The following is a 108,081-nucleotide window of genomic DNA, read 5'->3' as shown; positions in this document are numbered from 1 at the left end:
CGCAGGATCTTGATCATCAGGTCGGTGCCGATATTGCCCGAGCCGATGATGGCGGCCTTGAGCTTGCGTGTCATGGGAATTCTCCTTGGATGGGTTACTCGACGCTGGCGCCGCTGGCCTTGACCAGCGGAGTCCCGTAGCGGAAAATAAATTTGTCACCGGGGTATCCGGCTGGAACCCTTGTTGAGCAAAGGTGGCGGAAAATGAATTGACATTTTTATCGACACTCTAAAAATAATAAATCAGTCAATTCGCATTACTCCGTATTAAAATCGTCTCGTTGCATCCTAGACTTCGAATCCCGACCGTAAGGTACTGATCTTATGGAAGATTCTTGGCAAGTCTCCGAGCCGATCGCAATTGCCCGACCTTACGGCGCACACCGCATCGAAGCTTTTAGTCCAAAGCTGAATCGACGGATCATCCTGTACCGACGGCAGGCGTTCGACTTATGGATCACGATTGAGTCCGATCCGAGAGTTCGCGGGTTTTGCGAGCGTCCTGGCTATATTCAGTTCCAGGGAAAACGGAGTCTCGCCGACTTCCTGGTGTCATACCTCGATCGGCAAGAACTCGTTATCCTCGCTGATCCGATAGTTGCAGCCGATGCGAAACCACTCGCGAATCTTGATGCCGGCGACAGAAACGTCCGGTTGATCCATGCCGCGGAACTGGTGGCCTCGCGTATCTGGGTAGACAACTGGCAGCGCATGTTGCCTTGCATCGTTGCCACGCGTGGCCTTCTGTCCGCGTCATTACTACGGCTCGTCGAGGACTTCGTCGCCGCTCCGCAGCCCCTGGTCGCCATAGAGCGCGAGCTATCAAAGGGTGATCCCATCCTCGTGCGGGCGGCCGTCTTTCAGCTGCTGCACGAGGGACGCGTCACAGCGATCCGGGTTGCGGACCGAGATGCTTTCCCTATCGACGCGCTTTTCCGCGGTGGAGGCCCAATCATGAGTCGCCGCAAAACCGAACTACAGACACTTGATCTTGCAGTATGGCCTGCCGTCGCGTGGACCGAGCTGGATGCTAGCGCTCGCGAGGCCGTCCGGGCGCGCATAGACGTGATCGAGCGTTATGCGCGTGGGGAGGAGCTGAGCGCTATCGAACACTCGACCGGTATCAATCGTAAGCAGCTCTATCGCTGGCTTGCCCGTGGGCTCTCTCCGCATCCTGATGGACGGATTTACGGGTTTCGTGCCCTCTTGCCATATCTGCGTGTCGCGGAGTACGTCCGGATGCGTCCTGTCGACGTTAAGGGGGAACGCGGCAGTCGAGGTACCGCCGGCGCTTTCGCCCAACTGCTCGAACGCTATCCGAAGCTCGGAGCATGGCTACGTCTGCAGGTTAAACAGAAGCGGGTGACCCTCCAGCAGGTTCATACCGATGGGCGGTTGAGTACGCGTCTGCGTGGCTTGCAATCGCTACATTACGACTTTCTTTGGCAATGCCGTTCTGCCGGACTGACAGCAGGGGACTACCCATTCAACACGGACGGCCGCGCGCTTCGTTCACTGGCGGCTTGCCTTAAGGCGGAGATGCTTCGCACGTTTGCCACGGCCGCGCGAGCAGCGGGCGCGTCGCATCTGAAGGGGTTGCCGCGGTACGACGATGTGGAGAGTCCATCGGCAACGCGCCCCTATCAGGTCGTGGAATTTGACGACCACCGGCTGGATATCCGGCTGAAGGTGGTTGTGCGCGACCCACTTGGCTTCGACCATGAGTTCGAGATCGAGCGTGTGTGGTTACTTGCGATCATCGACGTCTGCACCCGAACGGTCCTGGGCTTTCACATTGCGCTAGCTCGCGAATACAGTCGCTACGACGTCATCAAGACCATCGAGAACGCCCTGGAACCACATCGACCGCGAGGTCTCACGATTCCGGGCTTGGTCTACGGACAGCATGAGGGCTTTCCATCGCAACGTTTGCCAGAACTGGCCTATGTTGTCTGGGAGTGGATGAAGCTAGACAATGCCAAGGCAAATTTGGCAAAGGATACCCTGACTGCCTTATGCGAGTTCGTGGGCTGTTGTGTCGATGCGGGGCCGAAATACAGCCCTGATGAGCGTCCCTACATCGTACGCTTCTTTGGGACGATCGCGAGCAGGTTGTCTTCTCGGTTGCCAGGCTACACAGGTTCGCATCCGCGTGACCTGCGCCGAGCACTGGCCGATCCGAAAGGCAAGCTGCGCTTGTATGTGTCGCTCGATGAACTGGAGGAACTGGTTGAATACGCCATTGCAAGTTACCACGGTACGCCCCATGCCGGTCTGAACAACGTCACGCCGCTTGAGGCGATGGAGCATTTCATTCGCGGCAAGCATCAGCTTGTGACATGGCTGCCCGACCATCGTCGCCGCACGCTTTGCCTAATGCAATCGGCGAAGCGATGCTCCGTGCGGGCATACCTCGGCATGGGGATCAGGCCACACATCAATCTACATGGCGTACGTTATACCAGTGATGTTCTGGCGCGCAGCACACAGTTAATAGGAAAGCCGCTGCTCATTTACATGAATGCGGACGACCTGAGGTGTGTTCGAGCGTTCCTTCCCGATAGCACCGAACTCGGTGTCTTGGACGCGCAGGGGGCGTGGCGGATGCTGCCACACAACCTCAAATTGCGCCAGGAAATCCTTAGGCAAAAGGGAAAGAAGAGGAAACGCGGGGCTGCGTCGGCGAATCCGATCGAAGAATATGTGCAAAGCAAGCTGAAAAAGGCCAAGAAGACGCGCAGGGCAGCTTCCGAACTGACTGAGGCGGCTCGGAGCTTCTCAGGCTCACCAACGTTGAAGACTCCTCCAGGACCGGTAGCACCGGCATCGGTGAACGAGGCAAGTACGAACTCACCAGCACAGCATTTAGGAGAGCCCTCAGAAGGTTCTGCACAGCCGGAAAAGCCAGAGCCGACCCGGCCTCGAAAGCTCGCCATCGGCACCGGTCAGGTCTTTTAATCTCTCGTTCACATCGCGAGGTGAGTCATGTCGATTCAGGTACCCCGTCCGATCGATCCGTCGCTGCACCCTCTGGTCACGGGTAACTATCGTATCGCCACGCCGGCGATCGAAGAATTGTACGAGCTGATCAGTCGATGTCTTCGCTACCGGATCATGGGAGCGCTGATCTACGGTCCCTCGCGCATCGGGAAGACACGAGCCATCGAGTACGTGCGCTTGCTGCTGGCACGCAACCATCCAAAGATGACGAGCTACCACGCTCAGTGCGAACACAAGCCGCGACACGCCGAAGGCCCGTTCTTTGCAAACCTGCTGGAAGCCGTAGGTGACCCTGAACCGAATGCCGGTTCCAATCCAGCCAAGCGCCTACGCCTATCCCTGCGGATTCGAGAGGCAGCAGCGCGGTCAGGTAGTGGGACTGTGCTCCTGTTCTGTGATGAGGCTTAGCGGTACAACGAGAACGAGTACGAATGGCTGCGCGATGTCCATGACGCGCTCGATCGCCAGCAAATCAAGCTGTTTACCTTTCTCGTCGGTCAGCAGGAACTCCTCGCGCAAAAGACTGCCTTGCAGGTGGCAGGGAAGATCCAGATCGTCGCGAGACTGATGGTCGAAGAGCTATCGTTTTACGGCATCCGCAACGCTTCGGACGTGGCGACCTGTCTGAATGGATATGACCAGACAGCCTACCCTGAGGGCAGTCAATGGAGCTTTACGCGCTTCTTCGTACCCCAGTCCTTTGATGCCGGCTATCGACTTGCTAGCGATGCCGATTCACTATGGCAGGCGTTCGAGGCCGCCCATCACAAGGCGAATCTACCGGGAAAACTCGAAATACCCATGGATTCCTTTGTCCGGGCGGTCGAGATCCTCCTGAAAGACAGTGAGGTTAGGGACGTGCCGGGATATTGTCCGGATCCGGCGTTGTGGGCGCATGCGGTTCGCCATTGTGGGTATGTCCAATCACGCCATGCAACCGGACGCGTCCTCGTCTCCGCCTAGCGAGGCGCCACCGCCCGCGTCGGCATTTCCAATCCTTACGCTTGACGAGGCTAAGCTAACACCGGCACTTGGCTACCTATTTAACAAAAGGTGGGTCGAGCCGTGCGAGTCGCTCATCTCGATCTTGTGGATGCTTGAGAAGGCGAATGGGCTTTCGGGGATCGTTGTGGCGCGATTGATGGGGCCCGACATCGATCCGTATGAGGGCATTGTACCGGAGCGCGGCGTGGTGGACCTCGACCGATTGCACGGTAGCCTAGGCTTGCCGAAGCGCATCTTGCGGGCTGCGCTGCTGGCGCCTGGTGGACGGCGGCGCTACAGTCAAATGCTTCACTACTGTCGCACCTGTATCGCGCACGGTTATCACAGTGTTGTGCATCAGATCGAAAGCGTTGATCGATGTCCTGCGCACCGTTGTCCGCTGGAATCGACATGCCGACATTGCGGATACGAGGCACCATATCGTGTCAACGTTCAACTCCTGGAAGCACCTTATCGCTGCGCGCAATGCCGGCAAAGCTATGGTGGCGCGGGGTGGCGGCCAACAGACGCGCGGCCTATGCGGCCAAGGTACCGCAAGGCGCTAGTTCGGCGAAATTCTCAGAGTTCCTGGGAGGGGTGATCGCAGTGGCTCGACAGCCCGGAAGGCCACCCGGGTGACAGTTTTATTTTCGCGGGCGCTAATTCCTTGATTCCTCGAATTTTTCTCGGGCGTGAGGAGGCGGAGAAGGGCGAAGTGACGCATTTATACGCGAAGTAGTGACACTATTATTTTCGCCTACGGGTATAGACCATGGTCTTGCCGATCCTTGTGTTGGAGCAGTCTGAGACCAACCCCGCATACGTGCCGATGCCGCGCGAACGCGAGACAGTTCCACCGCCAACGAATAAGCGCGATAAGCTCATCCGTCAATGGCGCCAGATCCTGGGCAGCCGAGCGTTTACGACCAACAGCGGGCGCTATCGGACCTACGCATCGAGCGACTGGACATACGAGGCGATGGCCGGCGGCGACTCGAGTTCGTTGCTGCACGACAGCGAGCATTTGACAAGATTATTGCTGCGCAGGGCGTGGGAAAACGTGCCGCGTCGCCAACAGCGGCTGCTTCGTCTCGCCGTTCGATGTTTCGATCCGAACAAGCCCGCCATCAAGGTGGCAGCCACTCAGGTCAACGCGGCGGCGTGGCTGCTCGCCGCGATGCACTGGAACGGCTGTCGGCATCCCTACGCTCTGTGGTGCAAGCCACTGCATCCACTGACTGGGGTGGTGCGTTGGCTCAGCGGCCTTTGACGTTGTCGAACAGCATGAGCATTCGCGAGAGATCCTAACGAAGCTGGCGGAAAGGGTAGGGCGGGTCGAACGGCATAGCCGCCAACTCGTTGTGGCGATGAGGGCCGAAAGGCAAGTTGTCGCGTTGCTGCCAGAACTGCTGCAGTAAAAATGTTTAGTCGTAAGAGAAGAAATCGGCGCTCCTCAGGGCGCGTACTAACATTACTACGTAAACGTACCGCGATTACGGGTCTCCCGCACTTTGTGTGACGGCCGAATCGAGGCTTGATTTCCGGCCGGTTTGGCCGTACGGTGATCGTTACCATGAGGCAAGTTCTCGGTGGCATCGATCGTATTCTCGCCCGTGTGGGCAAGCGCTTCGTCTCCAGCGACGCGTGCGGGGAGACCATTACTGTCGAAGCTTGCAGTACGGTTCGCGCGGCACCTTGTCCTGCCTGCCATCGTTGGAGTCACCGACTCCACGGCCGCTATGTGCGTAGACTGGAAGAACGTCCGGTGCTCGAGCAGCGGGTCGTTCTCGCTATTGAGGTGCGTCGCTTCAAATGTACGAACGCCAATTGTCCCCGTCGTACGTTTGCCGAGAACATCCACGCCTTGGCCGGTCGGTATCAACGTCGTACGCGATCGCAAGCTCGGGCGCTACACGCGCTGGGCCACGCCCTCGGTGGTGAGGCGGCGGCCCGGCTTGCTGACTTATTGGGCTTGCGCACGAGTGCCGACACCGTGCTGCGGGAGTTGCGAAGAGCTCCGGGCTGCAAGCGCAAACCACGACCGCGGGTCGTCGGCATCGATGACTGGGCGATCGCGCGCGGTCACCAGTACGGAACAATCATCGTCGATCTGGAGCGACGTGAGCCGATCGAAGTGTTCGCCGGTAGGGACGCCATTGCGGTGACCGCGTGGATGCGTGCGCACCGATCAATCGAGATCGTCGCCAGGGACCGGGCCGGGGCCTACTCCGAGGCGGTCGACATCGCGCTGCCGGCAGCCAAGCAAGTCTCGGATCGCTGGCATCTGCTGAGCAACTTGCGCGACAACGTCGAGAGGCTGCTTTACCGACTCGGGCCACAACTGCGCCAAGCCGCGCAGAAAGTCGAGGTCGGTAGGGTGACCCTGGGCCGGCGGGGCGGCGGGCTAAGCCGCTTCAACTCGCTCCGGTCATGGCAGCGGCTGAGCGATCAGAGACGCGCCACGAGGCTGGCGCTGTACGAGCGGGTGATGGCGCTACGTGCCCAAGGTTGCACGATAAGAGGAATCGCGCGCGAATTCTCAATGAGCAGTGCAACCGTGCTGAAGTTCGTCCACGCGGGGGCATTCCCGGAGCGCGCGCCGAAGGCGCGGGGTCCGACGCCTTTGGATCGCTATCGCGACTATATCGAGGAACGAGTCGCTCAGGGCTGTCGCTTTCCTGAGCTAATCTGGCTAGAACTCAAGCAGCGAGGCTATAAGGGCAGTCGTGCTTCCGTGCAGAGTTGCGTGACCCGGCTTCTCTTTCCGCAGGGCAAGGCACCGCTTGTCCAAGTACCCGCGCGTACGATGCCGATTCCGTCGGCCCGGCGCGTGTTCGGATGGCTTGTCGGATGGAAGAACCTCGCCGTCGAGGAGCCAAAGAGCGCGGACCACGAGCGCTTCGTGCAGGCGCTGTGCAAGATCGAACCCGTGGTGGGCGAGGTCCGCAGCCTCGCGCGAGAGTTTCTTGGACTCATACACCGGATCTTCCGCAATTTGTGTGACGATGGCGAATTCGCGTGGAGGTTGGGACGTCTGTCGTGCTGCGACGCTGCGGAAATGCGTCGATTCGCGCAGAGCCTGCGCGCCGACCTCCCGGCGGTGCGGGCGGCATTCAAGTTGCCATGGAGCAATGGCCAGACCGAGGGTCATGTCAACCGGCTCAAGCTTCTCAAGCGCCAAATGTATGGCCGCGCGAATATTGAGCTTCTGCGGCTGCGGGTGTTGAAGCCGAACTGAATGACAGGCCTGCTTGTATTGCTGGAATTGCGAGTCCGGCCGCCATCGCAGGCGCGTGAGTTCGTGCGGCAGGGACGAGCTGGCGGGCTCGCCCACGTTCTTCAATAAGAAGTATGGTGGTAGTGGGGCGGGAAAGACGAGGGAAAGGACACTTCACGCACCAGCTCAAAAATCTCAATGCGGTGATGCGATGGGTAGGGAAACAGTACGCGCAAGATCGCGAGCCGTTCCGAAGCCTCCTTGGCACGCCACAGTCGCAGTATTAGTGCGCACCATTCGCAGAATTAACGATCTGCAACATTTGCAGTGAACAGCCACGCGTCCTGCCGGTGTTCTTAAAGTCCTGATAATAGGCGGCCGCTGAGAGGCCGAGCGCTGGTGTTACCCGCCAGCTCGTACCCAGCCAATACAGATTAGATCCCTGGTTTGCCGCACCCGGAATTGCGCCCGGAACCACACCACCATCGTAAGCACGTGCCCACCGGTATCCGGCGAAGACCTTCACTGGACCGGTAGCGTATGTTGCCGCGGCGGAGGCACGTCGAGTCATAGCGTCCGGGGTGACGGTCGTGGTGCCGGTATTGAGTTGGTCGTATGCTGCGGCGACGGCGAAGGGCCCAGTCGTATATATCACATAGCCACCAAACTCCCGGCCAAGCTTCGGATTGCCGGGGACTTCACTGCCATTGGCAACGTTGCTATCCGCCCCAAAGCTGTAAAACGCGGATGCCGCCAAGTCGCCAAACACTCCGACATACTTCACCGTATTGTCAGCTCGCTGGACGTAGATAGGGTCCTGCGTGAAAACCGAATATTTGGTCGCGAGTGCCATCGGCTCGAAGTTTCCGATAAAGTCAAACATCGCGGATTGCTGCCGACCAAGCAGCAGGCCGCCCCACGAGCCCTGGACCCCTACGTAAGCTTGTCTTCCGAAGAGCCGACCCCCTTGTCCGGATTTTCCCGTGTCTACATCAAAGCCGCTTTCCAATACGAAAGCACCACGGAGGCCTTGCCCCAGATCCTCGGTGCCACGCAGGCCCCATCGGGAGCCAGCAATGTTGCCAGACGTCAATCGGACCACGGAATTTCCATGCCCCGGCTGATGATTGGCAAATTCAATGCCGGCGTCAACAACCCCATACAGAATAACTCCTGTTTGGGCAAAGCTCGTTGTACCATCAACGAGCACGCGGTCGCAAATACAAGCTTCTTGGGCAAGACAAATCGCGTCACAACCTCCTCAATCAGTGTGTCAGGCTTTTCGGTCGGTGGGTTTTTGTAGGATTCATAGAGAGGGAGGCCCAACCGGGCACCTCCCGAGGCGCGGCGTTGACATAGATCCCGCCTTCTCGTTGGGGGTCGCCCCGTTAGGGGTCATCGTCTCATCGGGCTAGGCAATGCTCAGGTTGCTCAGGTGGGGGTTGGGCCCGTTACCGTGCGTAAAGGGTCTTGCCTCCCACGATGGTCTCAAGCACCTGGATATCCTTGATCCGAGCTGGGTCGTCCAGCGGGCTGGCCGAGAGGATGGCGAAGTCCGCGAGCTTGCCCGGCTCGATCGAGCCACGGCTGTTCTCCTCAAAGGCCTGCCATGCGGAGTCAATGGTGACCGCGCGCAGCGCCTGGGTGGGACTGATGCGCTCCGCGGCTCCGATCACCTTGCCGCTGCTCGATACCCGGTTGACGGCAGACCACATCAGGCGCAGCGGGTCCATCGGCACCACGGGCGTGTCCGTGTGGATGGTGAACCGCAGCCCGCGCTTGAGCGCGGATTCAGTTGGGCTGATGCGCATGGTACGCTGGGATCCGAGAAAAACATCGCGGTGCCGGTCGCCCCAGTAGTAGGTATGCAGGACAAAGAAGGAGGGGATAACGCCGAGCGTCTTCATCCGGTCGAGCTGGTCGTCGCGTGCTGTCTGCGCGTGCACGATGATGTGGCGCGCATCGGGACGGGGGAAGGCCTTCTGTGCTTCGCTGAAGGCAAACATGATGTCGTCGATGGCGGCATCGCCATTGCCGTGGATGGCAATCTGCCGGCCGGCCTTATGTTGTTCGAGAACCAGCGCGGCAAGCTGCTCGCGCGGCAGGGTGGGGTAGCCGCGGTAGTTATCGTCCTTGCCGGGGGCATGGACGTGATAGGGCTCGCTCAGATAGCCGGTGTAGCCTTGGATTGAGCCGTCACTGAAGATCTTGGTTGCGCCGATGCTAATCAATTCCGGATTCGGCGAGTGAAACTCCGCCTTGCCGTCGATCAGCGTCTTCGCCACGGGAGCGGTGGGCCAGAGCACCAGACGGATCTGCAGTTGTCCCTGCGCCGCGGCTTCCTGCAGCATGCCCAGCAGCTTGGGGTTTCCGAGGGCGCCATCTTGCGCCGTCGTCACGCCCTTGGCCGTGTAAATTTCGGTGGCCTTGCGGATCGCCTCAAGATTCTTCTCGCGGCTCAGGGGCGGTATCCGGGCTGTCACTGGTGCCAGTGCGGGCGTCTCTTCCAGTACGCCATTGCGCTCTCCGGTGGCAGTGTCGCGCCGGAACTCTCCGCCCTGTGGATTCGGGCTGTTTCTGGTGAGCTGCGCGAGTTCCAGAGCCTTGCTGTTGGCAACGCCGAAGTGACCCGATACGTGCCGAATGAAGATCGGATGATCGGTGGACACGCGGTCCAGGTCGGCTCGGGTCGGGTGCCGCGTCTCCATGACCAGCGTGTCGTCATAGCCGTAGCCAAGCACCCATTCTCCCTTGGGCGTGCTTTTCGGCCTTGCGTTTCAGGCGCGCGACGATCTCGTCGATGCTCTTGATGGCGCCCACGGGAGCACTGCTCAAATCGATGGAGAACGCCTCCCCGGCACCGGTCGCCAGGAAATGGCTATGCGCATCGACGAAGCCGGGAATCATGGTTTTCCCTTTAAGGTCGACCACCCGGGTGCTAGGCCCGACCAGTGCCTCGATGTCGGCCCTGCGCCCTACCGCCTGGATGCGTCCGTCGCGTATGGCAACCGCCTCCGCGACGCGGTTGCCGGCGTCCACCGTCAGAACCTTGCCGTTGACATAGATCGCCTCAGCGACCGTGGCCGCATTTTCTGCGGCAGTGCAAATAGACGCGCCGGCGGCGCTGGCCGCCGCGAGTGCTAATGTCAGGGTATATTTGAAAGACCGCATCATCGTTGTCGTCCTCATATTCCTGCCTCTTCAATCCGTTCAGTTAACTGGCCCAGGAGATCCAACGCTACGTCGAGCACTACAACATGCATAAGCGCTCATTTGTCTGAACCACTACTGCCGAGTCGATTTCGCAAAAATCGAGCGCCTATGCAAAGCTATTTCTGGGGCGAAAAAATAGCAATTACATGGATAAATGCATTGATTTGTACGGAGAAATTGCTGCGCCATAATGCTGCCTTCCGTTATTCAAGAGCAAGACCATTTTGCGCTGATTTTCAAAGATTTTACAAATGTGACGTGGCGGATTGCGGACAGGGCTGGACGTCTACCTGGCCGCGAGTTCGGCAAGGCGTCGCGCCGTCTCTTCTGATCGCAGCGAGATTTCATAGGCCGATCTCCCGATGCTTTCATTCCATTCTCCGCCGGCAATTGCATCGATGTGCTGCTTCATGGAACGAACAGCGGCCGGGTCGCAACGCTGAATGCACTCGGCATACTTGTCGATGGTAGCGGAGAGGTCCTCACGGCGAACGAGATCGGTGAGAAAGCCGATCCGGAGCAGTTCCTCGCCTTCGAGTGACATGGACGTCAGGAAGATTTTCTTGGCTGCCGGCGAGCCCAGGCGCGTAACGAAGCGCCGCAGCCCCCCGGGGTAATAGTGCAGCCCAAACTTCGCAGCGGGCATGAACAGCCTGCAACCGTGAACGCCGATCCGGAAATCGCAGGCCAACGCGAGGTCCGTACCACCACCGTAGACGCTACCGTTCATCGCGCATAAAGTCGGGAGCTCGAGGGTTTCCAGGGCGTCGATCATGTCTTCGAGCGACCGGTCCAGGCGGGTGGCGATCTGGCTCAGCGTATAGCCAGAACAGAAGGTCTTCTCGCCTTCGCCCGTCAGCACGAGCAGCCGCAAGGTCGGGTCGCACTTCACTTGTTCCAGGAGTCGCAGCAGGACTCCGATATCGTCAGGATCAAGTCGATTGTGTTCGGCAGGGCGTCGAAGTGTGATCGTCGCCGTCCCATTGGCGATATCAAGGCTAGGCTTTGCGGATGTCATGGCTTGGGGTCGTGGCCGTGTTGCAGGATGATGCCTTCGCGCGCCAGCGCTTCCAGGTCGGACGTGATGAATCCATGCTCCCGTAGGACGTCAAACGTGTGCTCGCCGAGCAAGGGCGGCGCGCGGCGAATGGATTCCCCATGGCGGCTGTCGAAGGCGATCGGGCTGCCGACTTGCCGGATGGCGCCCAGTTCCGGGTGCCGGACTTGCTCCACGAGCCGGGAGTGAACGACCTGTTCATCGGCGAAAACATCGGCGACGTCGTAGATCGGGCCAGCCGGGATATCTGCATTCAGCAGTCGTTCCGTCCACTCCTTGCGAGTGTGCGCTTTCAACCTGGCCTCGATCAGTTCCTTGAGCTCGGCGCGCCGCTCGATCCGCGCTGCATTCGTCTCGTAGCGCGGATCATCGATCAGCGCTTGCAGGCCAAGCACCTCGCAGAGGCGCCGCCACATCTCGGCTGTCGCAGGTGCGATGTTCAATGGTCCATCCGCGGTCTGGAACACGCCATACGGCGCAATCACAGGATGCGTGTTTCCGGCAAGACCGGGAATCTCCCCAAGGCTCAGGTAACGCTGGGCCTGGACGCTCATGAGCCCGACGAGTCCTGCCAGCAATGATGTCTCCACCCGGCGCCCGCGCCCGGTGGCGTGGCGCTGCGCTACGGCAGCAAGGATGCCGATGGCACACCACATCCCGGCAGTCTGATCGCCGATCGCCACACCCACCCTGACCGGTCCCGATTCTGGCATGCCCGTCACGCTCATGAGTCCGGAGTATCCCTGCGCAATCTGATCGAACCCGGGACGTTGACTCGCTGGTCCCGTACGGCCGAAGCCGGTGACGCTCGCATAGATAAGCCGAGGGTTCGCTTCGATAAGCGCCTCGTACCCAAGACCCATGGATTCCATGGCGCCGGCTCGGAAGTTCTCCACGATCACGTCGTACTGGCCGGCGAGATCGCGCAGCAGGTCGAGCGCGCGCGGATCGCGGAAGTTGACGGCGATGCCGCGCTTGTTGCGGTTGCCGCTCAGGTAGTAAGCGCTGGTGCCGCGGTCGAAAGGCCCCCAGTGGCGGATCATGTCCCCGCCCGCGGGCTCGACCTTGATCACGTCGGCGCCCAGATCACCCAGGACCATTGTGCAGAAGGGTCCCGCAAGCGCCCTCGTGAGATCCAGGACACGAATCCCGGAAAGCGGCAAGGAAGTTGGATCGGTCATGCTTTCTCCCCTTGTAAGATCGCATGTCCCACTCTATATTGCATACAACGGAAATGCAACCGTTATCCAAAAGAGGAGACACATGCGCAAGCCCAACATTCTTTTCGTCATGGCCGATCAACTCTCGGCACCGGTGTTGCCCTTCCACGGCAACACGGTCGTGAAGGCGCCGCACCTCCAGGCGCTGGCCGAACGCTCCGCAGTCTTTGACAACGCCTACTGCAACTTCCCCTTGTGCGCGCCTGCTAGGTTCTCGCTGCTTGCCGGCCAGTTCGCCACGCGCATCGGCGCGTTCGACAACGCGTGCGAGTTCCAGGCTGCCACGCCCACGCTGCCTTATTACCTCGCGCAACAGGGATACAAGACCATCCTCAGCGGGAAGATGCACTTCGTCGGCCCCGATCAAAAGCACGGCTTCCAGGAGCGCCTTACCACCGACATCTACCCGGCGGACTTTGGTTGGGCCGCGGACTGGGCGGAGGGCGAGTTCAGCTTCTACTCACCCGGGCACAACCTGAGTACCGTGGATGAGAGCGGCTCTTGCTTCCGCAGCTTGCAACTCGACTACGACGAAGAGGTTGAGGCGAAGTCGATTCAGCGTCTGTACGACCTCGCGCGGGAAGACGAGCAACCGTTCTTCATGTGCGTTTCTTATACGCACCCCCATCCGCCGTATCACATCCTTCCCGAGTACCTGGGTCGCTACTCGCCGGAGGAGATCAACCTGCCCGTCGTCGGAGACATGCCGATGCAGGCCCGCGACAAGCTCAGCCAATGGGTGCAGTATTCCCACGGACTGGACAAGCAAGGGGCGACTGATGAACAGGTGCGGCGTGCGCGCCATGCCTACTATGCGATGGTGAGCTACGTCGACGACAAGATCGGCCGTCTGCTGGAGACGCTTAAACGCGCGGGCTTCGAGGACAACACCATCGTCGTGTTCACTTCCGACCACGGTGACATGCTGGGCGAGCGCGGCATGTGGTTCAAGCGGGTGTTCTTCGACTGGTCGGCCAAGGTTCCGCTGCTCGTCTACGACCCGCGCAAGCGCAACGCTCGGCGCATCGCGGAGCCGGTCTCTCACGTGGACCTGCTGCCCACCTTGCTGGATCTCGCGATGGATGGCAAAGCGCCGCCCTGGGTCGAGCCGATCGATGGACGCAGCCTCGTGCCGCTGGTCGCAACGGGCGATGAGAACGGCGAGGCGGAAGCGTTTGTCGAATACACCGCCGAGGGTGTCACCGGTCCATGCTGCATGCTGAGACGTGGCCGATACAAGTACGTGTACACCCATGGCCATCCAGACCTGCTTTTCGACATGGAGGCCGATCCGAACGAGCTGGTGAACATCGCGCAGGAGCAGCCGCAGGTGCTTGCCGGACTCAAGGCACGCGTGCTCTCCCGGTGGGATCCCGCTGCCATCACGCAGCAGGTGCTTGCCAGCCAGGCGCGCCGCAAGTTCATCAACTCGCTGCCCGAGGGCATCCAGCCCACCTGGGACTTTCAGGCGGCCACGGACGATACGCGCCGGTTTGTTCGTCGGGGCAGCGCTCGGGTGATCAAGGTAAAAAAGCGCTGGCCGGCTGTGGCGCCCGTCGCCAAGGCCAAGTGAAAGGAGGCCGATGATGACTCAGAACAAGCTCACAACGGACATCGATCCGCACCGCCTGGCTCGCGCGATAAGCGGCTACAACCTGATCGGAGGCGAGCTGGCGGCGGCTCGTTCGGGGAAACGGTTTCCGGTAGTCAACCCTGCAACCGGGCGCGAGATTGGGCAAGCGGCGCACAGCGACGCAAGCGATGTCGAACAGGCAGTGCGTGCGGCGGCGCAGGCGCAGCCTGCTTGGGCAGCGATGCCCGCTCGCAAGCGTGGCACTCTGCTGGCCGATTGCTCGCGCCTGAGTGCCGAGCACGTGGAGGAGCTGGGCCGGCTGGTGGCGCTCGAGACCGGCAAGGCGCTGCGCACCGAGAGCCGGGTCGAAGCCTCCGTCGTTGCCGACACCTTGCAGTTTTACGGCGGCCTGGCTTCGGAACTCAAGGGCGAAACCATCCCGTTCAGCCCGGACATGCTGACAGTCACGCAGCGCGAACCGATCGGAGTGGTGGGTGTCATCATTCCATGGAATGCCCCCATGATGCTCATGGCGCTGAAGATCGCCCCAGCGCTGGTGGCCGGCAACACGGTCGTGGTGAAATCGGCCGAAGAAGCACCGCTGGCGGTCCTGAGGCTGTGCCAGATCATCAACCAGGCGCTGCCAGCCGGGGTGCTGAATATCGTCTCAGGTTTCGGCCCGGAATGCGGGGCGCCCCTGGTCGCGCATCCCGCAGTCGGCAAGGTGACGTTCACCGGCTCCGTCGAGACCGGGAGAATCGTGGCGCGCACAGCGGGGGAGAAGCTCATCCCCGTCACACTGGAACTCGGCGGAAAGAGCCCGATGATCGTGATGGACGATGCCGATATCGCGAAGGCCGTTGCCGGCGCGGTGAGTGGCATGCGCTTTACTCGCCAGGGACAGAGCTGCACCGCCGCCAGCCGCATTTTCGTGCACGACAAGGTGCACGATGAATTCGTCGCCTTGCTCAAGGCGCGCGTTGACGCGCTGAAGATGGGGGATCCGCTGGATGAAGCGACGGATATCGGCACGGTCATCTCGCGTCCCCAGCTCGACAAGGTGCTCGGCTATATCGAAAGCGGTCGGGCCGAGCCTCGCTCCCGCGCGCTCGAATGCTCCCAATTGCCCGAAGACGAGTCCCTTCGTCAAGGGCTGTTCGTCAGGCCGGTGATCTTTACCGGTCTGGACAACGCATCGCGGCTGGCGCGCGAAGAAATCTTCGGACCCGTGACGTGCGTGATCCGATTCTCGAGTTACGAGGAAGCCGTGGCGGATGCCAACGACAGCGACTTTGGACTGGCAGCAACGATCTGGACGCAGAACCTGAAAACCGCGCTGGATGCCACCCGGCGTCTGCAGGCTGGCTTCGTGCAGGTGAACCAGAACATCGTGGTCCAGCCTGGTCTGTCCTACGGGGGCGTGAAGCAATCCGGCCTTGGCCGCGAGGCGTCGCTGGAGGCAATGCTCGACCACTTCACGCACAAGAAGACGGTGATCTTCAACATGAACTGAGCAGCGCTCGCTGCGAGGAGACAAGAATGGCTGTGATCGGTTTCATTGGCTTGGGCAATATGGGGTTTCCCATGGCGTGCCGACTGAAGGAAGCAGGGCACGGTGTGCGCTGCTTCGACCTGAACGCGAACTCGATGGAGCGCGCATTGCATGCGGGCCTGGGGCCGCGGGCTTCGGTCGAGGAGACGGTAGCCGGGGCGGAAGTGGTCATCACCATGCTGCCCAGCGGTCGGCACGTACTGGACGTGCTCACGGCAGACACCCTGCCGCTCGCGCCTGGCGCGCTTGTGATCGATTGCTCGACGATCGATGTCGCGTCCTGCGCCGTGTTCCACGAAACGCTGCAGAAAAAGGGGCATGTCACGCTGGACGCTCCCGTCTCGGGCGGCGTAAGCGGCGCGGCGGCGGGAACGCTTACGTTCATGGTCGGCGGCACCGAAGCAGGCTTCGCGCGTGCCCTCGAACTGCTGCGCGTAATGGGCAAGAACATTTTCCATGCAGGCGCGGCGGGTGCTGGCCAGGCGGCGAAGATCTGCAACAACATGCTGGCCGGCATTTCCATGGTGGCCGTCTCCGAGGCCCTGCATCTGGCCAAGCGGCTGGGGCTGGATCCACGGAGGTTCCACGAGATTGCCTCGACGTCGTCCGGTCAATGCTGGGCGCTCACGAGCTATGCGCCAGAGCCCGGCCTGGTAGCGTCCGCTCCTGCTAATCGTGGGTACGAGGGCGGATTTGCTTCCGAGTTGATGTTGAAGGACTTGCGGCTGGCGGAGCAAGCTGCCGTGGCCAGCCAGTCGCCGGCATTGCTGGGCGCGGCGGCCGCCTCGGTCTACGCCATGCATTGCGCCGCTGGGCGTGGCCGGCTCGACTTTTCCTCCATCATCAAGATGCTCGGCGCATAAGCTGCTCGCAGCCAAATCGAGAAGCAAGGAGACCGACCATGGCATTCGTACGACGCGTCTTTCGGCTAGCTGTTGTTGCGTTGCTGTTCGCCAGCGGCGCAGCCTTCGCGCAGAAGGAAACAGGTAAGTTGATCGTGGGTTATCCCTCGGGCCAGTCTGTCGACGTGGTCGCCCGGCTCCTGGCCCACCGCCTCGGTCCGGCGATCGGGCGGTTGCTGATCGTGGAGAATATGCCGGGGCAGTCCGGCAGCCTGGCTCTGGCAGCGGTTGCGCGGATGCCCGCCGACGGCAGCGTGATGACGCTGTCGGCCTCGGCGGCGCTGGCTGGTAATCCTTCCATGTACCGGAACCTGCGGTACGACACGACCAAGGATTTCGAGCCGATCGGCCTGGTCTACGATGCGCCGCTCCTGCTGATGGTCAATAGCGCGCTTCCCATTCACTCTCTCAAGGAGTTGATTGCCTATGTGAAGGCAAACGCAGGAAAGGTCAACTATTCTTCCCCCGGCAACGGTTCGGTGTCCCATCTTGCAATGTCGGAACTCTTGCGGCGAACCGGCATGGAAATGACCCATGTCCCCTATCCCGGGTCCGCCAAGTCGCTGACCGACCTTGCCGCGGGGGAGGTGCAGGTTGCCTTCGATGCCGTTGCGGGCGCGCAGCCCTATCTTGCCAGCGGCAAGGTGCGTGCGATCGCGGTGAGTTCCCGGGAGCGCCTGACGACACTGCCGTCCGTACCGACCGTCGCTGAGAGCGGAGTGGGCATGGACGACTTCGACATGGTACCGTGGGTAGGTATGCTAGCGCCCGCTGGCACCCCTAAGCCTGTCGTGGACAAGCTGAGCGCGGAGCTCGCCAGGATCGTCCAGTCTCCCGAACTGACCGAGCGGATTGCAGCCCTGGGCGGTCGCCCCCGCAGCAGCACCGCGGCGGAATTCAGGACTTTCCTGCGTGGCGAAATGGGGCGGTGGGCGGCTGTCGTCAAGGCGTCCGGCGCTCGCGTGGAGTGATGTCATGATCGCTGTCGGCTCTGCGACGCTCGCTCGTGACACGCGGCACCATCGGGTCCTGGAGAACGGATTCAGTTTCCATCGCAGTGAATGGATGCAGACCGGGTCCGACCCGCACCTGTCTCCCACCATCTTTCTGGTAGAGCAGCCACCGCATTCGGTGCTGCCGACGCACTTTCATACGCAGAATCAGTTCCAGGTCTTCAAGCAAGGATCGGGATCCCTGGGATCTCGTGCGGTCGGGCCCGGCTCCGTCCACTACGCCGGCGCATTCACAGGGTATGGGCCTTTGGTGGCCGGGCCGCAGGGGCTAAGTTACTTCACCATCCGTGCGGTGTTCGAAACGGGCGCCAGCTTTCTTCCGATTGCACGGGACAAGCTGCGCCGCGGACCAAAGCGGCATGCGCACGGGCCAGCGCATCCACCCCGAACGCCCGAGCTGCTCCGCTCCCTGACGGCACCTGTGCGTGTGGAACTGATTGAAGGCAATTCAGGCGACCCGGAAGCCTTTGCATTGCAATTGCCTCCTTTCTCGGAATTGAGGGTTCCGGCTGCCCGCGGCTTGGGGCAATTCCAGCTAGTCCTTGCTGGTGAACTGAACGCCCCGGAACGCCGCTTGCAGCAGTGGGAGAGTCGATTCCTGTCAACGGGTGAGCATGGCGGCGCCTGCAACGCCGGTCCGCAGGGTCTTCACCTCCTCGTGCTGCAGGTCCCGGTCATGGCTGCCGAGTACCTGCCTGGCCGTTGAGGTGCGTCGGATCTTCTGTATACTGTCCGCATGACCACAGCAAAATCGAGCGCAGTGCGAAAACGGGATCCACAACCCCTGTCCGTGGAGCAGGTCTGCGAGCGGATTCGCTCGGCGATTCTGCGCGGCGATTTGCGGCCGGGCGCAAAGCTGACAGAGCAGGATCTTGCAGCGGAATTCGAAGTGAGCCGCACGCCCATCCGGGAAGCGATCCGCCAACTCGAGACCGAGCGGCTCGTTACCCGGACCCCTTTCGTCGGCGTCACGGTGAGGCAGCTGACTCCGGAAGAAGTACTTGAGCTCCTGGACATCCGCGAGGTGCTCGAGGGTCTGGTGGCACGCCTGGCGGCGCGGCATATGGATGCTGCGCACCTGCAGAGGCTGAAGAAGCTGCTCCAGCAACTGACTGCCTGCGCGAAGAAGGACGATGTTGCCGGCTATCTGGACCACGCGCTGGCGTTTCGCCGTGTGCTCGTCGAATGCTGCCGCAGCGAAACGCTGGCTGAGTACGTCCTCGACATCGAAAATCAGCTGCGACTGATGGGAAATCGAACCGCTGTCCTGCCGGGGCGCATGGAAGCAGCGATCGAGGAACACGAGAAGTTGCTGGATGCCATCAGTCGCGGCGATGGTGCTGCCGCGGAGCAGCTGAACCGGGAGCGCATCCAGCACATCCGTGACGCGGTTGCGAAGACGATTACCTTCTCGATGTTCTAGACCGCGGGCTGCAGCCATCGGGGCGGAGTATCAAGTGCGGTACGAGGTGCCACGCTCCCGATTGAGCTTGCGCAACAGGCCAGGCCATTCCACCTTGCCAACCTCCAGGAAGCCGCCGGGACCAAGCATCTTGCGCCCCTGGGCGCGGGTATGCCGGATGGTGGCCTCGGACAATTCATGAAGCGGCACGCCACCGGCCTGACCATCGATCTGGTACTGACAGGCCGTCTCCAGCCGCAGCATCCAGCAAAACGCCTCGCCCACACTGCGGCCAACTGTTAGCGCACCGTGGTTGCGCAGGATCAGCACGCGCCCCTCGGGGCCGAGATCGCGCACCAGTCGCTGCCGTTCGTCCTCATCGAGCGCCGCGCCTTCGTAGTCGTGGTAGCCGAGAAAGTCCATCATGACGCAGGCCTTCTGACTGAGAGGCCGCAGCCCCATGGCCTGCATGGCGACCGCGTTGTTGGCGCGCGTGTGGCTGTGCATGACGCATTGCAAATCGGACTGCGACATGTGGATGGCACTGTGGATGATGAAGCCGGCGGGGTTGAGCAGCGACGGATCGCCCGCCACGACGCGACCGGCCAGATCCACCTTGAGTAGGGATGAAGCCGTCATCTCGTCGAAAAGCGTGCCCAGCGGGTTGACCAGGAATTGGTGTTCGGGCCCGGGCAGCATGACCGAGATGTGCGTCGACGCGAGGTCCGACATGCCATAAAGGTCGGTGAGCTGATAGCACGCGGCGAGATCGCAGCGCAGTTGCCACTCGACCGGATCCATGCCCTCGGGCATTTTTGCGGGGGCAGAAAGCTGCTCGGTATCGCTTCTCATGTCATTGTCTCCTTGCTAATGTTTTTACTGTTGATGGTCTGCCCGAGGCCAATTCAGTCCTCGTTGCGGAACCCCGATGCCTGGACAAGCGGGCGCCAGAACTCGCGCTCGGCGTGCAGCGTGCGGGTCACGGTCGCGCCAGGCAGACCGGTCGCTTCCAGCCCGACGCGCGACAACAAGACTTTCATCTGCGGCTTCTGCATGGCAGCAACGAACGCCCGCTCCAACCGTTGCACCGCCTCCGGCGGCGTCCCTGCAGGCACGAAGGCGCTATACGTTGCATTGGCATGATCGAATGCATCGATGCCTTCCTCGCGCGCGGTCGGCACATCGGGAAGGGCCGGGTTTCGATGGGTGCCGGACACGGCCAAGATGCGAATCTTTCCTGCGCGATAAAGCTCCAGCTGGCTGGCCAGGGCGTCGGTGGCTAACGGGACGTGTCCGCCCACGAGGTCCGTTACGAGCGGCGCGCCACCTTTGTAGGCCACCGGCCTGAGCGCTACGCCTACGGTTCGACCCATGCCGAGGATCGCGAAATGCAGTGTCCCGCCCAACGAGGTGAGGCCGATACTGCCCTGCGAAGGATTGGCACGGACCCAATTCACGTATTCCCGCAGCGTCTTGTAGGGGCGATCCGCGCCCGCCGATATCACCGTGGGGACTTCGGCAAGCTGCGCCACGGCAATGAAGTCGCGATCGACGTCGTAGTCAAGCCGCCGGTAGGTCATCGGGAAGATGACCATCGGCGCATTCGATGAAAGCAGCACAGTCCTGCCGTCGGGCTGCGACCGCTTGACGGCGTCGATGGAGATACGGGTCGATGCGCCCGGCCTGTTTTCCACGATCACCGTGCCCATGCCAGCCAGTCGCAGTTGGTCGGCCAGCGCGCGCGCGAGCGTGTCCAGTGCCCCCCCGGGCGGGAAGCCGACAACAAGGCGCAAGGGCGTCGTCGCGCTTCCCGTCGCTGCCGGGGATTGCGCGCAGGCTGGGTTCGCTGCAAGCACGGCCACCGCGACAAGCGCAAGCAAATGACGTATCGATTTCATCATGACACCTCCACATCTGGCCATCGGGACAAGAGCTTCAGCGAGGCCTCAAGCAGCGCAGCCGCGCCGAGCAGCTCGGACTCCCCGCGCAGGCGCCCCACCAGCTGCAACCCGATGGGCATCCCGTCACGTCCGAAACCGCAGGGCAGGGTGATGGCGGGGTGGCCGGTCAGGTTGAACGGCATGGTCCAGGGAAACCAGTTGGATCGCACCTCGTCGTACAGCCGGCCGTCAATCTCGATCTGCCCGAACAGGTCCTGCTCAATCGGCAGCGCGGTGCGCGCAATGGTGGGCACTGCGATGAAGTCGTGGTCACGAAGCAGCGCCTGCACGTGCCGGAATAGCCGGGTGCGTTCGAAGTTGGCCCGCTGGTAGTCGACCGCGCTGTAGTCCGTGGCAAGGGCCAGCTGTTGCAACAGCGAAGGGCTGAGCCGCTCAGGCTGCTCCTGTGCGATCTGACCGAAGCGCGCTCGCCATACCGTGTGGTTGATGGTGCGCCACAGCGGCTCGATGTTGAAACCCGAACCAGGCATTTCCGCGAGCTCCGCCCCTAGCTCCTGCAGTCGCTCCAGGGCAGACCCAAAGCACGCAATCACATCGGCTGCAAGCGGCCGGCCTGGCGGCGCACTGGCAAACAGAATCCGCTTACGCCGCAGGTCAGTGACAGTGCGCATTGCACCGAGGTAATCGGTTGCGCGCACGCCGGCAGACCACGGGTCCGACGCGTCTTCGCCGGCCATTGCCTGGAGCATCAAGGCAGTGTCGGCCACCGTGCGCGAAATCGGCGTGACGTAGGTGAGGTTGCCGAAGACATCCTCCACCTGAGAATGCGGCACCAGCCCGATGCTTTGCTTCAGGCCTACGACACCATTGCAGGCAGCCGGAATGCGGGTGGAGCCGCCGCCGTCCGTGGCGATGCCGATCGGCGCGAGGCCGGCCGCTACCGCCACCGCCGCGCCGCCGCTGGACCCACCGCTGGTGCGGTCAGGGTGCCAGGCGTTGCGCGTGCGCCCAAACAGCGGTGCATCGGTAAGGCACTTTGCGCCGAATTCCGATGTGGTCGTTTTCCCGATGAGGATGGCGCCCTGGTTGCGTAGTCGGGCGACGGCGACCGCGTCCTCGGTCGGAACATTGTCCGCGAACAGCAGCGAGCCGAAGGTCGTACGCACGCCCCGCGTGTTCACCAGGTCCTTGCAGGCGTAAGGAATGCCGTGCAGCAAACCAGCCGGCTCCCCGCGCATGAGCGCTTGCTCGGCGGCTCGGGCCTCGCGCATGGCCTCGTCCGGGCAGAGCGTGATAAAGCAATTGAGTGTCGACTGAAGCCGGGTGGCACGGTCCAACACGGCACGCGTCACTTCGACGGGGGAAACCTCGCGAGAATTTATCGCTTCGCGAAGCCGCACAGCGGGCAAAAAGCAAAGTTCCTCATTCATCCGAAACTCCCTGAGAGATTCCGGCTCAAGTGACCGGCAACGAATCCAAGTTGACACCCACCGCTCCACCCGGTCAAATACCCCTTCACAATCAGCCCATATCGAAATCGTATGACCAATGGACCTTAAGAGCCTGCGTTATTTCGTTGCTGTGGCGGAGGCACAGAGCGTGGGCAAGGCCGCAGAGCGCCTGCATATGGCGCAACCGCCGCTGTCTGTCCAGATTCGCAACCTCGAGACGCAACTCGGCACGGCGCTCTTTGTGCGCGAATCCACCGGAATGCGACTGACCGACGCGGGCAGTGCGCTCTTCGCACGCGCGCGCGAAGCCCTGGCGTTGGCCAACGAGGGGTTCGAGGCGGCACGCGCCGTAGCGTCCGGGCGGCGTGGGCGGCTGTCTGTCGGCTACATGTTTTCTCTCGGCTACGCTGTACTGCCGAAGCTCGTGCCGCAGTTGCGCCGCTCGCTCCCGGACGTCGAACTGCAGTTCGTCGAGATGAGCACAGCGACATATGAAGCGCACATCGTCGACCACAAGGTAACCCTTGGCTTGTGCATGCCACCGATTCAGCGTCCTGACGTGACCACGACGATCGTGGGCATGCAACCGCTTAGGCTGGCCTTGCCTGCACGCGCACCTCTCGCACGGCTTGCGTCAGTACCGGTGGCGCGGCTGCAGGGACAGAGACTGATTGCGCTGCCCACCCTGAAAGACGGCGCAGACACTTCGATGGTTGCCGCGCTGCTACGGCGGCACCAGGTGACCATGCAGATCGTCGAACGGGTGGAAACCGTTCACGCGGCCCTGGCACTGGTGCTTGCAGGCGAGGGGTACGCGATCGTGCCCGCATGCGCGGAAGTTGGGCGACCTCCGGGTGTCGTGTTCCGAAAGCTTAGGGACGCTGCAGAAGCGTTCGAGGTGGCCGTCTGCCGGCGCAGTGATCTGGAAAGCCCTTTTATCGAGCCCTTCATCACAGCGGCGCGGCACGCACTCCGATGACGCTTTGCACCGGCGTCAGATCCGACGTCCCAATACAAGGTACCGTGAAGAAGTCATCGCAGCCGCGCGCATGACCGTCGGAGGCCTCGCGTTTGCCGAGCCAGCCGCGCTGCACTATCTGCGTCGGGATGCGAGTGGGCGAATACACCATCGGCACCACCGAATTGAGCAGCGGCGAGGGATCTGGATCGGCCGCGAACGGCTCGCACCGAACCAGCCGTCCGTTTCCCACGATGGCCGTGAACGCGCACCACGGGGCGAGCTGGGGGCAATGTCACGGCTATGCCGTAGGCCATCGGAGCCTAACGGCGGGTTGGCGCTGGTGCGGGGGACCTTCCTTCTGGCGCAGCCAGTCACTGATGAGGGACATGGACGGACTCCAGTTCGCGCTCGTCGATTTGGGCAATGGCGGCAAAGGCCTGTTCGAGATCGGCCAGCAGATCGGCCACGCCTTCCAGCCCGATATGCAGGCGGATCACCGTGCCATGGCCGGACCAGTCGGTGACGCTGCGCGCGCGGCGCATGTCGGCCAGCATGGCCAGGCTTTCAAAGCCGCCCCATGATGCGCCGATGCCGAACAGTTGCAGGCTGTCGACGAAGCGCTCGGCGGCCACCGGCGCCGGCGTGCGCAAGGTGAACGACAGCAGGCCGTTGGTGCCGTGGCAATCGCGCCGCCAGAGGGCGTGATGCGGATCGTCCGAGAGCGCGGGGCAGAACACCTGCGCCACTTCTGGTCGTTCTCGCAGCCAGTTCGCCACGGCGAGAGCCCCTTCCTGATGCTGCGCGAGCCGAGCGCCCAGCGAACGGATCCCTCGCTGCACCAGGTAAGCGTCATCGGGGCTGACCGTCATGCCGAAAGCGTCGGCCACGGCAGACAGCTGTTGCCACACGGCTTCGGTGGTGCACACCGTGCCCATCATTACGTCCGAATGACCGCTCAGGTACTTTGTCGCGGCCATCAGCGAGATGTCAGCACCAAGCTCCAGCGGCCGGTACAGCAGTCCCGATCCCCAGGTGTTGTCCGCCGCCACCAGCGCACCGTGTGCGTGCGCCAGAGCCGCGATAGCGGGCAAATCGCACATCTCATAGGCGAGCGAGCCCGGCGCTTCCACGTACACAAGCCGCGTCTCGGGGCGCAGCCGTGCGGCCAGGCCCGAACCGTCGGCCGCGTAGAAATCGGTGGCGATGCCATGCTGGCGCAGGAATCCATCGGCCAGGTTGCGCACAGGCTCATACACGCAGTCGGGCAGCAGCACGTGCTGGCCCGGACGCACGTAGGCGAGCAGGGTCATAGCAGCCGCGGCCAGCCCCGTGGGAAAGAGGCGTGTGCGGTAGCCGCCCTCCAGCATCGTCACCATGTCTTCGAGCGCGAAGCTGGTCGGGTTGCCGCGCGCACCGTATGTGAACAGTCGCTCGCTGTTGCGGTGCGTACGCATCTCGCGCTGCTGAGCCACAGATTCGAACAACACGGTGCTGGCGCGCACCACTGGCGGGTTTACCGGCTGGCCACCCGGCACGCCGGGCGTGCGGCCGGCGTGCGCCAGGCGGGTAGGGAGCGAATGCGTCATGTCTGACCTGTGCTGGGCTGCGTTGGTGTGTGGTGATTGCAAGGGCCGTGCCTTGCTCAGTCGACATGGGCGCCAGACAACTTTACGATCTGGGACCAGCGCGAGATGTCCTGCCTGAGTTGGGCGGCGAAGACATCAGGGCTGCTGGCTACCACGTCGCTGCCAGCGTCGTTGATCTGCTTGACCACCTCGGGCATCTGCAGGACCTGCACGATGGCGCGGTTCAGCAGCGCCACACGTTCCGGGGCCGTGCCGGCCGGCACAAAGAAGCCATACCAGTCTTCAAAGCGCGCATTACGATAGCCAAGCTCTTCCAGCGTGGGCACCTTGGCGAACACACCCAGCCGGCGCGGGCTGGTCACGGCCAGGGCACGCATGCGGCCCGACTGGATAAAGCCCGCCACGGACGAGGTCGACGTGATCAGCACATCCACCTGTCCGCCGAGCAGGTCATTGATGGCGGGGCCCGCGCCCTTGTACGGCACGTGCTGGAGCGACACGCTGCTGTCCTTGTCCAGCACCACGCCTACCAGGTGCGACAGCGTGCCGTTGCCGGGCGTCGCATAGGTGATCTTCTGCGGCTGTGCCTTGGCCTGCGTGGCCAGCTCGGCGAAGGTCTTCCAGGGGGCGTTGGCCGACACCACGATGGCCAGCGGCGCGGCGTTGATCTGCGTGACGGGCACGAACTGCTTGACGGGGTCGAAGCCCGGCGAACGATACAGCGTCGGGTTGACTGCCATCACCGAGACCTGCGAGGTCAGCACCGTATAGCCATCCGCTTTGGACTCCGCCACGAAACGCGTGCCGATATTGCCGCCGGCGCCGCCGCGGTTGTCCGTCACCGCAGTCTGGCCCAGCACCTGAGGCAGGCGCGTGGCCACGACGCGTGTCACGGCGTCATTGCCGCCTCCGGCGGGGAATGGCGAGACGATCCGTAGCGGTTGCGACGGAAAGCCGTTGACCGGCGCCAGCGGTTGCGCGGGGGCGGTGCTTGCTGCGCCGAGCGTGACAAGGGAGAGTGCTGCGGCCAGGAACTGCGGAATGCGTGACATGGGGGCGACCTCGTTCTTGTAGGGGCAGGATGAAAGGGAGGACTCGGATCAGGCGGCGGGCGGGAAACGGAACGTCGCCAGCTCTTGGGCATCGAGCTGGGCGACCAGGCCGGTCTCCCAGGCCAGGTATTGCCGTGCCGCGGCCTTGTTGCCGTCGTGGCGGTCGTGCACGAAGAACAGGAAATCGATGCAGCGCGCGTCAGGCAGCGCGTCCGCGCCTTCGGCCATCGCGCGACCTTCGGTTTGCCACGCGGCCAGGCCGCCGTGCAGCCGGCGCACGTCGCTAAAGCCCAGCGCGCGCAGGTCACTGACGGCGAGTCCGGCGGGATCGCCATCACCACTGTCGCTGACCAGCACGACGGTGGTGTCATGGGGAACACCGGCCAGGTCCTGCGCCAGGCGCGGGCGGACCGACCAGCGGCTGTCGGCGATATGCCCGGCGCGGAAGGCCATGCTGCCGCGCAGGTCGAGCGCAAGCATCGACCTGTCGCGAAGGCCGGCGGCCAGTTGCGCAGCGGTGACGGTGGATGGGGCCGTAACGTCGGCATGCGGGCCGCGCGCTGCCTTCACGCCAGACAAGCCGGCTTGCAGGCCGCCTTCGAGCACCACGGCGTCATGGCCCATCTGCCGCAGCCAGCTGGCCACGACGGGCGCGCGCACGCCATCGGCGTCGAACAGCACCAGTCGTGCGCGGCGCACGCCGACATATTGGTCGGTGGCCTGCATCAGTTGGCCGCCGGGCGTGTGCTGCGCACCGGGGAGCGTCAGCGCGGCAAACTCCTCGGCGGTGCGCACGTCGCACAGGAACGTGGTGCGGGTGTCGTCGGCCAGCCAGGACGCGGCCTGCGCCGGCGGAATGTGGGGCACGTCGAAGCGGGCGGCCAGCGCCTGCGCCGCGTCGCGCGCGGCATCGAGACCACGCGGCGATGTGTTGTCCGGGTAGCGGGCGGTGCCGCCGTGCTCAAGCCGCAAGTCATTCAGGTACCAACCCTGCGTGCCGTTCTCGAGCGCGTAGACGGGATTGGCTACGCCGAAATTGATCAGCGACTGCGCGCCGATAATGCTGCGGGTGCGACCCGCGCAGTTGATGACGATCGGCGTCCCGGTATCGGGCACCAGGTCGCGCAGGCGATAGGCCAGTTCGCCGTTGGGGCAGCAGATCGCGCCCGGAATATTCATCTTGCGGAATTCGCCGGCGGGGCGGCCATCCAGCACCACCGGTGCGTCTGGGCTGGTCAGCATGGCCGCGAGTTCACTGGCGGACACGCGCGGCGTGTTGTAGTGGTGCTCGGCGAGTTCGCCAAACGTCTTGGAGGGAACGTTGACGCCGGCAAACAGCGTGTAGCCGGCCGCCTGCCACGCGGGCATGCCCCCATCGAGCACGAAGACCTGCGAGTAGCCCAGGCGCGCCAGGGCGGTAGCCGCGGCGGGCGCGACACCATCGCCATCATCGGCCAGCACGACGCGCGCATCGGTGCGAGGCGCCAGACGGCCGACGTCAAGCTCGAGCCGGCTATACGGCAGCGGCACGGCGTAGAACGGGTGGCCTTCGCCATACTGGCCGTGCTCGCGCACATCGAACAGTGCGATCTCGCCGGCATCGTGCAGCCAGCCTTTCAGCGTGACAGCGTCGACGGCGGTGTAGGAAGGGTTGGTCATGGAAATCCGGGCAATAGGGGGCCGTCCTCCCGGTGAGGGGAGGAGTTAAGCGGCAATTTTTTCAGGGGGGAGGCGGCGTTGGGCCGCCCGGGGCGGCTCAGGCGGGGGTCAGCGGCGCGTCTGTACGCCCACGCTCATGACCTGGCAGCGCCCGGTTTCCAGGTCGAACGCCAGGCGCTCGGTCAGCGTTTCCAGCGAACGGCCGTACATATGCAGGTGACGGATGACGTCGTCGCCACGGATTTCCACGGAGTGGATGTCGTCGGGTAGCAGGGCAATGCCGCGGCGCGGGCCGACTTCCACGGTTTGCGAGTGTTCCAGTGTGCCCACGCCCGGCTGGCTGCCATCGTCGGTGCGCACGTAGACGTCATTGACCTCGATGCCGCTTACGCCGGCCACGCAGGCCCAGGTGGTGTGGTTGTGCGGGGGAATGCGCTTGCCGGGTCGCATGACGTTCAGGTACAGCGCGTAGGTCTGGTCGGCGTCCTCGGCGATCAGGTAGCGCGCCTGCCGCTCGCCGGCCTCCGGCGGCGGGTAATCGGTTTCGTTCCACAGCTCGGCGCGGGCGGCCAAATGTTCCACCTTGCTCAGGACATCGGCGAGTGCAGCGCGGGTGACACCGTCTTTCGCTATGAGGTTCCTAATGTATTGGATGGTGTCTCCTACTGCTGCCTGGCGTTCTTGTGCGATGGACATGGTGTGGTCGATCCTTGCAATCTCTGTTTTTGAAGGGTAAAAGGTGCCTCTGGTTTCACTGTAATGAACACCCGCCCTGAAAACCACTTAATGCCTCACGAAAATCCATTAGCCAATCTAATGAATGCGTAATCTGGATCTAGACCTGCTCCGCACCTTGGTCGCGATTGCGGACCATGAAACGTTCGGCGCCGCGGCCGACATGGTTCAGCGTACTCAGTCGGCCGTGACGCAACAGATGCAGCGGCTGGAGGAGCAGTTGGGCCTGACGCTGTTCGAGCGGCACGGCCGCGCCAAGCAGCTGACGCGGCACGGGAAGAAGCTGGTCGAATATGCGCGCCAACTGCTGACGCTCAACGACGAGGCCCTGCGCGTGCTGCGTGAAGGGGACCTGACGGGGTCGGTGCGGATCGGCGCGCCGCACGACGTGGCGGATACCATCCTGCCGGTGTTGCTCTCGCATATTGCCAGGGCCTCGCCGGCGCTGCGGCTGGAGATCCATGTTGGTCGCAGCCCCTTCCTGATGGAAGCACTGCGCCGCGGCGAGATCGACCTGACCGTCTCCACGCGCGAGGATGCCACGCTGGACGGCATCGTGCTGCGCACCACGCCCACCATCTGGGTCTGCGCGGCAGACTTTATCTACGAGCGCGGCGCACCGGTGCCACTGATCCTGGCCGACGAGCCGAGCTTGTTCCGCAAGTTGTCGCTGGAAGCACTGACGCAGGCCGGCGTGCCGTGGCGCATCGCCTATCTGGCGCCGAGCCTGATCGGCATCAAGGCGGCCCTGCGTGGCGGGCTGGGTATCACCGCGCGCAGCATTGACCTGCTGACTTCGGACATGCGCGTCCTTGGCGAGAACGATGGCCTGCCGCGCCTGCCCGATGTCACGTACTACCTGTGGGCGCGGCCCAATGCGGTCAATCCGGTGGCGCGACATGTCTTTTCAATGCTCAAAACGGCGCTGCAGCGCGGACTGGTCAGCGCTTGACCATCCCGCGAAGCGTTCTTTAGAAGGCGCCATCGTAACGTGATAGGCGCCGGTGGCAAACGAAGAAGATCTCGGATGGATATATGAAAGGTTACCTTGAGGGTGCGGAGGTTCATTCTCGACCGCCTTCGAGCAACCCGGGCAGGAGAAGGGATGCTGCCCATTGACCAGGCGGCTAATCATTGCGGGGTTTCCGTCGGTATGCTGTCCAAGCTGGAGAACGGCAAGGGCGTCAATCTGGAGCACGCGCTGCGCGTGATGGATGGACTGGGTTTGACGATGCTGGTCGTGCCGAAGGCGCACGCAGCGCTGCTCGAACAAGCAGCGGTGCATGCGGCCAAGATGGACAAGAATGCGGCTAGGGAACGGAAAGTTCTGGTGGAAGAGTAGACATGCAACAACATGCGGATCCGGCGCGGAGGCGCCTGTTGACTTGCTATCGGCCTGGCTATTGAGTCGCGTCTGAAGCCTGTGCTTGGGCCAACCAGGCGACACAGCCATCAACGGTGACCAGCGCGTCGCGCACGCCGGCGGGGCACCAATTCGGATGGCTGCAGCCGTAGATCACTGCGCAGCTCCATGAGAACCGCGGTGGCGTTTGCAATCGGTTAAAACCCATCAGCAAAGCAGGCTCGCTAAACACCGAGCCGGAAGCGGTTGGCCAGTTCTTCCACGATCGATGCCTGCAGCCTGTCGCGAGAAATCTTGAGCGGATCGCGCTCTGCGGTCGACGCCATCCAGCGCTTGAAGTCGACGAACGCGGCTGGACTGATCGTCGTCATTCGCGCCATCCTTCCGGTCACGGAAACGATGGGCGCAGAGAATGAAGGTGCCCCCAACAGAACATTTTCGCGTCGCGCCTGGACTGCCCAGAGGTCGTCTTCATCGTCGGTCAGTTGGAGAGGGTGGGGGTCAAGATCGGCAGCCTCGCGACGCAGGATGTCCACCTCGAAGCCCTTTGCGTTCACTGCCGTAAAAAGTTGATCATCCCGAATCTCGAACGTGCTATCTACCTTGCGTAGTACATCCAGCATGGAGAGATCCAGGTTCTTCATTCGGGAAGCAAACTGAAGGCGTTTGCGCGTATCCCACAGAAGATCGACGTCGCGAGTTGCGAGGGCGCGTTCCTGCAGGCGAACTCCGGCCGCGGCTTCATACGCATAGAGTGCGTGCGTCCCGATGACGATGAAATGCTCGGCGATATTGAGCCGAGTCATCACCTGAAGGATGGCCACGAGGATGTCCGGAGCCCGGCCAACGCGGATCGCTCGGTTCAGCCGCCGGTGCCGGTCGAGCTCCTCTGCGAGCGTCTTGAGTCGGGCCTCGGCAGCTTCCTTACGCGCGTTGAATCGCGAGTACATGTCCTCGGTCGTTTCCGAACGCACCCCGAGGCTCTTCTGTTTGTTGTCCACGCCGGTGCGAATCAGGTACTCGCGGCCTTTCGTGGTTCGCCAGAGCATGCCGCCGCGAACCTCTGCGGCCTTGGCACGCGCGGATTCCCACGCTTCGAACACTGCCTTGGCGTCGATATACTGTCGCAGCGCATCCTCATCCAACTCGATCCACGGATCCATGAGTTTCAGTATAAAAGAGCAATATTCCAATTTTATACTGAAACTCATATCTGTGCGCCATACCGGCCCCGAGCATCTCTGGCGGGCCGAACCGCCCGACGAAGCGCGCCGGCTACAGCAGCCGATAGAAGGGCGCCCGATAGTGCGCGCTTTCCTGTGGCAGCAGCAGTCATCCGCGCGGTGGGCCCACGTGGCAACGCGTCGGGTGCCCTCCAAAAGGCGATGGCATCGGCTGTGCCGCTGCTCGGATCGGCGCTGTCTCGACCAGAGCGACCGGGATGCGGCTTGAATTAGAGGCCTTCCTCTTTGTGAGCCCCAACTGATGCGATGCCGCTCCTGCGTGGCTCGGTGCCGCGCATCCTCCTCGCTGTGCAGGTAGCCGCTGCTCGTCGAGATCGACGAATGCCCAAAGTTGTCCCGCACAAAGCGCAGGTCGACTTGTCGGTCGGTCATGTGCGAGCCGGCGGTGTGGCGCAGCCAGTGGGCCGAGGCACTGGCGAGCACCGCGGCCTGCGCTTCCCACTGCGGCTCGCGCGCGCAGGCGCGCGGCCGCCAGCGCGCCGCGCGACAGACCTCGTTCACGGTTCTCCTTACCGATCACCGGCAGCAGCAAGGGGCGGGTCTCCCCAGGTTGCGGCGTCGGCGCCAGCCCATGGGCGCGGCGGTAGCGCGCCAGCTCGGCAATCAGCTCGTCGGTCGCGGGCACCAGCCGGGTCTTGTTGCCCTTGCCGGTGACCTCGAGCCACCAGCGCTCGACGCCTTGGGCATCGCGCCCGCATGCAGCCGTTCGTGCGCGGTGCCCGGTGTCGGTCGACTCTGGCATCGCCGCGACGGCGTCTTTGACCGCGTCCCACGGCTCGCGGCTCAGGTAGCGCGTGATGCGCGCCTGCGCGGGTTGGCACCGGCGGTGCACGCGCACGAGCGTTGCCAGCGAGGTAGCCCCACAGCAACGCCGTGTTGATTTAGACACGTTCACCTCGCCATCGAAGATCAGGGTTGCAAGAATGGGGAGGGCCATAGATTTTGCACGCTCTCGCCAGAGCCTCTGGCTGGTTGCCCCGGTGCCCTCAGTGGGCCGCGACCGCGGCATTGGACGAGTGTCCCCTGGCTGGCCTGGTGAACCAGATCAGCGGCACGATCGCGACGAAGATCACACCTGAAATCCAGAAGATGTCGTTCAGGCCGAGCATGACGGCTTGCAGATTCAGGCTGCGCTCGAAGTAGGCGACGGCTTGCTCCGGGGTGAAGCCCAATGTCGACTGGATCGAATCGAGCGCGGCAGAATACACGGGATTGTTCGGACTGGCTCGTTCAACCAGGCGGGCGTGATGCAGTACGGTGCGGTCATTCCAGGCGGTAGTCACCAGCGACGTGCCCACGGCGCCGCAGAATACCCGGACGAAGTTTGACAGGCCGGCGGCGGCAGGAATTTTCTCTGGCGCCTGGCCGGACAGGATGATCGCCGTCAGCGGGACGAAGAAGAGCGCCATTGGAATGCCCTGCAACAGGGTTGGCAACACCAGCGTGTAGGTGTCCACGCCGGTGGTGTAGTGCGAACGCATGAAGAACACAACCGCGAAGCCGACGAAGGCCAAGGTGGCAAGCACACGCAGATCCGACTTCGGCAGAATCTTGCCAATGACCGGCGCCAGCAGCACGGCAAAGATGCCCAGCGGGGCGGTCGCCAGCCCGGCGTTGACGGCGGGGTAAGCCAGATACTGCTGCATCCACTGAGGCAGCACAACGAGGTTGGCGAAGAAGATGGCGAAGGCCACCGAGATTGCGATGGTGCCGGCCAGGAAGTTGCGGCCCTTGAACAGGCGCAGGTCGACGATCGGATTCGGTTCAGTCAGCTCCCAGATGGTGAAGAAGATAAAGCTGAGCAGGGCGACGATGGCGAGGGTGGTGATGACTGGCGAACTGAACCAATCCAGGTCCTTGCCCTTGTCGAGCATGATCTGCAGCGCTGCCACCCATGTGATGAGCGAAGCCAGGCCAACCACGTCGATGGGCAGTTTGTGCGTGGGCGTCTCTCGGTCGCGGTAGATCGCCCAGGTGACGGCGGCGGCGAACAAGCCAACTGGCACATTGATGTAGAAAATCCATGACCATGAGTAGCTGTCGGTCATCCAGCCACCGAGGGCCGGTCCAGCGATGGGGCCGACGGTGGCGGTCAGGGCCCACAGTGCGAGGGCGGTGGCGCTCTTCTCCTTGGGGAACGACGACAGCAGGATCGATTGCGAGAGAGGGATCAGCGGGCCAGCCACAGCGCCCTGCAGGATGCGCGCAGCCAGCAGCGTGGTCAGGTTGGGCGCAATGCCGCACAGCCACGACGACAGCACGAACAGCAAGAGGGATCCGACAAAGAGCCTGACCTGGCCCACGCGCTGGGTCAGCCAACCGGTCAGCGGGATAGCCACGGCGTTAGCGGCAGCAAACAAGGTGATGACCCAGGTGCCTTCGTGGACCGATACACCGAGGCTGCCGGAAATCGTCGGGATCGCGACGTTGGCGATCGAGGAGTCCAGCACGTTCATGAAGGTGGCCAGGGCCACGGCGAAGCTTCCCATTACCAGCTTGCCGCCGGTAAGCGGGACTGGCACGAGAGAAGTCTGGGTTTGGGATGACATGAGTTGCTCCGGCAGGGAATCTGATCTGTCAGGTAAATGGACGAGACAGGGCGCTGGTCGACCGGCCCGCTCAACTGCCGCCAGCTCCGGCCGCGCGGGCGTCGCGCTGCGCGAACGATGGCTTTTGCCGGACTTGATTGCCCTGCCGGGCCACGTTTTCCCCTACCGGTGCCGGATTGCTTACGCCGTTGCGGTTCTGCGCAATGATCCGTTGGATTTCGCGATCGGCTTCTTCGCCGTGGCGCCGGAATACATCGGTCCGGTAACTCGTGCGGTACGGCATTGCGCCGACGTCTGCAAGGCGTGAGCCGCCTTCGTCGCGCGTCTGCACGTCGACCTGCATGGACAGGCCGATCTGCAGCGGGTGGGCGCGCAGTTCGGCCGGATCGAGCTGGATGCGCACAGGCAGGCGCTGCACGACCTTGATCCAGTTGCCGGTAGCGTTCTGTGCCGGAAGGGCCGAAAAGGCGCTGCCGGTGCCAGCGGAGAGACCGACGACCTTGCCGTGGTAAGTTACCTTGCCGCCCTACAGGTCGGCATGCAGCTCGACCGGCTGGCCGATGCGGATGTGCTTGAGCTGGACTTCCTTGAAGTTCGCATCGACCCAGACGCCCTCTAGCGGCACGATCGCCATCAGCGAATTGCCGGGCGCCACGCGCTGCCCGACCTGTACCGAACGCCGCGCGACATAGCCGGTGACCGGGGCGGGAAGCGTATTGCGGGCGTTGGCCAGGTAGGCCTCTCGCACCTTGGCCGCCGCGGAGAGCACGCTGGGATGGTCGGCAACGCTGGCCTGGTCGGTCAGTGCGTGGTTGGAAGCGAGTTGCTGGCGCGCGGTTTCGAGCGCGGCTTCCGCAGCCTTGACCGCATCGCGGGCGTGGGCCACATCTTCCGCGGACACGGCGCCGGTCGCGGCCACTTCGGCGCGGCGACGCAGATCGTCCCTGGCGCGGGCCAGGTCCGTCTGTCGCTGCTGTACCGCGGCCGCGAGGACGTTGTTGTTGACATAGATCGCGCTGACCTGGCGCACGGTCTGGCCCAGTGCGGCCTCGGCATTGGCCAGCGCAACGTTGGCATCGGCAGGGTCGAGCATCACCACCGGTTCACCTGCCTTGACGATTTGCGTGTCGTCGGCGTTGACCGCGACCACGGTGCCGCTTACCTGTGGCGTGAGTTGGACCAGGTTGCCATTGACGTAAGCATCATCGGTTTCCTCGTGGAAGCGCGCGACCGTATAGTAGTACGCTCCATAGCCGGCAGCTGCCAGCGCCGAGGCAAGGCCGAGCAAGAGGAGCAGGCGTTTGCGGATGTTCTTCTTGCCGGGCTGTGCCTGGGCGGCAACTTGTGTGCCGGGCTGTTCAGTTGCGGGAGCGATCCTGGTTGTTTCGTTCATGGCGTTACGTGTTCGTGTGCGTTGCGTGCGATTTAGCGGACAAGAGCCGCTTGCTTGATCGGGGCGGAGGTGTCCGCAGAGGTATCCGCTGAGGTATCCGTATAGCCACCGCCGAGCGCGGCGGCCAGGGCGATCTGCCGGTCGCGGCGGGTCATGCGCAGATCCGCTACCAACTGGCTACTGCGCAGGGCGTTGGTCTGCGCATTCAGGACGGTCAGCTGCGTGGTCAGGCCTGCCTTGTATTGGGCCAGGGCGAGGGCCAGGGCGCGTTGCGCGGCAGTGTCGCTTCGCGCGGCGTTGGAGATCTGGGTGTCGATGGCGCGAATGTCCGCGAGCTGCGTAGCGACGTCCGTCAAGGCATTGACCAGCGTTTCGTTGTAGTTCGCCACGGCGAAATCGAACTCGGCGTAGCGGCCCTTGAGCTGAGCGCGCAATGCGCCGCCATCGAAGATCGGCAGGTGAATCGCCGCGCCCGCCGATGCTGTACGACTTGCCGCGCGCAGGAAGCGGCCCCAGCCGAAAGCATCGAGCCCGATCATGGCGCCCAGGTTGATGTCGGGGTAGAACTCGGCCTTGGCGACCTTGATGTCGTGCAGATGCGCGTCGACGCGCCAGCGCGCGGCCACAATGTCGGGCCGGCGCGAGATCAGGTCGGCCGGCAGGTTGTCGGGCAGGCGGACTTCGTCGCCTGCGCCCAGGGCGGGGCGGGCAATCGCCAGGCCGCGGTCCGGCCCTTGTCCGAGCAGTGCGCCGAGCTGGTAGCGCGTGCGCTGGATGTTGCCGTCGAGCGCGGACAGGGCAACTTCGCTGGCGGCCAGGTTGGCTTCCGCGGTGCGCATCTCTACTTCAGTGTCCAGCCCAGCGCTGACGCGGCCGTTGGTCACGCGCAGCACTTCGCCGCGCTGCTTTACCTCGTCCCGCGTGATGCCATGCAGTGCGTAAAGGCGTGCCAGCTCATTGTAGGCGCGGGCAATCGCGCTGCTGAGCGTGAGCTTTACCTGCTCCGACTCCGCCTCGCTGGCATGCATCGCCGATACGGCTGACTTGAGAGCCTCACGATTCTTGCCCCACAGGTCCAGCTCATACGACGCGTTGATGAACGCCTTGTGTTCGGATTGCCAGGAACCGGCGAAAGGCGGCGGAATCATCGTGCTTTCCGAAAAACGCTGGCGCGTCGCCGAATAACCGGCACCCACCTGCGGTAGCGTATTAGCACTGGCACCTTCGCTGAATGCGGTGGCAGCGGCCACCCGTGCCTGGGCTTTTTCGAGCGAAGGACTGCCCTGCAGGGCTTCGCCGATCAGCGTCTTGAGTTGCGCATCGCCAAACTGGTCGGCCCAGTCGACAGAAGGCCAGCGGCCCTGCTCGGCGGGAATGCTCTGCGTGGTGGCGTAGCTGTTGGCGTCGGCGATGTGCTTGTCGCTCTTGATGCCGGCATAGTTGGCACAGCCGGCCAGCACTGCCGCCACCAGTATGGAGGCGGTGGGCCCGGCGAAGCGGCGTGTCCGCCAGGATTTCTGAGTTTGCATTATCTGACTAGTCAGGTATCTGGGTAAAAAAAGACGCGCTCAGGCGTCAGCGAATTTGGCGAGTAAGCGGCAGAACTCTGCAAACTCTTCCTTGCTAAAGTGCCTGAGGCGCCTATTGAGTACCTTAGGCGCCACTTCTGGAGCGCGCTCGGCGACGTCCTGGCCCTTGCGGGTCAGTGCCAGGTTGACCACACGACGGTCGTCGAGGCTGCGGCTACGCGACAGCAGGCCCTTGGTTTCCAGCTTGTCCAGCATGCGGGTCATCAATCCCGTGTCGATTCCGAGCAGTTTGCTCAGTTCGAATGGGGTGGCGGCCACGCCCTGCGTGAGTGACAGCAGGATCCCCATTTGCTGGCCAGTGATGTCCAGGTCTTTCAATGCCGCGTCCATCTCCATCAGCAACGTGTTGCGGGCACGGTTGAGGAAAAACCCGACGCTATCTGTGATGCGAAAGTTTTCCTTCGAATAGTGATCCACGGCAAGGCTCATCATTTGATTGATATCACAGTAATTGATCTGTCAGATAAATGCAAGTCCAGCGGATCGCCTAACCTGTTCATCTGGTTGTCATCGCTCGGCCTTGGTGGCGCGCTAGGACTGTCAAGCTAGGCTGGCCCCTCACTGCGGACGGGCCAGCACAATCCCGATGGCGCTGTGGTAACCGAGGTGTATTCTAGGAAGACGCTCAAAAGCTAATGCTGCGGAAACGCCGCATTGTTAACCGCTTTCTGAGCGCAATCGCGTCTGGTTCTTGCGCCCGAATGTTGCGTCCTCTTAACCCAGCGCCGGCAGTCAGCACAGTGCAAGATAAACCCTTCACATAGTTAGCGCCGATGGGTAACAGCCAAAGCCTTCAAGTCTTGTGGGAGGACGGCGAGCGCGTCTTCTGTCGAGGTCGGCGCCTGGGCAATGGCGGCAGTGACAATGTTCTGATTGTGCGGCCAGCCGCTGACTATCCGTCGTCCGCCAGTCTCGATCGCCTCGCTCACGAATTCGGACTGAAGGATGAGCTCGATAGCGCCCTGGGCGGTGCGCCCGCTGGAGCTTTTGCGCGAAGACGGCCGGCCCTTTCTGGTGCTCGAAGATCCGGGCGGCGAGCCGCTGGACTCGCAGCTCGGCGCGCCCATGGAGACGGGACATGTCTTGCGCGTCGCCGCCGGCGTCGCGGCTGCGTTGGGCCAACTTCATCAGCGCGGCCTCATCCATAAGGACCTCAAGCCCGCCCATATTTTCGTGAACTGCACCGACGGGCGGGTGCGGCTCACCGGCTTCGGCATCGCCTCGCGGCTGCCGCGCGAGCACCAGCCGCCCGAGCCGCCGGAAACCATTGCCGGCACGCTCGCCTACATGGCGCCCGAACAGACTGGGCGGATGAATCGCTCCATCGATTCGCGCACCGACCTGTATTCGCTCGGCGTCGTGCTCTACCAGATGCTCACTGGCGCGCTGCCCTTTTTGGCGGCTGACCCGATGGAATGGGTTCACTGCCATATCGCCCGAAAGCCGATGCCGCCCAGCGAGCGCTTGACGCTGGTACCGGCTCCACTCTCCCACATCGTCATGAAACTGCTCGCCAAGACGGCCGACGAGCGCTACCAGACCGCGGCTGGCGCTGAGCAGGATCTGCGACGCTGCCTCGCGGGCTGGGAGCGCGATCGCCAGATCGATGAGTTCCCGCTGGCTGACCGCGACATGCCCGACCGGCTGGTGATCCCCGAGAAGCTGTACGGCCGGGAGCGCGAGGTGGATACGTTGCTCACAGCTTTCGACCGAGTGGTCACAAGCGGCGCACCGGAACTTGTGCTGGTTTCGGGGTATTCCGGCATCGGGAAAACCTCTGTCGTAAATGAGTTGCATAAGATGCTGGTGCCGCCGCGAGGGCTCTTTGCATCCGGCAAGTTCGACCAGTACAAGCGCGACATTCCCTATTCGACCCTGGTGCAAGCTTTCCAGAGCCTGGTGCGGCCGCTGCTTGGCAAGCGGGACATCGAACTGGCGAGCTGGCGCGGCGCCTTGCTGGAGGCCTTGGAGCCGAATGCGCGGCTCATGACCGACCTCATCCCCGAACTGAAGCTCATCACGGGTGACCAGCCGCCGGTGCCGGAGCTTGAGCCGCAGCAGGCGCAAAGCCGGTTTCAGCTCGTGATTCGCCGATTCATTGGTGTTTTCGCCCGGCCGGAACATCCGCTGGCTCTCTTCCTCGATGACCTTCAATGGCTAGACGCGGCGACGCTCGACTTGCTGGAAGATCTGCTGACACGGTCGGACCTGCAGCACCTGATGGTGATCGGCGCCTATCGGGATAATGAAGTCGATGCCACGCATCCGTTGGTGCGCAAGCTGCAGGACATCAAGAACGCTGGCGGGAAGGTAGAGGAGATCGCGCTTGCACGGCTTGCCCGTGAACACGTCGTGCAGTTGACTGCGGATTCGGTTTGTTGCCAACCGACGCACGTCGCGCCGCTGGCGCAGCTGGTGTATGAGAAGACCGCCGGCAATCCGTTCTTCGTGATTCAGTTTCTCAACTCGCTCGCCGAAGAGGGCTTGTTCCACTTCGATCATGACGCGATGTGCTGGGCCTGGGATCTCGATCGCATTTACGCCAAGGGTTACACCGATAATGTCGTGGATCTGATGGTTGGCAAACTAAGCCGATTGCCAGTCGAAACACAACTGGCGTTGCAGCAGTTCGCTTGCCTGGGAAATATCGCCGAGATTAAGATATTGTCGACTGTTCTCGCGATTGGGGAGAAGCAGGTCCATACGGTGCTTTGGGAGGCCGTCCGTCAGGGACTGGTCGAGCGCCTGGAGGGCGCTTACAAGTTTATTCATGACCGCGTCCACGAAGCCGCCTACTCGCTGGTCCCGCATGCCATGCGCGCGGAGATTCATCTCCGGATCGGTCGGCTGCTCGTCGCGCGAACGCCCGCCGAGAAGCGGGAGGAGGCGATCTTCGAGATCGTCAATCAGCTCAACCGCAGCGCTGCGCTGATCACGCAGCAAGTGGAACGGGACCAACTCGCCGAGCTTAACCTGATTGCGGGAAAGCGTGCCAAGGGGTCCACCGCGTACGCCTCGGCGCTTAACTATCTCAATATCGGCGTGGCGCTATTGGCGGAGGATAGCTGGGACCGCCAGCACGAAATAGTCTTCGCGCTGGAGCTGAACCGCGCCGAATGCGAATTTCTGACCGGCCAGCTATCGGTCGCGGACGAGCGCTTGGCGGCATTGTCCAGGCATGCCACGACAACGGTCGAACAAGCAATTGTCGCGTGCTTGCACATGGATGTTTGCCTGGTTCTCGATCAGAGCAGCCGCGCCATTGTCGTCGGCCTCAGTTGCCTCCGGCATTTCGGTATCGAGTGGTCACCCCATCCGAAAGCCGAAGAAGTGCGACGCGAATACGAGCGCATTTGGTCAGCGCTTGGGGAGCGGGCAATCGAAGCTATTATCGATTTTCCGCTGATGGAGGACCCGGCGTCCCTGGCAACCGTCGACGTTCTGATGAAGCTTTGGACGCCGGCCCTGTATACCGATGAGAATCTGGCTTCCCTGACGATTTGCAAGGCGGTGAGTCTGAGCCTCGAGCGCGGCAACTGCGATGCTTCCTGTTTCGCCTATGTCATTCTCATCCGAATCGCCGGACCGCATTTCGGCGACTACAAGGCCGGATTCCGCTTCGGCCAACTAGGCTACGATCTCGTTGAACAGCGTGGTCTAAAGCGCCTCGAGGCGAGAACCCTGGTTTGCTTCGCGCTCTTTGTCGTGCCTTGGATGAAGCACGTGGGGGCTTGCCGGGATCCGCAGCGCCGCGCTTTCGAAGCGGCGAACCGGATCGGAGACCTCATGTACGGAGCCTTCGCGTGCACCAATCGCGTATCGGTCCAACTCTTCGCTGGTGAGCCGCTGTACGAGGCGCAAAGCGAAGCCGAACACGGCCTCGCGTTTACGGAGAAGGCCCGGTTCGGCCTTGCCATTGACATTATCACAGCCCAGCTTGAGCTGATCCGGACGCTCCGGGGGCTCACCCTCAAATTTGGTTGCCTTGACGACAGCCAGTTTGATGAACTGCGGATCGAGCGCCGTTTCACAGAAAATCCGGACTTGGCGCTCGCAGCGTGTTGGTACTGGACTCGGAAACTGCAGGCGCGCTATATCGCCGGCGACTATGCGACGGCAATTGACGCCGCAGCGAAGGCGCACGGGCTGCTCTGGAGCACAGCCTCGTTCTTCGAGGAAGCCGAATACCACTTCTACGGCGCGCTGTCCCACGCCGCCTGCTGCGACTCTGCGCCACCCCACGAGCGACAGCAGCATCTGGATGCCTTGGCTACGCATCACCGGCAACTGAAGATCTGGGCGGAGAATTGCCCGGAGAATTTCGAAAACCGCGCCGCGTTGGTGGGTGCGGAGATTGCCCGGATCGAAGGCCGCGAGCTTGATGCGATGCGCCTTTACGAACAAGCCATCCGCACGGCATGCGTAAACGGCTTTGTGCAGATCGAGGCGCTTGCCAACGAACTCGCCGCGCGATTCTACGCGGCGCGCGAATTCGAGGTCATCGCCGAGACTTATTTGCACAACGCTCGCTATTGCTACCTACGTTGGCGAGCCGACGGAAAGGTGCGGCAACTCGAGCAGATGTATTCACACCTTCGAACGGAAGAGTCTGCGCCCCGCTTAACCGGCACGATCGCAACGCCGGTCGAACATCTCGATCTCACAACCGTGATCAAGGTGTCGCAGACGGTCTCGGGTGACATCGTCCTGGAAAAGCTGATCGAGATGGTCATGCGTACGGCGATTGAACAGGCCGGCGCCGAACGAGGTTTGTTGATTCTTGCGGACGGCGGCGAACAACGGGTAGCGGCGGAAGCGACGACGGAGGGCGAGACTATCGTTGTGCATTTGGACGACGAGCCCGTGACTGCGGCGGTGCTGCCGGAGTCCATCCTCTATTACGTCCTGCGGACCCGGGAGAGCGTCATCCTCGACGATGCCGCGACCGATCCCTCGTTTGCTGCAGATTTTTATATTGGTAAGCATCATGCTCGTTCCATTCTCTGCTTGCCGTTGATGAATCAGGCGAAGCTCACTGGCGCGCTCTACCTCGAAAACAATCTTACTACCCGCGTGTTCACCCCCGCCCGTATTGCCGTACTGCGGCTGGTGGCCTCGCAGGCCGCAATCGCGCTGGAAAATGCCCATCTGTACCGGAAACTCGAGGAACGCGAAGCGAAGATCCGGCGCCTCGTCGACGCCAACATCATCGGGATCGTCGTCTGGAATGTCGAGGGTGACATTCTCGAGGCCAATGACGCATTTCTTCGCATGGTGGGATACGTGCGCGACGATCTGGGTGCAGGTTGCATACGCTGGAGGGATCTGACACCGCCGGAATGGCGCGAGGGCGACGAACGAGCGCTACGAGCGCTCTGGGAGACGGGGCGCGCGCAGCCCTTCGAGAAAGAGTTCGTCAAGAAGGACGGCAGCCGCGTGCCCGTCTTGGTCGGTGCGGCCACGTTCGAAGCAAGCCGGAAGGAGGGTGTCGCTTTCGTGCTCGATCTGACCGAGCGCAGGCAGGCGGAGGAAAACGTCCGTGAGAGCGAGCGACGCTATCGCGAGGTACAGACGGAATTGGCACACGCAAACCGCGTCGCAACCATGGGGCAGCTTACGGCCTCGATCGCTCACGAAGTCAAACAGCCGATCGCCGCGACGGTGACCAATGCGCAGGCTGCGCTGCTGTGGCTGAGCGCCCAGCCTCCTAACGTCGACGAGGTCGGGCAGGTGCTTGGCCGTATCATCAAGGATGCCAATCGGGCGGGAGACGTCATCGGCCGCATCCGTGAACTGGTCAAGAAGGCGCCTCCACGGAAGGAACCGTTGGACATCAACAAGGCCATCCGCGAAGTGATTGAGCTCACCCGTGGTGAAGCACGGAAGCACGGCACTTCGGTGCAGACGCATTTGGCGGACAGATTACCGCTCATTCAAGGAGATCGGGTTCAATTGCAACAAGTCCTCCTCAACTTGTTCATCAACGCGATGGAGGCTATGAGCGGAGTCAGCGACGGTGTGCGAGAATTGCTGATCAGTACGGAGAAAGACGACGCTGGATGCGTGCTCGTGGCCGTGAGCGATTCGGGGCCAGGCTTTGACCCGCACAACGCTGAGAGCATTTTTTCCCCCTTCCACACCACCAAGTCCACCGGCTTGGGGTTGGGGCTGTCAATCTGCCGTTCGATCATCGAGGCACACGAGGGCCGCTTGTGGGCGAGCGCGAACGTGCCCCGCGGTGCGATCTTTCAATTCACGCTGCCCGCCCCTTCAGCTGATTCAGCGTGATACGTGGCGCGAGGACCTTTCTTGTGGCTGCCACCCGACTCGCGTGCCAGTTCAGCAAGACCGCGCAGTGCGGAGCTGAACTGGATTGCATTCCACCCCGTCGATGTCCTCCGGCGGACAAGCCCCACACCTGGCCACACAACGTGGCAGCAGTTCTGTATCCGGCCTCATCGCGCGTCGCTCGTCGCTCGACGTGGATATCGTGCCGCCACCACGCATTGAAGTCATACGCGTCGAGAAGGCGTCATGCTCGCGCAAAGCGAATGCGCTCAGCGTTAACGCGGTTGCCCTGGAAATTGCAGAGCACCCTCGCGGGCTTCGCCATAGCGCTGGCCGTGAAGTCTGTTGCCAACGTTCGATTTTCCGAGCCCGAGTGGAAGACCATCTCCCCCGAGGAGACTCTTCAGATCACGCCGCTGCTGCAAATGGCGAGCGCAAGCCCGATATTGAGTGTTGCCACCGAAATCCAACCGACAAGCGGAATGACAAGTCCGTAGCGGTACATAGTGCTCTCCACTGGTTCGGGCCAGGCGCCGATGAATAACAGGTTAGGCGCGGCGGCCATGCAGCAGTAGATTCGTACCCGACCTCTCGGCGTTTCCTCATTCGCACCAATGCACCCATGCCGCAGCATGGACGGCAGGCCTCAATGTACCGGGCTCAAGCAGCCAACTGCAGTGTCGAAGCCGGCGCATCCATGCGGAAATCGCTCAGGCATTGAAGATCGAGCGCGCGGATATGCTGGGTCATAAAGTCGATAAAGACGCGAATGCGAGTCGGCAAGTGCTGCCGGCTTAGGTAGCAGATGTAATGTCCGCGATCGTCAGGAGCATATCTTGCAAGCGCTACGACAAGATTATTGGCGGCGATATGGTCGCAAATCTGGTACCCGGCGAGCTGCGCAATGCCCCGGCCTTGCAGCACTGCCTTCAGCACAAGATCGGAATCGTTGAACGTCAGCCGAGACCGCGGCAGGTATTTCCGCATGTGACCGTCGATCTTGAACTCCCATTCGAACACCCGGCCGCTTGCAAAGCGGAAGTTGATGCATTCATGCTGGCCCAGTTCCTCCAGCGTACACGGGAGGCCGTACGCGGCCACATAGGAGGGCGCGGCGCAGAGCGCCATTTGCATGGGAATCAGTTGCTTCGCAATGATGCTGGAGTCCTCGATCCGCCCGTTGCGGAAGGCGACGTCGATCTGGTCGGAGGCGAAATCGGTCGGGCGGTCGTCGAGCAAGAGTTCGATCGCGATGTCGGGATAAGCCTTCATGAACTGTTCCAGCAGTGGCGCAACGACCTTCCGGCCAAAGCCGACCGTCGCGCTGATGCGCACCAGCCCACGTGGCGGGCCCTGACGAAGCTCCAGCATGTCGTTGATGGCTTCCACGATGTGCGCTACGCCTTGATGGCAGTTGTCGAGGAAACGCTGGCCTTCTCGTGTCAGTTGCGTCGTGCGCGTTGTGCGAAGAAACAACCGGGTACTCAACTGCGTTTCGAGCTTCCGGACGTTGCGGCTCACCGCCGAGCGGCCGATGCCGAGCCGCTCGCCAGCCTTGACGAAGCTGCCCTCGCTCGCCACTGCCATAAACGCCATGATTCCCGCGTAGCTCGCGGCAAAGCTCGTGGACAGGGCGTCAGCGCGCATTGGTCGGTTAGGGCGAAAACCGCGTTCGGCCGACACTTCCGATGTGCCTGTTACGTCCGGTTGATCCATGTTTGCTGTCCCAAGGTTATTTTCGAAGCTTCCTTCAACACTATGCCGATATACATAGGTATTACGCATACCTCGCTATGCATGACTGAATTCCAGCGGCTCGACTGCTAGGCTGGATGCATATACCAACGCAGGATTTGCAGCCATGGGCTCCATCGCCAACGAACACGCTGTCGCCACCGCGTCTGGCGACGAACTGAAGAAGTATCCAACGCTGGCGGCGGGCGAGATCGAAACAATCGCCCGTTACGGCAGCGAAAGGACGTGGCGCGCCGGCGAATACGTAGTGCGCACCGGCGACCCGGCCAACGGCATGATCCTGGTGTTGGAAGGGCGCATCCGTATCGTGCAGCGCGATGGTGTTGGCGACAGTGCGGTTGTCGTCCAGCATGGTCCGGGGAATTTCCTGGCCGAAATCGGGCAACTTGCCGGCACGCCCGAGCTCATCGACGGCCTCGCCATGGAGGATGTCCGGGCGATTGTGGTGCGCCCGGCATGCCTGCGGGCGTTGATGGTTGCGGAAGCCGCGCTGGGCGAACTTATCATGCAGGCCATGATGCTGCGCCGTGCCGCACTGATCCAGCGCGGGCTCGGCCCGACGCTGATCGGCCAGAACGGGGAGCCTGCGATGCTTGAGCTCCAGGCACTTCTGCGCCGCAAGCACTATCCCTATTCGGTTCTCGACCTGAACGGTGAGGCGGATGCGGCGAGCGTGCTTCAGAAGTTTGATGCTTGCCAAGCGGATTTGCCTCTGGTCATCTGTCCCAACGGAACGATCCTGCGGCGTCCAGATACCATGCAGATTCTGTCCTGCCTTGGATTGCTTCCCGAACTGGACGGCACCCGGATCTATGACGTCGCCATCATCGGGGCGGGCCCGGCCGGCCTGGCCGCCGCAGTCTATGCCGCATCGGAAGGACTGGGTGTGATCGTGCTAGATGCGCTGGCGCCCGGCGGGCAGGCTGCCGCCAGTACCCGCATAGAGAATTACCTTGGATTCCCCGCGGGCATATCCGGCCAGGCGTTGACGGCAAACGCCTATGCGCAAGTGCAGAAGTTCGGCGCGCATATCGTCAGTCCCATCGAAGTGGCACAGCTTGAGTGCGGTCCGCTGCATCGGCTGAGGACCAAAGCAGGTGACACGATACAGTCGCGCACGGTAATTATCGCGAGCGGCGCTGCGTACCGTCGCCCGCCTATTCCGAATCTGATGTCGTTCGAGGGCCGGGGCATCTACTATTGGGCTTCCCCGGTGGAGGGCAAGCTGTGCGCGAAGCAAGAGGTGGTGCTGGTCGGCGGCGGGAACTCCGCGGGCCAGGCAGCGGTATTCCTTGGAACCCATGCCGCGCATGTGCATATCGTGATTCGCGGACTGGGTCTCGAGCAAAGCATGTCCCGCTACCTGATCGACCGGATTGCCGCGCAGCCCAACATTACGGTGCATGCGCAGACAGACGTGGTGGACCTGACCGGCGACGGCAGGCTTAGCGGTGCTGTCTTGCTCCGCCGCGATACCGGCCAGAAGGAGATGATGTGGGTTCAGCATGTCTTTCTGTTTACCGGCGCCGAGCCGAATACCTCTTGGTTAGGTAGCTGTGAGGTTGGTGTCGATGAAAAGGGCTTCGTGCAGACAGGCAGACATGCCGGCGTGCCAACCAGCTCGCTGCAGACGTGCGTGCCCGGCCTTTTTGCCATCGGTGATGTCAGGTCAGGATCGACCAAACGCGTGGCCACCGCGGTGGGCGAGGGGGCCGCGGTCGTGGCACAGATCCACGCCTACCTGGCTGCCACGCTGGCCGCTGCCTGAGGCCGCGTTCAGCCTGGCGATGACCCGCAACGCCAGGCCGCCTCATACCCCGATGGCGACTGCACAGATCTTAATCAGGCCCCTGCTGTGCCGTAAATGACAGCGTGCCCAGATTTTCTGCCAAACCGCCAGCGGCCCTGCCACACGGGGTGGGCTTTATCGGGGATTGGTGCGAAAGTGGAAACGCCGTTGCTACATCCAGGTGTCTTGACCCTTCATGTGGCGATTATCTAGACTCACGTCAACCGCGTCCCGACGCAGTGACGCCAGACCCGGAGAAGTGGAAGGTTCATGCGGGCCTGCCCCCCGGTGATCATTCCAAACCATCACGCCATGCCGATGCAATCCGATGGCGGTTTCGATTCGATGATGCGAGAAGACATGTCTGGGGGAAACCTACGCAGCCGGATGATGGCACAACGCTCCTGGCGCCAATCTTGCTTCGCATACCCGGCGTACAGCACACGAAATGCCTGGGGGAAGTCCTGCAGATCTTTTCGCGGCATCCGGCCGCGAGCACGATTGCCCTGTTGGCGGAGGATGAGCCGATTGGTGTCAGCTGCAAGCAGCTGATCGCGGATGTCGTATGGTTGCCGTGCTATCGCCTGTGGATCCATCGGGAGAACTGCATGCAGTTCATTTCCCATTCGCCGCACTGTCTGTGCATCGAAGCAAGCGCCACCGAGCTGGCGATGGCACTGGCGCGTGACCCGCACGTGGACACGGTGAATCCGTTCGTTGTGACACGGAATGGTGCATACCTTGGACTGGTGGACCGGCTTGCCATGCTGAGGGTCATCGCCGCTGCGGGGGCGACGGGCATGACAGCGGCCGGCGCCTCTCCTGTTCAAGATCGTTCAGATCGCATACCATCGCTGAATTTCAACGACTCCAGTCATGGCCCTGATTCCACCGCCGCTCATACCACGGGCCATTGAACAGATGCCGCGTAACGTTGTTTTCGTGGCCTATCCGGATGTGAGCCTGCTTGATCTCGCCGGTCCCAAGACTGTGTTCTGGGCTGCCTCCAATCACGCGCGTGAGCGGGGCATGGCGGGTTATCGCTGCCATACCGCCAGCATGTCGGGCGGCGTCGTCGCGGCGGCGGAAGGCACCTCGATGCAGACTGTGGCATTGGCATCGTTCGACAGGAGACTGGTCGACACAATCGTGGTGCCGGGGTCCCCGAACATGCTTCAGGTTTCGAAGGACTCCAGGCTGCTGATTGCGTGGTTGACCACCGCATCGAGCGAAGTCCGGCGCATGGCATCGGTATGCAGTGGGGCCTTCCTGTTGGCATACGCGGGCATACTCGATGGCAAGCGCGCCACCACGCATTGGGCAATGCTCGACAGGTTCCGCGAACTGTTTCCGACGGTGGAACTGGACCCGGAGGCGATTTTCGTCCAGCAGCAACATCTCTGGACCTCCGCCGGCGTTGCCACCGGCATCGACCTGGCGCTGGCCATGGTCGAGGAAGACTATGGCCACGAGGTGGCGCTGAATACAGCGAAGGAGCTTGCGGTCTACATGAAACGGCCGGGTGCGCAACCCCAGCTCAGCGAGCTGCTGATTTCGCAAAGCCGGCAGGTGCCGGTCTTCGATACGCTGCATCTGTGGATCGTCCAGAACCTGTCCCGGGAGGAACTCTCCGTCGAGCAGCTAGCTGGCCGCGTCGGCATGAGCCCGCGGAATTTTGCGCGGGTCTACAAGCAGAAGACAGGGCGCACTCCGGCGAAAAGCGTCGAGCATTTCCGGTTGGAAGCGGCGCGGCGCCTGCTGCAGGACCAGCACCGGGCGGTCGACCAGATCGCGCGCGAGTGTGGCTTTGGTAACGAAGAGCGCATGCGTGCGGCCTTTCAAAGGCACTTCGGGCATTCTCCCAGCGATTACCGAGTGAAAGCGAATCGCTGACTTCCCGGCTACGCCCGCACAACGTACCTTCAAACTCACTGGCATTGGGGCAGGCGGCAGCGAGGTGTCCGTATCCGGATTGGTGCCAAACGGGAAACATCGTGTCGTCCTGGTCGATCTGGCGGGGCGTCACTGCTTTACCTAGCATGGGTGTGGATACGTTCCACCCCATCGAGGAGAAGCAGCATGAAGATCGTCGACGTCGCGCACGCGGTGGCGGATAGCGCCGTTGCCGCGTCGGTCAATGGCATCGTCGAGATCGCCGGGCCTGAGCGTTTCAAGATGAGCGACCTCATGAAACATTACCTGGAGGCCATCGGCGACCCGCGCATCGCCACGACCGATCCGGCCGCGCGCTACTTCGGTGCCGAGCTCCAGGAAGGCACGTTCGTTCCGAAAGGCGGGACGCGCCTCGGGCGCATCACCTTCGACGCCCTGCTCGATCGATACCGAGGCCAGGGATTCACCGCGCTGTACAGCGGTCACGGTATCGGGAGGAGAGTGCGCGCACGGGCGCGCCTCCGGTGTCGCGAAATCGGACGATGGCAATCTCGTGCTCGACCTGCGGTTGCCTCGTGCGCTTGGCTGGCCGGGCAGCGGCACCAATCCCGAGCAGCTGTTTGCGGCAGCCTACGCCGCCTGCTTCCACGGCGCATTGAGTCTTATCGCGCAGCGCGCGCAAATCGACATCGAGGATGCCGAGGTAGCGGTCAAAGTGTCCTTCGGCCGTGACCCCGTCGATGGCAGCTACGCCCTGAGCACCGACGTCCGCATCCGCGCTACGGGCGTGGAGCGGCATGTCGCGGAGAAACTCATCCGCCATACCGAGCGCCTTTGCCCTTATGCAAAGAGACCCGCGACGGCATACACAGCGTTGTGACCGTTTCATACTAAATGTGCGATGGCCAGGGTTGGGATTGGTGCCGCGATTGGCGCCGAATCGACAACAGCTTACGCACCGCCGCGGCACTACCGGGTCCCTGTGCCGAAGCCTATGCTGCATTTGCTGCAGCATGGTGCTGTACCATCAGCGGCACCGCGTCATGGCATTGCCGTGGTGCCGCAGCTCATGGCCGTTCACTGACTGAGCTCGGCGTGCCGCCGGTGGATGTCATGCGTGACGAACGGGTTTTCGTGCGTCGGCATGGCAAGCCATTCGGGATGCTGCAGCGTCCCGCGGATGTCTTCCAGTCCGCTGGCCCAGTGCTCCATCATGGTCAGCGGCCCGAACTGAAAGTCCTTGGCGCTGCCTTCAAAGGATTTGTCGCGGTAGACCAGCTGGATGACATTGCGGCGGGCGTCGCAGGCATCGGCCGCGGCACGCTGGAAGGCCTCGCTATGCCGGCGTGCGGGCGGTACCAGTGCCAGCACATCGCTGAGCAGGCGCCGGAAGTTCTGCTGTTCGCTCATATAGTCGGTGATGAAGCGCGTCCGGCTTGAATACTGGACATCCTTCTGGCGCGCTGCCACCGCCATCAGATCCTCGGGCACCTGTCCGCGTGCGCTCCACAGGTCGACCTGGAAGATCAGCGCGTTGCGCCTTGGTCTTGCCTTCAGGATGGCGGAAAGCGGCGTGTTGGAAACCAGGCCGCCATCCCAATAGAATTCACCGTCGATCTCCACCGCGGGAAAGCCCGGCGGCAATGCGCCCGACGCCATGAAGTGTTCGGCGCGCAGCCTGGTCTGCGTATTGTCGAAGTACACGAAATTGCCCGTGCGCACGTTCACGGCCCCTACCGACACGCGCATCTCGGCATGGTGGTTGATCCGGTCGAAATCGGCAAAGCGCTCGAGCGTGGCCTTCAGCGGTCGCGTGTCGTAGTAACTGGCGCCGTGCGCGCCCGCTGACTGCGCGAACGGCGCAGGCCAGAGGCGAGGGGAGAAGAACCCGCGCTGTCCCTCCACCAGCGCGCGAGCGGCCTCGATGCCATCGAACCAGATACGCAGCGGGTCCGGCCAATGCTGCGCGGTATCCGCGATCGTGTCGTACGGGACCAGGCTGGGAAGCCAGGGTTGCCGGCAGATATGCTCCCAGAATTCGCGCAGTTTCGTGACGCGATGCGCCGGAGCGTTGCCGGCGAGAATTGCCGCGTTCAGCGCACCAATGGAGATGCCCGCGATCCAGTTCGGCTCGATGCCGGCCTCGGCAAGGCCCTGGTAGACGCCTCCCTGGTAGGAGCCGAGGGCGCCGCCGCCCTGCAGGACCAGTGCCCGTACGGCGTAGCCGCGATCCACTTCGGCCTTGATCCTCGCGGCGCCTGAACTGCCCTGCAAGTCTTGTCTTTCGTAAAACATGGTGTTCTCCTGATGCGCGTGCCGCCCCGGGGGGCAATCACCGGAGTGGACATCCCGCGCTTATTGCATGTACCAGCCGTGGCTCACCACGAACGACTGTCCGGTCAACGCGGCCGAAGGATAGGTACACAGGAACAGGGCGGTCTGCGCGACGTCGTCCACGGTGGTGAAGACGCCATCGACGGTGCCGCCCAGCATCACGCGCCGTACGACTTCCTCTTCGCCGATGCCGAGCTCACGCGCCTGTTCCGGAATCTGCTTGTCGACCAGCGGCGTGCGGACAAAGCCAGGGCAGATGACATGTGAGCGGACATTGCGCGCGCCACCTTCCTTGGCCACCACGCGCGCCAGGCCCAGCAATCCGTGTTTGGCGGTCACGTAAGCACATTTGAGCGGCGAGGCCTCATGGGAGTGGACCGAACCCATGTAGATGACGGTGCCGCCGTGGTTGTCGCGGTACATATGCCTGAGCGCGGCGCGCGTGGTCAGGAAGGCGCCGTCAAGGTGAATCTCCTGCATGCGCTTCCAGTCCGCGAAGCTGTATTCGTGCACCGGATTGACGATCTGGATGCCGGCATTGGACACCAGGATGTCGACGCCGCCGAACCGGTCCGCCACGGCCTGCGTCGCACGATCAACGGCGGCCTCGTCGGTGACATCCATGGCAACGCCCATGGCATGGCCGCCACGGGCCTCAATCGCTTCGGCGACCCTGCGGCTGGCGTCCTCATTCAGGTCAGCGACGGCCACTGCCGCACCTTCGCTGGCCAGCAGTTCTGCGATAGCCTTGCCGATGCCGCTGGCGGCGCCGGTCACGATAGCCGATTTGCCTTGAAGCTTCATGTTCATTCTCCGGGAGTGGTGAGATGGTGTACCAGGTTGCTGCGCGATGCCTGTCACGACTGCAGGTAGTCGTGGACGACCTCGCCAAGCCCCAGCGTCAGGTCGGCGATGTAGTGCCTGGCGCCAATGACTTCGAGTACCGGCAGCGATGCAACTGGTGCCAGTGCGTGTGGGAAGAGGGACAGCGCTGCCGGGCCGGTCCATGCGCCCTTGACATCAACGTCCTTGAGGAAATAGCAGACCAGCTCGCAGACACGGGCCGTACCATCGACATGCGGCAGGATCTTGAGCAGAAAGTTTGGCGTATTGGCGAGGGCGTCTCGAACCACGCTTTTGTCGATTGCCTGGTGCTTGTAGCCCATCGTGCCTGTCGCCACCCGGACCGGGCCATAGTCGAGCGTACCCAGCAGCGTATCGGTCTCGACGGCGAGCCGCGGGCTGGCCAGCTTCTTCGGGAATCCCCACAACTCGCGCCCGGCGGCCAGCGGCGGATGGTCATCGAGGAACATTGCGTGGGTGTAGGTGCCGCGCCGCCCCTGGTACATGACCGGGATCACCTGGCCGGATTCGGTGTAGTCGCCAAAGCCGGTCGAGTCGGGCATGCGGATGAACTCGTAGTGCACCACCGGCTCGGCGATTTCCAGCGGCTCTGGCACGACTGCACGCAGCAGGTCCGGGTCAGTGCGGTACGAGATGAGAAAGAACTCCCGATGAAGAAAGCGATACGGCCCCATCGGGTAGGCCGGGCTGACTAGCGGCGTGGCAAACGCTCGCTCCCGGATGGTCTTGACGTCCATGGTGCTTGAGCCTCCTGAGGCGATACCGTGCCGTGTTTCCACTGTCCCCATGACAGCAGTGCAGCTCGGTCCGTCTTATTCTGGAAGGTCAGGCGGGGTGAATCCATTAAACGTGGGTATTGATGGATGCCCCTGACGGATCAGGCCGTCATGCCAAGTATCGGGTTACTCATGCCTGGGTAGTACTGCATGGCCATGAGGGATGCTGTCGTATGCCGGTCGAGCAGGTATGGCATCGTGTTCGGTGAAGGCTTCCGGCGATATCCGTCAGCGTTTCGCCGGCTCGGGTCAACGCGTGATTGTCTCCTGGAGGGTGTAGAGCGCTCGCCGTACCTGCTCGACGTCCTTTCGCGGCACATACGGCCCCCAGATTCCGGTGCGACACCTCGTCGGGGCGCGGTCAAGGCGGGCGTCGCCGCCCATCAGCTATCCCTGGCTCTTGGGCACAGTGAACTGAAATTCAGCGCCACGAGGTCCGTTCGTATTCAGCCGTAGCGTTCCTCCGTGGGCCTGCACTATCGAGCGGCAAATGGACAATCCCATGCCCATTCCGCCGGCCTTGGTTGTGCAGAACGGGTCAAAGATGCGCTCGGCATTCTCCGGCGCGACACCCGGCCCTGAATCGCACACCGTGACAACGACACCTCCAGATTCATCCTGGCCGGTGCTGATCGTCAGTTCTCGCGGTTCATCGTCAGTGGCGCACATCGCTTCAATGGCGTTGAGGATCAGGTTCAGCATTGCCTGCTGGAGTTGTATTCGGTCTCCTTGTACCAGCGGCAAACCTTCTGAAAGCGCCATCCGCACAGCAATATTGTTTTTGATCGCCTCAGCGCGCGTCAGGGCGATGACCTCTTCAATCGCGTCGTTGATCTGCACCCGTTCCTTGTCCATTGGGGTGTTTCTGACGAGACCGCGTATGCGGTTCATCATCTCGCCGGCGCGCTTTGCGTCTTTGGTGATCCGCTCCAGCGCTTGTCCGACTTCGTCCAGATTCGGTGGCTGTGCGCACAACCAGCGTAGACCCGCCTCGGCATTGGCGGCGCAAGCGCTCATCGGCTGTTTCAGCTCATGGCTGATCGATGCCGTGAGCTGCCCCATGGTTGTGATGCGGTTGGCATGCGCCAGCGCAGCCTCGATCTCGCGGTAGCGGCACTCGCTTTCTCGCGCTTCTACCTCGGCGCGCTTACGTTCGGTCAGATCGAGCACGAAGGCGACGCCTTGGTTCGCGCTCTCGTCGAAGCTTGCCACCCCGATCAGCACTGGCGCGCGGCTGCCGTCCTTGCGGAAATACTCCTTTTCGAACGGCTGCAGGCGGCCAGTGCGCTTGAGCTCCGGTAGCCATTGCTGGAGATCGCGATCGAGCCAATCCGGCGGGGTCAGGTCGGTCCAGCTGAGGCGGCCGGAAGCGAGATCCTCGCGTTCGTAACCGACGATGCGCAGAAACGCGTCATTGGCATCGATAATCCGGCTGCCGAATTCCCAGATGAAGATCCCGATAATGTCGGCGTCGACCAGCCGCTGGATTTTTGCTTCGCGCTCTTCGAGCTGCCTGTTCAGTGCTGTCAACGCACCCAGGTCAGCCTGCAACACGTCGCGACACAGTAGCAGAAGTCTGAGAAACAACTCGCTATAGTCGTTTCTTCTTTTGTCGAGCACGCAGATCGTCCCGAATATCTCGCCATCGGGCCAGGTGATGGGAACACCCAGGTACGAGATCATCCCCAGCTTGATATCGGGGTTCGATTTCCACGCTTCGTCCTGAAGCGCGTCAGGCACAAGCAGGGGTTGGCGCGTCTTCATCACGGTTTCGCAATAAAGCCCCGTGTCTAAAGCCGCAGTTTCAGCCGCCTCGTAAGGATTCCCTTCGGATTCGCTCGACACGAAGACTTCAATATTTGGGGGCCCGATTTGCATGATCAGGGCGGAAGGAACGTGCATGATCTCTGCGAGAAGGTCGACAATCTCTTGCCACTTCTTGACGGTTTCCGGAGGAACGCGGATTGAATGCGGCATGGTTGATATTGCCCTGTGAAGGATTGACTTGATCTTATCCTGTTCTCGTCGACATCCGAGTGCTCGCCCGAGCCGATGGCGAGTGCCTGGTTTGGCTTAAATAGTAGACCCTGTCCAGGCCGATCACGACGTGACCTTCGGTTCCCATTCCACGTGGCAGGATGGTCTCTCGTCGCCGCCTTGGCCCCCGTTATCTCCGCAAGAATCGCCCCATTGGCTCCGATTGGTGTCGACACGGCAACAGAGTGGGTATCTTGGAGGCACTACTGGAGCCACGGGTCAAAGGCTACGATTCTCTCCAAGCGGTGCCTGCAGCAATCCAGCGCAGGTCCGGCGAGCATCCCCGCCAACTCAGCAGGAGAGATCATGGCGCAACGTCTCAACTATTTTGAGCAGTCCCCGGAACTGTTGAAGAAGCTCGTGGAGCTCAACAGCCTGTTCCCGAAAACGACGATCGAGGAACCCGTTCGCGAGCTCGTCGAGATTCGCGCGTCACAGATCAACGGCTGTGCGTTCTGCGTCGACATGCATATCAAGATGGCGAAAATCCACGGCGAGCGCGAGCTGAGGCTGCATCATGTGGCGATCTGGCGCGAATCGACACTGTTCTCGCCGCGCGAGCGCGCTGCGCTGGCATGGACCGAGGCGTTGACCCAGCTATCTGCCGAAGGCGTGCCCGACGGAGTCTACGAGCGCGTGCGCACCCAATATTCCGAGAAGGAGCTATCCGACCTCACTTTGCTGGTGGGCACCATCAACACATGGAACCGATTGAATGTCGCGTTCCGCATGGTCCCGGGTTCCTTTGACAAGACGTTCGGGCTGGAAAAGGCCAATCTGGAGTGATGCCATGAAACGTAGGATGGCCATGGCGGCAAGCCTGATGCTGCTGATGTCGGCGCAGCTGGCCAACGCAGCGCCACCGGACGTGGTGGTCAAACCGTTGACCACGAAGGCCTTGCCCGATTATCCCGGCAAGGAAGTGGAAATGATCACGGTGGAGTACCCGCCCGGCGGCTACGACCCTGTCCATCGTCATGATGCGCACGCGTTCGTCTATGTGCTCGAGGGCAGCATTGTCATGGGCGTGAAGGGCGGCAAGGAAGTCACGCTCAAGGCGGGCGAAACCTTCTATGAAGGCCCGGACGATCTCCACACCGTCGGGCGCAATGCCAGCAATAGCAAGCCGGCGAAGTTCGTCGTGTTCCTGATCAAGAAGCAGGGGGCGCCGGTCTTCACCCCGGTAATGTAGGGCTAGGTGTTCTCCCGGGCTGGTGGAATGCCACGGCCCGATCCCCCATACGACCCGGAATCCGCCGGTCTCGCGCCGCGCGGCCGGCGTCATGCATCGTTCAGCCCCCATGTGTCGGTGGCTGGAATCTCTGCAACTGCAAGAAGCGAGGTAACAACCATGAAACGTAGGATCCTGATTGTCGGCGGCGGCTTTGCCGGACTGTGGACAGCGCTCGGCGCTGCGCGCGTTGTTGATATGCAGCGCGATGCTGCTGCGGATGTCGAGATTACGCTCGTTTCACCGCGCCCCGAGCTCCACGTCCGTCCGCGCCTGCACGAAGCCCACCCCGAGCAGATGGCGGTGCCATTCATGCCGTTGCTCGATGCCGTCGGCGTGAAATTCATCGAAGGTACGGTTGAGCGCATCCATGCCGCGGACCATTGCGTCGAAATCAGCACGGCCGGTGGCCAGACCAGGACCGAAGGCTACGAGCGCCTGGTCCTTACCAGCGGCAGCCGCCTGTTCCGTCCGCCGCTGCCGGGCCTTGTCGAGCACGCGTTCGCGGTGGACCAGTTGCATGAAGCGGTGGCATTGCGCGAACATCTGGAACGCCTGTCATCGCAGGCGGATGAGCCGCGGCGCAATACCTTTGTCGTCGTCGGTGGCGGCTTTACAGGGCTGGAGGTAGCGACCGAACTGCCGCAGCGGCTGCGCGCGATTCTCGGCGATGGCGTGCGCCCCCGCATCGTGATCGTGGAGCGCGCTGAGGCGATCGGCCCGGATCTCGGGCCCGGCCCGCGCCCGCAGATCCTGCAAGCACTGGACCAGCTCGGCATCGAAACCCGGGTTGGCGCAGGCGTTGTCTCCGTGGATGCCGCCGGCGTGGTGACCGCGACCGGTGAACGGATCGACGCGGGCACCGTCATCTGGACGGGCGGCATGATTGCCAGCGGATTGACGGCGCAAGTCTCGCCGCACCTCGACCGCCAGGGCCGCATGGAAGTGACCGCGGACCTGCGCGTGACCGGCACAAAAGATGTGTTCGGCGCCGGCGATGTCGTGCGAGCGCTGACCGATGACGACGAGCACTATTCGCTGATGTCGTGCCAGCATGCGTTGTTCATGGGGCGATTCGCCGGCCATAACGTTGCCGCCGACCTGCTGGGCTTGCCGACGATCGCGTACCGACAGGATTTCTATGCCACCTGCCTGGACCTGGGCGAGTGGGGCGCGGTCTATACCGAGGGCTGGGATCGGCAGGTCAAGCTGACGCACGCCGAAGGCAAGGAACGCAAACTGCTGATCAATACCCAGTGGATCTATCCGCCGGCTGCGGACCGCGAGCAGGCGCTGGCCGCGGGAAATCCCAACGTCACATACGCCTGAGGCATTCTCATCCTTCCTACGGGGCCGACACTTCGCCATCGATCGTCGGCTGACTTTGTTGTCCCACACCTGCGCTCTCGCGCGGGAGAAGAGAGCTTGCTGACCATGTGGTCAGCAAGCTGGTCTCGCATTTCCCTCCGTTAGGGGCGCGACAATCGGTGGGACCATCACGATGCATCTCGGCAGGCAAGCACGGTGAACCGCACCACAGCACCGTGGGGCATGCCATTGCCGAGCGACAGCTCGCCACCATGCGTATCAATGATTGAACGACAGATAGACAGCCCCATCCCGAGACCTGTCGGCTTGGTGGTGTAGAACGGTGCGAACGCCTGCTCGGCGCTTTGCGATTCAAAACCCGGTCCCGAATCGCGCACGGTCACAAGCACACAGCCGGCGTCGGCCTCTTCGCTGCTGATGCGCAGTTCGCGGACGCCATCGCTGACCTCGCGCATCGCCTCGAGCGCGTTAATGATCAGGTTGAGCAGCACTTGCTGCAGTTCGACCCGATCGCCTTCGATCAATGGCAAACCGTCGGCGAGCCGGGTCTGGACCTCGGCGCCGCTCTTCGCGGTCTCGCCCCGGGTCAGCTCGATTACCTCGCGGATCGCCTCGTTGATATCCACCGGTTCCTTGCGCGGTGGCGCCTTCCTCACCAGCTCGCGGATGCGCCGCAGCACATCGCCAGCCCGATTGGTATCCTTGATGATCCGTCCCAGCACCTGGCCGACCTCATCGATATCGGGCGGCTGGGCGCCCAGCCAGCGCAACGCCGCCTCGGCATTGGTCACCGTCGCGGCAATTGGCTGGTTCACTTCATGTGCGATCGAGGCCGTGAGTTGTCCCATGGTGGCCAGCCGGTTCGCATGCGCCAGTTCGGTCTGCACGTCCCGGTAACGCCGCTCGCTCTCCCGTACGCGCTCTTCCGCCTGCTTGCGTTCCGTCAGGTCGAGCACGAACGCGACGCCTTCCTTGCGGTTGTCCGCGAAGTCGTCCGCGAACATGGCCAGGCCGACGATGACGGGCAAGCGGCTGCCATCCTTCCTGATGTACTCCTTCTCGAAAGGCAGGGCGCTGCCCGTGCGTACGGCATGCGCCAGCGCCTGTTCGCTGTCGGCACGCAGTTCCTCGGGCGTCAGGTCGGTCCAGCGCACGCGTCCCGAGATCAGGTCCTCGCGCTCGTATCCGACCATTCGAAGAAATGCATCGTTGGCTTCGATGATGTCACCGCCGGCGTTCCAGACAATGATGCCGATAATGTTGGCATCGACCAGGCGGCGGATCTTGGCTTCTCGCTCTGCCAAGTCACGGTACAGACGCGCATTCTCCAGCGAACTCGAAGCTTGCGAGGCAACAAGCTTCAGTACGGCGATCCGGGCGGGGCTGAACACGCGCGCCGTCAGGTTGTTCTCCAGATAGAGTGCGCCGGTCAGCTTTGCCTGGTTCATCAGAGGCATGCACAGAATGGAGCGGGCACAGTGCTGACGGATGTAGGGATCCGCCTCAAACGAAGGCTCGGACGCCGCATCGTCGAGAACGATGCTTTCCCGGGTACGAAGCACGTGGTAGAGAACGGACTCGGGCAGTATCGCGGCGCTCACCGGCTCATTGCGCAGCTGTAGCCGGGGCGCGCCGCCGCCGGTCGTTGCCTCCGCGGCAATCCGATGCTCGCCGTCGTCCGCCAGGATCAGTAGGCCGCGTTCGGCGCCAGCCTGTTCGATGGCCGTGCGCATGACCATGTCGATCAGATTGTCCAGCACGATGTCGCCCGAGGCGGCCTGCGATACCTTGAGTACGGTCGCGAGATCGAGGTGCTCCACCGGAGTTGCCATGGTGCTCGTCGGACCGGGTGCAGTTTCTTCCGTCCTCAAGTAGGGATAGCTCTCCTCGAGTTGCCGCACCTTCCCATCGGCGCCCCAGCGCAGGTAGCCGTAGCGGGCATCCTGCAAATACACACGGGCGATCTTTTTCAGGCCGCGCGCTGCGTAGAAGCGGGATGCGAGTTCGTTGGCGAGCGCCTCGCTGTGGACGAAACCGCTTTCCTGCGCTGCATGGATGGCCTGCTCGTAGAAGTGTTCGGCCTCCACTACGTTGCCAGTTACGCGGGCGATCTCAGCAGCGACAAGCGTGGCGCGGTCCGCAAAGTTGTCCGGACAGTGTTGTGCCCAGATCTGGAGGTCGCGATGATGTGCAGCCATTGCTTCCAGGTGCCGCGTCCGCTCGCTGACCGGGGCGAAATCGCACCAGGCCGCGTGAGTCAATGCGCCGTAGTAGTGATATTCGGCTTCCTCAAAGAACGAGGACGAGGTCCAGAGCAGCGGTTGCGCTTTCGCTGCCGCCGCCATTGCCGACGCATAGTCGCCGGCGAGATAGCACGCTTGGAGCTTGCGGGTCCAGTACCAGCACTCGGCCAGAGCCAAGTCAGGGCTGCCTGCCAGATGGGCTTCGGTTTCGGATTCCTCGAACTGCTTGTCATCAAGGCAACCGAACCTCGGCGTCAGGCCGCGTAGCATCCGGACCAGCGCGAGTTGCGTGTTGATGAAGTCGATGACGAGGCCAAAGCGTACTTTCTCGGCGTAGGCAAGGCCGCGCTCTGCTTCGCGCTGTACCTCGGCCAGTGGCTCGCCGGCGAAGAGCAGGTCGGAGTTGAGGCTGTTTCCCGCGTATGCGCCATAGGGAAGGTCCCCGATCCGGTTCGCGGCGGCAAAGGCACGGCGCAACAGTTCACGGCAGGTCTTCACGGGCTTCAGCCAGCGCACGACAAAGATCGAGAAGCACAGAAAGGTCTTGGCTTCAAAGCGCTTTAGCCCGCGTCGGTCGACGAGCTCGCATCCCAGCAGGCCGAACCGGTATCCAGCCTGGTGGTCACCGAAACGCCGACCCGCGACCCGGCCGACATTCGCATAGAGCACGCATGAGGCATCGCAGTTGCCCCGCTCGAGGCTGAGGCTAACCGCCTTGCAGATCGTCAGACAAGCCAGATTTGCGTCCGTCTGCAAGGCCGGCGCGAACAGCTTGCTCAGCGCCTCGACCGTGCCGAGGGAGGCGGCATCCTCCATCAGCGGCAGATCGACGAGTTCCTCGATGGTCCGGTCGCCAAGTTGAGACCAGATGCGATCGTATTCGTGTCGCACCTCGTTATCGTCCGGATGCGGCGACCACTCGATGCCGACATGCCGCAGGTAGGCGAGACAGACCTCGACCGCGCGGTCGCTTCGATCCAGGACCAGGTAGACGTCCAGTTGCAGGCACGCGACGAGGGCTTTTTCGACCATATTAGTGGCGCGCTCCGACAGCGCCGCCAGGCGCTCATCGGCCACCGACAATTGCCCGGTCAGGAACTCGCATTCGGCCCGGTTCAGCTCCAGTGCAAACCTCAGGTCATGCCGGCTCTGCCAGCACTCGTCATCCAACAGATCGGCACCGCTGACCAGATAGGTCAGGGCTGAGGCATAGGCGGTGGATGCCTTGGCGCGCTGGCCTGCGAGCAAATTGAATTCTGCCAGCTGCTGGCGTTCGTCCTGTGCGGTGATCAGCGCAGCACCCCGATTGAGCTGGCCCGTGATCTCAAAGATGGCCTCCTCGCGCCTTTCGGGGGGCGTCTGTGCGGCAAGCAGGCGTCCGATGCGCAGATGGGCATCGGCGCGCGAGGCTTCCGGGATCAGTGAGTAGGCAGCTTCATGGACACGGTCATGGACAAAGGCGTAGAAGGTCTCCTGCCGCTCGACCAGTTCCTGGCGGATCGCGTCCCACAGCGCCACGTGAACCTGCGCCTCCGGCATCCCGAGAACGGTAGACAGCGCGGCGACGCCGGCCACGTTGCCGAGGCAGGCAAGCTGCTGCATCGCCTGCTGCGTCCAAGCCGGCAGGCGGGTCAGCTTGCCAGCCATCAGGTCCACCACATTGTCGGTGTAACCCTTGGCATGGATGCGCTCGGAATCCCAACGCCATTGCCTCGCGTCGTGATCGAAGGCGAGCAGGTTTTCCTCGACAAGCGCGTGCAGGAACTGGATTACGAAGAACGGATTGCCGCCGGTCTTGTTATGCACCAGCTGCGCCAGTCCCTCGATGCGGCCCGGCTCGCAATGCAGCGCCTCATTGATCAACTGCGTGATATGTACACTGGCGAGCGGTGCCAGCGTGATGGCTTCGATCCTGATCCCGGCGTTCCGGATCGCCTGCAGCTTGACCATTAGCGGATGCGTAGCATCGACTTCGTTGTCGCGGTAGGCGCCGATCAGCATCAAGTGCCGAAGGTCCGATCCTGTCAGCAGATCTTCCAGCAGGTCGAGCGTCGCGACGTCCAACCACTGCAGATCGTCAAGAAATAATGCGAGCGGGTGTTCCGCCCGCGCAAACACACTGATGAAACGCCGGAACACCAGCAGGAAGCGGCGTTGCGCCTGCTGGGGCTCGAGTATCGGCACCGGCGGCGGCTCACCGATGATCAGCTTCAGCTCGGGGATCAGATCGGTCATGAGCCGGGCATTCGGCTCCAGCGCCTCCAGCAAGGCGGCGCGCCAGCTCGCCAACTCGGTGTCGCGTTTGCCAAGCAGTGGCCGCACCAGGCCCTGGAATGCCTGCACCAGCGTCGAATAGGGAATGTCGCGCTTGTACTGGTCAAACTTGCCGGACGCAAACAGCCCGCGCGGCGGCACCAATACCTTGTGCAGCTCGTTGACGACCGAGGATTTGCCGATGCCGGAATATCCGGAGACCAGCACCAGCTCCGGCACGCCCTTGCTGACTGTGCGGTTGAACGCGGCCACCAGGGTGTCGACCTCGCGCTCGCGTCCATACAGCTTCTCGGGAATGAGCAGGCGGTCGGGCGTGCCGTCTTCGTCCAGCGGAAAATTTGCAATGCTGTGCTGCCGGTGCCAGTCATCCAGGCAACGCTGCAGATCGTGCCCGACACCAGCGGCGGTCTGGTAGCGCTCCTCTGCAGTCTTGGCGAGCAGCTTCAGCACGATGTCCGAGATCATGGCCGGGATGTTCGCCTCCCGGGCACCGGGCGGCATCGGCTGGCGCGCGATATGGCAATGCACCCATTCCATGGGATCGGCGGCCGCGAATGGCAGCGCGCCGGTCAACATCTCGTACAGCGTCACGCCCATCGCATAGAGGTCGCTGCGCGAATCGATCGAGCGATTCATCCGGCCGGTCTGCTCGGGCGCCATATAGGCCAGCGTGCCGGCAATGGTCTCGGGCGGCTCAGGCGCTTGCCGCTCGCGCGGCAGCCGCGAGGCGAGGCCGAAACCGGTCAGGCGCGCGTGACCGTCGGCGCAGTTCACCAGGATGTGAGCCGGCTTGAGATCCTTGTGTACCAGGCCGCGTCGATGCAGCTTGCCCAGCGCCGCAGCGATGCCGATGGCGAGCCGCAGGAAATCCGCCACTTCCATCGGCGCGCCGAGCAGGCGCGAAAGCGGCTCACCGCCCGGGTCCTCCAGCACCAGCATGGTGCAGCCGGCCTCGCGCAAGATCTCCACCGGGCGCGCCGCCCACGCACCATCCAGTTCGTCTTTCAGATCAAGCTCGTGCGCGAGGCGATCCAGCGTGGCGGGCAAGGGATGCTCGGCTGCCGGCTGGGCGAGCAGCACGGGCTGGGCAACGCCGCCGGTCGAGCGCACCGCTCGGCAGAAAACGCGTTCGCCATCGTCCCACGAAGCTTGGTCCCGCAAAACCTGGGGGGTGCTAGCCGTCGGCGCCTGAACCATTTGCAGCTCTCCGTCTGCCGCACTGTCATCAGGCTGCCACCTGACATGCGACCGGATATCAGACAGGTCCGATTCGGTCGACCCGGATACGCACCGGAAGCGAGGTACAACACGGCATCTTCTCGATCAACAGGGCTGCAAATGCAGCATGCTAGAGAATACACCTCGGCGACGGTCCTGTAGTGGTTAGTCGGGAGCCGCCGTTCGCATCCCGCCGTGTTTGCGGGTAGTGCGAAGGGCACATGCAGTCATGTCGAACTTCTCGCGTGTGACAACACCGGCGCAATTTGCCGGTCGGGACAGGGCGGGCCAGCGGACGCTGCTCAAGCGGCCAGCTTCTGCGCAGCGTCCTGGGGGTCGACGGAGTGGAAGCCTGCCAGGTCGTCCCGATCGAGCGTGCGGATCTTTTCGGTCGCGAAGTCGATGAAGACCCGGATGCGCCTCGGCAAATGCTGCCGGCACAGGTAGCAGATATAGTGGGCGGAGTCATCCGGCATATACCGCGGCAATGCCATGACCAGCGCATGGCGCGCAAGGGGGTCGCGGATCTGGTATCCCGCCATCTGCGCGATGCCGCGACCATCCAGCACCGCCTGCAAGACCAGGTCCGCGTCATTGAACGTCAGCCTGGCCGCCGGAAGGTGCTTGCGGACGTGGCCGTCGACCTTGAACTCCCACTCGGAGACACGGCCGCCGGGATACCGGAAGTTGATGCACTCGTGCTCGCTCAATTCTTCCAGCGTGGATGGCAGTCCCCGCCGTTCGGCGTAGGCGCGGGACGCGCAGAGCACCGTCCGCATCGGGGCCAGCCGCTTCGCGATGATGCTGGAATCCTCGATGCGGCCACTGCGAAATGCAACATCGATCTGGGCACCGGCGAAATCCGCCGGCCTCTCATCCAGCATGAGGTCGACCGCGATGTCGGGGTAGGCCTCGGCAAACCGCGAAAGCAGCGGTGCGACGACCTTGCGCCCGAAGTCGACCGGCGCGCTGATGCGAAGCAAGCCGCGCGGCGGGCCCTGGCGCAACTCGAGCATGTCGTTCATCGCCTCGACGATATGCGCCACGCCGCGGTTGCAGTTCTCGAAGAACCTCTCGCCCTCCCGCGTCAGCCGGGTCGATCGCGTGGTACGCAGAAACAGGCGTGTGCACAGCTGCGTTTCGAGCTTCTGCACATTGCGGCAGACCGCCGAGCGGCCGACTCCCAGTCGTTCCCCCGCCCTGGCAAAGCTCCCCTCGGTTGCGACCGCCATGAAAGCGATGATCCCCGTGTAGCTCGTCGAAAAGCAGGTGGACAAGGCGTCAGCGGGATTGGACAAGCCAACGCGAAAGCCATGCTTCGAGATATCCGATTGCATCATTGCCGACTCCACTCTTCTTCGAGCCGCTTGCGAACGCACGGCGCGTTCGCTTTGCCCTTGAGAAAAGGGTAGGGCTGCGGGTGCAGCAAAACCATCCTACGCAGCGGTGGCGCTGTCCCTACGTACGCTTCGCCTGCTCATACTCAGGTATGACGCGGCGCGACGGCGGCGTGCGGAAGTGCGGTATCCGCCGCGCCGACACTTTCCGTTGCGAGGAACTGGCGGGGTCTTATACGTTCGTATGATTCCAGGGCTCGGTCATGGGATTTAGGCTTGTAATCGTAAAGGCAAGGTAGTGCCAGGGGTGCTGTTTCACTAGCTGGCAATGGCTATGTTGCATGCGTTGCCGAACGTCGAGGGCCGCTCTTTTGTGTTCCGCTCAAACAGTTTCGATCGTGGACGACGATGAGGCCGTCCGCCTCGCCACGGGAAGCCTGATACGCTCGCTGGGCAGGCCGACACGGCTGTTCGCATCCGCAGAGGAATTCCTGGCGTCAGGCCACATCGCGGAGACGTCATGCCTGATTTCCGACGTGATGATGCCCGGCATGTCTGGGCTGGCGATGCACGAGCACATCCTGGCGCTCGGTTACGCGCCGCCAACCATTTTCATCACGGCATTCCCCGGTCCAGATCTGCTAGCCAAGGCCCTGGCCAACGGTGCGCTGGCTGTGCTGGACAAGCCGGTTGATGTCGGCGCCATTGCGCACTGGCTCAGCATCGCGCTGGACCAGGCATAGCCACGCAAGGACAGCCGACAGGCAGGACGGCCTTTACCCTGTCGCCGGCCTCTAAACAGCCTTTCTGGGCTGCGGCTTTACGCCCAGCGACTCCGACATCCTGACGAGCTCCGCAACGGATCGCGCCGCCATCTTTTTCATGACCTGTCCACGGTGGATTTTTACGGTGATTTCGCTCAGATTCAGTTCGCCAGCAATCTGCTTGTTCATCAGGCCGCCAACCACAAACACCATCACTTCCCGTTCGCGTGGCGTCAGCGAGTCATAGGCGGCGCGCAGCGCCGCGATCGATCGTTCAGCTGCGAGCCGCTCACCGTCGCGGGCCAGTGCATTGGCGACCGCATCGAGCATGTCCTGGTCGCGAAACGGCTTGGCTAAGAAATCGACGGCCCCGGCTTTCATGGCCTTGACCGTCATCGGGATGTCGCCATGCCCGGTCATGAAGACAATGGGCATGCGCACGGCACTCTTGCCAATCTGCTCCTGGAAGGCCAGGCCGCTCTCGCCGCGCAACCTGACGTCGAGGATCAGGCAACTGGGCGCGTCGTCCTTCGGGTATGCCAGGAACTCCTGGGACGATTCGAAGGTTTCCACCCGCAGCCCGATCGAGCGCAGCAGGCCGCGCAGGGCGAGCCGCATCGACTCATCATCATCAACCACATAGACCACAGGTTCCTTGCGGTCGTCAGGCTTCTGGCCAGAAGTCGACTGCGACGACGAACTCATCTCATCTCCCTTTTTGGCTGGGACCGGTTACGCGGGGCTATGCCTGCCATTCTAGGTGATTCGGAAGCGCCAAATGACGGCTGGACGGCCGGAAAAAGTGATCGTCATTTGGCGGGAGACGGAAGGGCCACCTGCCTTTGACGCGAGGGTGAGCGGCCGTTACCTGCTCCATGCCAAAAATTACGCTTGATTGCTCGCTTTCGCTCTACCTTGGGGCCGTCCTCCGGGAATGACGGAGTGGATGAACGAGGCGCCTCGCTTGGCGCGGATTCCCCATGGTGCTGCCCCGGATATACCCCGGTATGAGCGTTCGACGCCAATGTAGGGCCGGCAGCAGCCCTCCGTAGAATGGGTTTCGCAGTCCCCGCCATCTACCCTTGAGTCAAAGGCCGGTGCGATCGCAACGCGACCGCACCGGCGTGAAGCCACTCAGAAATCAACGCAGTGAAGCCCTTTCCCGAGGAGGACTCTCCCCGGCTGGACGCCCTTTGCCCTTGATCGGGCGAATGTGGCCAGCGCTCCGGTGAGTCCACCATGAAGTCCGCCAGAGGTACGGGAGTCATTGCAAAGCCAATTCGCGGCTCGCCATGGAAACACTGTACTTCGACTGGCTCGCAGCGTCGCCGGAGGCGGCCAGCGCAGCATGCACGATCGCCATCGGTGCCCATCTCATTACCGAGCGCGATGGCTACATCCACCACGGCATCTATGCCGGAGCGGGGCAGGTCATCCACTATGGCGGCTTTGACCGTTCCGCGAAGCGCCGTCCCGTCGAGACCATTCCGTTGCCAGGCTTTGCGGCAGGAAAGGGTTTCAGGGTCCAGGCCGATCCGGACGCGCTCTATCTGGGTACGGAAGTGGTGGCGCGGGCCAGGTCGCGCCTGGGCGAAGACCGGTATCAGTTCCTGACCAACAACTGCGAGCACTTCTGCACCTGGTGCGTGTCAGGGGTTGCGCGCAGCGAGCAGGTACGCCGATGCCTGCGCAACCCGTGGCTGGGCATCCGGACGCTTGCCATGCTCGCGCGCGGACAGCTCGCGAGCGCGTAGTGCTCAAGCGCCGGTATCGCCAGCGCATCGCTCGTGCACGGGTTCTCTCGGAGTGAGTCGAAGGCTGGACGCCCTTGTTTTTCCCGCAGGAACGCGCGCATCAGCGCGGGTCACTATCCTCCTGACAGTGCAGGGGCCAGCGCAATCGCGCGCTGATGGCTCGCCACCGTTGTGCTGGCCGCCATAGCCTCGTACTTACCGGATCACCTTCTGCACCAGGCTCACCATGATCGCGAGCGCGGACAACGCCGCCAGCGCGCGGAAGTGGTCGAGATTGGCCAGTAGCGCCGACTGCTGCGCCAGCACCTGCGCGATCTGCACCATGGCGAGTTCCGAGGCGCGAGCGGGTTCCATCGAGGCAGAGAGTGCCGCCGTGTAGCGCGCAATGGTCTCCTGGAACTGCGGGCTGCCAACATTCACCGCGCCATGCAGCGTGCTGTAGTGCAACGTCGTCAGCCACTGTTGCCCGACCGTGGCAATGGTCACGCCCAGCGCCGTTCCCATCTGCCCCAGCATGTTCTTGGTCTGCTGCGCATTGGAGAACACCGACTCATCGTGTGCGACACCGTTGAAGGTCTGCATCGCGGTGACCGGAATCAGCGTCATGATGAAGACTCCATAGAGCGCAAGCGCGGGCAGCACATGGCCCCAGAGGTCAGGCGCGGGCGGAAGGCGGCTCATCAGCCAGGCAGAAACAGCGAGCGCCAGGAAGCCCCCGACAAAGTACTTGCGCGGGCTGGGCCAGCGCGGCAGCAAGCGCGACATCGTCGCCCAGGTTGCGACGCCAGCCGCCAGGCCCAGCGCGTAGAACTGCCCGGCGGTCGACCATGAATGCCCCAGCGAGCGTTGCAGCATGATCGGCAGCAGATAGCCGTTCGCGCCGAGGGTGACGTAGCAGAACGTAAAGAGCGTCAGTCCGCTCAGGTAGCGCGGCTCGACCAGGCTGCGCAGCTTCAGCAACGGCCGGTCGCTACGGGATTCGCTCCAGATAAAGGCAAGCAGCGCGCTGACGCCCGCTACCGCGCCGCACGCCAGCCACAGCCGATCGGCATAGAAGTCGTAGTAGGAGCGCTGCAGCACATACAGCACCAGGAAACTGCCTGTCGCGAGCGCGGCTAGCCGCAACAGGTGCGCATCGGAGCGTTGCGCCGACGCTACCGTGGCCGCGGGCAGGACGCGCGTGGCTGGCAGCAGCGCCAGTGCTGCAGCGGCCGCCAGCCAGAAGATCAGCGGCCAGTGATCCGCGGTGACGATGGCCGAGGCCAGCCACGGCGAGATTGCCAGGCCGGTGCAAACACCAGTGACCAATGCCTTGATGCCTGTAAAGCGCGCAGGGCCTGGCGGAATCAGGTTTACCGCCAGCCGCGACGCGTTCACCATGCCCGCGCAACCGAGCGCCATCACCATGCGGCCGACGAGGAATGCCGGATAGCTGCCGGCATTCGCGCACAGGACCGCACCGAGCGCCGCGGCGCAGAGCGCGGCCTGGACATAGCGGCGCCATCCCATGCGTTCCACCATCCAGCGCTGCAGCGCGATCATGAGCACCGCTACGCTGGCGTAGGCCGCGGCAACGGTGCTGTACTCCTCGGGACTGGCGCCGATTTCGCCCATGATCGGGGCGGCGGAAAAGGCGACCATGCCGTTCTGCAGGAAGTCGATCAGGGTCAGTGCGCCGATCGTCAGCAGCAGCAGGCGTGGGGGCTTGGCGGGCGTCATGGCAGAGTCTCCCGTGATGATGGCTGGCTTACAGATTGGCTTCGACAATGCGGCGCACCACTTCATCGGCACGCGCCAGCTCGTCGGAGAACACGGTGGTGCGATAGTTCTCGCTCTCCGCATCGGCGGCGACCAGCCGCTTGCCGTCGCGGACGCTCGTATCGATCGAGACCTTCATGGACAGGCCGATCTGCAGCGGATGGGCAGCAACTTCAGCAGGTGTCAGCGCGATGCGCACCGGCACGCGCTGCACCACCTTGATCCAGTTGCCAGTGGCGTTCTGCGCCGGCAGCAGCGCAAAGGCGCTGCCGGTGCCGGCGTCCTGCCCGACGACGCGGCCGTGGTACACCACGCCGTCGCCGTACAGGTCGGTGGTCAGTGTGACCGCCTGGCCCAGGCGCACATCGCGCAATTGCGATTCCTTCAGGTTGGCCGTGACCCACAGGTGGTGCAGCGGCACCACCGACATCATCGGCACCCCGGCGCTGACGCGCTGCCCCACCTGGACCGAGCGCTTGGTGACCACACCTCCCGTCGGCGCGGGAATGCGCGTGCGCGACAGCGCGATGCTGGCATTGCGCACCTGCGCCGCGGCGGCCAGCACATCAGGGTGCGAGTCCACCGAGGTGCGCTCGACCAGTGCCTGATTGCGCTTGAGCTGCTCGCTCGCCATGGCCAGCGACGCCTTCGCGGTGCGCACTGCCTGCCTGGCATGGATGAGTTCCTCGCCGGAGATTGCGCCGCTGGCGGCCAGCGCCGTGCGGCGCTCCAGGTCTTCCTGCGCGCGAGCCAGGTCCACCGAGCGCAGTTCCACGTTCGCACGATCCTGGCCGGCGGCGGCGAACTGTCCGCGCACCTGGCGCACGGTGCGCGCCAACTGGGCCTGTGCCGCGGAAAGAGCGAGTTGCGCATCGACGCCATTGAGCTCGATCAGCGTCTTGCCGGATTCAACCATATCCGTGTTGTCGGCGAGGATCGCAGTGACCACGCCTCCGACCTGCGACGTTACCTGCACCACATTGCCTTCGACATAGGCGTTTTCGGTCGATACCTTGTGGCGTTGGTATCGCACCCAATAGCCGGTTGCCGCGGCAAGGCAGACAGCGACCAGAAGACCGGCAACAATGCGGCGGCTCCGCGGCGGGCGCGGCGCGGGCGGCTCTGCCTGGCTGCCGTTGGCGGGATTCGGTTGGCTGGCGGGTGTCATGATGCGTTCCTAGTTGATGGGGACGTGGCCGGGGCGGCACCGATTGCGGGCACGGGGGCCGGGTCGTATCCGCCGCCGAGGGCGCGGATCAGTTCGAGGTGCAGCGAGCGCTGCTGGGTCTCGAGGTCGATCAGCAGTTGCTTCTGCTGCAGTACCTGGCCTTCGGCCGAGAGAACCTGAAGATAGTTGCCGACCCCGCTGCGGTAGCGCGCCAAGGCCAGGTCATACGCTTCCTGGGTCAGTTGCAGCGCCAGGTGCTGTTCCCCAGCGCGCTCGTAGTGCCAGCGCAGCGACACAAGCTGGTTGACCACGTCGTGCAGCGCGGTGACCAGCGTGGCGTTGTACTGCTCGACCGCGGCGTCATACTCCGCTTGTCTGGCGCCAAGGTTGGCGCGAAGGCGGCCGCCGTCGAAGACCGGCAACGAGATCGCCGGACCGATGCCGAAGGTGCGGCTGCCGGCCAGCAGGAAGTCGGACAGGCTCAGGCTTTGCAGTCCGGCAAAGGCGGTCAGACTGATGTTGGGATAGAACTGGGCCTTGGCCGCCTTGATGTCATGGCCAGCCGCCTCGACCAGCCAGCGCTGCGCCACCACGTCGGGCCGGCGGCCGATCAGCTCGGCCGGCAGCGAAGCTGGCAATGCCGCGACGAAGCTGTCGCGAAGCTGCGGGCGGCGGATATCGGCGCCGGCGTCCGGCCCCTTGCCCGCCAGCGCGGCCAGCTGGTTCTGCGTGAGCGCAATGACTTCGTTGACTGCCGCCAGCCGTTCGCGCGTGGCTGGCAGTGCTGACTCTGCCTGCTTCATGTCGAGCCGTGAGTCGAGCTGCGCGGCAACGCGCTGGCGCGTCAGTGCCAGTGTGTTCTCGCGCTGCCGGTAGGTCTGTTCGGTCAGCTCGCGCTGCGCGTAGGCGGCGTCGAGCCTCAGGTAGGTCCGCACCACGGAGGTGGTCAGCACCAGCTCCGCCGCGTCGTAATCGACTCTGGCGGCGCGCGAGCGATCGAGCGCGGCGTCGAACGTCGCCTGGTTCTTGCCCCAGAAGTCCAGTTCGTAGCTGAGGCCGAACAGCACGTCGCTGTTCCATCGCCAGCTGCCTGCCAGCGGCGGAGGTGCGGCGCCGTTCTCGCTGAAGCGTTGGCGCATCGTCCTGCCGCTCAGGTTGCCCTGCGGATACAGCGCGGCTTCGGCGCTGCCTGCCAGTGCCTCGGCCTGACGCACACGCGCCGCGGCAATACGCAACGTCGGCTGTCCGGCAAGTGCCGCTTCGACCAGCGCATCCAGCTGCGGGTCGCCAAAACCTCTCCACCACGCCGGCTTTGGCCATGCCGCAGGCGAGACGGGCGTAACACCCAGGGACTCGGTCGCGGCAAGGCGGTTGGCATCGCCGATGCTGGCCTGGGTCTGCAGTCCCTTCATGCTGGCGCAACTGGTCAGCAGAAAGATTGCGCCAAGTACGCCAAGGCTCTGCAAGACCCCAACGGTGGCCTGTCGTTGCATCGTCGGTGCCGCTCTGTGCGACATCGCCGGCGATCGATGTCTGGCAAGAGGCCTGCGAAAGAAGGCCGCCAACCGGCTTGCGGTGGGAACGATCACAATGGACTGGATAGGGAAGAACATGATGAGGAGCGCGCATGGCGCAATCTGTGAGCGCATGAATGCTGGCGACGGACTCTGATCGATGGAATGCGATGGCGAACCATCGGCGCCGCTTCACTTGTCCACTGAGCCGCAAGCCCTGAGACAAGGGTAGGGGGCGAGCTGCGGACCGCCCATGCTACGGAGGGGTTGCGCTGACCCTACATAGGCTGAGTGCGCTCATACGCGGGTATTAGCGACGACGGCATGGCGCCACATACAGAGGTCTGGGAATCGACGTGTATGGCAGTACCTGGAACCATGATTGAATTGGCATTGCGCTTTGCAAGTCGACTAGAGACACTTTTGTTTGCTACGAGCCGCATGCTTGCGGGGATATCCGTTCTCCTTGCACCAGCTCTCGAACTACCCATCGCCCGTGCGGCCACATGGAGATGCCGAAATATTTCGAGGGACCCGGACACACGGATCCTCGCCGCAACGAAACTCGAACCTCCCTTCGTGTGGGCCACCACCACGTATGCGAGTCGGCCGACACACTCCGATAGAACGGCTGCCGAAAATGCGGCGCCCGCTTTCCTGTGGCAGCAGTAGTCGTCAGCGCGGTGTCACCACGTGGCAACGCATCGGTTGCCCTCCAAAAAGCGACGGCGTCGGCTGTCCGGTGCCCTAGTCGGCGCTGTCCCGACCAGAGCAACGGGATGCGGCTTGAATTAGAGGCCTTCCTCTTTGTGAGTGCTCCAACCGATGCGATGCCGCTCTTGCGTGGCTCGGTGCCGCGCATCCTCCTCGCTGTGCAGGTAGCCGCTGGTGGTCGAGATGGACGCATGTCCAAAATTATCCCGCACGTAGCGCAGGTCGACCTGCTGGTCGGTCATGTGCGAGCCGGCGGTGTGGCGCAGCCAGTGCGCCGAGGCACTGGCCAGCAGCACGGCCTGCGCCTCCCACTCGGGCCCGCGCGCGCGCAGGCGCGCCGCCGCCAGGCCGAACACTTCCTTCAGGATCAGGTGCAGCGCGCCGCGTGACAAACCGGGGTCACGATCCCCGCGCCCCGCGCGTTGCTCGCGCCCGATCACCGGCAGCACCAGCGGCAGGGCCTCGCCGGGCTGCGGCGTCGGGGGCAGGGCGTTGGCGCGGCGGTAGCGCGCCAGTTCGGCAATCAACTCGTCGGTGGCCGGCACCAGCCGGGTCTTGTTGCCCTTGCCGGTGACCTCCAGCCACCAGCGCTCGATGCCCTGGGCATCGCGCCGGCAGAAGAAGGCCCCCATGGTCGTGGCCGTCAGCTCGGACGCGCGCAGGCCCCCCAGGTAGAGCACGGTCAGCACCCAGCGGCAGCGCGCCGCATGCAGGCGTTCGCGGGCGGTGTCGGTCGGCATGGTCGCGACCGAGTCCTTCACCGTCTCCCACAGTTCGTGACTGAGATACCGCGTGATGCGCGCCTTGGCGGGTGCGCGCCGGCGGCGGGCGAGGGCGAGCGGGTTGCCGGCCAGGTAGCCGGCCTCGGTCAGCCAGGCGAACAGCGCGTTCAGGATCACCAGCGCCTGGCGCACGCTGCGGGGCGCCAGTGGTCCGGCAAACGGGCGCCAGTCGGGATGGCTGCGCGCAAGTTTCTTGCTGCCGGCCAGCACCCAGCGCGCGGCCGGTTGCGGGTCGGCCAGAAAACGCTCGTACGTGAGCAGGTCCTCGTGCGTGAGCGACGATAGCGGCTTGCCCAGTTGCAGCACGGCCCATAGGATCAACCGCTCGACCTCGCGTCGGTAGGCGGTCAGCGTCGCCGCGCTGTCGGCATAGCGCGCGAGCCAGGCGGTGACGGCGGCAAGATCGTCGGCCGCGGCGATGCGGGTGGCCCGGTCCGGGGCGCGGTTGCTGCCGGCGGCGCCAGACAGTGCCGGAGGCAGGCGCAGGCGCTCCAGCGGGATGGGAAGCGCGGTGAGGAGCGGGGCGGCCGGGCCGACCGAAGGTGGGAGCGGGAGCAATTCCATGAGTAGGCGCCGTATTTCCAGAATCGGCGGAGCTTGGGGGAGCGGTCAAACCGGGCCGCCCTCGGCTGCTATGCCGTCACTGCCGAAGTTTCTGCGGACCCTACACCCGAATGACGAGGTCGGAATACCTCCAGACGTGTTCGTCTGCCGAGAGCAGTCGCAAGGGTTCGGTGATCGCCTGCGCGACCAGTAGCCGATCAAACGGATCGCGATGGTGGTTGGGCAGATGACGCACGGCGGCGGCATGCGTGTTCGTCACCGGAAGCTCGCGAAAGCCTGCGGCGGGAATTTCAGCGATGAGTTCGTCGACATCGACTTCGATCTTGTCGAGGCCCGCCTTGATGGAGATCTCCCAGAGGCTGGCCGCACTGATGAAGACCTCCTCGGCATCCAGGATCAGTTGCTGCGCGGTCGGGCTCAACTTCGGGTCATTCGTGACCGCCCAGAGGAACACCTGGGTATCGAGCAGGAGGCGCATTACCGTCCTTCGAAGGCGGCCAGCAAGTCCTCGGGGAGCGGCGCGTCGAAGTCCTCCGCCGTGCGGATCTTGCCCTGCAGCCCGCCGAGGCGCCGTGGGGGCTTTGGCTGGGCGAACGGCACGAGCCGGACCACCGGCTTGCCCGCCTTCGCAATCACGACCTCGTCACCCGCCGCTACCTCTTCGATGAGCCGCGAGAGGTGCGTTTTGGCCTCATGAATGTTCACCGTCTGCATGGTTGTCTCCTCAGCACGAACTTAGTCTAGCTTAGTCCAGAACGGGGAGCAAGGGGTGCTCGGTGACCCATTCTCCACACAGTTATTAGACATAAGCACACTTATGTCTAAAGTTGTGCGCCGAAAGTTTGTTAGTTAGCGTATTACGTAGTAATATTTATTGATCCAAAGACACTTTTTAGCCGATGGCCACCGCCGATCCCGAGTTGACCGACGCCGCGCCCGACTTCGAGCGGTCTGCCGCCCTGGCCGACGACATTGCCGCGCTGCGCAGCCGGTTCCCCGAGACCCGCGCGCTGTACCGCGAGGTCTGCGGCCTCCTGTTCTTCCGCTATGGCATCACGCCCACCGCCAACAAGCTCTATCAGCTGGTGCGCAAGGGCAGCATGGGCACGCCCGCCGAGGTGCTGCAGGGGTTCTGGCAGGAGCTGCGCGGGCGCACCCGCGTCACCATCGACCATCCGAACCTGCCGGATGCCTTGAAGGAGATCGCGGCCGCGGCGGTGCAGACCATCTGGCAGGCGGCCAACGAGGCCGCCACCGGCGAGCTGGCCACGCTGCGCGCCGAGGCGCGCGCCGCCGCCGGCGCGGCCGAAGCCGAGCGCGATGCGGCGCACGCCGAGACCGCGCTCGCACGCGAGGAAGCCGCGGCGCGGGTCGCGCAGCTCGACGCCGCGCGACAGGCCATCGAGGAGACTCAGGCGGCGCTGGCGGCGGCGCGGCAGGCCCACGCCGCGACCCAGGCGCGGCTCGAGGCGGGCCGGGCGGAACTCGAGGGTGCGCGCCGGCAGCTGGACGAGCTGCGAACCCAATTCTCGATCGAGCTGGAGCGCGCCCGCGAGCAGGTGACCCTCGCCCAGGAACGGGCGGAAGCCAGCGAGCGGCGGAGCTTGCGCGAACTGGACGTGGAGCGTACCGCGCGCCAGCAGAGCGATCGCACGGCCGAAGCGTTACGCGGCGAACTGGTGGCAGCGCGCAGCGAGGCCCGCGACGCGGCCGTGGCGCAGGCCGAAGTCCGGGCCCGGCTCGAAGCTCAGTCCGCCGCACTCACCGAGCAGCTCACCACGCGGCTTGCTGCCGCCGACGCCGTCGAGCGGAAAGCCGCCACCGACCTGGCCACGGTGCGGGAGGAACTTGCCGCGGCGCAGCGCCGGGCCGAGCGCGCCGAAGCCGAAGCGTTGCTCGCGCGCCAGCTGCTGGCAGAATTGCGGGTGGCGCCACCCGGGCGGGGGGAGGGTGGTGGCGGGCGGCGGCGCAAGGCCGGGGCCCCGGCGCCGACCGACAAGGAGGTGCCAGGCGAAAAACTGGACGAGCAGCAAGAAGACAAGGAGGGCGTGCCTACGGCCGCCTCCAACTTGGATGACGGCAGCGACAGCAGTGACGACAGCAATGACAGCAAAAACTGAGCGGGCGGCGGCGATCCGCTGGATCCAGGCGGAGATGGCCGACTACGGGCTGACCATGGAGGAGCTGGCAGCGGCGGGGTGCTTCGATCCGCCGCCCCCTCCACCACCGCCCCCGCCGCCGCCGCCACCCGCACCACCGCCCGTGGTCTGCTACCGCAACGCCGCGGGGCAGAGTTGGGACGGGCAGGGTGAGATGCCGGACTGGCTGCGGCGGGCAGTCAATGCGGGGCAGTCGGTGGAGTTTTACCGGGTTGGATAGGTCCACCGATGCATTCAGCCCTCTGTCCCATGGCGGAGGTGACGAGGGCCAAGCTGTTGCGCGAGAGCAGGACCGGTGCAAAGGAAGCAATCCACCGCGCGACCCCGGCCGCCGGCTCCATCAGGAGCGCTGCTTCCCGGGACTGCGCCTTTCGCATCGGCGAGCATTCGTCAGGAAGGCTTGGCGCAGGCGAGAAGCGAACGACACCCAACAGACAAGGTCTCACCGTCCATGGGATTAGGAAGCGTCTGCACGGGCAGTGGCTTCAATGAAGGAGAACAAATTGGCCCCAGAGCAAGAAGTTGAACCCCTTGTCGCGAGCAATGCGACGGACGGATTGGGTCAGATGGAGCTTCCCATCGCTGAGGCGATGCGCGACGCGGATCCCGTCATGGGTGAAGCCCGTGATGCAGGCGTCGGTCGTGGCAGCGTTGACACTCAGACCCGACGCTTGGACTTCTGGTCGACAAGCCGGGATAGTGGCCCGACGGCGACCGTGTCATATCGGCGCCGGCGACCTTACACCGCCCCGGACGCTTCAACGGAAGACGTGGCACCGGAAGCATCGAGGGAAGCTGCCGCCTCGGCAGCGTTGAGGGAATCCGACGCGCCGGAAGCGCCCATGGAAGCCATGTCCTCGGCAGCGACCACGGAAGCCGTGGCCGAAGCTCCGGTTGAAGTCCTGGCCACGGACGAACCGATGGAAGCTGCCGCCCGGGACGAACTGACCGAAACGGCCGCCCCGGTCGCACCGCTTGACGCCCCAGCTCCGGAAGCTGCGCCGGAAGAGACGCGGGCCCCGAAGCGCGGTCGGAAGCCGAAAGCGCTCACTGAAGTTGCCGCTCCGGAAGCTGCGCCGGAGGAGACGCAGGCCCCGAAGCGCGCTCGGAAGCCGAAAGCGCTCACCGAAACTGCCGCTCTGGAAGCTGCGCCGGGAGAGGCGCGGGCCCCGAAGCGCGCTCGGAAGCCGAAAGTGCTCATCGAAACTGCCGCTCCGGAAGCAGCGCCGGAAGAGAGGCGGACCCCGAAGCGCGGTCGGAAACCAAAAGCGCTCACCGAAACTGCCGCTCCGGAAGCTGCGCCGGAAGAGAAGCGGACCCCGAAGCGCGATCGGAAGCCGAAAATCCTAGCGGAAGTTGCCGCTCCGGAAGTCATGATTCAAGAGACCCCCACCCGGAAGCGCGGGCCGAAGCCGATCACACTGCGTGGAGTGGAGGCTGCCCCGGAAGCGCCGACTCAAAAGCCGCAAACCCGGAAGCCGCGAGAGGAGCAAAAAGCGCTTACCGCAACCCAAAGCCCGTCCCAATCCTCACTGCTCGCTCAACTGGCATCTGTCAATGCGCAACTTGAGCAGTTGCGAGCCACGGAAGTGCCAAAGGTCGTGGAGGAGATTCGGCAGTGGATGCAGGAGTACGACCTCAGCATTGAGGACATTGCGGGCAAGCCCAGTGTTGCGCCCGCTGCCCGCGCTGTTCCGACCAAGACGAAGGCCGCGCAGCCTCCGAGGTACCGCAACCCCAAGACGGGCCAGACCTGGTCGGGGCGCGGTAGGGCTCCCGCGTGGATTGGCAAAAAGCCCGAGCGTTTCCTAATCGATCTCTTGTACTGAATGACAGGTTGGCGGGCGCGGCGGTCCGCCAACCACACAGGCGCATGCCGGAGTGTTCGACGATGAGCAGGCGCGCAGAACGGTCTTCAACCTGCGCGAGCAGTTCAACAGTTTCCAGGCGACGGCGACCCAGCGCATTGAGCAGAACAGCCGCACCACGCTCGACCTGCAGAACCAGCTCGAAGGCCTGCGCCAGGAACTGGCGCGGCTACGCGGCCAGAACGAAGTGCTGCAGAACACCGTGGCGACGCTGCAGAAGCAGCAGAAGGACTATTACGCGGACCTGGATGCGCGCCTGAAGAGGTTCGAGCCGCAGCACGCTTCGGTCGAAGACCGCCAAGAGGATGCGATGTTCGTACAGCCAGCGTTTCAGCTCGTGCAGCAGTTCGGTGCGGCTTGGCTGTCCCGCCAGCCGCTCCTTGAGCCAGCGAGTCACGTAACGACGCTGGTGCTCGGCTATCGGGCGGAACCCCAGGACCTGGTAAGCCAGCATCTGATGATCGACCAGAGTATCGGTGCGCCCGTCATAGAGCGCGCTGAGCGTCCCCATATCCGGCGGCGTCACTCCGATCTGCGCACCGACATGCGCCCAGAGAAATCTGGGCACCTGCTTGCAGGCGTACAGCGTGCGCCCTGTCATGCGAACAAATCCGATGTGGACAGCGACAGCCAAGCGGTAGAGGTGGCTGCGACGAGCATCGATCAGTGCCCCCGTTCCTTGGGGGAGTAAGTAAAGAACGTGGCGAGTTCGAACTCGCTGAGTTCGCGCGGAATCTGCCGCATCCCGAGATAGGCCAACCGCCAGTGATCCATCGCGCTTACTCCCAAGCGTGAGACGGATTGCGGAGGTTAGCGACAATGAGACGAGCCCGCAACGGGCGGAGTGCCAAAGTGCCCTATACGGCGCCTCAGTTTGCGGACGACGGTAGACAGCAACCTATTGATTTAACGGGGATTTCAGGTGGGCATCGCCCGGAAACCCGCGCAAATGCTAGGGGTCGCTACACCGGTAAATTGCAGAGAAATCAAAAGGACCCCTCTTTGTGATACGCCTGGCCATAGATTCGAACCTTCCTTCCGCGACGCTCAATTTGATACGTGAGCTTCCCTCCCATCTTTGTCGCCTGTTCCATCGTTACACAAAGAACGTTCACCAGAGAAAGCACCCGTTTATCTGGGGCACCGGCAGTCAATCTCGGGCGAGTCGATGTACGCCATAGCCTCCACCGACGATGCAGATATCTGATCGCGATATTTCTGCCTCAGACTCGGGCCGGAGGCAGTCAGGACCCAGCACTTCGCCGCAGCCCTCCCTTCCATGACGAGTGGGGCGCTAACCGGTACGCCAGAGTGTCGCTCCGGTTACAATATCAGCCACCAAATTATAAGAATGGCAGGGAGAGTAACCGCGATGGCAAAAGGCAGCAGCGACACCAAGCTGAACCCCAACTCAAGCAAGGATTATGTGTTTTCGGCAAATCTCATGGACGAGAAGATATACCCGAAGTTTGTTGAGGGTATCAGCTTTGATAAGTTTCGCCACATCGAAAGCCTTAATGTAGCCTTCCGCACTCCGGTCAGTATCATTGCAGGCTCAAATAAGTCCGGAAAAACAACGGTGTTGCTCGCCATTGCATGTAGCCACTTTCAGTTTAATAAGCGAAACTTTACAAACGGAAAGGTCGAGCGGCATACGTGGAGCCACGTTCTGAAACACAGCCCCCATGATATTCAGGCCCAGGACTGGACTTATCACGTCGCGGTGAAGACAGGTGCAAAACGAGAGACACGCCGAGGCCAACGTAAAGCACTTACAAACAAATGGAATGGCGTTGGCAAAAAAGAGTCGCAAATCAAAGGAACGCAAGCGACTTACATCGACCTGGACCGCGTACTTCCAGCCAGATATTTCTCGAAGGCGTTATTAATAAAATCGACTTCTACGACTGGCGGCACCACTGTTTCTACCAAGAACCAGAAGATCATTGAAGACTGCCTCTCCTATGTCTTTGAGAGAAGCTATACCCTCAAACGGGTCGCCAGTCATGGAAGCGAAGAGCTACTGGGATTTGTGAGCGATGACAGAAAATATTCCAGCTACAATAGCGCGTCTGGCGAAGATGTGCTGTCGCGGATTATTATCGACTGCATTGAGGCACCGCCCAATTCGCTTGTTCTTATAGACGAAATCGAGATCGGTCTTCATCCTGCAGTTCAGCGACGCCTCATGGATGTTATCTTTCATATCTCAAAAAACGATATGAAGCAGTTTATCATCACAACGCACAGTGCAACGATTCTTTCGTGCGTTCCCGAGAATGCACGTATTTTCATCGATCAGAAGAACGGGGGTCACGATTCCGTTAGTCCGGTAAGTCTAAATGCGGCGCTATCCAAAATGGATGCGCTGAACTATCCGCTGCTTGATGTCTTCTGCGAAGACGACGTTGCCGAAAGAATAATAAAGAAGGCTCTTCGCAAGCTAAATGAAATGAATATACCGGGTATAGATTCCAGCCTCGTTAATATTGTTGTTTCTGGATCTGCTGAACATACCTACCAAAACTTTGAAGTGCGGAAGCGAACCTATAAGTCCGTAAGAATCAAGAGCGGACATTGTTGCGTTCTTGATGGAGACATGCGGGCTCAGACGGACAAGGGTGGCGGCATGCGTTTTCCAGCCCAAGACGGGTTGCATTTTCTTCCTGGCAATTTCCCGCCGGAGAAAGTTCTGTGCGACATTTATGAGAAGGCGAACAAGAACGCGAAGTTGCGCTACCACGTTGACGAATCCAATGTTCATTGCCTTTTGGAAAAAATGGTGGAGAGCTGCGACTTCACTAGTAAAGAGGAGGCGTTTGAAGCGGCTTGGATTTGCTTCATGGCAGATGCAGCACGATCCTCCGAATTCGATGCCTTGGTAGCGTTTCTCCTCGGGGAGTGCCGGAGATTTTCACCTGATCTGTGATCCGCCGAAGGGGGCGTCTATTGAACGGGCGAGCACGGAGAGTCCTACGTAGTAACTGGCAGCCGCGGCGACTACGACCCTGGAAACTGAGAACGACCATGACACTAATCAGGACGACATCATGAGCGACGGTGCGCCACTCCACGTCACCGACGTCTCCGAGCGTTGGCTCCAACTAGCAACCGACGCGCATAATGGCCTGCGACCAAGATACGGTGCAGAAGCCTGCGAGCATCATTTTTCGTTCGCGAGCCAGTACGCTAAGGAGACAAGTCGCGGTGTCGGACGGACTTGGCTCTACGAAATCGCATTTGGCACGTCTGCATGAACGCCCTGATGTGTAAGCCAACGCCGTGTCATTCTCCGCCATGGCATGCTTCTGAGTGAAAGAAGGACAATGACGTCAAGAGATCTCGGTTCGACAGTTGATGGCCTTGGTCCAATACGGTCGCTGTTCCGGACACACTGTGCTGGACGGTTGCTGCGCAGATAAACCGGGGTATCAGTGACATCTCTCTAGCGTAATATCGTGACAGTTGAATTCGGGGATAGTGATGGGAAGAGCAAAGGAGCTGGCATTGCGAGAGGAGGAGCAGGGGTACTACTCAAACAATACCCATGTGTGTACGCGTTGCGTTGAGGACTATGCGCTACGCGATTTCATTAGGAAGACGGGAAGCACAGATCATCAGTGTTCGTATTGCAGCCCGAGGTCACGAGGCAAGACGAGCATACCATTCGACAGCTTAGTTGAGCGTATTATCGAAGGGATTGAGACGGAGTGGGGTGAACCGAATAATGAGGGAGTGGCGTGGGACGATGGATGGGTCGGAGATGTCTATGACTCCTACGATCTCCTGAATGATGAGTTGGACATTGGCTTCGCTTCGGACAAACTCCGTGAGGACGTCCAGTATTCTCTCAGTGACGGACAGTGGTGCCAAAAGAATTTCTACGAGCTCGAACCACACCAAGCGCTGTCGGCTGGGTGGCAAGACTTCACCAACGTGGTTAAACATGAATCGCGTTACGTGTTCTTTAGGCGCGAAGAATCGCGGGACGGATGGCGTGGCAGGGAGGAAATACCGCCTTCGGAGTTCCTGGATGCGCTCGGTTCGGTGATTTCGAGTTGCAACTTGTACACCAAGCTGGCGAAAGGAACGATCGTCTGCAGGCTGCGGGTTCACAATGTCGGTGAAAAATTCAGAATGGCTCGGGAGCTGGGCTCTCCACCGCCCGAGGCGGCCAAATACCCGAACAGGATGAGTGCGGCCGGAATTTCGGCTTTTTACGCGGCCTTTGATAAGAAGACAGCAGTCGCGGAGACGACGACTGAGCCCTCAAAGAAGCCTATGGCGGCAACTCTTGGGAAATTCGAACTCGTCAGAGATCTGCATCTCGTCGACTTTACCAAACTGCCGCCTTCGCCGAGTATCTTTGAGCCTGACTCGCACACACGGCGACACGGAATCCGGTTCCTGCACGATTTCCTGAGGGATTTCACTGCACCAATCAAAAAGGACGGACGGGAGCATATTGAGTACGTGCCGACACAGGTTGTAGCCGAGTATCTGCGTTTTGTGCATAAAGGTCGGAAAGGGCGCTCAATCGACGGGATCCTCTACCCAAGCGCTCGAAACCAAGATGCAGAGGCTTGCGTACTATTCATTGGGCCAGACGGCGCTTGTGATCCTGGGGAAGACGAAGCGTACAAGGTTGTAAAGCTCACGTCGGCCAAAACGTTCAAGTTGAAGTAGGCGAATGGAAGGGACTTCCCCGTCCCGAGGTATAGCCGGCCAACAAAGCTGGCGTTCCTCGAACATTACCGTTCGCTGCGCTTCAGTACTATCTGGAAACCATACTCGTACTCTCAGCGAGCCCTTTGTAGCCTGTTTTGCCTGTTATGTTGAGCTGGGCGCTGCCGCGGTCTCGGCGATGTCACTAGGTGGCGCAGCTTGATTTTTTTGTCTTTCGAAAGCCCGAATGTCCACGTAGTCGGTGTTGGCCAATATCCCTGTAGCAACTTGCTCGGCGATAAATTCCTTCCAGAGATTAAAGCAATCTCGTATCAAATCTACAGCATTAGGCTGAGAGGAATCCTCGCCGTTCTTAACCGATATACGTACAGTCACACTTCTCGCCTCCCTAGACGGCAACGAACCTGACAGTGTCATGGGAATTCGTGTAATTGACGGTCCAAGCCCTACCACCGACTTCGCACGCTTCCCCCCTTTTTTGGATTCAACCAAGCGTGCTTCGCTATGTTTGCGAGATCCGCGCACAATTGCAGCGACTCATGCGAATCGATAAATTCCTCGATTTTTGGCCGCATGGTCTCCGGCAGCCAGTCCTTAAGATGGTGGAGTTGGATCAGTGTGGCCAACACATCATCTTCATAGAAATACTGAGCATCCAATCTTTGCAGGCCCGTTCCAAACGAAGGATCAAGAACACGGGAGACGTAGCGTTGAACGCGGTGCCAATGCACACCGTACGACTTGGCAGCCTTCAGGTTTTGCTCACTAGAACCTGCGTGATAGCTCGATCTATCCGGACGGCGAATGAGATTTTTATGGCGGCTTTTCTGATCTGCATCAACAGTGGCCACGTCTACGGATAGCTCTGAACCGGCCAATTGGTCGACGATTCGGCGCCAAAGCCCCAGTGCCCCCAAAGCCATGCTTGCGAGCCGCTCTTGTTGTGGCTTCGGCAACCCCTTCGCGCGGACCTCAAGTGCTCGGATCTCCTCCTCTGCGAGTCCCTTCAAACCGTCGTAGGTACTTACGTTTTCAGCTGGCATATAACAAACCGTCGATCGAGAACTCAAACCATCGGGACATCCAATTCACTTGATGGCTGCTCTGTTTGCTCATCCGCCTTTGCGGAATAATAAGGATGACGTGAAACTAGTGTATCTGGATCAAGAATCCATAGCATCGGAGTCTCGTAAGCTAGGGTCCTACGACCACATACATACACATCGCGGCCCTCTCCATCAGACTTCTTCCATTCAACACCCAGGTAGCGTGCATTTAGATGCTCATAAACCTTCAGCACCTGAGGCGCACCTCCGATGTGTCCATTTCTAAATTTGAAACTATCCCCCGCGACATCGCGCAGCATATCCCTTACCACCTCAAATGGTTCCCAATCGAACTTGAAATTCTCGACTTGCTCGGGAGATCTTCCACGTTCATGCAATAGCTTTGTGAGCCGCTGCCTTGCTTCGTCCTCATACTCTTCATCTCCAGAGAAGATCCACGGCTGCCCATGCCACGTTTTCGCGGGCTCCGCTACGAAGTGGCTCAACTCCTTCACCAGCTTTGCGTGCTCAAATTTGCTTTTCGGGGGATTTCTCAGGTTGGGAACGTGGTAGTGGATTCTCCAAATTAAGAATTCCTTCCGTATCCATGAATAGCCACCAAATAAGAACTTCGCAGACGGAATCCCTTCATCACCCGACGCACCGTGTACCGTCGTCAATAGATCGTCGAAGACTTTCAAGACATGCGATTTCAGCACCGTTATATCTTGGGCACGCGTTGCGCTTTTTTCGTATGTCGAGATTGCATTTACAACTTGGTGCATAAGTGGGTACGCCCAATCGATACCGCCCGCAAAGCAAATGAAGGCATCCGAGCGCGGCAAGGTCAGCAATTTCTGGCCGCAATCCATCTTCTTTCCACCATTCAGCCTGCTGTCGGTCACGACAACGAGTTCCTTGCAATTTTTCAAGGTTCTAACCCATGCAGCGGTAATTGTCATCTCAATATTTTGATCTTTATCTATTCGGTCATGCAACGAAGGGGGGAGCTATTAGCTTAGCGAGCTTTGGAACACGACCACCAACGACTCCATCGAAACCTCTTGACAAAGAAACATCGTGTTCACGTTCTATGGCTCAAAAACTATCGGAACGGAAGATTGTACAGTTTCGCGTCTGGCCCTACAGCGGTTCCGCGCTGTCCCGGCGACGACCGTCCAATCGAGTAAGACGACACACGGCGTATGCACCACTTCCGGTTCTGAGCGGCCGAGCCGCGACGGAATTAGCTGTTAGGTCATTGATTACGTCTGCCGATGCTGTTGCCGGGCAAGTCATGCCTCCGCCAACAACTTGATCAGAAAGGGGAATTCGTGGCAGCAGATGGTATCGATCTGCTGACGAATTTGAGGGTGGGCGCTGCTATCGTGCGTGGTAACTGCCAGATAGTAGTTCTCACCTTCGTGTTTGGCGAACAGCAGCCACTCGCCGGTCATCGCCTCATCCTCACGGCGTCGCCCAAGGTTGCCGTGCACCACATCGTTTGCGACAGCCATCAAGTCCTCGGCCGTCATGAATCGCACTTCACCGGCTTCCTCAGCCTCGCAGATTTTTTGCTCAAAATATGGCATCCCGTACTTCTTTAGCGCGAGTTGTATGTTCTTCGCGAGCGACGGCAAGCCGTCCTGCAGATAATGCTTGTGCCACAACCCCTTCAGCGGCGGATGCCTATTCTGGATTGGAGCTTTGAGGCCTGTAGACACACCGGCCTCAAGCGCTTCAATTTCGCGAATTATTTTTCCTGGCTCCTGGAAGCCCGACTTCCAGCCACCGAACAAGTGAAGAACCAGGATAAGACTGTATCGGCCGGGGGCGATCCGATCCAAACCTATCATGTTGATGAAGCTTGCCAATTCGCTCTCTATCGCGTCGTCCCCTCCAGTCACTTTCCACTTTCGCTGCGGTTCTTCATTCGTTCTCATGCCCACCCCCGTCGTTTGTTGTCGGCTCACACGAGCATAGCAGCAGCGCGGGAAGCGGCCTGACTGCGCCGGACCAGCAGCAAGCCCGAGCTGTTGCGCTATTGAGATGTTCCTCTTCGACAATTGGATGTTGGCAACCGGCTGCAAAATCCGCCGTTCACATGGCAGGTTGTTGGCTCAGCGTCGGCGGGAATTGCCAGTCCAGCTAACTCCGGATTTCCAGTCCAGCAAAAGCGCACGTAGTCCGGCTAATTCCGGTCTCCTACAATTTGCGCGACCTTAGCAGCTGATGCCGCAAAAAAGGCGCTCCCCTCTCACCTTTTTTGACATAGCGCCACGTATGTATATTTCCGATCGTGTGAAAACGATCCGTCAGAAAAATGGAGGGCCTGCCGCATGGACGCGCACCCATCCGCCAGGGGCGCGCGCAGCGCCTGATCCGGCGTGCGGATCGCCGGATGGCCCGCGACGCGGGGTGCGCCGAACTGCGCATCGGCTGGGCGGCAGGGAACGCTGCGATGAGGCCCGGCGTCGTCACGCTCGGCGGGAGGCTCGCATCGCCAGCCGGCGTCCATCCTGTCGCGCGTGTCCTGGCCACAGCCCGCTCCACGCGCGCGCCAGGGCTGCCTCGGATTGAACGGTCAGTCTCCGGTCGGGCACCCACAGACGGTCGCGTTCGACGGCCCCCCGCGTTGGGCTCAGGGGCGGTGTGCGAGATATAGAAGTCTGGAACCCGCCGGAGGTGCGCCGTTCGGCCGCGAAACCCCCAAAGCCATCGGCACGCAAACCGAAGAAAAGTCGTGTGGGTCCTCCTGCAACCAGCCGGACGCGTCGAGTAGGGAAGTATCAACGTTGGCCAGCCACAGCGGCAAGGCCGGCCAGGCCGACATTCAACGACATTCCGCGGCAGATTACGCCAGAAGGCAACGTGCTTCGTGTGGCAGATGGCCAGCCTCGAATTGACGTTGAGCGCCTTGCGCATCAACGGTACGATGGCCTGTGCGCCAAGACAATGCGCGTCGAGATTCACGGCGAGCACACGGTGCCATTCCGCAGGCGTCATGTCTCCCAGCATTGCCAAGGGGTAAATGCCTGCGGCATGTACCAGAATGTCGGCCCGCCCGAACGTCTGTTCCACTCAGGTTGCAACGGTGGCCCAGCCCGCTGCAGTCGCAACGTCGGCAGCGATCGCGGGGGCACCGGTGTGTATTTGGTGGGGGGCATTGCCGCGGAGCCTGGCCATCCCGCAGCTGGCATGACGATCGCATTTCTCGCTGTGGCCATTGGTCAAACAGTGGGCGTCCCTGCCTTCGGCTTCCTGGCGAGTCGACTCACCATTGGGTACGCCATGGGCGCATTTGCATTGGTGGCGCTCGCCGCGGGCTGCACGCGCGAGTGGCTTACATCCGAAATCGGCGCTGCTGTAGTTTGCGGAGGCTAATCTGGTTCCCGTCGCATGAAAGCAACGAATAGGACGCCCCACTAATCGGGGGATGGGCATCGAAAATGACCGTCTAGGTCCATGAAATTGCCAGTCTTCTTGTATGCTGGCAGGCGCATCCCTTGGCAGGGATCATTATGCGTCTGTACTCCAGAAACAAGGGACGTTTCGAGACCGTAACTATCAACCGTGTCCTGCTGGATGGTTGAAGCATCGGAGTGGGTCATCCCTGCTTGCTAGGGAGGTGCAGGGAGCCCCCCTGAAGTGCCGCCAAGTCGCAAGACGTAGCCGTATCGCAGTTCAAATTTGAGGACGGGGTTATGAGTTTCGACCTTCGCAACGCGATCAACGCGATATCAGATGTTGTCCAGAATCGGCCGCCGCCACTACGCGAGTTTGATCAAATCTACATGAAGGTGGCCGACATGGTCATCCAGGCAGAGTACGTTGCTCGAGTCTTTGACAACAAAGACATCGTCTTTGTCGGTGACGGCGATGGAATCGCGCTGTCGGCAGCTCATCTAAAGGCACAGAATGTCGTCGATTACGGGCCAAAGTCCATCACGCTTTTGGATTTCGACGAGCGTATCGTGAAATCGGTGCAGCGATTCGGCGAGAAGCTGGCGCCTCATGTGACAATTTCGGCAGAACTTTACAACGTCGCCGATCCTTTGCCGTCGGGACACTTCGGCGCCTTCGACGGTTTTCACATTAACCCGCCCTGGGGCGCAAGCAACGGGGGGTCAAGTGTGACGGCTTTCTTTGAACGGGGAAGCCAGGCTACGAAGGAGAATAGCCTCGGAATTGTGGTCATTGCCGACGACCCTGATTTGCCGTGGACGCAATCTGTTCTGCGAGACACGCAATCGAGGGCGATCGAGCTCGGGTATGTCGTTGCTGAGATGCAACCGCAACTGCATCTCTATCACCTCGATGACAACCCTGATCTTCGGTCGTGTTCCTGCTTGTTCAGGCGGATCGACCCGGCCTGCATGGACCCGTCCTCCAAGCCCCTCGATCCGGGGAGGTTGCAGAATTTCTATGGTCGGAATTCGCCGTTGAAGGTCAAATACGTGCGGCAGAAGGACACATTGAACCCCGATCGAGAATCGGACCGCCTGTACACACTTGAAACAATGGAGGGGCAATGATGGATGACACATTGAAGCACGCGGGCCTCATCTTCATGAAGGTGGGGCTGCATGCGCAGGAAAGCATCGAAGACATCATCAAGCGTAAGCAACGCGAGTATGAGGAAGCGGGGTCGATCTTTTGGGGCTATGGGGGTAGCACTTGCCACCCTGTTACGATGGTGCAACCCTTTGCCAAGGCCATCCAGGCGCAGGGGCAGGATGTGCTTATCGTCATGCAGAAGATGAATTCCAAACACGCTGCGCCCCCCGAGGTCGCGAAGGAATACTCGGACGACGGCGTCGACTGGAAGCCAATTCCGAAGGGGATTGAGGTGCGTGGCTCGCGGTTTGCGCTTGTTCTGGACGAACTGCGACTGGATGAGTTTGAGGTGGACCTCGGGGAGCTTGCTGTAGGGGTAGGGCCGAGCCGCGGCAAGCGGGGAGACAAATATCTGATTAACCAGGCCGACAAAGGATGTTTTGTGTATTCCGAGCGGGAGATACCTGTTGCTCCAGAGGAGCGCGTCATCAAATCGATCGGCCTGGTTGCGCGCGTTAAGTCACCCTTCGCCGTCTTTGTCAGAAACTAATTCAGGTGGCGGATGGAGAAGAGGGCCCGTTGCTGCCCTGAGGTGGTTGATATAGGAATCCAGCGCTGAACGGACAGATTCTAGTGAGGCAGGCGCGGATACGCCAAAGATGTTGGTCAGCGCCCTATCCGCTTCCGGCTTGTTCCTGACCGCCGATTGAATGTCCTCAAAATCGCTTTCGACGAGGAAAGCAAACAGCAGCTCAAGGGAAAGGACGCGACTGTCCAGCGCCTCCCGAACGCCTGCCAAGCTTTCCTCTTCCCCAAGGGCGGTCAAGGCGCGCTTGTCCCCGGTAATAACGAAGGCATCCATGTTAGAGGCTGCGGCGGCCAGTAGCAGGGCCTCCCCTGGATCAATATTCGGAGGGGCGGAAAGCATATCGATCATGTCCGCATTCGCGTCCTCCAGCTTGATCGTGGTGGCGCCGGCGAGAAATTCCTCAAGACGCGTGGCACATTCCTCTGTCTTGCACCGACGTAGACGATTCTTCGCTGGCAGAAGCGTGTAGCCGGCAGTGTGCAGGACCTTCACGTCTTCCATCTTGAATCCAAACGTCGTCACGACCCTGTCCAGCAGGTCGTACTGTGCGAGCTTCAGTAGCGCGTCGTTGTCGATGAGCAGGGTCATCGTCTATGTCTAGTTGGGGGCAATCGTACCGGTGGTACGACGGAGAAACTCCAGTGTATCGTCGGGAAATACATCGGCGTCGATGTTTTTCCATAGTCCGTCATTGATCACCGATGGCGCCGGTGGATTGTTCCCCTGCAGTGTATTGGCTGCCGCGATTCCCACGGCCCACTGGCCCGAATGGTGTGCGAAGTTCAGGGCGATGTGAGCCGGGTCAATACGATTGATTTTTCCGTACTCGTATGCAGCGTTGGCAAGCGTCGGTGCATTCAGCCCTTCTTCAACAACGACGTATGTCGCATCACGACGACCATTCAGCAGTTCGATTGCAAAGGAGTCTGCAGCACGCTCGTCAAGATCGGCGTCCGCGAGCGCGTATGAGTCCTTCCCGAGTTCCTCGTCAATAAGGATTTCGTCTTCATCGATATGCCCCAGCGCCAGGTGGCCGACCTCATGAGCGAGGACGAATAGCTGCCATGCCCAAAGGTCAGCAGCTTTCGACAGGATGATCACGGGCCGACTCTTGGTTTGAACCACCATGCCATCCATTTTGGGGACGCCCGGTCCTAGCTCCGCCAAATGCACAACAGGTAGTCCGTTGGCCCAGCAATACATCAGAAGATTCCGTAGACCAAGCCATCGGCCGCCAAAATCGCGCATGACGGATTCTCGCAACAGTAGCGGGTCGTTCGGCGGTTGCTTGTATTCAAACGGGCAGGCAGCGGCAATAGACTCTGCGATAGCCACCGCCACCGAAGTTGCGGCGGTCAAATTCTTGGACCGATTGGGTATCGAGCGCTTGTATTTCGTATCCCTGCGCTTGAGGGATTCTACGTGTGGGGACTGAGCGAAAAGGGGGCTGGTTCGCAGGCCCAGTCGCTTCGCCAGAATGGCGGCGATCTCCATCGATGCACCTTCGTCCGAAAGCACATCTGGCGTTACCCATTCTGGCAGCAGCGAGGCTTGGAATTTGCGCGGATAGCCGGCCGCCTCCAGCGAGCCGAAGATCCTGTCTAAGCGATCAGAAGTTGTTTTCACGTCGGTCTCTGTTTGTCGCCTCGAGGCGAAGGTCGCAAATATTTCAGGCTTTGAAGGATCTCAAGGAGAGCCTTTCCGTGGGCTTCTGAGCCATCCCATGCCTCAATAATCGCATCGCGCAGCAGTTCATTGTATCCATGGCCGTTTTTTTCGGCCACGGTGCCGGGAATCCGATAGAAGTTGCATAGCTTACTGAATGATTCGCTGTGTCGAACTCGCGCCGTTGTGGCGTTTCGGAGTCGGGACACCGTGGGTTGACTTACCCCTGAGAGACGCGCGATCTCGCTAGCAGAGCGTCCATCGGCTTGTAGTTCTGTGATGAGGCGTTGTGCCGTGGCGGCACAGTTGGTTGGTTTCATTCTATTCATTATAGCTATTCATGATGAAATAATGAATGGTTGTGCTAGAATGCCACAACCTTGGGGATGCACATGAAACTGAAGAAACTGCCGTCCACGTTTTGCTGGTCGAAGATGGGTACGGAGTCGGGCGAAGACTTGTCGTCCATACTCTTGCGCAAAGAGTGGGAGCGGCAGCTCGGGAATGGGCAGTTCCTCTGGGGGATTGGCCAGTCATTGGGGGAGAATGCTGACCTCGCGACTGCCGATGGGGCGCCTTTGGTCGCCGTGTTCTCGCCGATGCCGAGCCGCCCGAAGTCGATTGACGTCGATCCAGGCGAAGTTGTTCTGTGGACCGCTTGGATTGATGGTGCTGGAGAGGCACGGCCCCTGCCGCGCCATGCTTTTGTGACGAGTCGAGCGACGCTGCCATCCGGGCGAAGGAAGGAAAGCCACTACGCTCTGGTGTGTTCTTCGCAAAGTGTACTTCAACCCATTCCAGAACTAAGTATTTCACCAGCCACATTGCGCAACTTGGGAACGGGAAAGGCGCTGGGTGCGTCACAGGTTACCGCTGTGGTGTCACACGATCATCACACCGAACCCGGTACGAAGCAGTATCCGGTGAGTTTCACGGTGTTGCTGGAGGCTCCCTATTGTGTCCGTCTCGCCAACCCAGTCACGCTGAAAAGCGTCGATGTCCGCGCACTTGAAGATGCGGCAAGATCGGGCAGCATTGATCGGTGGGCGACGGTGGTTACACAGTTGCGGCAACCAGTGCAGATGCCCAAGCCACGCGGACGTACCATCGATATGTTCGCTCCTGAGCCTTCCAATCTGGATGCTGCAGGAATCGATCGCGCGCTTGCATACGCCTGACCGATCTCATCCGCCGCGCTTGATCCCACGTGACGATATGGGTCGTGTCGTTTACCTGACCGGTGCGCCAGCAACGGGCAAAACCACTGTCTGCGATTCGCTCGTAGGCACGAATCGGAATCTGACTGTTCATTCGTACAGTCGACTACTTCGTGCGCATATCGAAGCTCGAGCAGGGAAGGTGCTTGCAACCGCTGACATTCGCGCGCAGTCCGGTACTGTAGTGACCCGCAGTGATGTTGCAGAAGTTGATCACCAACTTCTGCAACTGGTCGAGAGAGACCGTCAAACGGGAGACGTCATCATTGACAGTCATCCCGTAACGAAAGAGAGCTATGGATTTCGCGTAACTCCCTTCGTGCCGGATCACCTAAAGGCGCTAGCGATCGATTCGATTGTGTGCCTGTACGCACCGGCGGAGGTCCTGCGGCAACGCATTATGGCGGCGCCCGAAGGTCGACCGTTGCCGAGCGATTACGAACTATCCATGCACGTGCAGACTCAGGCCTCGCTCGCCGCGCAGTATGCCGTCTTGGCGGGATGTGCCTGTCATCTTGTGGATAGCTCCGGCTCTCCTGAGGAACTGCTCGCGCGCCTCACGCCGATTTTTCGATTCAACGTCTGAGCGTGCGCGCATCGAGTGCGGCCCTTCCAGGTATGGTGTGGCTGTCTAACCTGGCATGAGAGGCCGTCTTGCTCGTGAGGTACCTGCAAAAAAACAGGTGGACCGATCATTCGGTTGCCGAGCGCTCCCTGGGGTCATCGTACTTTCCGTGCATTTTCTGGCGGCATGCCCCGTAAAACCATTTGCAATCAATGGCTTACAAATGCTCCGTCGGCACGTGATTCCTTGCACCAAGAAACCCTGCTGCCGGCGCCTTTGCAGTCTGCTACCGCCATTTTTGACACGGAAAGTACGATGACCCCATGGTGCGCGCTTTGACGCGGTAAGGGCCCGACGTGACCAGCCGTACTTGATTGGTAGGAAACCCGTTGTTGAAGGGACCGACGTCGTCCGATCCATGAACGAGGCCGGACCCATACAACTTGTTCCAATTCATGCTCGTGAAGACCGGTGCACGAGCAATGAAAAGATATTTGCCCTTATAGGCAAATTTAAGCCAAGTGACGGTAGCGCTTTGATAGCCGTTGGAGGCTAATTCCGGCAGCTGTGCCAATAGCGCGGACGCTGAAAGCAGATCCGACTGCGTGACCTCGCCAAAGAAGCCGAGATTGGTGTCCCCAAACGCCAGCTGCTGGGGACCTGGACCGGAGTCGTAGTAGATGGGTTTTCCACCACCTCCCGACAGTAGCAACATTTCGAACATAACGTCCCATGAATTAAGAACCCATAGGATTTGACGTCATAAGCCAGGAGGTTACCTCCTGGCTAAATGTTCGCTATGTCTCGTAGATTCGTGCCACCAAAAAAAAAGAATCAGATCTCCAGCGGGTGGCGTCGCCCACCTGGACACTTAATCTTCCAACCAGTCACGCGACTCTCGCCATATGCAAGCTTAGGCCCGCCCGATACAATCGGCTCGCTTAGGGAGAAGCAATGAAAAAGACACTCGCCGCAGTCATCGCGGCCCTCGCAATGCAGGCGCCTCCGGCTCATGCAATCACGGTTGTCGGCACGCCGTCATGCGGCACTTGGGTAGCAGAGCGCGCCAAGAACGACTGGCTGAATGTCAAGAACATCGCCTGGCTGGTTGGCTATCTCACCGGCATGGCGGTTGCGACGGATGTCGATGCCCTCAAAAACACTGACAACGAATCGCTATATCTGTGGATGGACAATTGGTGCCGGGGGAATCCCTTGAAGAACGTCAGCGAGGGCGGCGTAGAGTTATTCAAGGAGCTAGCAAAGCGACGCTAGGAGAGATCGTCCCGCTTGAACTTGCCTGCGGCGTGGTAGGAGACCGCGCAAAAACGGGGGCAGACGAGGGACCGCTGCCGAGCGGCCGGCGCGCGTCAAGGTAGATGTCGCCTCATTCATGCAGCTAAGCGCTGGTTTCCAGCGGCTGGCTTGATACGGGTGGGCACGGCAATCTCGCGCTCTGGATTGAGCGTGACCGTGGCAATTGGTGACCAATCTCGAGTCTTGCATGACCAGCGGCGCGGGTTGCTCTCACGGGCCTTGGCGTACAACTCATGGCGCGCGGCGAGAATCTTGTCATCTTGTCCGGCGTGGCGCTGTGCTGGGCTCACGTAGCGGATGCCACTGTGCCTGTGCTCGTTGTTGTACCAGTGGACGAAGTCCGCTGCCCAGGTGCGCGCCGCGGTCAGATCAGCAAAGCCCTTGGACGGGAACTCCGGCCGATACTTGGCCGTGCGGAACAGGCTCTCGACGAACGCATTGTCATCGCTCACCCGTGGGCGCGAATACGACGGCTTGACGCCCAGCCAGTGCAACATCGCCAATACCGTGGTGGCCTTGAGCGTGGCACCATTGTCCCCGTGCAGCACCGGCTTGGCCGCCATGGCATGAATGCCCTCGGCCAGTGCCGTGCGTTTGACCAGGTGCGCCGCGTGGTCGGCGTCGTCGCGATCGTGGACCTCGAAGCCCACGATCTTGCGGCTGTAGACGTCTAAGCGGGTAAGAGAGCAGCGTCTCCGTTGCTCCCTCCCCAAAGAACCGCACAAGCGACTTTCACCGCATACGGCTCAAGCACAGCTGTAACCGTCCGCTGATGGCCGTGTAGACGCTTAAGGCGAATGTATCCAGAGTAGTCCCCATCAGAATTTGGCGGGAGCTACTTTGGACTCTGTGGCAAAGCGAGGTGGCCGCATGCACGGCTGCCGCAATCATCCGATTGAACTCAAACGTAGGCTGGCAGAAGCTGCGTGCGTGCCAGGCGTGTCTGTTTCAAAGCTAGCGCTGGAACACGGCCTGAACGTGAACATGGTCTTTCGCTGGCGTCGCATGTACAGAGCAGGCGATTTCGGCCCCCCGGAGGTTGCGAACGACCCACTGCTGTTGCCCGTCATCGTTGAGGCACCCGCAGTCGAAGGATCGGTCGACGTGCTGCGTATTTCGGGGCGCGTGATCAGCGGTTTCGGGGGAACGTGATCACCCGTTTCGGGCGGAAGCTGATCGCTGGTTTCGGCGGAACGTGATCACTTCGGCGACGCCGCCGAAATCGGTGATCACGTTCCCGAAACGAGTGATCACGTTGCCGAAATAGGTGATCAAGCAGCCGAAATAGGTGATTACGCACCGTAATGGGGCCGGGCAAGGGTTAGGGGTGGGACTGCGCATGGACTAGAACGCCGGCGATACGCTGCTTCCTTTTTTCAAGGAAGCAAGCTGATGCCGGCCAACCGGATGACCATGCGCAAAATCAAGGAAGTGCTTCGCCTGAAGTGGGCGTGTGGCCTTTCGCACCGGCAGATCGCTAGGGCGACGGGTGTGAGTGTTGGCGCCGTTTCGCAGTACGCGGCAATGGCGAAGGCAGCGGGGCTGGATTGGCCGCAGGCGGACAGCCTGAACGAAGACACGCTGGAGCAGCGGCTGTTCGGCGCGCAGAAGCCGGCCAACAGCCCGGGCGGGCGGGTGACGCCGGACTTCCCCTATCTGCATCGCGAGTTGCGCCGCAAGGGCGTGACACTGCAGTTGCTGTGGGAGGAATACCTGGAGGCGAATCCCGGGGTCCCCATTTACCAATACACGCAGTTCTGCTGCCGTTACCGGGACTGGGCAGCGACGCTCAAACGGTCGATGCGCCAGCAGCACCGCGCCGGCGAAAAGCTGTTTGCTGACTTCGCCGGTCAGATGGTGCCGATTCTGGATGCCGAGGGCGGCCTTGCCTTCGAAGCCAGCATCTTCGTCGCTGTGCTGGGCGCGTCGAATTACACATACGCATGCGCCACCCGGGGGCAGACCACCGCCGACTGGATCGGGGGGATGGTCTGCGCGATGGAATACGCCGGCGGCGTGCCCGAGCTGCTTGTGCCGGATAACCCGCGCGCGCTGGTGGCTCGCGCTGACCGGTATGAGCCAGTGCTGTCTCGGACGGCGGAGGACTTCGTTCATCACTACGGCACGGCCATGCTGCCGGCGCGGCCGCGCAAGCCGCAAGACAAGGCCAAGGTCGAGACCGGCGTGCTGATCGTCGAGCGGTGGATCCTGGCGCGGCTGCGCAACCACCGTTTCTACAGCCTGGCCGAGCTCAACAAGGCCATCAAGAAGCTCGTCGCGGATCTGAACGACCGACCATTCAAGAAGCTGCCTGGCACGCGCCGGGAGTGGTTCGAGCGGTTGGACCGGCCAGTGCTGCGACCGCTGCCGCCGCGGCGCTACGAAGTTGCAACGGTCAAACAGTGCCGCGTCAACGTCGACTACCACGTCGAGATCGACGGCCACTACTACAGCGTGCCGCATGCCCTGGTGCGCAAGGCGGTGGAGGCTCGCGTAACCCGCCATACCATCGAGATCCTGTACGGTGGCAAACGGGTGGCGCTGCACGCGCGCAATACCCGCAAGGGCAGCCACAGCACGGTCAAGGAACACATGCCGGTGGCCCACCGCGCGCACCTCGAATGGACGCCCGGGCGGCTACTCAACTGGGCAGCCTCGATTGGGCCCAACGTCGCCGTCATCGTCGAATACCAGCTCACCCACAAGAGCCATCCCGAGATGGGGTATCGCGCCTGCTTGGGTCTGCTGAGTCTGGCCAAGAAGTACAGCAAGGAGCGGCTCGAAGCCGCTTGTGCCCGCGCCGTCGCCATTGGCTCGCTCACGCGTAAGTCTGTGGTCTCCATCCTTGAAAACCGTCTGGACCGGCAAGCCACTCTGCCGGTATCGCAAACCGAGTGGCATTCCCCCATGCACGACAACGTGCGCGGACCCGACTACTACCATTAGGAAAACTATGCTGATGCAACACACCGTCGGCCAGCTCAAGGCCCTCAAGCTCGACGGGATGGCGCGGGCCTTCGAGGAACAGTCTGCCCTGACCGCCAGCTCCAGCCTGCCGTTCGAAGAACGCTTCTCCATGCTGGTCGACCGGGAGATTGCTTGGCGCGACACCAGGCGCCTGGAGCGGCTGCTGCGCTCGGCCAAGCTCAAGCACACCCAGGCATGCCTCGAGGATGTGGTCTATGACGGCAGCCGCGGCCTTGACCAGCGGCTGGTCGCCAGCCTGGCCAGTTGCGACTGGATCCGCAATGCTCAGAGTCTCATCCTGACCGGGGCGACCGGTGCCGGCAAGTCCTGGCTGGCCTGTGCGTTTGCTCAGCAGGCCTGTCGGCAGGGATTCTCTGCTCTCTATCTGCGAGTGCCTCGACTGTTCGAGGAACTGCAGATCGCCCACGGCGACGGGAGCTTCACCCGCCGTCTGGCACAGCTCGCGCGCATCGATGTCCTGGTGCTGGACGACTGGGGCCTACAGGAGCCTTCTGAAAGCGCACGCGGCGATCTGCTGGAAGTTCTGGACGATCGCGTCGGCACCCGCTCGACCATCGTGACCAGCCAGCTCCCGATCGAGCATTGGCACCAGTGGTTGAATGATCCGACGCTGGCTGACGCCATCTTGGACCGGCTGGTCCACCAGGCGCACAAGGTATCGCTCAAAGGCGAATCCATGCGCAAGCGCTCGGCTACCGACGCCAAGAAACGGGCATCGTGATCACCTACGCTACAATCTCCTGACCGCGCAGTACCACCTTCCTTCCCCGATCACGTTCGCCGAAACCGCTGATCACCTTCACCGAAATCCGCAGACGTGCCTCCTGCAGGGAACCAGTGCGATCAGCCGGAAGCATCGCCCACCGGGGTCATACGGTTGCAACTGGCCAAGGGCCAAGTGAGCATTGAAGGCCGGGTCGATCCGGAAGTCCTGCGCACGGTGGTGCAATGCCTGAGCCAATGATGGGGCCGCCGGCGAACACCCGAATCTGGGTTGCCACAGGTTTTACGGACATGCGATGCGGCTTTGATGGCCTGGCGGCCAAGGTGCAGACGGTACTTCAGAAAGATCCCTTCTCGGGCCACGTGTTCATCTTCAGAGGCAAACGTGGCGATCTGCTCAAGTGCCTGTATTGGCGCGATGGCGGACTGTGCCTGTTTGCCAAACGGCTGGAACGGGGGCGCTTCGCTTGGCCGCGCGCCGAAGGTGGGGTAGTAGCTTTGACGAGCGCGCAGCTTGGTCTACTGCTGGAGGGATTCGATTGGCGGCAGCCCATCGATGCCGCCCGTCCTTGCAGTGCTTTGTAAACGTCTGTGACAACGCACGTGAGGAGAGATGCGGGCGCGTAAACTGCCTGCATGAACTCCAGCGACGCTTCGCTTCCGGACGACATCAACGCCTTGAAGGCGCTCCTGCTCGCGCGCGAAGCAGCGCTGCGGGAGCGTGACAGTGACCTGGAAGATCTGCGCGACACCGTCGCGACGCTTCAGAAGACTCTCTCGGACCGAGCGCTGGAAATCGAGAGCCTGAAGCTGTGGATCGCCAAGCTCCAGCGAATGCAGTTCGGGCGTAAGTCCGAGAAGATCGATCACCAGATCGAGCAACTGGAATTGCGCCTTGAGGACCTGCAGGCCGACGAAGGCGCGACGGCTCTCGAGACGCGCAAGCAACGCCCCAATGACGCGGGCAAGCCTACTGGACGCAAACCGCTCCCCGATCATCTACCGCGCGAAGATATCGTCCATCAGCCCGATGACGTGTGCTGTCCGCAGTGCGGCGGAGCTCTCAGCGATCTTGGCGAGGACATTGCCGAGCAGCTCGAGTATGTGCCCGGGCATTGGCGAGTGATTCGTCATCGTCGACCGAAGAAGGCCTGCGCTTGTTGTGACTGTATCGTGCAGGCGGCCGCACCCAGTCGCCCCATTGATCGCGGTATGCCGGGTCCTGGCCTGCTCGCTCATGTCCTGGTGGGCAAATTCTGCGACCATCTCCCCCTGTACCGTCAGTCAGCGATATACGCGCGGGATGGTGTCGAGTTGAGCCGATCGACGCTGGCCGATTGGGTCGGCCAGGCCAGCGCACTACTGCGCCCGCTGGTCGACGCAATTCGACAGTACGTGATGGCGGCCTCGAAGATCCATGCCGACGACACGCCGGTACCGGTCCTTGAACCCGGCAATGGCAAGACCAAGACGGGTCGGCTCTGGACCTATGTACGTGATGACAGGCCGGCCGGATCGAAGGACACACCCGCCGTCTGGTTCGCATACAGCCCGAGTCGGTCGGGCGAATATCCGCAAGCTCACTTGAAGGGCTTCAAGGGAATCTTGCAGGCCGATGCATTCGCAGGCTACAACGCCATCTATGAACGAGGCGACGTGCTAGAGGCTGGATGCGTCGCTCACGCGAGACGAAAATTCCACGACCTGTACCTGGCTCGCAGGAACGAGGTCAACACCGAGGCGCTGCACCGAATCGGCGAGCTGTACGCGATTGAGGCCGAGATCCGCGGCAAACCGCCAGACGAGCGAAGACGCGTCCGACGGGAACGAGCGCGTCCCTTACTGGATGCCTTCGAAAGATGGTTGCGCTCGACGCTCAGCACGGTGTCGCACAAAAGCGAAACCGCGAAGGCCATCAACTACGCACTGAATCAGTGGGCTGCACTAACGCTGTATGTCGACGATGGCAGCGTCGAGATCGACAATAATGCGGCAGAGCGCGCACTAAGAGCAGTCGCTCTTGGCCGGAAGAACTTCCTACACTTCGGCTCCGACAGTGGCGGTGAACGCGGCGCCGCAATCTATACGCTTGTTGCGACAGCCAAGCTCAACGGTCTCAATCCCGAGGCTTACCTGCGACACGTCATTGCCCGCATTGCCGAGCACCCCGTCAACCGCGTCAGCGAACTGCTGCCATGGTCCGTGGCTGATCAACTTCGTCCCACAGCAGCCTGAACATCTCCCCCTCGTCAAGAACGCTAGTGGTCGGACGGTTACGCACAGCTAAAGCATCAACTTGGTGATGCCGGGCTTGTCGTCCTGCACAGACCCTTCGCATTCGTCATATCGTTGGTCCATCTCATCGCTGAGACGAGGGCGCTGAACTACCAAGGAGGTAGCCTCTTCCAAGCTTCCCCCACGTCGAACCTCAGATACTGGTTTGCGACAGCCACACTTCGCGGAAGTCTGCACCCTTTCGGGTCGGGGCAAAGTTTGAACCCCTATGCAGGCCATTACAACCTGCCGTTCGCTTTCTCCGCGTTCTCTTACCCGCTCCCCCATCAGCTTCCCTTGCGGGGCACCTGCCACGGATTCGATTTGCAGAATCCGTGGCGGGGAATCGGGCTTACCACGTTCCCGTTCCTGCCAACCCGAGTACTACCGGGCCTGTCCGTTTAGCGCCTGTCTTTCCCCCGGCAGTCTTGTGACGACGTGCCCCCATGATCCAAGAGAGCAACCAACTGCATACCTTTTGGTCTGGGCCTATCAGCCGCTTTGGCCCATTCTGTATTACGAGGTTTATCAACAGTTCACATCCGTTGCGCGTGCGGAACTTGCCTAGCCTTCACGCCGCCCTACGGCTAGCAGCATCGCCCATGGTCCCGTCGCCGGGATGGGCGTCATTCGAGAAGTACGTTGTCCCTGGAGCTTCAGACTCGACCGTTACCAGTCGCGCCTGTCCAAGTAGGCAACTGCTGGTCGCACAGCAGGTCACAGTACGGCTTGCCGCATGTGACAAGACAAGAACGAACTTTACCGCCAACAACATGCCGCTTAACGCGCGGCGGACGGCGACACGTGTCGCACGGATCAAGTACAGATAAAACCAGCGCCCGGCGACCTCTGCCGGCAAATAGGTCATGTCCCAGCACCACAATTGGCGCGGCCCGGTGGCCACGTGTGTGGTGGGTGGTCGGCTTTGGCGCGGCGCCTTGGCGCGTCCTCGATGCCGGGTCTGCCCATGGGCGCGCAGCACGCGGCCGAAGCTTGACTCGCTTGCCAGGTAGACACCCTCATCGGCCAGTATGGGCACGATGCGCGCTGGCGGCATGTCGGCGAAGCGCGGCTCATTGGCGACGGCCAGAATGCGTTCGCGCTCCTCGATGCTCAACGCATGCGCGGGCGTGGGGCGCTCGGCCCCGGGGCGGCTGTCGCCGACCACCAAGCCATCGTGGGCCTTCCAGCGTTGCAGAGTGCGCACGGTGATGCCAGCTACCTCACACGCCAGGCGCAGGCGAGCGCCGCCCGCGTGAGCGGTTTCGATATGGCGGACCATCGTATGGCGATCTTCCAGGCCGATCATGCGTCCTCGTCCTTGTCCTTCGGGAAGATGCCTTCGAGCTTTTTTGAGAGTATCAGCAGGGCGGCGGCTTCAGCCAGGGCGCAGCTCGCGCTCGAGTTCCTTGATGCGGCGTCGATCTGCCTTCGTCTCACGAGGAGTCGCGCGCGCATCCTCGGGCTCCGCCAGCGCCTGCGTGGCAGCAGTGCGCCACTGCTCCAACTCCCGCGGAAACACACCGTTCTCACGGCACCAGGCGTTCTTGCTGGCCTCGTCCATAGCAGCCGTCGCCAGCACCGCCTCAAACCTGGCCGCCGCTGTCCATGCCCGCTCGCGAGCGGGCATGGACATAGCGTCCGCACGCCAGCGCTCCAGCGTGGCCACTGCCACACCCAATTCCCTTGAAACCACTTCCACCGCCGCACTCTCCGGCGGTAACAACCGTGCTACTGCCCGGTCCTTAAATTCCTGTCCGTAACGAGCCACTTCTCTCTCTTATCGCCCCCAGGGTTCAGATTCTATCGAGGCGACATCTATTTTGCCGCGGGGGGCGGCCAATGAGGCACCTACAATGCGCGCATGGCTTCCGATCCTGGGCCGGCGATCTCGGTCCTTCAACTTCGAATTGCGCTGCGTGGCCTGAGCCCGCCGGTCTGGCGGTGCGTCCTCGTTCCCGAGCACTTGACGCTCGGACAGTTGCACCATGTCATCCAGGTCGTCATGGGCTGGGCCGAAGAACATCTGCACACGTTCAGCATTCGTGGCAGGCGCTACGGCGACGCACATGAAGGCGTCCTGCAGTTCTGCACCGTGGCAAACGAACTGCCGCTGACCGCGTTTCATCTCCGCGAACACGAAGGCTTTGTCTACGTGTATGACTTCAACGCGTGGTGGCGCCACGAGATACGGATGGAGCGGCGTATGTTGCGGCAACATCCTGGCCTGCTGCCACGGTGCGTGGCGGGGTGCGGGCCTTGCCCGCCAGAGGACATTGGCGGGATCGAGAGGTATCTGGAGGCCAGGGACGAACACAGTGAATACGAATTCCTCGATTGGATCGAGTCGCTACGCGAGCGGCCTATCGTGTTGGAAGACCTACGCGACGAGGTCCACCGGTGGCTGACTTGGCTGGATCGTCGCTTTGACCGTCAGACCGTCAATAATCGGTTGCGAGAGCTCGAAGGGTAGACTGGTCGCCGCAGCTTCTACGGGAGGAGGGCGGCCATGCGTATCAGCTTGCAACTCATAGTGCAGGACGATGGAGGCGTGCCAGCCACCGTCACCGAAATCGCCCAGTTCGAGAGAGACGGCTTTGATGTGGGCTCGCTGGGCCTGCATCTGGAGGAGGCGAAATCATTGCTGGGTCGGCTGCAGCGCACGATGGTTGCGGCACAGGTTGCCGAGGCCGTTGCCCGGACCAGCGTGTGTCCCACGTGCGGGGCGCAGCTGGCTTGCAAGGGCCACCATCACCTGGTCTTTCGGAGCGCGTTCGGGAGACTGTCGATTGACAGTCCGAGGCTGTACCCCTGCCGGCATTGCCAGGGCGACGCACCGAGCTTCAGCCCCGTCGCCCGCTGTCTGCCTGAGCGGGTCAGTCCAGAACTTCAGTATCTCGAGGTCAAGTTTGCAGCGTTGATGTCGTATGGTCTGACCGTCAACGTCCTGCAAGAGGTATTGCCGCTCGATCATGTGCTGGCAGCGAGCTCAATCCGGCGCCAAGTCAGCACGCTCGGTCGCCGGCTGGAAGCCGCACAGGTCACCGACGCCCGGCGGCAGGCAGAGGTGGCGGCGAGCGCGGGCTCGCCCCATATCCCGGAGCCCAGTCCGATCCGCGCGGTCGGCATTGACGGCGGCTACCTGCGACGGGCCGGCCACCGGCGCCGCCAGGATGGCTGGTTTGAAGTGATCGTCGGGAAGTCCCTACGGGATCAGGATGCCGGCCATAGCTTTGCCTACGTGCACAAACTGGAGCGCCGACCGGCCGATCGTATGTGGAACTTTCTGCTACGAGAAGGTGTGCAACCCAGTCAGCCGGTCACTTTCTTGTCGGACGGCGGCGATACCGTACGGTTTGCCCAGCTCGGCTTTGGTGACCGCGGTGACTACGTTCTCGATTGGTTCCACATCGCCATGCGGGTACAGAATCTCGAACAGATGATCAAGGGCCGGCCGGCACACAGCGATGGCCCCAGCAATACCGCATTGATCAAGACGCTGCATGGCGCCAAGTGGCACTTGTGGCACGGCTGCCCCTTTCCAGCGTTGCGCCGCCTGGAAAGCCTGAGCTGGGATCTGGACCCTGAGGCCAGCCCCGAGGAGGGCAAACTTCTCGGCAAGCTCGAGGAGTTCATTGTCTACCTCGACAACAACCGACACTTCATCGTGAACTACGGTGACCGCTACCGGCATGGAGAGCCCATTGCCTCAGGGTTCGTCGAGTCGGCCGTCAATCAGGTGATCAGCAAGCGGTTCGTGAAACGCCAGCAGATGGCCTGGCGGCCTCGACACGCGCACAACCTGCTGCAAATCCGGACGGCCGTACTCAATAACCAGTTCCGGTCTTACGTTGAACGATGGTATCCGTCCATCGCCCGGGATGAAAACCACCGCCTTGCCGCTTAGTCGGCCCCCGTTTTGGCGCGGTCTCCTGGATCCAGGCGCAGGGCGCGACGAAGCAAGGCTAAAAAATACACGCGCCAAATAGTTGCGTAGCCGGCACTCTCTGCCATCATCCGGTTTTTCAACCACCGGAAGACAGCAGTAATGCCATCCCAAGACGTCGTCGCCATCCTGGACCATGTGTCCAAGTACCAGCCTGTTCAGTCAGCCGCGAAGAGCAAGATGGAGCTTCGAGCTGCTACCTTGGCGAAGTGGCTATTCGTATTCGCCGGACTATGCCTTTTGGTCGCCGTGAGCCTCGTTCTTGGCTACAAATTTGGATGGTCGCCAACATGGCTAAGGACAGCGCTCAGCGCGCTGGTGATTCTGACGACGTTGGCCACCCTCATCGGAGTAATGGTTGAGCCCGTCATGTTGCTGGTGCGGGTCCGCCGCTGGAAGGACGATGCAAGCGCAACGGCACAAGGCGCTCTCGCCAACGACTTGCATGCCGCCGCCATCCTGGTGTCATACACAGGGGAGTCGCTTCAGCTCGCCCGTCATTGGCTCACAACCCGAATCGGTCGGATTGACATGCGGATCTCCCAGTTTTTCGGAAAGGAGACCGCATTTATTTCCCAGATGGGCCTGGTCTACGCCGTCGTGAAGGAGGGCGGCGGACTGCCATGGCTCGGACGAGAAATGGCCAGCGGATTTGAGTCGAACAGCTTTGCCGGTACATTCATGCTTTACGCCTGCGCGGGGGTTTTTGGCTTGTCGTTGGGCGCGATCTGGCTTCGGGCGATACAGGGCATGCATAAGCACCAGCTGGACCTTGTGGAACTCGCGTTGAAGCAGAAAGAGCTGTCGAAAAATGCGTCCACGCCGACCACAGTCGAAGCCACGGCAGCCGCCACGCCTAACACATAGCAAACGCCACCGTCCTAAACAGGTTCGGCCGTTTTACTCCCACACAGCCCGCCTGCTGTCGTGGGCGTGGCATCGCGGTCGCCGGGCTCGAAGCCCAGGCCTCGGCGCTCGGGGACCGGCTCGCGGCCGCCGAGCAGGCGCAAGGGCGGCACGCGATCGAGCTTGGCGGGTGGGCACCGAGTTGGCTTCAGCACAACGACGGGCTGAGCGCGCCGAGGCCGAGGCGGCGCTCGCGCGTCAGTTGCTGGCAGAATTGCGCGTGGCGCTGCACGAGCGGGACGGCGGCGGTCGACGGCGGGGCAAGACCCGCCCGGCGCCAGCGGGGAACGAGGGCCAGCCCCCCCAGCAGCCAGAGCCAGGCGCGCCGGCCGCGTCCTCCGACCCGAATGACCGCCACGACGGCAGCAATAGTAGCGATAGAAGCAGCGATGACCAAGAACACTGAGCGGCCGGCGGCGATCCGCTGGATCCAGGAGCAGATGGCCGACTACGACCTGACCATGGAGGAGCTGGAGGCGGCGGGGTGCTTCGATCCGCCGCCCCCACCCCCCACCGCCGGTGGTCTGCTACCGCAACGCCGAGGGGCTGACCTGGGACGGGCGGGGCGAGATGCCGTCGTGGCTCAAGCGGGCGGTCAATGCGGGGCAGAGCGTGGAGTTTTTCCGGGTTGGATAAACGTCGCTCGGTTGCTGGAAGGTTTTTCATGGTGCCGGTGGTCGAGAACGTATCGAGGCCGTAATCAGGGCCCGCGGAGTCAGTGCGATCTCTACCGACAGCGGAATGGCTCGATTCCTTTGTTAAAAACTCGGCGGTCCGCGAGTTCACCCGCGGCGCGCGTCATCTACACACATCCGAAAAATGCCTCTTTTGAATTTCAAGTGGGTGGTATCGTGGCGGGTTTCAGGTAAAGAGCAACACGAGCGATGCATAGCAAACTGTTTGAAGCAGCCCTTGGCGTAAGCGATCCGTGGTTCGTCCGGGAAGTCGACTTCAACGCGCAAACCAAGATGTTGACGATCCAGATTGACTTTGTCGCCGGCAGCCGCTTTTCTCACCCGGAGGTCGCCGGTGGGCACCCCGTTCACGACACGGTGACCAAACGCTATCGGCACCTGAACTTCTTCGAGCACGACTGCTATCTGGAAGTCCGCACGCCGCGCGTGAAGCTTCCCGACGGCCGCGTGGCGTTGGTCGAGCCGGACTGGGCTGGCAAGCTCTCTGGCTTCACGTTGCTGTTTGAAGCCATGGTGGTGGCGCTTGCGCAGCAGATGCCGTTTTCTGCTGTAGCCAGAACGGTGGGTGAGTCGTGGCATCGCGTGTACGCCATCTGCGAGCGCTATGTTGACCTCGCGGTGGCCGAACTCGATCTGGCCGGCATGACCGCTGCCGCCGTTGACGAAACGTCCTACAGGCGCGGTCACAACTACCTGACGCTTGTCGCTGATGCCGACGCGCGTAAGGTCGTGTTTGTGACAGAAGGCAAGGATGCTGCCACGGTTGGCAAGTTCGCTGAACATCTGCGCGAGCACAACGCTGCGCCTGAGCAGATCGGAGTGGTCAGTATCGACATGTCGCCGGCGTTCATCAAGGGCGTCGGCGAGCATTTGCCCAACGCGCGCATCACCTTCGACAAGTTCCATGTCGTGGCTCACGCTTCGGCAGCCGTGGACAAGACCCGGCGTATCGAACAGAAGACCGATCCAAGCCTCAAAGGCCTGCGCTGGACGCTGCTCAAGGATCGCGACGGCTTGCCAGCCGCACAGCGTGCCGATCTCGACGCGTTGATCGCCAACGTCACGACCAAACGCACTGCCCGTGCCTGGCTGTATCGCGAGCAGTTGCGCGACATCCTTGAGCGCAAGCAGATCAACGTTGTATCCGCAATGCTCGAGCAGTGGTGCACGAACGTCATGCGGTCCAAGGTCGAGCCAATGAAGGAGGTCGTGCGCATGATCCGCAAGCATTTCGACGGCATCGTTGCATGGACCCAGACGCGCCAGACTAATGGCTTCCTGGAGGCCCTCAACGGCCTGTTCCAAGCCGCCAAGCGCAAGGCCCGCGGTTATGTGAGCTTCAAGACCATGCGCACCGTTATCTTCCTGATCGCCGGAAAGCTCGACTTCTCCGCGATCAACCCGCATGCCGTATAACCCACTCATTTTTCAAAAGAGCCCGAAAAATTTGAAATGAGTAGCATGGCGATGGATCTACCTCTTCCCACCCTGGACCCTGCACAGGAGGTACGCATAGCCGCGGTGCACCGCGGCTTTTTGTACCAGCATCTATACACGGTGGGCTGTTTATTCCGGGCTGCCGCTGCCGGTGCGACTTCGGTGGTCGTTGAACGCGATGAGGACGTTGAAGTTGTTCTGCCGTCACGCCGAATTTACGTGCAGGTGAAGAGCCGTTCGCAACCCATCATCACTAGCGACATCGATTCCGCTCTTGAACGGTTTTCGCGTCTTCGCGCGGAGCATGTCGCCCGGCGGCGCGAAGGCGTTGCCCATTTCGCAATCGTCGCGAACCAGTCGCCTGGCCCCGCCCTGGCTGCATTGATCGCCAGTGGCTCGCTCGAAGGTGATATCCAGTTCCTCTTCCCAGGTCAACCTGTTCCTGCACATCTTGATGCACTGCCTCCGGCATGGCGGAACCTTGGCGATGCCGTTCAATGGTGTACGGCGCAAGCAGCATCGGTACCCCATGCAATGCTGGTTCCCGACTCACTCGTATGGAAACTGGCGGGGCTAGTGATGTCCGCAGCAACAGGTCAGATGCAGCGGGGCGGACATGCCTTCGCGGTTGAGACCCTGCCCGAACTGTTCGAGCAATTGCTCGTGCAGCTCCAAGACTTTCCCGCGCCGCTGCTCTCCTATCGGCCCCAGATTGACGAGCCCAACATTGACAACGGCGCGCGCTTGCGGATCATCTGCGGCTTTTCCGGCGCGGGCAAGACATCGTGGGCATCGCAGGCGGCGACGCATTCCACGGAGAGTTGCGTCTACTTCAACGCCAGTGACACGCCAGGAACGGCGTTGGCCAGTTCTCTGGTCCGAGAACTGGCGGCCAGCCTTGTGGGGGCAGCTTCTCATGTCCTGCGACAGGTCTTACTGCCAGGCGCGTCAGGCATTGACTCATTACGCAACCTGGATGTGTACCTCGCAGAGCGGGGGCGCGCCCCAATCATCGTGATCGACAACGCGCACCAAGTACCTGCAGACAACATTCATGCGGCGCTCAGGGCAACGGGCAACTTGCGCTTTCTGCTGTTGTGTCAGCCGGCAGGTTCGACACGGGAATTGGAAGCGCTCCTTGGTATCACGCGAGAAACGCTCCGTGGTTGGGACGTTGACACGGTGGCCAGTGAGGTTGTCGCAATCGGTGCGAGAGGCAGTGCTGAAACGATGGGACGGCTTAGTCAGCAGACGGCGGGCATGCCGCTGTTTGTGCAGAGCGCGGCGCGAATTGCGGTGCTGGACTACGCTGGCGACGCGTCACAACTTTGCAATGCGCTGGATAGCCAGACGCATATCGGCGAAACGTCGCAGGAGGTCATCCTCTTGCGCATCTTTGACGGACTTCCAAGTGGCGCTCAGGATGTCGTGGCGGTATTGAGCCTGGCCGACGTGGTCTTGAAGCTGGATGAGGTCAATACCTTGCTCTCAGCATCCCTGGAGCTAGGCGAAGCAACAGTCGCATCAATGATCCGCATGCTTCGCCCCTTGGGGATCGTCGAGATTTTTGGCGGCCAGCAGCTGAAGATCCATGACGCCGTGAGTCTGCTTGGAAGGCGGCATCTGGAACTCATGGCACCGGAGCAATCGCTTCGCGCAAGACACGCCCTAAGGGAGGTACTGTCTGCCTCGCTCATGGATGAAAGAAACGCCTCGCGTTTCTCGCTCTACGTGAAAACACTGGTCACGCTCAGGGAAATCGAAACCATTATCGAGTTCGCGGGCGACGAGATGTTTCATGAGATGGGAATAGGGGATGTCTTCCTTGCGAGTCTGGAAACGGCGGCCGCGTCTATCGAAGTCGATCCTGAGCAACGTTTCTGGGCGCTGGATGGACTAGTATTCGCGAAGCTCAAGTCCGGCGATCTCGCATCTTTGCCAGAGCGCCTGGCAAGGATGGAGGAATTGCTCGACGCGCATGAATTGCCGCGCTCCGCTCAACTGGCGCTTGGAATGAAGCGGATGCAATTGAAAGCGCAGCATCGTGACCTTCCGGGCGTCCGGGCAAGCATTGCCGAATTAGGCGAAACCTTGCCCGACTCGCAGCAGCATCAACGCATATTCAAGTACAACGCAGCCACCGCTTTGTGGCGACTGGGGGAGACGGCAGAAGCGGAACGCTTGGTGGACGAGGTAATTTCGGGGTACCTCGGGGAGCTTGGAATCAGTGAGGCCTGGATTTTCGGCAAGTCGCTAGAACAGTTACACCCGCTGTTGAATCGAACTGACAACAGCCTTGACGATGTCAAGCATCTCGCCGACGCGATGGAACTCCGCGCAATTTTGCTGAAGGATCGGGGGGTAGACCCCAATCCACCCAAGTTACTGTAAGCATCAACAAGCCTTATAAGCAGCATGTCGATGAGGCTTTGGGCGAGGCGG

At 61.8% G+C, this 108,081-nt stretch carries 81 protein-coding genes and 10 pseudogenes; 47 read left to right on the top strand and 44 right to left on the bottom strand.

Translation table 11 applies throughout. The features are described 5' to 3' along the window. The first annotated feature begins 953 nt into the window (after positions 1-953). The 4 genes and pseudogenes from J8I82_RS29760 to J8I82_RS29745 all read left to right on the top strand — a co-directional run bounded on the left by J8I82_RS29760 (position 954) and on the right by J8I82_RS29745 (position 7,221). Entirely contained in the window at positions 954-2,957 is a 2,004-nt protein-coding gene (locus J8I82_RS29760) for a helix-turn-helix domain-containing protein (protein WP_209763014.1), read from the top strand. Positions 2,958-2,984: 27 nt separating this feature from the next. Beyond that, positions 2,985-3,962: pseudogene (locus J8I82_RS29755) on the top strand (AAA family ATPase). Between the two features lie 793 nt (positions 3,963-4,755). After that, entirely contained in the window at positions 4,756-5,253 is a 498-nt protein-coding gene (locus J8I82_RS29750) for a hypothetical protein (protein WP_209763012.1), read from the top strand. Between the two features lie 303 nt (positions 5,254-5,556). After that, complete coding sequence (locus J8I82_RS29745) at positions 5,557-7,221, top strand: ISL3 family transposase (protein WP_209763010.1); 1,665 nt, start codon at positions 5,557-5,559, stop codon at positions 7,219-7,221. A 262-nt stretch (positions 7,222-7,483) separates the two neighbouring features. On the opposite strand, the gene J8I82_RS29740 is transcribed toward J8I82_RS29745, so the two are convergent. From J8I82_RS29740 to J8I82_RS29720, 5 genes are all read right to left on the bottom strand, one after another. Further along, positions 7,484-8,410 carry a porin gene (locus J8I82_RS29740; RefSeq protein WP_284183217.1) on the bottom strand — a complete coding sequence of 309 codons (927 nt, stop codon included), beginning with the start codon at positions 8,408-8,410 and terminating at the stop codon, positions 7,484-7,486. A 241-nt stretch (positions 8,411-8,651) separates the two neighbouring features. Beyond that, positions 8,652-9,941, bottom strand: a complete 1,290-nt coding sequence (locus tag J8I82_RS29735) for an amidohydrolase (protein ID WP_209763008.1) — start codon at positions 9,939-9,941, stop codon at positions 8,652-8,654. Continuing rightward, complete coding sequence (locus J8I82_RS39165) at positions 9,922-10,374, bottom strand: amidohydrolase family protein (RefSeq protein ID WP_209763006.1); 453 nt, start codon at positions 10,372-10,374, stop codon at positions 9,922-9,924. Before J8I82_RS39165 ends, J8I82_RS29735 begins: the two co-directional genes overlap by 20 nt. 325 nt (positions 10,375-10,699) lie before the next feature. Beyond that, on the bottom strand, positions 10,700-11,431 hold the full coding sequence (locus J8I82_RS29725; RefSeq protein ID WP_209763004.1) for an enoyl-CoA hydratase/isomerase family protein: 732 nt from the start codon (positions 11,429-11,431) through the stop codon (positions 10,700-10,702). Continuing rightward, complete coding sequence (locus tag J8I82_RS29720) at positions 11,428-12,651, bottom strand: CaiB/BaiF CoA transferase family protein (protein WP_209763002.1); 1,224 nt, start codon at positions 12,649-12,651, stop codon at positions 11,428-11,430. Before J8I82_RS29720 ends, J8I82_RS29725 begins: the two co-directional genes overlap by 4 nt. An 82-nt stretch (positions 12,652-12,733) precedes the next feature. Here J8I82_RS29720 and betC point away from each other — a divergent pair, with 82 nt between their 5' ends. From betC to J8I82_RS29690, 6 genes are read left to right on the top strand one after another with little or no spacing between them, the layout of a single operon-like run. After that, complete coding sequence (gene betC / locus J8I82_RS29715) at positions 12,734-14,263, top strand: choline-sulfatase (RefSeq protein ID WP_209763000.1); 1,530 nt, start codon at positions 12,734-12,736, stop codon at positions 14,261-14,263. Between the two features lie 10 nt (positions 14,264-14,273). Continuing rightward, positions 14,274-15,776 (top strand): aldehyde dehydrogenase family protein, encoded by a 1,503-nt coding sequence (locus tag J8I82_RS29710; protein WP_209762997.1) that lies wholly within the window; start codon positions 14,274-14,276, stop codon positions 15,774-15,776. A gap of 26 nt (positions 15,777-15,802) precedes the next feature. Further along, entirely contained in the window at positions 15,803-16,678 is an 876-nt protein-coding gene (mmsB, locus tag J8I82_RS29705) for a 3-hydroxyisobutyrate dehydrogenase (RefSeq protein ID WP_209762996.1), read from the top strand. Between the two features lie 38 nt (positions 16,679-16,716). Next, positions 16,717-17,688 (top strand): Bug family tripartite tricarboxylate transporter substrate binding protein, encoded by a 972-nt coding sequence (locus tag J8I82_RS29700; protein WP_209762994.1) that lies wholly within the window; start codon positions 16,717-16,719, stop codon positions 17,686-17,688. Between the two features lie 4 nt (positions 17,689-17,692). Next, positions 17,693-18,436, top strand: a complete 744-nt coding sequence (locus J8I82_RS29695) for a hypothetical protein (RefSeq protein ID WP_209762992.1) — start codon at positions 17,693-17,695, stop codon at positions 18,434-18,436. A 30-nt stretch (positions 18,437-18,466) separates the two neighbouring features. Then, the gene (locus J8I82_RS29690; RefSeq protein ID WP_209762990.1) at positions 18,467-19,153 is read left to right on the top strand and encodes a GntR family transcriptional regulator; all 687 of its coding nucleotides are present in this window, start codon (positions 18,467-18,469) and stop codon (positions 19,151-19,153) included. 30 nt (positions 19,154-19,183) lie between these two features. Here J8I82_RS29690 and J8I82_RS29685 read toward each other — a convergent pair whose 3' ends face one another. The 3 genes from J8I82_RS29685 to J8I82_RS29675 are packed head-to-tail and all read right to left on the bottom strand — an operon-like array spanning position 19,184 to position 22,463. Then, a complete protein-coding gene (locus J8I82_RS29685) occupies positions 19,184-19,984 on the bottom strand; it encodes a class II aldolase/adducin family protein (protein ID WP_245180259.1) in 801 nt (266 codons plus the stop codon). A gap of 53 nt (positions 19,985-20,037) precedes the next feature. Beyond that, complete coding sequence (locus J8I82_RS29680; protein WP_245180258.1) at positions 20,038-21,033, bottom strand: tripartite tricarboxylate transporter substrate-binding protein; 996 nt, start codon at positions 21,031-21,033, stop codon at positions 20,038-20,040. Beyond that, positions 21,030-22,463 (bottom strand): amidase, encoded by a 1,434-nt coding sequence (locus J8I82_RS29675; protein WP_209762988.1) that lies wholly within the window; start codon positions 22,461-22,463, stop codon positions 21,030-21,032. The genes J8I82_RS29680 and J8I82_RS29675 overlap by 4 nt, the downstream gene beginning before the upstream one ends. Before the next feature lie 118 nt (positions 22,464-22,581). Here J8I82_RS29675 and J8I82_RS29670 point away from each other — a divergent pair, with 118 nt between their 5' ends. Further along, positions 22,582-23,463 carry a LysR family transcriptional regulator gene (locus tag J8I82_RS29670; protein WP_209762986.1) on the top strand — a complete coding sequence of 294 codons (882 nt, stop codon included), beginning with the start codon at positions 22,582-22,584 and terminating at the stop codon, positions 23,461-23,463. Here the strand turns inward: J8I82_RS29670 and J8I82_RS29665 are convergent. From J8I82_RS29665 to J8I82_RS29645, 5 genes and pseudogenes are all read right to left on the bottom strand, one after another. Next, positions 23,435-23,704, bottom strand: a pseudogene (locus J8I82_RS29665) (Asp-tRNA(Asn)/Glu-tRNA(Gln) amidotransferase GatCAB subunit C); the annotation flags it as partial. The gene J8I82_RS29670 and the pseudogene J8I82_RS29665 overlap by 29 nt on opposite strands. A 112-nt stretch (positions 23,705-23,816) precedes the next feature. Beyond that, positions 23,817-25,031, bottom strand: a complete 1,215-nt coding sequence (gene metC, locus J8I82_RS29660) for a cystathionine beta-lyase (protein ID WP_209762984.1) — start codon at positions 25,029-25,031, stop codon at positions 23,817-23,819. Positions 25,032-25,087: 56 nt separating this feature from the next. Further along, the gene (locus J8I82_RS29655) at positions 25,088-26,083 is read right to left on the bottom strand and encodes a Bug family tripartite tricarboxylate transporter substrate binding protein (protein WP_209762982.1); all 996 of its coding nucleotides are present in this window, start codon (positions 26,081-26,083) and stop codon (positions 25,088-25,090) included. Positions 26,084-26,131: 48 nt separating this feature from the next. Continuing rightward, a complete protein-coding gene (locus tag J8I82_RS29650; RefSeq protein WP_209762980.1) occupies positions 26,132-27,742 on the bottom strand; it encodes a rhodanese-like domain-containing protein in 1,611 nt (536 codons plus the stop codon). 108 nt (positions 27,743-27,850) lie between these two features. Continuing rightward, positions 27,851-28,438 (bottom strand): cysteine dioxygenase family protein, encoded by a 588-nt coding sequence (locus J8I82_RS29645; RefSeq protein WP_209762979.1) that lies wholly within the window; start codon positions 28,436-28,438, stop codon positions 27,851-27,853. A 124-nt stretch (positions 28,439-28,562) separates the two neighbouring features. Between J8I82_RS29645 and J8I82_RS29640 the strand changes: the two genes are divergently transcribed. Together J8I82_RS29640 and J8I82_RS29635 are read left to right on the top strand one after the other, a co-directional pair. Further along, positions 28,563-29,429 (top strand): LysR substrate-binding domain-containing protein, encoded by an 867-nt coding sequence (locus J8I82_RS29640; protein ID WP_209762977.1) that lies wholly within the window; start codon positions 28,563-28,565, stop codon positions 29,427-29,429. A 153-nt stretch (positions 29,430-29,582) separates the two neighbouring features. After that, the gene (locus J8I82_RS29635; RefSeq protein ID WP_245180257.1) at positions 29,583-29,819 is read left to right on the top strand and encodes a helix-turn-helix domain-containing protein; all 237 of its coding nucleotides are present in this window, start codon (positions 29,583-29,585) and stop codon (positions 29,817-29,819) included. A gap of 245 nt (positions 29,820-30,064) precedes the next feature. Here the strand turns inward: J8I82_RS29635 and J8I82_RS29630 are convergent, their stop codons facing one another. The 6 genes and pseudogenes from J8I82_RS29630 to J8I82_RS29605 form a co-directional block, all read right to left on the bottom strand. Next, entirely contained in the window at positions 30,065-31,003 is a 939-nt protein-coding gene (locus tag J8I82_RS29630; protein WP_209763023.1) for a GSU2403 family nucleotidyltransferase fold protein, read from the bottom strand. 306 nt (positions 31,004-31,309) lie between these two features. Beyond that, positions 31,310-31,965, bottom strand: a pseudogene (locus tag J8I82_RS29625) (tyrosine-type recombinase/integrase); the annotation flags it as partial. 105 nt (positions 31,966-32,070) lie between these two features. Beyond that, positions 32,071-33,633: a DHA2 family efflux MFS transporter permease subunit gene (locus J8I82_RS29620; protein WP_209762973.1), complete on the bottom strand. Its 1,563-nt coding sequence runs from the start codon at positions 33,631-33,633 to the stop codon at positions 32,071-32,073. A gap of 70 nt (positions 33,634-33,703) precedes the next feature. Then, positions 33,704-35,026 (bottom strand): annotated as a pseudogene (locus J8I82_RS29615) (EmrA/EmrK family multidrug efflux transporter periplasmic adaptor subunit). Positions 35,027-35,058: 32 nt separating this feature from the next. Continuing rightward, positions 35,059-36,555, bottom strand: a complete 1,497-nt coding sequence (locus J8I82_RS29610; protein WP_209762971.1) for an efflux transporter outer membrane subunit — start codon at positions 36,553-36,555, stop codon at positions 35,059-35,061. Between the two features lie 39 nt (positions 36,556-36,594). Next, positions 36,595-37,032 carry a MarR family winged helix-turn-helix transcriptional regulator gene (locus tag J8I82_RS29605; RefSeq protein WP_209763021.1) on the bottom strand — a complete coding sequence of 146 codons (438 nt, stop codon included), beginning with the start codon at positions 37,030-37,032 and terminating at the stop codon, positions 36,595-36,597. Between the two features lie 356 nt (positions 37,033-37,388). Between J8I82_RS29605 and J8I82_RS29600 the strand changes: the two are divergent. After that, positions 37,389-42,903: pseudogene (locus J8I82_RS29600) on the top strand (trifunctional serine/threonine-protein kinase/ATP-binding protein/sensor histidine kinase). A gap of 660 nt (positions 42,904-43,563) precedes the next feature. Here the strand turns inward: J8I82_RS29600 and J8I82_RS29595 are convergent. Continuing rightward, entirely contained in the window at positions 43,564-44,550 is a 987-nt protein-coding gene (locus J8I82_RS29595) for a LysR family transcriptional regulator (RefSeq protein ID WP_245180263.1), read from the bottom strand. 214 nt (positions 44,551-44,764) lie between these two features. Between J8I82_RS29595 and J8I82_RS29590 the strand changes: the two genes are divergently transcribed. The 4 genes and pseudogenes from J8I82_RS29590 to J8I82_RS29575 all read left to right on the top strand — a co-directional run bounded on the left by J8I82_RS29590 (position 44,765) and on the right by J8I82_RS29575 (position 49,234). Beyond that, positions 44,765-46,426, top strand: a complete 1,662-nt coding sequence (locus J8I82_RS29590) for an FAD-dependent oxidoreductase (RefSeq protein WP_209762968.1) — start codon at positions 44,765-44,767, stop codon at positions 46,424-46,426. Between the two features lie 437 nt (positions 46,427-46,863). Next, a complete protein-coding gene (locus J8I82_RS29585; RefSeq protein WP_209762965.1) occupies positions 46,864-47,364 on the top strand; it encodes a CBS domain-containing protein in 501 nt (166 codons plus the stop codon). Next, the gene (locus J8I82_RS29580) at positions 47,324-48,340 is read left to right on the top strand and encodes a GlxA family transcriptional regulator (protein WP_209762963.1); all 1,017 of its coding nucleotides are present in this window, start codon (positions 47,324-47,326) and stop codon (positions 48,338-48,340) included. The genes J8I82_RS29585 and J8I82_RS29580 overlap by 41 nt, the downstream gene beginning before the upstream one ends. A gap of 420 nt (positions 48,341-48,760) precedes the next feature. Further along, positions 48,761-49,234, top strand: a pseudogene (locus tag J8I82_RS29575) (Ohr family peroxiredoxin). A 183-nt stretch (positions 49,235-49,417) separates the two neighbouring features. Here the strand turns inward: J8I82_RS29575 and J8I82_RS29570 are convergent. From J8I82_RS29570 to J8I82_RS29555, 4 genes are all read right to left on the bottom strand, one after another. Further along, positions 49,418-50,635, bottom strand: a complete 1,218-nt coding sequence (locus J8I82_RS29570; RefSeq protein ID WP_209762961.1) for a DUF3734 domain-containing protein — start codon at positions 50,633-50,635, stop codon at positions 49,418-49,420. Positions 50,636-50,695: 60 nt separating this feature from the next. After that, positions 50,696-51,484, bottom strand: coding sequence for a 3-hydroxybutyrate dehydrogenase (locus J8I82_RS29565; protein WP_209762959.1), 789 nt, complete (start codon positions 51,482-51,484; stop codon positions 50,696-50,698). A gap of 47 nt (positions 51,485-51,531) precedes the next feature. Next, complete coding sequence (locus J8I82_RS29560) at positions 51,532-52,275, bottom strand: acetoacetate decarboxylase (protein ID WP_209762958.1); 744 nt, start codon at positions 52,273-52,275, stop codon at positions 51,532-51,534. A 426-nt stretch (positions 52,276-52,701) separates the two neighbouring features. Further along, entirely contained in the window at positions 52,702-54,291 is a 1,590-nt protein-coding gene (locus J8I82_RS29555) for a GAF domain-containing sensor histidine kinase (RefSeq protein ID WP_245180254.1), read from the bottom strand. A 366-nt stretch (positions 54,292-54,657) separates the two neighbouring features. On the opposite strand from J8I82_RS29555, the gene J8I82_RS29550 reads away from it, so the two are divergent. The 3 genes from J8I82_RS29550 (at position 54,658) to J8I82_RS29540 (ending at position 56,911) form a co-directional block, all read left to right on the top strand. Further along, a complete protein-coding gene (locus J8I82_RS29550) occupies positions 54,658-55,137 on the top strand; it encodes a carboxymuconolactone decarboxylase family protein (RefSeq protein WP_209762956.1) in 480 nt (159 codons plus the stop codon). A gap of 4 nt (positions 55,138-55,141) precedes the next feature. Further along, the gene (locus J8I82_RS29545) at positions 55,142-55,543 is read left to right on the top strand and encodes a cupin domain-containing protein (protein ID WP_209762954.1); all 402 of its coding nucleotides are present in this window, start codon (positions 55,142-55,144) and stop codon (positions 55,541-55,543) included. 159 nt (positions 55,544-55,702) lie between these two features. After that, positions 55,703-56,911 carry an NAD(P)/FAD-dependent oxidoreductase gene (locus J8I82_RS29540; RefSeq protein WP_209762952.1) on the top strand — a complete coding sequence of 403 codons (1,209 nt, stop codon included), beginning with the start codon at positions 55,703-55,705 and terminating at the stop codon, positions 56,909-56,911. A 167-nt stretch (positions 56,912-57,078) separates the two neighbouring features. Here J8I82_RS29540 and J8I82_RS29535 read toward each other — a convergent pair whose 3' ends face one another. Together J8I82_RS29535 and J8I82_RS29530 are read right to left on the bottom strand one after the other, a co-directional pair. Then, positions 57,079-62,625 carry a trifunctional serine/threonine-protein kinase/ATP-binding protein/sensor histidine kinase gene (locus J8I82_RS29535; protein WP_209762950.1) on the bottom strand — a complete coding sequence of 1,849 codons (5,547 nt, stop codon included), beginning with the start codon at positions 62,623-62,625 and terminating at the stop codon, positions 57,079-57,081. Between the two features lie 323 nt (positions 62,626-62,948). Further along, a complete protein-coding gene (locus J8I82_RS29530; RefSeq protein ID WP_209763018.1) occupies positions 62,949-63,986 on the bottom strand; it encodes a LysR family transcriptional regulator in 1,038 nt (345 codons plus the stop codon). A gap of 395 nt (positions 63,987-64,381) precedes the next feature. Here J8I82_RS29530 and J8I82_RS29525 point away from each other — a divergent pair, with 395 nt between their 5' ends. Beyond that, on the top strand, positions 64,382-64,726 hold the full coding sequence (locus J8I82_RS29525; protein ID WP_431831593.1) for a response regulator transcription factor: 345 nt from the start codon (positions 64,382-64,384) through the stop codon (positions 64,724-64,726). Positions 64,727-64,777: 51 nt separating this feature from the next. Here the strand turns inward: J8I82_RS29525 and J8I82_RS29520 are convergent, their stop codons facing one another. Further along, positions 64,778-65,452 (bottom strand): response regulator transcription factor, encoded by a 675-nt coding sequence (locus J8I82_RS29520; protein ID WP_209762944.1) that lies wholly within the window; start codon positions 65,450-65,452, stop codon positions 64,778-64,780. Between the two features lie 587 nt (positions 65,453-66,039). Here J8I82_RS29520 and J8I82_RS29515 point away from each other — a divergent pair. Then, positions 66,040-66,501, top strand: a complete 462-nt coding sequence (locus J8I82_RS29515) for a lecithin retinol acyltransferase family protein (protein ID WP_209762941.1) — start codon at positions 66,040-66,042, stop codon at positions 66,499-66,501. Positions 66,502-66,696: 195 nt separating this feature from the next. Here the strand turns inward: J8I82_RS29515 and J8I82_RS29510 are convergent, their stop codons facing one another. Genes J8I82_RS29510 through J8I82_RS29500 form a run of 3 tightly spaced genes read right to left on the bottom strand, consistent with a single transcriptional unit; the run spans position 66,697 to position 70,839 of the window. Then, a complete protein-coding gene (locus tag J8I82_RS29510) occupies positions 66,697-68,220 on the bottom strand; it encodes an MFS transporter (RefSeq protein ID WP_209762938.1) in 1,524 nt (507 codons plus the stop codon). A gap of 28 nt (positions 68,221-68,248) precedes the next feature. Beyond that, positions 68,249-69,427: an HlyD/EmrA/EmrK family protein gene (locus J8I82_RS29505; protein WP_209762935.1), complete on the bottom strand. Its 1,179-nt coding sequence runs from the start codon at positions 69,425-69,427 to the stop codon at positions 68,249-68,251. Then, entirely contained in the window at positions 69,424-70,839 is a 1,416-nt protein-coding gene (locus tag J8I82_RS29500; protein ID WP_245180252.1) for an efflux transporter outer membrane subunit, read from the bottom strand. The genes J8I82_RS29505 and J8I82_RS29500 overlap by 4 nt, the downstream gene beginning before the upstream one ends. Here J8I82_RS29500 and J8I82_RS29495 point away from each other — a divergent pair. Next, positions 70,838-71,098, top strand: coding sequence for a hypothetical protein (locus tag J8I82_RS29495; protein WP_209763034.1), 261 nt, complete (start codon positions 70,838-70,840; stop codon positions 71,096-71,098). The two genes, J8I82_RS29500 and J8I82_RS29495, sit on opposite strands and share 2 nt — an antisense overlap. 634 nt (positions 71,099-71,732) lie before the next feature. Here J8I82_RS29495 and J8I82_RS29490 read toward each other — a convergent pair. From J8I82_RS29490 to J8I82_RS29480, 3 genes are all read right to left on the bottom strand, one after another. Then, the gene (locus J8I82_RS29490) at positions 71,733-73,001 is read right to left on the bottom strand and encodes a tyrosine-type recombinase/integrase (protein WP_209762929.1); all 1,269 of its coding nucleotides are present in this window, start codon (positions 72,999-73,001) and stop codon (positions 71,733-71,735) included. 100 nt (positions 73,002-73,101) lie between these two features. Further along, positions 73,102-73,479: a type II toxin-antitoxin system VapC family toxin gene (locus tag J8I82_RS29485; RefSeq protein ID WP_209762926.1), complete on the bottom strand. Its 378-nt coding sequence runs from the start codon at positions 73,477-73,479 to the stop codon at positions 73,102-73,104. Beyond that, positions 73,479-73,715, bottom strand: a complete 237-nt coding sequence (locus tag J8I82_RS29480) for a type II toxin-antitoxin system Phd/YefM family antitoxin (protein WP_209762923.1) — start codon at positions 73,713-73,715, stop codon at positions 73,479-73,481. Before J8I82_RS29480 ends, J8I82_RS29485 begins: the two co-directional genes overlap by 1 nt. Before the next feature lie 185 nt (positions 73,716-73,900). Between J8I82_RS29480 and J8I82_RS29475 the strand changes: the two genes are divergently transcribed. The 4 genes and pseudogenes from J8I82_RS29475 to J8I82_RS29460 form a co-directional block, all read left to right on the top strand. After that, positions 73,901-75,121, top strand: a complete 1,221-nt coding sequence (locus tag J8I82_RS29475; protein ID WP_209762920.1) for a DNA-binding protein — start codon at positions 73,901-73,903, stop codon at positions 75,119-75,121. Next, a complete protein-coding gene (locus tag J8I82_RS29470; RefSeq protein WP_209762917.1) occupies positions 75,105-75,380 on the top strand; it encodes an H-NS histone family protein in 276 nt (91 codons plus the stop codon). The genes J8I82_RS29475 and J8I82_RS29470 overlap by 17 nt, the downstream gene beginning before the upstream one ends. Positions 75,381-76,002: 622 nt before the next feature. Continuing rightward, positions 76,003-76,989: an H-NS histone family protein gene (locus J8I82_RS29465; RefSeq protein WP_245180250.1), complete on the top strand. Its 987-nt coding sequence runs from the start codon at positions 76,003-76,005 to the stop codon at positions 76,987-76,989. Positions 76,990-77,017: 28 nt separating this feature from the next. Next, positions 77,018-77,329: pseudogene (locus tag J8I82_RS29460) on the top strand (YbgF trimerization domain-containing protein); the annotation flags it as partial. Here J8I82_RS29460 and J8I82_RS29455 read toward each other — a convergent pair. Beyond that, a pseudogene (locus J8I82_RS29455) lies at positions 77,327-77,802 on the bottom strand (DUF4158 domain-containing protein); the annotation flags it as partial. The pseudogenes J8I82_RS29460 and J8I82_RS29455 overlap by 3 nt on opposite strands. Positions 77,803-78,400: 598 nt before the next feature. Here J8I82_RS29455 and J8I82_RS29450 point away from each other — a divergent pair. Then, positions 78,401-79,957, top strand: coding sequence for an AAA family ATPase (locus tag J8I82_RS29450; protein WP_209762910.1), 1,557 nt, complete (start codon positions 78,401-78,403; stop codon positions 79,955-79,957). 554 nt (positions 79,958-80,511) lie between these two features. Then, a complete protein-coding gene (locus J8I82_RS29445) occupies positions 80,512-81,714 on the top strand; it encodes a HEPN-associated N-terminal domain-containing protein (protein WP_209762907.1) in 1,203 nt (400 codons plus the stop codon). A 446-nt stretch (positions 81,715-82,160) separates the two neighbouring features. Here J8I82_RS29445 and J8I82_RS29440 read toward each other — a convergent pair whose 3' ends face one another. The 4 genes from J8I82_RS29440 to J8I82_RS29425 form a co-directional block, all read right to left on the bottom strand. Next, positions 82,161-82,757: a hypothetical protein gene (locus J8I82_RS29440; protein WP_209762904.1), complete on the bottom strand. Its 597-nt coding sequence runs from the start codon at positions 82,755-82,757 to the stop codon at positions 82,161-82,163. A 23-nt stretch (positions 82,758-82,780) separates the two neighbouring features. Continuing rightward, positions 82,781-83,722 (bottom strand): hypothetical protein, encoded by a 942-nt coding sequence (locus J8I82_RS29435; RefSeq protein ID WP_209762901.1) that lies wholly within the window; start codon positions 83,720-83,722, stop codon positions 82,781-82,783. 333 nt (positions 83,723-84,055) lie between these two features. Beyond that, entirely contained in the window at positions 84,056-84,703 is a 648-nt protein-coding gene (locus J8I82_RS29430; RefSeq protein ID WP_209762898.1) for a hypothetical protein, read from the bottom strand. A 262-nt stretch (positions 84,704-84,965) separates the two neighbouring features. Next, complete coding sequence (locus J8I82_RS29425; protein WP_284183214.1) at positions 84,966-85,841, bottom strand: SDR family oxidoreductase; 876 nt, start codon at positions 85,839-85,841, stop codon at positions 84,966-84,968. Between the two features lie 117 nt (positions 85,842-85,958). On the opposite strand from J8I82_RS29425, the gene J8I82_RS29420 reads away from it, so the two are divergent. The 3 genes from J8I82_RS29420 to J8I82_RS29410 all read left to right on the top strand — a co-directional run bounded on the left by J8I82_RS29420 (position 85,959) and on the right by J8I82_RS29410 (position 87,867). Continuing rightward, complete coding sequence (locus J8I82_RS29420) at positions 85,959-86,144, top strand: hypothetical protein (RefSeq protein ID WP_209763032.1); 186 nt, start codon at positions 85,959-85,961, stop codon at positions 86,142-86,144. 320 nt (positions 86,145-86,464) lie between these two features. After that, positions 86,465-87,295: a bis-aminopropyl spermidine synthase family protein gene (locus J8I82_RS29415; protein WP_209762895.1), complete on the top strand. Its 831-nt coding sequence runs from the start codon at positions 86,465-86,467 to the stop codon at positions 87,293-87,295. After that, positions 87,292-87,867, top strand: coding sequence for a hypothetical protein (locus tag J8I82_RS29410; protein WP_209762892.1), 576 nt, complete (start codon positions 87,292-87,294; stop codon positions 87,865-87,867). The genes J8I82_RS29415 and J8I82_RS29410 overlap by 4 nt, the downstream gene beginning before the upstream one ends. Here J8I82_RS29410 and J8I82_RS29405 read toward each other — a convergent pair. From J8I82_RS29405 to J8I82_RS38580, 3 genes are read right to left on the bottom strand one after another with little or no spacing between them, the layout of a single operon-like run. Then, a complete protein-coding gene (locus J8I82_RS29405; protein WP_209762889.1) occupies positions 87,838-88,494 on the bottom strand; it encodes a hypothetical protein in 657 nt (218 codons plus the stop codon). The two genes, J8I82_RS29410 and J8I82_RS29405, sit on opposite strands and share 30 nt — an antisense overlap. Positions 88,495-88,503: 9 nt before the next feature. Then, positions 88,504-89,532: an ImmA/IrrE family metallo-endopeptidase gene (locus tag J8I82_RS29400; protein WP_209762886.1), complete on the bottom strand. Its 1,029-nt coding sequence runs from the start codon at positions 89,530-89,532 to the stop codon at positions 88,504-88,506. Beyond that, positions 89,529-89,891: an AsnC family protein gene (locus J8I82_RS38580; RefSeq protein ID WP_245180248.1), complete on the bottom strand. Its 363-nt coding sequence runs from the start codon at positions 89,889-89,891 to the stop codon at positions 89,529-89,531. The genes J8I82_RS29400 and J8I82_RS38580 overlap by 4 nt, the downstream gene beginning before the upstream one ends. A 72-nt stretch (positions 89,892-89,963) precedes the next feature. Here J8I82_RS38580 and J8I82_RS29395 point away from each other — a divergent pair, with 72 nt between their 5' ends. Both J8I82_RS29395 and J8I82_RS29390 read left to right on the top strand, forming a co-directional pair. After that, a complete protein-coding gene (locus tag J8I82_RS29395) occupies positions 89,964-90,749 on the top strand; it encodes a hypothetical protein (RefSeq protein ID WP_209762884.1) in 786 nt (261 codons plus the stop codon). Further along, on the top strand, positions 90,712-91,374 hold the full coding sequence (locus tag J8I82_RS29390; protein ID WP_209762881.1) for an AAA family ATPase: 663 nt from the start codon (positions 90,712-90,714) through the stop codon (positions 91,372-91,374). Before J8I82_RS29395 ends, J8I82_RS29390 begins: the two co-directional genes overlap by 38 nt. Before the next feature lie 265 nt (positions 91,375-91,639). Here the strand turns inward: J8I82_RS29390 and J8I82_RS29385 are convergent, their stop codons facing one another. After that, positions 91,640-92,077 (bottom strand): hypothetical protein, encoded by a 438-nt coding sequence (locus J8I82_RS29385; RefSeq protein WP_209762878.1) that lies wholly within the window; start codon positions 92,075-92,077, stop codon positions 91,640-91,642. Between the two features lie 230 nt (positions 92,078-92,307). Between J8I82_RS29385 and J8I82_RS29380 the strand changes: the two genes are divergently transcribed. After that, positions 92,308-92,628 (top strand): hypothetical protein, encoded by a 321-nt coding sequence (locus tag J8I82_RS29380; RefSeq protein WP_209762875.1) that lies wholly within the window; start codon positions 92,308-92,310, stop codon positions 92,626-92,628. A 116-nt stretch (positions 92,629-92,744) separates the two neighbouring features. On the opposite strand, the gene J8I82_RS29375 is transcribed toward J8I82_RS29380, so the two are convergent. Continuing rightward, on the bottom strand, positions 92,745-93,395 hold the full coding sequence (locus tag J8I82_RS29375) for an integrase core domain-containing protein (protein ID WP_280908456.1): 651 nt from the start codon (positions 93,393-93,395) through the stop codon (positions 92,745-92,747). A 145-nt stretch (positions 93,396-93,540) separates the two neighbouring features. On the opposite strand from J8I82_RS29375, the gene J8I82_RS29370 reads away from it, so the two are divergent. The 5 genes from J8I82_RS29370 to tnpC all read left to right on the top strand — a co-directional run bounded on the left by J8I82_RS29370 (position 93,541) and on the right by tnpC (position 98,616). Beyond that, positions 93,541-93,822, top strand: coding sequence for a transposase (locus J8I82_RS29370; RefSeq protein WP_209762872.1), 282 nt, complete (start codon positions 93,541-93,543; stop codon positions 93,820-93,822). Positions 93,823-94,062: 240 nt separating this feature from the next. Next, on the top strand, positions 94,063-95,616 hold the full coding sequence (istA, locus tag J8I82_RS29365; RefSeq protein WP_209762869.1) for an IS21-like element ISRme9 family transposase: 1,554 nt from the start codon (positions 94,063-94,065) through the stop codon (positions 95,614-95,616). A 7-nt stretch (positions 95,617-95,623) separates the two neighbouring features. Beyond that, positions 95,624-96,379 (top strand): IS21-like element ISRme9 family helper ATPase IstB, encoded by a 756-nt coding sequence (gene istB / locus J8I82_RS29360; protein WP_133098548.1) that lies wholly within the window; start codon positions 95,624-95,626, stop codon positions 96,377-96,379. 227 nt (positions 96,380-96,606) lie between these two features. Beyond that, the gene (gene tnpB, locus J8I82_RS29355) at positions 96,607-96,966 is read left to right on the top strand and encodes an IS66 family insertion sequence element accessory protein TnpB (RefSeq protein WP_348635612.1); all 360 of its coding nucleotides are present in this window, start codon (positions 96,607-96,609) and stop codon (positions 96,964-96,966) included. 51 nt (positions 96,967-97,017) lie between these two features. Beyond that, a complete protein-coding gene (tnpC, locus tag J8I82_RS29350; protein ID WP_209762866.1) occupies positions 97,018-98,616 on the top strand; it encodes an IS66 family transposase in 1,599 nt (532 codons plus the stop codon). An 850-nt stretch (positions 98,617-99,466) separates the two neighbouring features. On the opposite strand, the pseudogene J8I82_RS29345 reads toward tnpC, so the two are convergent. Further along, positions 99,467-100,426: pseudogene (locus J8I82_RS29345) on the bottom strand (transposase); the annotation flags it as partial. A 93-nt stretch (positions 100,427-100,519) separates the two neighbouring features. On the opposite strand from J8I82_RS29345, the gene J8I82_RS29340 reads away from it, so the two are divergent. The 6 genes and pseudogenes from J8I82_RS29340 (at position 100,520) to J8I82_RS29315 (ending at position 108,030) form a co-directional block, all read left to right on the top strand. Beyond that, positions 100,520-101,128 (top strand): plasmid pRiA4b ORF-3 family protein, encoded by a 609-nt coding sequence (locus J8I82_RS29340; RefSeq protein ID WP_209762863.1) that lies wholly within the window; start codon positions 100,520-100,522, stop codon positions 101,126-101,128. 36 nt (positions 101,129-101,164) lie between these two features. Then, complete coding sequence (locus J8I82_RS29335; protein ID WP_209762860.1) at positions 101,165-102,562, top strand: ISKra4 family transposase; 1,398 nt, start codon at positions 101,165-101,167, stop codon at positions 102,560-102,562. Between the two features lie 141 nt (positions 102,563-102,703). Next, positions 102,704-103,468 (top strand): hypothetical protein, encoded by a 765-nt coding sequence (locus J8I82_RS29330; RefSeq protein WP_209762857.1) that lies wholly within the window; start codon positions 102,704-102,706, stop codon positions 103,466-103,468. Between the two features lie 428 nt (positions 103,469-103,896). Then, positions 103,897-104,143, top strand: a pseudogene (locus J8I82_RS29325) (H-NS histone family protein). Positions 104,144-104,391: 248 nt separating this feature from the next. Beyond that, on the top strand, positions 104,392-105,618 hold the full coding sequence (locus J8I82_RS29320; RefSeq protein ID WP_209762854.1) for an ISL3 family transposase: 1,227 nt from the start codon (positions 104,392-104,394) through the stop codon (positions 105,616-105,618). Between the two features lie 45 nt (positions 105,619-105,663). Then, a complete protein-coding gene (locus J8I82_RS29315; RefSeq protein WP_209762851.1) occupies positions 105,664-108,030 on the top strand; it encodes an AAA family ATPase in 2,367 nt (788 codons plus the stop codon). The last annotated feature ends 51 nt before the right edge of the window (positions 108,031-108,081 follow it).

It is taken from the genome of Cupriavidus consociatus (assembly GCF_017814975.1).
In the GTDB taxonomy this organism is placed as follows: Bacteria; Pseudomonadota; Gammaproteobacteria; order Burkholderiales; family Burkholderiaceae; genus Cupriavidus; species Cupriavidus consociatus.
The sequence above is the reverse complement of the archived record's forward strand: the minus strand, read 5'-3'. Positions and strand labels throughout refer to the sequence as shown.

Bases quoted from the DNA above. Each gene is read 5' to 3' on its own strand.
- J8I82_RS29760 (WP_209763014.1), top strand. From the start codon at position 954: ATGAGTCGCCGCAAAACCGAACTACAGACACTTGATCTTGCAGTATGG.
- J8I82_RS29750 (WP_209763012.1), top strand. From the start codon at position 4,756: ATGGTCTTGCCGATCCTTGTGTTGGAGCAGTCTGAGACCAACCCCGCA.
- J8I82_RS29745 (WP_209763010.1), top strand. From the start codon at position 5,557: ATGAGGCAAGTTCTCGGTGGCATCGATCGTATTCTCGCCCGTGTGGGC.
- J8I82_RS39165 (WP_209763006.1), bottom strand. From the start codon at position 10,374: ATGATGCGGTCTTTCAAATATACCCTGACATTAGCACTCGCGGCGGCC.
- J8I82_RS29725 (WP_209763004.1), bottom strand. From the start codon at position 11,431: ATGACATCCGCAAAGCCTAGCCTTGATATCGCCAATGGGACGGCGACG.
- J8I82_RS29720 (WP_209763002.1), bottom strand. From the start codon at position 12,651: ATGACCGATCCAACTTCCTTGCCGCTTTCCGGGATTCGTGTCCTGGAT.
- betC (WP_209763000.1), top strand. From the start codon at position 12,734: ATGCGCAAGCCCAACATTCTTTTCGTCATGGCCGATCAACTCTCGGCA.
- J8I82_RS29710 (WP_209762997.1), top strand. From the start codon at position 14,274: ATGATGACTCAGAACAAGCTCACAACGGACATCGATCCGCACCGCCTG.
- mmsB (WP_209762996.1), top strand. From the start codon at position 15,803: ATGGCTGTGATCGGTTTCATTGGCTTGGGCAATATGGGGTTTCCCATG.
- J8I82_RS29700 (WP_209762994.1), top strand. From the start codon at position 16,717: ATGGCATTCGTACGACGCGTCTTTCGGCTAGCTGTTGTTGCGTTGCTG.
- J8I82_RS29695 (WP_209762992.1), top strand. From the start codon at position 17,693: ATGATCGCTGTCGGCTCTGCGACGCTCGCTCGTGACACGCGGCACCAT.
- J8I82_RS29690 (WP_209762990.1), top strand. From the start codon at position 18,467: ATGACCACAGCAAAATCGAGCGCAGTGCGAAAACGGGATCCACAACCC.
- J8I82_RS29685 (WP_245180259.1), bottom strand. From the start codon at position 19,984: ATGAGAAGCGATACCGAGCAGCTTTCTGCCCCCGCAAAAATGCCCGAG.
- J8I82_RS29680 (WP_245180258.1), bottom strand. From the start codon at position 21,033: ATGATGAAATCGATACGTCATTTGCTTGCGCTTGTCGCGGTGGCCGTG.
- J8I82_RS29675 (WP_209762988.1), bottom strand. From the start codon at position 22,463: ATGAATGAGGAACTTTGCTTTTTGCCCGCTGTGCGGCTTCGCGAAGCG.
- J8I82_RS29670 (WP_209762986.1), top strand. From the start codon at position 22,582: ATGGACCTTAAGAGCCTGCGTTATTTCGTTGCTGTGGCGGAGGCACAG.
- metC (WP_209762984.1), bottom strand. From the start codon at position 25,031: ATGACGCATTCGCTCCCTACCCGCCTGGCGCACGCCGGCCGCACGCCC.
- J8I82_RS29655 (WP_209762982.1), bottom strand. From the start codon at position 26,083: ATGTCACGCATTCCGCAGTTCCTGGCCGCAGCACTCTCCCTTGTCACG.
- J8I82_RS29650 (WP_209762980.1), bottom strand. From the start codon at position 27,742: ATGACCAACCCTTCCTACACCGCCGTCGACGCTGTCACGCTGAAAGGC.
- J8I82_RS29645 (WP_209762979.1), bottom strand. From the start codon at position 28,438: ATGTCCATCGCACAAGAACGCCAGGCAGCAGTAGGAGACACCATCCAA.
- J8I82_RS29640 (WP_209762977.1), top strand. From the start codon at position 28,563: ATGCGTAATCTGGATCTAGACCTGCTCCGCACCTTGGTCGCGATTGCG.
- J8I82_RS29635 (WP_245180257.1), top strand. From the start codon at position 29,583: ATGCTGCCCATTGACCAGGCGGCTAATCATTGCGGGGTTTCCGTCGGT.
- J8I82_RS29630 (WP_209763023.1), bottom strand. From the start codon at position 31,003: ATGGATCCGTGGATCGAGTTGGATGAGGATGCGCTGCGACAGTATATC.
- J8I82_RS29620 (WP_209762973.1), bottom strand. From the start codon at position 33,633: ATGTCATCCCAAACCCAGACTTCTCTCGTGCCAGTCCCGCTTACCGGC.
- J8I82_RS29610 (WP_209762971.1), bottom strand. From the start codon at position 36,555: ATGCAAACTCAGAAATCCTGGCGGACACGCCGCTTCGCCGGGCCCACC.
- J8I82_RS29595 (WP_245180263.1), bottom strand. From the start codon at position 44,550: ATGCGCGCTGACGCCCTGTCCACGAGCTTTGCCGCGAGCTACGCGGGA.
- J8I82_RS29590 (WP_209762968.1), top strand. From the start codon at position 44,765: ATGGGCTCCATCGCCAACGAACACGCTGTCGCCACCGCGTCTGGCGAC.
- J8I82_RS29580 (WP_209762963.1), top strand. From the start codon at position 47,324: ATGGCCCTGATTCCACCGCCGCTCATACCACGGGCCATTGAACAGATG.
- J8I82_RS29570 (WP_209762961.1), bottom strand. From the start codon at position 50,635: ATGTTTTACGAAAGACAAGACTTGCAGGGCAGTTCAGGCGCCGCGAGG.
- J8I82_RS29565 (WP_209762959.1), bottom strand. From the start codon at position 51,484: ATGAACATGAAGCTTCAAGGCAAATCGGCTATCGTGACCGGCGCCGCC.
- J8I82_RS29560 (WP_209762958.1), bottom strand. From the start codon at position 52,275: ATGGACGTCAAGACCATCCGGGAGCGAGCGTTTGCCACGCCGCTAGTC.
- J8I82_RS29555 (WP_245180254.1), bottom strand. From the start codon at position 54,291: ATGCCGCATTCAATCCGCGTTCCTCCGGAAACCGTCAAGAAGTGGCAA.
- J8I82_RS29550 (WP_209762956.1), top strand. From the start codon at position 54,658: ATGGCGCAACGTCTCAACTATTTTGAGCAGTCCCCGGAACTGTTGAAG.
- J8I82_RS29545 (WP_209762954.1), top strand. From the start codon at position 55,142: ATGAAACGTAGGATGGCCATGGCGGCAAGCCTGATGCTGCTGATGTCG.
- J8I82_RS29540 (WP_209762952.1), top strand. From the start codon at position 55,703: ATGAAACGTAGGATCCTGATTGTCGGCGGCGGCTTTGCCGGACTGTGG.
- J8I82_RS29535 (WP_209762950.1), bottom strand. From the start codon at position 62,625: ATGGTTCAGGCGCCGACGGCTAGCACCCCCCAGGTTTTGCGGGACCAA.
- J8I82_RS29530 (WP_209763018.1), bottom strand. From the start codon at position 63,986: ATGATGCAATCGGATATCTCGAAGCATGGCTTTCGCGTTGGCTTGTCC.
- J8I82_RS29520 (WP_209762944.1), bottom strand. From the start codon at position 65,452: ATGAGTTCGTCGTCGCAGTCGACTTCTGGCCAGAAGCCTGACGACCGC.
- J8I82_RS29515 (WP_209762941.1), top strand. From the start codon at position 66,040: ATGGAAACACTGTACTTCGACTGGCTCGCAGCGTCGCCGGAGGCGGCC.
- J8I82_RS29510 (WP_209762938.1), bottom strand. From the start codon at position 68,220: ATGACGCCCGCCAAGCCCCCACGCCTGCTGCTGCTGACGATCGGCGCA.
- J8I82_RS29505 (WP_209762935.1), bottom strand. From the start codon at position 69,427: ATGACACCCGCCAGCCAACCGAATCCCGCCAACGGCAGCCAGGCAGAG.
- J8I82_RS29495 (WP_209763034.1), top strand. From the start codon at position 70,838: ATGCTGGCGCAACTGGTCAGCAGAAAGATTGCGCCAAGTACGCCAAGG.
- J8I82_RS29500 (WP_245180252.1), bottom strand. From the start codon at position 70,839: ATGAAGGGACTGCAGACCCAGGCCAGCATCGGCGATGCCAACCGCCTT.
- J8I82_RS29490 (WP_209762929.1), bottom strand. From the start codon at position 73,001: ATGGAATTGCTCCCGCTCCCACCTTCGGTCGGCCCGGCCGCCCCGCTC.
- J8I82_RS29485 (WP_209762926.1), bottom strand. From the start codon at position 73,479: ATGCGCCTCCTGCTCGATACCCAGGTGTTCCTCTGGGCGGTCACGAAT.
- J8I82_RS29480 (WP_209762923.1), bottom strand. From the start codon at position 73,715: ATGCAGACGGTGAACATTCATGAGGCCAAAACGCACCTCTCGCGGCTC.
- J8I82_RS29475 (WP_209762920.1), top strand. From the start codon at position 73,901: ATGGCCACCGCCGATCCCGAGTTGACCGACGCCGCGCCCGACTTCGAG.
- J8I82_RS29470 (WP_209762917.1), top strand. From the start codon at position 75,105: ATGACAGCAAAAACTGAGCGGGCGGCGGCGATCCGCTGGATCCAGGCG.
- J8I82_RS29465 (WP_245180250.1), top strand. From the start codon at position 76,003: ATGGAAGCCATGTCCTCGGCAGCGACCACGGAAGCCGTGGCCGAAGCT.
- J8I82_RS29450 (WP_209762910.1), top strand. From the start codon at position 78,401: ATGGCAAAAGGCAGCAGCGACACCAAGCTGAACCCCAACTCAAGCAAG.
- J8I82_RS29445 (WP_209762907.1), top strand. From the start codon at position 80,512: ATGGGAAGAGCAAAGGAGCTGGCATTGCGAGAGGAGGAGCAGGGGTAC.
- J8I82_RS29440 (WP_209762904.1), bottom strand. From the start codon at position 82,757: ATGCCAGCTGAAAACGTAAGTACCTACGACGGTTTGAAGGGACTCGCA.
- J8I82_RS29435 (WP_209762901.1), bottom strand. From the start codon at position 83,722: ATGACAATTACCGCTGCATGGGTTAGAACCTTGAAAAATTGCAAGGAA.
- J8I82_RS29430 (WP_209762898.1), bottom strand. From the start codon at position 84,703: ATGAGAACGAATGAAGAACCGCAGCGAAAGTGGAAAGTGACTGGAGGG.
- J8I82_RS29420 (WP_209763032.1), top strand. From the start codon at position 85,959: ATGACGATCGCATTTCTCGCTGTGGCCATTGGTCAAACAGTGGGCGTC.
- J8I82_RS29415 (WP_209762895.1), top strand. From the start codon at position 86,465: ATGAGTTTCGACCTTCGCAACGCGATCAACGCGATATCAGATGTTGTC.
- J8I82_RS29410 (WP_209762892.1), top strand. From the start codon at position 87,292: ATGATGGATGACACATTGAAGCACGCGGGCCTCATCTTCATGAAGGTG.
- J8I82_RS29405 (WP_209762889.1), bottom strand. From the start codon at position 88,494: ATGACCCTGCTCATCGACAACGACGCGCTACTGAAGCTCGCACAGTAC.
- J8I82_RS38580 (WP_245180248.1), bottom strand. From the start codon at position 89,891: ATGAAACCAACCAACTGTGCCGCCACGGCACAACGCCTCATCACAGAA.
- J8I82_RS29395 (WP_209762884.1), top strand. From the start codon at position 89,964: ATGAAACTGAAGAAACTGCCGTCCACGTTTTGCTGGTCGAAGATGGGT.
- J8I82_RS29390 (WP_209762881.1), top strand. From the start codon at position 90,712: ATGCTGCAGGAATCGATCGCGCGCTTGCATACGCCTGACCGATCTCAT.
- J8I82_RS29385 (WP_209762878.1), bottom strand. From the start codon at position 92,077: ATGTTCGAAATGTTGCTACTGTCGGGAGGTGGTGGAAAACCCATCTAC.
- J8I82_RS29380 (WP_209762875.1), top strand. From the start codon at position 92,308: ATGAAAAAGACACTCGCCGCAGTCATCGCGGCCCTCGCAATGCAGGCG.
- J8I82_RS29370 (WP_209762872.1), top strand. From the start codon at position 93,541: ATGCACGGCTGCCGCAATCATCCGATTGAACTCAAACGTAGGCTGGCA.
- istA (WP_209762869.1), top strand. From the start codon at position 94,063: ATGCCGGCCAACCGGATGACCATGCGCAAAATCAAGGAAGTGCTTCGC.
- istB (WP_133098548.1), top strand. From the start codon at position 95,624: ATGCTGATGCAACACACCGTCGGCCAGCTCAAGGCCCTCAAGCTCGAC.
- tnpB (WP_348635612.1), top strand. From the start codon at position 96,607: ATGCCTGAGCCAATGATGGGGCCGCCGGCGAACACCCGAATCTGGGTT.
- tnpC (WP_209762866.1), top strand. From the start codon at position 97,018: ATGAACTCCAGCGACGCTTCGCTTCCGGACGACATCAACGCCTTGAAG.
- J8I82_RS29340 (WP_209762863.1), top strand. From the start codon at position 100,520: ATGGCTTCCGATCCTGGGCCGGCGATCTCGGTCCTTCAACTTCGAATT.
- J8I82_RS29335 (WP_209762860.1), top strand. From the start codon at position 101,165: ATGCGTATCAGCTTGCAACTCATAGTGCAGGACGATGGAGGCGTGCCA.
- J8I82_RS29330 (WP_209762857.1), top strand. From the start codon at position 102,704: ATGCCATCCCAAGACGTCGTCGCCATCCTGGACCATGTGTCCAAGTAC.
- J8I82_RS29320 (WP_209762854.1), top strand. From the start codon at position 104,392: ATGCATAGCAAACTGTTTGAAGCAGCCCTTGGCGTAAGCGATCCGTGG.
- J8I82_RS29315 (WP_209762851.1), top strand. From the start codon at position 105,664: ATGGCGATGGATCTACCTCTTCCCACCCTGGACCCTGCACAGGAGGTA.